The sequence below is a fragment of the Roseomonas sp. USHLN139 genome (assembly GCF_037145735.1).
Classification (GTDB): Bacteria; Pseudomonadota; Alphaproteobacteria; order Acetobacterales; family Acetobacteraceae; genus Pseudoroseomonas.
Map to the genome: position 1 here is coordinate 277,549 of NZ_JBBCWY010000003.1, position 110,562 is coordinate 388,110.

General features: G+C 72.3%; 105 protein-coding genes (2 of these 105 cut by a window edge). 46 read left to right on the plus strand and 59 right to left on the minus strand.

From position 1 onward, the window contains the following. The 3 genes in view from minC to minE are tightly spaced (at most 46 nt apart) and all read left to right on the plus strand, a layout consistent with a single transcriptional unit that may run on beyond the window. Positions 1-2, plus strand: partial view of a septum site-determining protein MinC gene (minC, locus tag WFI16_RS11770; RefSeq protein ID WP_419898027.1) — a 2-nt sliver only. The gene continues 748 nt to the left of window position 1, outside the view; a 2-nt sliver of its 750-nt coding sequence is all that appears in the window; the start codon falls outside the window, past its left edge; only part of the stop codon is in view: it crosses the left edge, with 2 bases visible at positions 1-2. Between the two features lie 46 nt (positions 3-48). After that, the gene (gene minD / locus WFI16_RS11775) at positions 49-867 is read left to right on the plus strand and encodes a septum site-determining protein MinD (protein WP_076960681.1); all 819 of its coding nucleotides are present in this window, start codon (positions 49-51) and stop codon (positions 865-867) included. Continuing rightward, positions 864-1,184: a cell division topological specificity factor MinE gene (gene minE / locus WFI16_RS11780; RefSeq protein WP_419898028.1), complete on the plus strand. Its 321-nt coding sequence runs from the start codon at positions 864-866 to the stop codon at positions 1,182-1,184. The genes minD and minE overlap by 4 nt, the downstream gene beginning before the upstream one ends. 99 nt (positions 1,185-1,283) lie before the next feature. Here the strand turns inward: minE and WFI16_RS11785 are convergent, their stop codons facing one another. The 4 genes from WFI16_RS11785 to WFI16_RS11800 all read right to left on the minus strand — a co-directional run bounded on the left by WFI16_RS11785 (position 1,284) and on the right by WFI16_RS11800 (position 8,431). Beyond that, a complete protein-coding gene (locus WFI16_RS11785; protein ID WP_419898029.1) occupies positions 1,284-2,147 on the minus strand; it encodes a DMT family transporter in 864 nt (287 codons plus the stop codon). Positions 2,148-2,157: 10 nt separating this feature from the next. Continuing rightward, positions 2,158-2,346: a hypothetical protein gene (locus tag WFI16_RS11790; RefSeq protein ID WP_076960684.1), complete on the minus strand. Its 189-nt coding sequence runs from the start codon at positions 2,344-2,346 to the stop codon at positions 2,158-2,160. A 428-nt stretch (positions 2,347-2,774) separates the two neighbouring features. Then, on the minus strand, positions 2,775-6,509 hold the full coding sequence (locus WFI16_RS11795; RefSeq protein ID WP_419898030.1) for a translocation/assembly module TamB domain-containing protein: 3,735 nt from the start codon (positions 6,507-6,509) through the stop codon (positions 2,775-2,777). Beyond that, a complete protein-coding gene (locus WFI16_RS11800; RefSeq protein WP_419898031.1) occupies positions 6,509-8,431 on the minus strand; it encodes an autotransporter assembly complex protein TamA in 1,923 nt (640 codons plus the stop codon). Before WFI16_RS11800 ends, WFI16_RS11795 begins: the two co-directional genes overlap by 1 nt. Positions 8,432-8,456: 25 nt before the next feature. Between WFI16_RS11800 and WFI16_RS11805 the strand changes: the two genes are divergently transcribed. From WFI16_RS11805 to WFI16_RS11815, 3 genes are all read left to right on the plus strand, one after another. Beyond that, positions 8,457-9,620, plus strand: a complete 1,164-nt coding sequence (locus WFI16_RS11805; RefSeq protein WP_419898032.1) for an amidohydrolase — start codon at positions 8,457-8,459, stop codon at positions 9,618-9,620. A gap of 181 nt (positions 9,621-9,801) precedes the next feature. Further along, positions 9,802-10,635 (plus strand): aldo/keto reductase, encoded by an 834-nt coding sequence (locus tag WFI16_RS11810; RefSeq protein ID WP_419898033.1) that lies wholly within the window; start codon positions 9,802-9,804, stop codon positions 10,633-10,635. Positions 10,636-10,705: 70 nt separating this feature from the next. Beyond that, the gene (locus WFI16_RS11815; protein ID WP_419898034.1) at positions 10,706-11,833 is read left to right on the plus strand and encodes a hypothetical protein; all 1,128 of its coding nucleotides are present in this window, start codon (positions 10,706-10,708) and stop codon (positions 11,831-11,833) included. Here the strand turns inward: WFI16_RS11815 and WFI16_RS11820 are convergent. Next, a complete protein-coding gene (locus WFI16_RS11820) occupies positions 11,813-12,445 on the minus strand; it encodes a pyridoxamine 5'-phosphate oxidase family protein (protein WP_419898035.1) in 633 nt (210 codons plus the stop codon). The two genes, WFI16_RS11815 and WFI16_RS11820, sit on opposite strands and share 21 nt — an antisense overlap. A gap of 101 nt (positions 12,446-12,546) precedes the next feature. Between WFI16_RS11820 and WFI16_RS11825 the strand changes: the two genes are divergently transcribed. Then, positions 12,547-13,494, plus strand: a complete 948-nt coding sequence (locus WFI16_RS11825) for a LysR substrate-binding domain-containing protein (RefSeq protein ID WP_419898036.1) — start codon at positions 12,547-12,549, stop codon at positions 13,492-13,494. Here WFI16_RS11825 and dnaQ read toward each other — a convergent pair. The 4 genes from dnaQ to WFI16_RS11845 all read right to left on the minus strand — a co-directional run bounded on the left by dnaQ (position 13,445) and on the right by WFI16_RS11845 (position 16,633). Further along, positions 13,445-14,152, minus strand: coding sequence for a DNA polymerase III subunit epsilon (dnaQ, locus tag WFI16_RS11830; protein ID WP_419898037.1), 708 nt, complete (start codon positions 14,150-14,152; stop codon positions 13,445-13,447). The genes WFI16_RS11825 and dnaQ overlap by 50 nt on opposite strands. Next, a complete protein-coding gene (coaE, locus tag WFI16_RS11835; protein ID WP_419898038.1) occupies positions 14,149-14,733 on the minus strand; it encodes a dephospho-CoA kinase in 585 nt (194 codons plus the stop codon). The genes dnaQ and coaE overlap by 4 nt, the downstream gene beginning before the upstream one ends. 4 nt (positions 14,734-14,737) lie before the next feature. Continuing rightward, positions 14,738-15,577 (minus strand): shikimate dehydrogenase, encoded by an 840-nt coding sequence (locus WFI16_RS11840; RefSeq protein WP_442970675.1) that lies wholly within the window; start codon positions 15,575-15,577, stop codon positions 14,738-14,740. A 63-nt stretch (positions 15,578-15,640) separates the two neighbouring features. Next, positions 15,641-16,633, minus strand: coding sequence for a cyclase family protein (locus WFI16_RS11845; protein WP_419898039.1), 993 nt, complete (start codon positions 16,631-16,633; stop codon positions 15,641-15,643). Positions 16,634-16,793: 160 nt separating this feature from the next. Between WFI16_RS11845 and gshB the strand changes: the two genes are divergently transcribed. After that, positions 16,794-17,741: a glutathione synthase gene (gene gshB / locus WFI16_RS11850; protein ID WP_419898040.1), complete on the plus strand. Its 948-nt coding sequence runs from the start codon at positions 16,794-16,796 to the stop codon at positions 17,739-17,741. 272 nt (positions 17,742-18,013) lie between these two features. On the opposite strand, the gene WFI16_RS11855 is transcribed toward gshB, so the two are convergent. Then, a complete protein-coding gene (locus tag WFI16_RS11855; RefSeq protein ID WP_419898041.1) occupies positions 18,014-19,054 on the minus strand; it encodes a YeiH family protein in 1,041 nt (346 codons plus the stop codon). A 114-nt stretch (positions 19,055-19,168) separates the two neighbouring features. Here WFI16_RS11855 and WFI16_RS11860 point away from each other — a divergent pair, with 114 nt between their 5' ends. Then, positions 19,169-20,050: a LysR family transcriptional regulator gene (locus WFI16_RS11860; RefSeq protein WP_419898042.1), complete on the plus strand. Its 882-nt coding sequence runs from the start codon at positions 19,169-19,171 to the stop codon at positions 20,048-20,050. Here the strand turns inward: WFI16_RS11860 and WFI16_RS11865 are convergent. The 8 genes from WFI16_RS11865 to WFI16_RS11900 all read right to left on the minus strand — a co-directional run bounded on the left by WFI16_RS11865 (position 20,047) and on the right by WFI16_RS11900 (position 29,026). Then, positions 20,047-20,370: an FtsB family cell division protein gene (locus WFI16_RS11865; protein WP_419898043.1), complete on the minus strand. Its 324-nt coding sequence runs from the start codon at positions 20,368-20,370 to the stop codon at positions 20,047-20,049. The genes WFI16_RS11860 and WFI16_RS11865 overlap by 4 nt on opposite strands. Positions 20,371-20,648: 278 nt before the next feature. Next, positions 20,649-21,926, minus strand: coding sequence for a phosphopyruvate hydratase (gene eno, locus WFI16_RS11870; RefSeq protein ID WP_419898044.1), 1,278 nt, complete (start codon positions 21,924-21,926; stop codon positions 20,649-20,651). Between the two features lie 154 nt (positions 21,927-22,080). Beyond that, on the minus strand, positions 22,081-23,664 hold the full coding sequence (locus tag WFI16_RS11875) for a CHASE domain-containing protein (protein ID WP_419898045.1): 1,584 nt from the start codon (positions 23,662-23,664) through the stop codon (positions 22,081-22,083). Between the two features lie 204 nt (positions 23,665-23,868). Continuing rightward, a complete protein-coding gene (locus WFI16_RS11880; protein WP_419898046.1) occupies positions 23,869-25,497 on the minus strand; it encodes a CTP synthase in 1,629 nt (542 codons plus the stop codon). Between the two features lie 136 nt (positions 25,498-25,633). Continuing rightward, a complete protein-coding gene (gene secG, locus WFI16_RS11885; protein WP_419898047.1) occupies positions 25,634-25,990 on the minus strand; it encodes a preprotein translocase subunit SecG in 357 nt (118 codons plus the stop codon). 72 nt (positions 25,991-26,062) lie between these two features. Further along, positions 26,063-26,551, minus strand: a complete 489-nt coding sequence (locus WFI16_RS11890) for a CinA family protein (protein ID WP_419898048.1) — start codon at positions 26,549-26,551, stop codon at positions 26,063-26,065. Continuing rightward, positions 26,548-27,039, minus strand: coding sequence for a phosphatidylglycerophosphatase A family protein (locus tag WFI16_RS11895; protein ID WP_419898049.1), 492 nt, complete (start codon positions 27,037-27,039; stop codon positions 26,548-26,550). Before WFI16_RS11895 ends, WFI16_RS11890 begins: the two co-directional genes overlap by 4 nt. A gap of 13 nt (positions 27,040-27,052) precedes the next feature. Continuing rightward, positions 27,053-29,026: a lytic transglycosylase domain-containing protein gene (locus WFI16_RS11900; RefSeq protein ID WP_419898050.1), complete on the minus strand. Its 1,974-nt coding sequence runs from the start codon at positions 29,024-29,026 to the stop codon at positions 27,053-27,055. A gap of 255 nt (positions 29,027-29,281) precedes the next feature. Here WFI16_RS11900 and dapA point away from each other — a divergent pair, with 255 nt between their 5' ends. Both dapA and smpB read left to right on the plus strand, forming a co-directional pair. Further along, entirely contained in the window at positions 29,282-30,160 is an 879-nt protein-coding gene (gene dapA / locus WFI16_RS11905; RefSeq protein WP_419898051.1) for a 4-hydroxy-tetrahydrodipicolinate synthase, read from the plus strand. Between the two features lie 75 nt (positions 30,161-30,235). Beyond that, positions 30,236-30,721 carry an SsrA-binding protein SmpB gene (gene smpB, locus WFI16_RS11910; RefSeq protein ID WP_419898052.1) on the plus strand — a complete coding sequence of 162 codons (486 nt, stop codon included), beginning with the start codon at positions 30,236-30,238 and terminating at the stop codon, positions 30,719-30,721. Positions 30,722-30,922: 201 nt separating this feature from the next. On the opposite strand, the gene WFI16_RS11915 is transcribed toward smpB, so the two are convergent. Together WFI16_RS11915 and WFI16_RS11920 are read right to left on the minus strand one after the other, a co-directional pair. Then, positions 30,923-31,315: a hypothetical protein gene (locus tag WFI16_RS11915; protein ID WP_419898053.1), complete on the minus strand. Its 393-nt coding sequence runs from the start codon at positions 31,313-31,315 to the stop codon at positions 30,923-30,925. A gap of 8 nt (positions 31,316-31,323) precedes the next feature. Next, positions 31,324-32,604, minus strand: coding sequence for an AmpG family muropeptide MFS transporter (locus WFI16_RS11920; protein WP_419898054.1), 1,281 nt, complete (start codon positions 32,602-32,604; stop codon positions 31,324-31,326). A gap of 295 nt (positions 32,605-32,899) precedes the next feature. On the opposite strand from WFI16_RS11920, the gene WFI16_RS11925 reads away from it, so the two are divergent. The 4 genes from WFI16_RS11925 to WFI16_RS11940 all read left to right on the plus strand — a co-directional run bounded on the left by WFI16_RS11925 (position 32,900) and on the right by WFI16_RS11940 (position 37,051). Next, the gene (locus tag WFI16_RS11925) at positions 32,900-33,874 is read left to right on the plus strand and encodes a 2-keto-3-deoxygluconate permease (protein WP_419898055.1); all 975 of its coding nucleotides are present in this window, start codon (positions 32,900-32,902) and stop codon (positions 33,872-33,874) included. A 13-nt stretch (positions 33,875-33,887) separates the two neighbouring features. Beyond that, positions 33,888-35,183, plus strand: a complete 1,296-nt coding sequence (locus WFI16_RS11930; protein WP_419898056.1) for a four-carbon acid sugar kinase family protein — start codon at positions 33,888-33,890, stop codon at positions 35,181-35,183. Between the two features lie 4 nt (positions 35,184-35,187). Further along, positions 35,188-36,207: a 4-hydroxythreonine-4-phosphate dehydrogenase PdxA gene (gene pdxA / locus WFI16_RS11935; protein WP_419898057.1), complete on the plus strand. Its 1,020-nt coding sequence runs from the start codon at positions 35,188-35,190 to the stop codon at positions 36,205-36,207. A gap of 91 nt (positions 36,208-36,298) precedes the next feature. Next, positions 36,299-37,051: a DeoR/GlpR family DNA-binding transcription regulator gene (locus tag WFI16_RS11940; RefSeq protein WP_419898058.1), complete on the plus strand. Its 753-nt coding sequence runs from the start codon at positions 36,299-36,301 to the stop codon at positions 37,049-37,051. A 54-nt stretch (positions 37,052-37,105) separates the two neighbouring features. Here WFI16_RS11940 and WFI16_RS11945 read toward each other — a convergent pair whose 3' ends face one another. From WFI16_RS11945 to WFI16_RS11955, 3 genes are read right to left on the minus strand one after another with little or no spacing between them, the layout of a single operon-like run. Continuing rightward, entirely contained in the window at positions 37,106-38,128 is a 1,023-nt protein-coding gene (locus tag WFI16_RS11945) for an ABC transporter substrate-binding protein (RefSeq protein WP_419898059.1), read from the minus strand. Positions 38,129-38,156: 28 nt separating this feature from the next. Beyond that, positions 38,157-39,038 carry an ABC transporter permease gene (locus WFI16_RS11950; protein ID WP_419898060.1) on the minus strand — a complete coding sequence of 294 codons (882 nt, stop codon included), beginning with the start codon at positions 39,036-39,038 and terminating at the stop codon, positions 38,157-38,159. 13 nt (positions 39,039-39,051) lie between these two features. Continuing rightward, on the minus strand, positions 39,052-39,825 hold the full coding sequence (locus WFI16_RS11955; protein ID WP_419898061.1) for an ABC transporter ATP-binding protein: 774 nt from the start codon (positions 39,823-39,825) through the stop codon (positions 39,052-39,054). 127 nt (positions 39,826-39,952) lie between these two features. Between WFI16_RS11955 and WFI16_RS11960 the strand changes: the two genes are divergently transcribed. Together WFI16_RS11960 and WFI16_RS11965 are read left to right on the plus strand one after the other, a co-directional pair. Then, positions 39,953-40,624, plus strand: coding sequence for a response regulator transcription factor (locus WFI16_RS11960; protein WP_419898062.1), 672 nt, complete (start codon positions 39,953-39,955; stop codon positions 40,622-40,624). A gap of 8 nt (positions 40,625-40,632) precedes the next feature. After that, on the plus strand, positions 40,633-42,003 hold the full coding sequence (locus tag WFI16_RS11965) for a sensor histidine kinase (protein ID WP_419898063.1): 1,371 nt from the start codon (positions 40,633-40,635) through the stop codon (positions 42,001-42,003). Here the strand turns inward: WFI16_RS11965 and WFI16_RS11970 are convergent. After that, on the minus strand, positions 42,000-43,685 hold the full coding sequence (locus WFI16_RS11970) for a methyl-accepting chemotaxis protein (protein WP_419898064.1): 1,686 nt from the start codon (positions 43,683-43,685) through the stop codon (positions 42,000-42,002). The two genes, WFI16_RS11965 and WFI16_RS11970, sit on opposite strands and share 4 nt — an antisense overlap. Positions 43,686-43,867: 182 nt before the next feature. Between WFI16_RS11970 and WFI16_RS11975 the strand changes: the two genes are divergently transcribed. Together WFI16_RS11975 and WFI16_RS11980 are read left to right on the plus strand one after the other, a co-directional pair. After that, the gene (locus WFI16_RS11975) at positions 43,868-44,701 is read left to right on the plus strand and encodes a TIGR02587 family membrane protein (protein WP_419898065.1); all 834 of its coding nucleotides are present in this window, start codon (positions 43,868-43,870) and stop codon (positions 44,699-44,701) included. 5 nt (positions 44,702-44,706) lie between these two features. Further along, positions 44,707-45,087: a hypothetical protein gene (locus tag WFI16_RS11980; protein WP_419898066.1), complete on the plus strand. Its 381-nt coding sequence runs from the start codon at positions 44,707-44,709 to the stop codon at positions 45,085-45,087. A 25-nt stretch (positions 45,088-45,112) separates the two neighbouring features. Here the strand turns inward: WFI16_RS11980 and WFI16_RS11985 are convergent, their stop codons facing one another. The 10 genes from WFI16_RS11985 to WFI16_RS12030 all read right to left on the minus strand — a co-directional run bounded on the left by WFI16_RS11985 (position 45,113) and on the right by WFI16_RS12030 (position 57,259). After that, on the minus strand, positions 45,113-45,907 hold the full coding sequence (locus WFI16_RS11985) for a nucleotide-binding protein (RefSeq protein ID WP_419898067.1): 795 nt from the start codon (positions 45,905-45,907) through the stop codon (positions 45,113-45,115). Further along, entirely contained in the window at positions 45,907-46,923 is a 1,017-nt protein-coding gene (locus WFI16_RS11990) for a hypothetical protein (RefSeq protein WP_419898068.1), read from the minus strand. The genes WFI16_RS11985 and WFI16_RS11990 overlap by 1 nt, the downstream gene beginning before the upstream one ends. Positions 46,924-46,940: 17 nt before the next feature. Next, complete coding sequence (gene flhA / locus WFI16_RS11995) at positions 46,941-49,034, minus strand: flagellar biosynthesis protein FlhA (RefSeq protein ID WP_419898069.1); 2,094 nt, start codon at positions 49,032-49,034, stop codon at positions 46,941-46,943. Positions 49,035-49,040: 6 nt separating this feature from the next. Then, a complete protein-coding gene (locus tag WFI16_RS12000; protein WP_419898070.1) occupies positions 49,041-50,648 on the minus strand; it encodes a sigma-54-dependent transcriptional regulator in 1,608 nt (535 codons plus the stop codon). 4 nt (positions 50,649-50,652) lie between these two features. Further along, positions 50,653-50,988: a flagellar motor switch protein FliN gene (fliN, locus tag WFI16_RS12005; protein ID WP_419898071.1), complete on the minus strand. Its 336-nt coding sequence runs from the start codon at positions 50,986-50,988 to the stop codon at positions 50,653-50,655. A gap of 70 nt (positions 50,989-51,058) precedes the next feature. After that, complete coding sequence (locus tag WFI16_RS12010) at positions 51,059-51,892, minus strand: hypothetical protein (RefSeq protein WP_419898072.1); 834 nt, start codon at positions 51,890-51,892, stop codon at positions 51,059-51,061. After that, a complete protein-coding gene (fliG, locus tag WFI16_RS12015; RefSeq protein WP_442970677.1) occupies positions 51,889-52,911 on the minus strand; it encodes a flagellar motor switch protein FliG in 1,023 nt (340 codons plus the stop codon). Before fliG ends, WFI16_RS12010 begins: the two co-directional genes overlap by 4 nt. After that, positions 52,908-54,650 carry a flagellar basal-body MS-ring/collar protein FliF gene (gene fliF, locus WFI16_RS12020; RefSeq protein WP_419898073.1) on the minus strand — a complete coding sequence of 581 codons (1,743 nt, stop codon included), beginning with the start codon at positions 54,648-54,650 and terminating at the stop codon, positions 52,908-52,910. The genes fliG and fliF overlap by 4 nt, the downstream gene beginning before the upstream one ends. Positions 54,651-54,907: 257 nt before the next feature. Beyond that, on the minus strand, positions 54,908-55,594 hold the full coding sequence (locus tag WFI16_RS12025; protein WP_419898074.1) for a flagellar hook assembly protein FlgD: 687 nt from the start codon (positions 55,592-55,594) through the stop codon (positions 54,908-54,910). Positions 55,595-55,627: 33 nt separating this feature from the next. After that, positions 55,628-57,259 (minus strand): flagellar hook-length control protein FliK, encoded by a 1,632-nt coding sequence (locus WFI16_RS12030; RefSeq protein ID WP_419898075.1) that lies wholly within the window; start codon positions 57,257-57,259, stop codon positions 55,628-55,630. Positions 57,260-57,519: 260 nt separating this feature from the next. Here WFI16_RS12030 and flgE point away from each other — a divergent pair, with 260 nt between their 5' ends. Further along, positions 57,520-58,812 carry a flagellar hook protein FlgE gene (flgE, locus tag WFI16_RS12035; protein ID WP_419898076.1) on the plus strand — a complete coding sequence of 431 codons (1,293 nt, stop codon included), beginning with the start codon at positions 57,520-57,522 and terminating at the stop codon, positions 58,810-58,812. Positions 58,813-59,495: 683 nt separating this feature from the next. Here flgE and motA read toward each other — a convergent pair. From motA to WFI16_RS12055, 4 genes are all read right to left on the minus strand, one after another. Then, positions 59,496-60,359: a flagellar motor stator protein MotA gene (gene motA, locus WFI16_RS12040; protein WP_419898077.1), complete on the minus strand. Its 864-nt coding sequence runs from the start codon at positions 60,357-60,359 to the stop codon at positions 59,496-59,498. Then, positions 60,356-61,582 (minus strand): flagellar motor protein MotB, encoded by a 1,227-nt coding sequence (locus WFI16_RS12045; protein WP_419898078.1) that lies wholly within the window; start codon positions 61,580-61,582, stop codon positions 60,356-60,358. The genes motA and WFI16_RS12045 overlap by 4 nt, the downstream gene beginning before the upstream one ends. A gap of 41 nt (positions 61,583-61,623) precedes the next feature. Next, positions 61,624-62,403, minus strand: a complete 780-nt coding sequence (locus WFI16_RS12050) for a response regulator transcription factor (protein WP_419898079.1) — start codon at positions 62,401-62,403, stop codon at positions 61,624-61,626. A 179-nt stretch (positions 62,404-62,582) separates the two neighbouring features. Next, entirely contained in the window at positions 62,583-63,035 is a 453-nt protein-coding gene (locus WFI16_RS12055) for a hypothetical protein (protein ID WP_419898080.1), read from the minus strand. Between the two features lie 122 nt (positions 63,036-63,157). Between WFI16_RS12055 and WFI16_RS12060 the strand changes: the two genes are divergently transcribed. Continuing rightward, entirely contained in the window at positions 63,158-64,102 is a 945-nt protein-coding gene (locus WFI16_RS12060; protein ID WP_419898081.1) for a lytic transglycosylase domain-containing protein, read from the plus strand. 478 nt (positions 64,103-64,580) lie between these two features. On the opposite strand, the gene WFI16_RS12065 is transcribed toward WFI16_RS12060, so the two are convergent. From WFI16_RS12065 to flgF, 12 genes are all read right to left on the minus strand, one after another. Then, a complete protein-coding gene (locus tag WFI16_RS12065) occupies positions 64,581-65,648 on the minus strand; it encodes a flagellin (protein WP_419898082.1) in 1,068 nt (355 codons plus the stop codon). A 12-nt stretch (positions 65,649-65,660) separates the two neighbouring features. Then, a complete protein-coding gene (gene flgK / locus WFI16_RS12070; protein WP_419898083.1) occupies positions 65,661-67,166 on the minus strand; it encodes a flagellar hook-associated protein FlgK in 1,506 nt (501 codons plus the stop codon). Between the two features lie 24 nt (positions 67,167-67,190). Next, complete coding sequence (locus WFI16_RS12075; protein ID WP_419898084.1) at positions 67,191-68,972, minus strand: EAL domain-containing protein; 1,782 nt, start codon at positions 68,970-68,972, stop codon at positions 67,191-67,193. Positions 68,973-69,164: 192 nt separating this feature from the next. After that, positions 69,165-69,920: a flagellar type III secretion system pore protein FliP gene (gene fliP / locus WFI16_RS12080; RefSeq protein ID WP_419898085.1), complete on the minus strand. Its 756-nt coding sequence runs from the start codon at positions 69,918-69,920 to the stop codon at positions 69,165-69,167. After that, positions 69,920-70,225: a hypothetical protein gene (locus WFI16_RS12085; RefSeq protein WP_419898086.1), complete on the minus strand. Its 306-nt coding sequence runs from the start codon at positions 70,223-70,225 to the stop codon at positions 69,920-69,922. Before WFI16_RS12085 ends, fliP begins: the two co-directional genes overlap by 1 nt. A 354-nt stretch (positions 70,226-70,579) precedes the next feature. Then, positions 70,580-70,993 carry a hypothetical protein gene (locus tag WFI16_RS12090; RefSeq protein WP_419898087.1) on the minus strand — a complete coding sequence of 138 codons (414 nt, stop codon included), beginning with the start codon at positions 70,991-70,993 and terminating at the stop codon, positions 70,580-70,582. Then, the gene (locus WFI16_RS12095) at positions 70,990-71,367 is read right to left on the minus strand and encodes a rod-binding protein (RefSeq protein ID WP_419898088.1); all 378 of its coding nucleotides are present in this window, start codon (positions 71,365-71,367) and stop codon (positions 70,990-70,992) included. The genes WFI16_RS12090 and WFI16_RS12095 overlap by 4 nt, the downstream gene beginning before the upstream one ends. 2 nt (positions 71,368-71,369) lie before the next feature. Next, positions 71,370-72,479 (minus strand): flagellar basal body P-ring protein FlgI, encoded by a 1,110-nt coding sequence (locus WFI16_RS12100; protein WP_442970682.1) that lies wholly within the window; start codon positions 72,477-72,479, stop codon positions 71,370-71,372. A gap of 25 nt (positions 72,480-72,504) precedes the next feature. Then, positions 72,505-73,251, minus strand: coding sequence for a flagellar basal body L-ring protein FlgH (gene flgH / locus WFI16_RS12105; RefSeq protein ID WP_419898089.1), 747 nt, complete (start codon positions 73,249-73,251; stop codon positions 72,505-72,507). A gap of 17 nt (positions 73,252-73,268) precedes the next feature. Continuing rightward, positions 73,269-74,276: a flagellar basal body P-ring formation chaperone FlgA gene (gene flgA, locus WFI16_RS12110; RefSeq protein WP_419898090.1), complete on the minus strand. Its 1,008-nt coding sequence runs from the start codon at positions 74,274-74,276 to the stop codon at positions 73,269-73,271. After that, positions 74,276-75,064 carry a flagellar basal-body rod protein FlgG gene (flgG, locus tag WFI16_RS12115; RefSeq protein ID WP_419898091.1) on the minus strand — a complete coding sequence of 263 codons (789 nt, stop codon included), beginning with the start codon at positions 75,062-75,064 and terminating at the stop codon, positions 74,276-74,278. The genes flgA and flgG overlap by 1 nt, the downstream gene beginning before the upstream one ends. 44 nt (positions 75,065-75,108) lie before the next feature. Next, positions 75,109-75,852, minus strand: a complete 744-nt coding sequence (gene flgF / locus WFI16_RS12120) for a flagellar basal-body rod protein FlgF (protein WP_419898092.1) — start codon at positions 75,850-75,852, stop codon at positions 75,109-75,111. Positions 75,853-76,078: 226 nt separating this feature from the next. On the opposite strand from flgF, the gene WFI16_RS12125 reads away from it, so the two are divergent. From WFI16_RS12125 to WFI16_RS12185, 13 genes are all read left to right on the plus strand, one after another. Next, a complete protein-coding gene (locus WFI16_RS12125; RefSeq protein WP_419898093.1) occupies positions 76,079-76,600 on the plus strand; it encodes a flagellar basal body-associated FliL family protein in 522 nt (173 codons plus the stop codon). Then, positions 76,597-77,955 carry a flagellar motor switch protein FliM gene (gene fliM, locus WFI16_RS12130; protein ID WP_419898094.1) on the plus strand — a complete coding sequence of 453 codons (1,359 nt, stop codon included), beginning with the start codon at positions 76,597-76,599 and terminating at the stop codon, positions 77,953-77,955. Before WFI16_RS12125 ends, fliM begins: the two co-directional genes overlap by 4 nt. Beyond that, positions 77,952-78,404 carry a DUF6468 domain-containing protein gene (locus tag WFI16_RS12135; RefSeq protein WP_419898095.1) on the plus strand — a complete coding sequence of 151 codons (453 nt, stop codon included), beginning with the start codon at positions 77,952-77,954 and terminating at the stop codon, positions 78,402-78,404. Before fliM ends, WFI16_RS12135 begins: the two co-directional genes overlap by 4 nt. Continuing rightward, a complete protein-coding gene (locus tag WFI16_RS12140; RefSeq protein ID WP_419898096.1) occupies positions 78,401-79,129 on the plus strand; it encodes a MotE family protein in 729 nt (242 codons plus the stop codon). Before WFI16_RS12135 ends, WFI16_RS12140 begins: the two co-directional genes overlap by 4 nt. A 70-nt stretch (positions 79,130-79,199) precedes the next feature. Then, complete coding sequence (locus WFI16_RS12145) at positions 79,200-79,586, plus strand: chemotaxis response regulator CheY (protein WP_076957986.1); 387 nt, start codon at positions 79,200-79,202, stop codon at positions 79,584-79,586. Further along, the gene (locus tag WFI16_RS12150; RefSeq protein WP_419898097.1) at positions 79,579-80,121 is read left to right on the plus strand and encodes a hypothetical protein; all 543 of its coding nucleotides are present in this window, start codon (positions 79,579-79,581) and stop codon (positions 80,119-80,121) included. The genes WFI16_RS12145 and WFI16_RS12150 overlap by 8 nt, the downstream gene beginning before the upstream one ends. Continuing rightward, positions 80,105-83,779: a hypothetical protein gene (locus tag WFI16_RS12155; RefSeq protein WP_419898098.1), complete on the plus strand. Its 3,675-nt coding sequence runs from the start codon at positions 80,105-80,107 to the stop codon at positions 83,777-83,779. The genes WFI16_RS12150 and WFI16_RS12155 overlap by 17 nt, the downstream gene beginning before the upstream one ends. A 118-nt stretch (positions 83,780-83,897) precedes the next feature. Beyond that, positions 83,898-84,287, plus strand: a complete 390-nt coding sequence (locus WFI16_RS12160) for a flagellar basal body rod protein FlgB (RefSeq protein WP_419898099.1) — start codon at positions 83,898-83,900, stop codon at positions 84,285-84,287. A gap of 29 nt (positions 84,288-84,316) precedes the next feature. Then, on the plus strand, positions 84,317-84,727 hold the full coding sequence (flgC, locus tag WFI16_RS12165) for a flagellar basal body rod protein FlgC (protein ID WP_419898100.1): 411 nt from the start codon (positions 84,317-84,319) through the stop codon (positions 84,725-84,727). Then, complete coding sequence (gene fliE / locus WFI16_RS12170) at positions 84,724-85,074, plus strand: flagellar hook-basal body complex protein FliE (protein ID WP_419898101.1); 351 nt, start codon at positions 84,724-84,726, stop codon at positions 85,072-85,074. Before flgC ends, fliE begins: the two co-directional genes overlap by 4 nt. Before the next feature lie 61 nt (positions 85,075-85,135). Beyond that, positions 85,136-85,411, plus strand: a complete 276-nt coding sequence (locus WFI16_RS12175; RefSeq protein WP_419898102.1) for a flagellar biosynthetic protein FliQ — start codon at positions 85,136-85,138, stop codon at positions 85,409-85,411. Beyond that, positions 85,408-86,184 carry a flagellar biosynthetic protein FliR gene (locus tag WFI16_RS12180; RefSeq protein WP_419898103.1) on the plus strand — a complete coding sequence of 259 codons (777 nt, stop codon included), beginning with the start codon at positions 85,408-85,410 and terminating at the stop codon, positions 86,182-86,184. The genes WFI16_RS12175 and WFI16_RS12180 overlap by 4 nt, the downstream gene beginning before the upstream one ends. A gap of 3 nt (positions 86,185-86,187) precedes the next feature. Continuing rightward, positions 86,188-87,258 (plus strand): EscU/YscU/HrcU family type III secretion system export apparatus switch protein, encoded by a 1,071-nt coding sequence (locus WFI16_RS12185; protein ID WP_419898104.1) that lies wholly within the window; start codon positions 86,188-86,190, stop codon positions 87,256-87,258. A 103-nt stretch (positions 87,259-87,361) separates the two neighbouring features. Here the strand turns inward: WFI16_RS12185 and WFI16_RS12190 are convergent, their stop codons facing one another. From WFI16_RS12190 to WFI16_RS12215, 6 genes are read right to left on the minus strand one after another with little or no spacing between them, the layout of a single operon-like run. Continuing rightward, the gene (locus WFI16_RS12190; RefSeq protein WP_419898105.1) at positions 87,362-87,787 is read right to left on the minus strand and encodes a hypothetical protein; all 426 of its coding nucleotides are present in this window, start codon (positions 87,785-87,787) and stop codon (positions 87,362-87,364) included. Positions 87,788-87,797: 10 nt separating this feature from the next. Next, positions 87,798-89,156 (minus strand): FliI/YscN family ATPase, encoded by a 1,359-nt coding sequence (locus tag WFI16_RS12195; protein ID WP_419898106.1) that lies wholly within the window; start codon positions 89,154-89,156, stop codon positions 87,798-87,800. Further along, on the minus strand, positions 89,156-90,052 hold the full coding sequence (locus tag WFI16_RS12200; protein WP_419898107.1) for a CheR family methyltransferase: 897 nt from the start codon (positions 90,050-90,052) through the stop codon (positions 89,156-89,158). Before WFI16_RS12200 ends, WFI16_RS12195 begins: the two co-directional genes overlap by 1 nt. Continuing rightward, positions 90,049-91,209, minus strand: coding sequence for a chemotaxis-specific protein-glutamate methyltransferase CheB (gene cheB / locus WFI16_RS12205; protein ID WP_419898108.1), 1,161 nt, complete (start codon positions 91,207-91,209; stop codon positions 90,049-90,051). Before cheB ends, WFI16_RS12200 begins: the two co-directional genes overlap by 4 nt. Then, on the minus strand, positions 91,206-91,721 hold the full coding sequence (locus WFI16_RS12210) for a chemotaxis protein CheW (RefSeq protein ID WP_419898109.1): 516 nt from the start codon (positions 91,719-91,721) through the stop codon (positions 91,206-91,208). The genes cheB and WFI16_RS12210 overlap by 4 nt, the downstream gene beginning before the upstream one ends. Continuing rightward, positions 91,718-94,369: a hybrid sensor histidine kinase/response regulator gene (locus WFI16_RS12215; RefSeq protein WP_419898110.1), complete on the minus strand. Its 2,652-nt coding sequence runs from the start codon at positions 94,367-94,369 to the stop codon at positions 91,718-91,720. The genes WFI16_RS12210 and WFI16_RS12215 overlap by 4 nt, the downstream gene beginning before the upstream one ends. Before the next feature lie 500 nt (positions 94,370-94,869). Between WFI16_RS12215 and WFI16_RS12220 the strand changes: the two genes are divergently transcribed. The 5 genes from WFI16_RS12220 (at position 94,870) to WFI16_RS12240 (ending at position 98,973) form a co-directional block, all read left to right on the plus strand. Further along, a complete protein-coding gene (locus WFI16_RS12220) occupies positions 94,870-95,805 on the plus strand; it encodes a flagellin (protein WP_419898111.1) in 936 nt (311 codons plus the stop codon). A gap of 466 nt (positions 95,806-96,271) precedes the next feature. Beyond that, positions 96,272-97,207, plus strand: coding sequence for a flagellin (locus WFI16_RS12225; protein ID WP_419898112.1), 936 nt, complete (start codon positions 96,272-96,274; stop codon positions 97,205-97,207). A gap of 146 nt (positions 97,208-97,353) precedes the next feature. Beyond that, a complete protein-coding gene (locus WFI16_RS12230) occupies positions 97,354-97,737 on the plus strand; it encodes a flagellar biosynthesis regulator FlaF (RefSeq protein WP_419898113.1) in 384 nt (127 codons plus the stop codon). Next, complete coding sequence (locus tag WFI16_RS12235) at positions 97,734-98,189, plus strand: flagellar biosynthesis repressor FlbT (protein WP_419898114.1); 456 nt, start codon at positions 97,734-97,736, stop codon at positions 98,187-98,189. Before WFI16_RS12230 ends, WFI16_RS12235 begins: the two co-directional genes overlap by 4 nt. Positions 98,190-98,220: 31 nt before the next feature. Then, positions 98,221-98,973 (plus strand): DUF1217 domain-containing protein, encoded by a 753-nt coding sequence (locus WFI16_RS12240; RefSeq protein WP_419898115.1) that lies wholly within the window; start codon positions 98,221-98,223, stop codon positions 98,971-98,973. 337 nt (positions 98,974-99,310) lie between these two features. Here WFI16_RS12240 and WFI16_RS12245 read toward each other — a convergent pair whose 3' ends face one another. Together WFI16_RS12245 and cysK are read right to left on the minus strand one after the other, a co-directional pair. Further along, a complete protein-coding gene (locus WFI16_RS12245; RefSeq protein WP_419898116.1) occupies positions 99,311-101,629 on the minus strand; it encodes a methyl-accepting chemotaxis protein in 2,319 nt (772 codons plus the stop codon). 181 nt (positions 101,630-101,810) lie between these two features. After that, positions 101,811-102,782, minus strand: coding sequence for a cysteine synthase A (gene cysK / locus WFI16_RS12250; RefSeq protein WP_419898117.1), 972 nt, complete (start codon positions 102,780-102,782; stop codon positions 101,811-101,813). A 48-nt stretch (positions 102,783-102,830) separates the two neighbouring features. On the opposite strand from cysK, the gene WFI16_RS12255 reads away from it, so the two are divergent. The 6 genes from WFI16_RS12255 to WFI16_RS12280 all read left to right on the plus strand — a co-directional run bounded on the left by WFI16_RS12255 (position 102,831) and on the right by WFI16_RS12280 (position 108,252). Continuing rightward, on the plus strand, positions 102,831-103,289 hold the full coding sequence (locus tag WFI16_RS12255; protein ID WP_419898118.1) for an RrF2 family transcriptional regulator: 459 nt from the start codon (positions 102,831-102,833) through the stop codon (positions 103,287-103,289). Positions 103,290-103,480: 191 nt separating this feature from the next. Then, on the plus strand, positions 103,481-104,257 hold the full coding sequence (locus tag WFI16_RS12260) for an ABC transporter ATP-binding protein (protein WP_419898119.1): 777 nt from the start codon (positions 103,481-103,483) through the stop codon (positions 104,255-104,257). Beyond that, positions 104,250-104,954: an ABC transporter ATP-binding protein gene (locus tag WFI16_RS12265; RefSeq protein WP_419898120.1), complete on the plus strand. Its 705-nt coding sequence runs from the start codon at positions 104,250-104,252 to the stop codon at positions 104,952-104,954. Before WFI16_RS12260 ends, WFI16_RS12265 begins: the two co-directional genes overlap by 8 nt. A 91-nt stretch (positions 104,955-105,045) precedes the next feature. Further along, positions 105,046-106,290, plus strand: a complete 1,245-nt coding sequence (locus tag WFI16_RS12270) for an ABC transporter substrate-binding protein (protein WP_419898121.1) — start codon at positions 105,046-105,048, stop codon at positions 106,288-106,290. Positions 106,291-106,351: 61 nt separating this feature from the next. Beyond that, complete coding sequence (locus WFI16_RS12275; protein WP_442970679.1) at positions 106,352-107,245, plus strand: branched-chain amino acid ABC transporter permease; 894 nt, start codon at positions 106,352-106,354, stop codon at positions 107,243-107,245. 2 nt (positions 107,246-107,247) lie between these two features. After that, positions 107,248-108,252 carry a branched-chain amino acid ABC transporter permease gene (locus WFI16_RS12280; protein ID WP_419898123.1) on the plus strand — a complete coding sequence of 335 codons (1,005 nt, stop codon included), beginning with the start codon at positions 107,248-107,250 and terminating at the stop codon, positions 108,250-108,252. Positions 108,253-108,488: 236 nt separating this feature from the next. On the opposite strand, the gene WFI16_RS12285 is transcribed toward WFI16_RS12280, so the two are convergent. Next, the gene (locus WFI16_RS12285) at positions 108,489-109,571 is read right to left on the minus strand and encodes a lysine-2,3-aminomutase-like protein (RefSeq protein WP_419898124.1); all 1,083 of its coding nucleotides are present in this window, start codon (positions 109,569-109,571) and stop codon (positions 108,489-108,491) included. Between the two features lie 36 nt (positions 109,572-109,607). On the opposite strand from WFI16_RS12285, the gene epmA reads away from it, so the two are divergent. Beyond that, a protein-coding gene (epmA, locus tag WFI16_RS12290) for an EF-P lysine aminoacylase EpmA (RefSeq protein ID WP_419898125.1) crosses the window boundary here: on the plus strand, positions 109,608-110,562 show its 5' portion. 116 nt of this gene lie beyond the right edge of the window; 955 of the gene's 1,071 nt are visible here — the first part of the coding sequence; it begins with the start codon at positions 109,608-109,610; the stop codon falls past the right edge of the window.

The window sequence follows — 110,562 nt, forward strand, 5'->3', positions numbered from 1 at the left end:
GAGCCCCAACGAGCTGGCTCAGACTGATTGGAACAGAGGGAGATACTCATGGCGCAAGTGATCGTGGTGACGTCCGGCAAGGGAGGGGTCGGCAAGACCACAAGCTCCGCCGCCTTCGCCACCGGTCTCGCCCAGAGCGGCAAGAAGACGGCGGTCATCGACTTCGACGTCGGTCTGCGCAACCTCGACCTGATCATGGGCGTCGAGCGGCGCGTCGTCTTCGACATCGTCAATGTGATCAACGGCGAGGCCAAGCTCAACCAGGCGCTGATCCGCGACAAGCGGGTCGACACGCTGTCGATCCTGCCGGCCAGCCAGACGCGGGACAAGGATGCGCTGACCCGCGAGGGCGTCGCCCAGATCATCGAGGAGCTGAGCCAGGATTTCGACTACATCCTGTGCGACAGCCCGGCCGGCATCGAGAAGGGCGCCCTGCTGGCGCTGTATTTCGCCGACCAGGCGATCGTGGTGACCAACCCGGAGGTCTCCTCGGTGCGCGATTCCGACCGCATCCTCGGCGTGCTGCAGTCCAAGTCGCGCCGCGCCGAGGAGAAGAAGGACCCGGTCAAGGAGCATCTGCTGGTCACCCGCTACGACGCCAACCGCGTCGAGCGCGGCGAGATGCTGAAGCTCGAGGATATCCGCGAGATCCTGGCGATCCCGCTGCTGGGCGTCATCCCGGAGAGCGAGAGCGTGCTGAAGGCCTCGAACACCGGCAATCCGGTGATCATGGACGAGGCGTCGAGCGCCGGGACGGCGTATAAGGATGCGGTGGCCCGCTTCCTCGGCGAGGACCGGCCGCACCGCTTCATCGACCCGGAGAAGAAGGGCTTCCTGTCCCGGCTCTTCGGTGGGAGGGCAGCATGAGCTGGCTCGACGTCTTCCGCGGCAACCGCAAGCCCCCCGCCACGACGGCGGGGGCGGCGAAGGAGCGGCTGCAGATCGTGCTTGCGCATGAGCGCATCAACCGCAGCGGCGACGACTTCCTGCCGCGGCTGCAGCGCGAGCTGATCCAGGTGGTGGCGCGCTACGTGGCCATCGATCCGAAGGCGGTGAATGTCTCGCTCGACCGTGGCGGCGACATGAGCACGCTGGCGATCGAGGTGGAGCTGCCGCCGGCCGCGCCGACGCCGACCCCGGCGCCGGGCCGCGAGGCCGCCCCGGCGGGACGCCCGGCCGTCTGAAAGGACGGCCCGGCTGCTTCCAGACGGCGGTCCCCCCGCCGCGATCCTGCGACCGCCTCGGCACCCCCGCGCCGATGCGCGGCTTTCGGCCGCCCCTGCTCAGCGGGCGCGGCGGACCAGATAGAGGGTCGCCGCCAGCATGGCGAGCGTGCCCAGCAGCAGCCCCCAGCCCGGCTGCTCGGCATAGACCGCCCAGCCGATCGTGGCGCTGGCCGGGATCTGCGCATATTCCATGGGCGCCAGCAGCCCGACTTCCGCCCGCCGCGCCGCGGCCGAGGCACAGAGGTCGGAGACCAGCGCGAACATCGTCCCGCCGACCAGCATCGCCAGCGCGAAGAGGCTGGGAAGCTGCCAGACGAAGGCGGAGACCGGGCCCCAGAACAGCACCGAGAGCGCGGCATACCAGGCGATGACGCGGGCCGGCGGCTCGGTGGCGGACAGCTTGCGGAAGGTGATCAGCACCAGCCCGCTGCAGAGGCCGGCGGCCATGGCGGCCGGCGTTCCGAGCGAGAGCTCGCCGCCCGGCTGGGCGATGATCAGCACGCCGAGGAAGCCGATGCCGGCGGCCAGCGCCCGGTCGCGGCGCACCCGCTCGTGCAGCAGCAGGGCGGCGAGCGGCAGCACCCAGAGCGGCCGCGCGCTCATCATCGCCACCGCATCGGCCAGCGGCAGCCAGAGGATCGCCAGCAGCTGCAGCAGGAAGGTGGCGATGCCCGCCCCGCCGCGCGCCAGGTGCAGCAGCGGCCGGCGGGTGGCCAGCGCGGCGACCGGGCCGCTGCGCAGGATCCAGGGGGCGAGGACGGCCAGGGTGATGGCGCCGCGGGCGAAGGGCACCAGCGGCACCGGCAGGCCGTCGCGCAGCGCCGCGCGGTAGCAGGCATTGACGCCGGCGCCGCAGAGCGCCGCCAGCAGCATCAGCCCCATGCCCACCAGGGCGGCGGAGGGCGGGCGGCGGGGCCTCACGCGCGCAGGCTCAGCGGCGGCCGGCGAGCTCGGTCTCGAGGGCCTTGATCTTGGCGGTCAGCGATTCGCGCAGCGTCGCGGCGGCATGCGGCTTCAGCGCGGCCAGCGCTTCCTTGAGCTCGCGCAGCTGGCGCTTCTTCTCCTCGGGCGAGCGGGAGATGGGGCGGTTGCCGGAGATCTGGCCGTCGAAAGCGCGCATGAGCAGGGGTTCCTTGGGGTCAAAACCTGTTTCGCCGCCCGGGGCAGGGTCGCCCGGGCGGAAGCAGGCGGCGGCAGGGCGATGGAGCTAGGGTGCGGCGGCGGCGTGGCGGCAGGGCATGGCGCTGCCGCCGGCCAGGCCGAGGCCTGCCGGACGCCGCGTCACGAGGCTCGCCTGCGTTGCATCCATGGGCCGCAGGATAGCGCAGCCGGGCGGCGCGCGGAACGGCTGCCGGCATGCCGGTGGCCGGCCTGCCGCTGTGGATGGTTTCAGGAATCGGCCGTGCGGCCGCGGCTTTTCGCCCCCTTCGCGCCCGCAAAAAAATCTTGCGCCCCGCTGCGCGCCAGGGCGTCCCGCCCTGGGCGGCAGCATGGAAAGAAGGAGAAGGGGGTCCGGGGGAATTCATTCCCCCGGCCGCTGTCCCGGCTTCAGTACTCGAACTCGTAGGACAGCCCGACCCGCTCCCCGGATTCCCCCCCGGTCGAGCTTTCCAGCTTGAGCCGCGGCGTGATCTCGACCTGGACATTGGCGCGCGGCCCGCCATCGGCGCCCTGCTCGACGCCGACATAGACGCCCTGGCCGACATAGCCGCCGGCCTGGACGGAGGGGTTCTCCAGCCCGCCCTGGCTGTTGCCGACGCCGAGCCGGTCGAGCCCCAGCCGGTCGGCCAGCCGGCCGAGGAAGCCGCGCGAGCCGCCCGGCCCGACCCCGGCCAGGTTGGCGACGCCGCCGGCGAGCTGGGCGATCTCCAGCGGCGACAGCTTGTCGACCGAGCGGTTGAACAGCAGCCGCGCCAGCACCTCGTCCTGCGGCAGCTCGGGCTCGGAGCTGAAGGCGATGGTCGGCTTGGCCGGCTCGCCGGTGATGGTGACGGTGATGGTGACGCCCTGGGTGGTGGTGCTGGCGGCGAAGTCCAGGCTGGGCATCAGGCTGCCGTCGAAGTTCAGGTCGCCCTTGCTGAAGGTCAGCCGGCGGTCGAGCAGCTGGAAGGTGCCGCGGCGCAGGTTGAAGCCGCCGGCGGGCTGCGGATCGGCCGCGGTGCCGCCGACCCGCAGCGTGCCGCCGAGCTCGGCATCCAGGCCGCGGCCGCGCACCAGGATGGATTGCGGCGCCTCGACGGTGACGTTCAGCGCGATAGGGGGCGCGGGCGTCGCCGGCGGCGGGGGTGGCGGGGCATTGGCGCCGCGCTCGCGCACCTCGCCCAGCGTCGCCACGCCACCGCCGGGCAGCGCCTGCGGGATGTTCAGCGCGACGCGCTTCAGCCGCACGGTGCCGCCCAGCGCCGGGCTGACCTGCAGCGGGCCGGTGAAGCGCAGATCGGCATCCATCAGCGCGGTGACCAGCTCGCTCTGCACCGGCGTCGCGTCGCGCGCGGTGATGCTGATGTCGAGCGGGATGCCCTCGGCCAGCGGCTGGGCATAGCCGTTGATGGCGATGCGGCCGGTGCCGGCGCGCGCCACGATATTGTCGACCAGGACGCGGTCGCCCTCCATGCGCAGGCGGCCGCCGATATTGGTCAGCCGCAGGCCGAAGAGCGGGTTGCGCACCTCGCCGCCCGAGAGGGTCGCGGCGCCGGTCAGCACCGGCGCGCCAAGCGTGCCGGAGGCGCCGGCATCGATGGCGACGCGGCCGGTGACGCGCATGGCGCCGCCGCCCAGCGAGGGTGCGACCAGCGGCTGGATGTTCAGGTTGCCCTTCACCGAGGCGTTCAGCGGCGCCTCGGCGCCGGGGCCCTGGGGCAGGCCAGCGGTGGCGTCGAGGGTGATCAGATTGCCCATGCGTAGCGCGGCGGTGGCGCGGATGGCGCCGGCGCCGTTGCGCTCGACATCGACCTTCAGGCTGGCGGCGGGCCAGCCCTGCGACCAGGGCGCCTCGGCGCGCAGGCCGGTGCCGTTGAGGGTGGCGGTGATCTCCGGGGCGGCGACCGGGCCGGTGATGCGGGCCTCGCCGACCACGCTGCCCTGCAGTCGCGGCTCGGGCGCGAACATGTTCACCAGGGAGGCAGGCAGCGCCGCCAGGGCCACCCGGATATCGGCGCGCTCGGGCCCCCAGCGGCCGCTGACGGTGAAGTTGCCGGCCGGGCGGGCGGACAGGCGCAGGCCGGGAATCTCGATGGCGCCGGAGGGCGGGAGAAGAATGCTGCCGGGGGCGGCCAGGCGGATCCCCATCTCGCCCTGGCTGGCGTCGAAGGCGGCGATGTCGAGGCGCATGCCGGCCTCGCCGCGGGTGAAGCGGCCACGGCCGGCGACATTGGCCTGCGGCAGGCGGCCCTTCACGTCCCAGTCCAGCGCCGCGTCGGTGCCCTTCAGTGTCATCTCGGCGGCATAGGCCTGGCCGGCCAGCTGCACCTGCTGCGCCGCCAGCCGGGCATCGATCGACTGCCGGCCTTCCGGCGTCGGCGCCAGCCGGGCGGTCAGGCGGAAGCCGCCGGCGACGGGCTGGCCGATCAGGCCGGAGAGCGGGGCGATGTTCTCGGCGCCCGCGGTCATCTGGCCGTCGAAGCGGGCGGCCGCCATGTCGTAGCGGCCCTCGGCGGTGGCGCGCACCGGGCCGAAGGTCGCCTCGGCCTGCTCCAGCTTCACCGCCTCGCCGTCGCGGGCGGCGCGGAGGGCGATCTGCACCGGCTGGCCCTCGGCGCGGCCGGTCAGGCGCAGCGTGCCGGCATAGGCGCTGACCGCCGGAATCTCGGCGGTGAGATCGGGGTTCTCGATCTTCCGCCCGGCGGCAATCAGGCCGGGGCTGGTCAGGTGCAGGCGGATGGCCGGGTCGGCGACCGGGCCGGTCACCTTCGCCTCCAGGCGGGCAGGGCCCTCCAGCTCCGGCCGGACGGCCTTCAGGTCGGGCACCTGCAGCTGGGCGGAAAGATCAAGAATATCCCAGCCGCTGCCCTGGACGTTCAGCGTCGCGCCACGGCCGCGCAGCTCCAGGCTGTCGATGCGGAAGGGGGTGCCGGCGAAATCCACCTCGGGCTCGGGGCCGAGCACGGTGGAGAGCGGGTCGGGACCGCGGAGGCCCCGGGGGCGCAGCTGCGCGGTGATGGTCTGGCCATCGCGGATTTCCGCGTTCAGCAGGATCCCATCCCAGCCGACGATCTCCGGCACCAGCGGGCCGAGCACCGAGGAGGCGGCGACCCGTGCCTCGGCCTTCAGCAGGGCCAGGCTGCCGCTGGCGGTGACCTCTCCCGCCTCGGTGGTCAGGCGCAGCGAGCGCAGCGCGGGCTGGCCGCCGGCGGGGATCACCGCATCGAGGGCAAAATCCAGCGCCCGCACCGGCGGCGGCGCCAGGATGGCCGGCGAATCCAGATGGCCGGCCAGGGTCAGCCCGCCGGCGCCACCGGGCTGGAGGGCAACCTGGCCCTCGGCGCGGAAGCCGGCCTGGCCGCCGAAATCGGCGCGCGCGGTGAGTGCTGCGCCGGACGCCGGGCCGTCCAGCTTCAGGCTGAGATCGGCCGGCGCGTCAGGGATGCCGAGGCCGGTGGCCAGCACGCCGCCGGCCGGCTCCTGCACCCGCAGATCGGCCAGCAGCCGGCCCTTGGGGTCGAGGCCGAGGGCTAGGTCGAGCGAGCCCGCCGCCTCCAGCCGCTGCACGGCGAGCTTGGCCTGCAGCGCCGCGGCGACCAGCGAGGCATCGCCGTTCAGGGAGAGGGCGAAGCCGGGGGCGGGGCCGTGCTCCTCGACGGTGGCGGCGACCAGCTCGCGCGGGATCTCGATGCGGGCAATGGCCAGCTTCTCCAGCCGCACCGCGACCGGCAGCTCGGGCAGGGAGGGGATCAGCGGCGCGTCGGGATCGGCGGGCGCCGGCGGCGGCGCGTTGGGATCGGCCTCCGGCAGGCGCAGCAGGGCGATGCGGCCGGCGGTGATCTCCTCGATGCGCAACTCGCGGCCGAGCAGGGTGCGCAGGTCGAGGTCGATCCGCGCATTCTCCACCTCGAGCCAGGGCCCCTTGGCATCGGCCATGACCAGGCGGGAGAAGCCGGGGGCGCCGGGCAGCGGGCCGTGCAGCCCCTCCAGGGTCAGGCCGGGCACGAAGCGCTGCGCCAAATCGGTGATCAGGCGCTGGCCGGGCGCGGTATTGGCCCCCAGCAGCACGCCGCCCACCAGCAGCAGCGGCAGAATGATGACGAGGGCCAGGGTGAACCCGGCCCAGCGCAGCAGCCGGCGCATCAGAACGCCTGCCCGATGCCGACATAGAGGCCGAAGGCGCTGTCGCCCCGTTCCTTGTTGAGCGGCACGCCGATATCGGCGCGCAGCGGTCCGATGGCGGTCAGGTAGCGCACGCCGAGGCCGGCGCCGACCTTCAGGTTGCTGAAGGTGGGGGTGGGGTCGCGGGTGACGGCGCCGGCATCGACGAAGGCCGCCATGCCGAAATTGCCGGAGACGCGCTGGCGCAGCTCGATCGTGCCCTCGATCTGCGACAGCCCGCCGGCCGGCTCGTCCGAGGCGGTGCGCGGACCCACCGACTGGTAGCTGTAGCCGCGCACCGAGCCGCCGCCGCCTGAATAGAAGCGCTTGTCCGGCGGCACGCCGCCGAAGCTGGCGCCGACGATGCTGCCGACCACGCCGCGCAGCGCCAGGATGCTGCCCTTGTCGCCGGAGATGTCGAAATAGGTGCTGCCCTGGACGCGCAGCCGGGTGAAGGCATTGCTCTCGCCCAGGCTGTAGATCGGGTTGACCAGCACGGTGGCGCGGGTGCCGCGGCTCGGGTTCAGCGGGCTGTCGGTGTCGTTCCAGCGCAGCGTGCCGAGCACGCCGACCAGCTGGTAGTCGGTGGTCACCGCATCCTGCGTCACCCGGCTGAATTCCAGCTGCGGCCCGGCGCCCCAGGACAGGCGGGAGGAGACGGTCCGCTCCAGCAGCGCGCCCAGGGTGAAGGCATCGCGGTCATAGGCGTCGGGGCGCTCGCGCAGGGCGGCGATGTCGAAGGTCAGGGTCTGGTTGCGCCCGGCGAACCAGGGCGTCTTCAGGCTGGCGCCGACCTTGCCGCCGGTGTCGCTGGTATCGCCCGTGGTGCCCAGGCGGTTGACCTCCGCCTCCAGCCGCAGCCGCTCGGCGCCGCCGAACAGGTTGCGGTGCTCCCAATAGGCGCTGAAGGTCGGGCCGTAGCGGGTCTCGTAGGCGGCGCCGAAGCCGATCGCGTGCAGCGGCCGCTCGATCACCGTGTAGGCGACCGGCAGGCGGCCGGTCTCGTCCAGCCGCTCGGCGGCGCGGGCGCGCACCGTGTTGAAGACGCCGAGGCTGAGCAGGTCGCGCCGGGTCTGGTCGATCTTCTCCTGGCTGTATTGCTGCCCCTCCAGCGGCGCCACGATGCTGGCGAGCAGCGAGGCATGCGTCCGCTGCTCGCCGGTGACGGAGGGCTGCGCGAAATTGGCGCGCGGCCCGGGCGCGACCAGGAAGGTGACCTCCATACGCTGCGTGTCGTGGTCGACGGTGACGCGGCGGCGCAGGCTGGCGAAGGGATGCCCGGCATCGCGCAGGGCGGTGAGCATGCGCCCCTCGGCATCGAGGATCGGCTGGGCGCGGGCGGGCGTGCCTTCCTCCAGCCCGGCGGCGCCGGCATCCTCGAGCGAGGCGCCGGCCGGCTCGGCCTGCAGCCGCACCGTGGCCAGCCGGTAGCGGGCGCCCTTCTCGACGGTGATCACCACCGGGATCGGCGTGTCGCCGGTGCGGGCCGCCAGCCGGTCGGCCAGGCCCGGCGTGTCCGGCGTCGTGCCGTCCACCAGGATGCGGGCGGTGCCGGCGTAGTAGCCCTCGGAGCGCAGCGCGTCGCGCATGTTGCCCGACTCGGCGATGGCCCGGCTGACCAGGCCATAGCTATCGACAGGCGCGCGCTCGCGCAGTTGGTCCAGCGCCGAGGCGCGCGAAATCGCGCTGTCGAGGGCCTCGTCGCCGGTTTCCGGCAGCGTGACCTCGTAGGTCACCGTCCGCTCGGCGGCGACCTCGGGCGCGTCGTTCTCCCTTGATTCCGCGTCGCCTTCCGCCGCGGCCGGCGCTTCCTGCGCGCGGGCATGCAGCACCGCGACGAGCGGAATCGCGAGGCCAAGACTGGCGGAGAACAGGGCGAGGGGGAGGGAGGATTTGAGACGCATCGGCTTAAGCGGTATGCCCTAACACATGGACCCGACCCTTGCCGAAACACTGACGCGTTGGCGCAGGCATCTCCACGCCAATCCGAGCCTGACCCTGCATGAGGGGCCGACCGCGGCCTTCGTGGTGGAAAAGCTGAAGGAACTTGGTGTCACCGACATCGCGACCGATGTCGGCGGCCACGGCGTCGTGGCCAGCCTGCACCGGCCCGGCAGCAACCGCAGCGTCGGGCTGCGCGCCGATATGGACGCGCTGCCGATCGAGGAAGCGGCGCAGGACCTGGCCTGGCGCAGCACCAATCCGGGCGTGATGCATGCCTGCGGCCATGACGGGCACACCACCGCGCTGCTCGGCGCCGCGGCGCTGCTGCTGCAGGACGACAGCTGGACGGGCACCGTCCGCCTGGTCTTCCAGCCGGCCGAGGAAGGCGGCGGCGGCGCCGCCGCGATGGTGAAGGACGGGCTGTTCCAGCGCTTCCCGATGGACCGCATCTTCGGCTGGCACAACTGGCCCGGCCTGCCGGTCGGCACCATCGCGGTGCATGACAACGCCGTGATGGCGGCGGGCAACCGCTTCGAGATCGTCATCGATGGCCATGCCGGCCATGCCGCGCTGCCGCACCTGACGCGCGACCCGATCGTCGCCGCCGGCCATGCCATCGTCGCCTGCCAGTCGATCGTGGCGCGCAACCTCGACCCGATGGCGACCGGCGTGGTCAGCCTGACCGTCATCGAGGGCGGCGAGGCGCAGAACCAGATCGCCGCCCGCGTCGTCATCAAGGGCAGCATGCGCTACCTGACCGAGGAGGTCGGGCAGCAGATCCGCGACGGGCTGGCGCGCGTCGCCGCCGGCGTCTCCGCCACCTTCGGCGTGCGGGCCGAGGCGATCATCGGCGCCGGCGTGCCGGTCACCGCCAACCATCCCGAGCCGCGCGAGCTGGCCGCCGAGGCCGCCGCCGCCGTCACCACGCTGCGCCGCGACATCGGCCCGGCGATGACCGGCGAGGATTTTTCCCACTTCCTGCACCAGGTGCCGGGCGCCTTCGTCTGGATCGGCAATGGGCCGGCCGAGGGCGGGCGCGAGCTGCACAACCCGCATTACGACTTCGACGATGCGGTGCTGCCGGTGGCCAGCGGCTTCCTGGCCGAGACGGCGCGGCGCGCCCTCGCCCGGGATGCCGAGGCGGCGTGAGGCGGCGCGGTCCGGAGCAGGGCGAAGGGCCGGCATGACCAGGCCAACGCCTGGGCCCTGCCGGGGTTGCGCCCGAGGTAACAGCGGCCTGGGTCCGCGGTTCCGTTAAAGAGAAGAAAGAATCCGGGGGAGAGTCTCCCCCGGACCTCCGTGATTCACCGTCAGTCTGGAAGATCGAGACATGCCCGGCATCCCGAACGCCACCTCGGCGCGCATCGATATCCCGAAGCTCGGCCTCGGCACCTGGAAGCTGGCCGGTTCCGAGGGGCAGGCCGCGGTCGAGAGCGCGCTGGCGCTCGGCTACCGCCACCTCGACACCGCCGACCGCTATGCCAACGAGGCCGAGGTGGGCGCCGCCATGGCTGCCTCCGGCGTCGCCCGCGGCGACATCTTCCTGACCAGCAAGGTCTGGTGGGAGAACCTGGCGCCGGACGCCATCGAGCGCTCCCTGGCCGGCTCGCTGAAGAAGCTCGGCACCGACTACCTGGATCTCTTCCTGGTGCACTGGCCGCGCCCGGACATGGACCTGCCCGCCATCGTCAGGACGATGCAGAAGGCGCAGGACAGCGGCCTGGTCCGCCGCTGGGGCGTCTCCAATTTTCCGCTGGGCCTGATGCAGCAGGTCGAGGAACTTGGCGGGAAGCCTGCCGCCCTGCAGGTCGAGTACCACGCGCTGCTCTCTCAGAAGAAGCTGCTGGATTTCTGCCAGCCGCGCGGCATCGCGCTGACCGCCTATTCGCCGCTCGGCCAGGGCGCGCTGGCCGACCAGCCGGTGCTGGCCGAGATCGGCAAGAAGCACGGCTTCTCCGGCCTGCAGGTCGCGCTCGCCTGGCTGCTGCGGCAGGAGATGGTGGTGGCGATTCCCAAGGCCAGCCGCCGCGAGACCCAGCAGGGCAATCTCGATGCCCTGGCGCTGCTGGACCGGCTCGACGCCGCCGACATCGCCGCGATCGACGCCATGCCGAAGGACTGGCGCCGGGTGAACCCCGATTTCGCGCCCGACTGGAACGCCTGAGGGGCGACGCCGCCGCCCTCGGGCCTGACGGGGGCTTGCTGCGGCGCGTTGCGATGCGTTAACGGAAGCTATGCCGCATGGCTCCCTTCCGCCACCGGACCGTGAGGCGCTGCTCGGCACCCTCTATGATGCCGCGCTGCAGCCCGAGGCGCTGGCCCGCCTGCCCGAGCTGCTGCGGCAGGCGCTGGGCGCCAGCAGCGCGGCGGTGCTGTCGATCCATGCGGGGAGCGGCGCCCCGGTCGGCCGGATTCAGGGCAGCCAGATCGATCCCGCGGCGCTGGCCAGCTATCAGCAGCACTGGCATCGCCATGATCCGCGGGCGCGCTTCGCCCTGGCCAATCCGCAGCTGCGGGTGCTGCGCGGCCAGGATGCCATCACCGATGCCGATTACGCGACGACGCCCTACTACAACGACTTCGGCCGGCACATCGACTCGTTCCACGTGATCGCCGCCCGCACACCGCCGGACGCGCAGTCGCGCATCGGCGTGCTGGCGCTGCACCGGCCGCGGCAGCTCGAGGCCTTCGACGCCGCGGCGCAGGCGGAGCTGGTCGGGCTGCTGCCGCATCTGCAGCGGGCGATGCAGCTGGCGGAGCGGCTGCAGGCGGCCGAGCTGCAGGCCAGGCTCGGGCTGGCGGCGCTGGACGGGCTGCGGCTGCCGGCGCTGGTGCTGACCGCGACCGGCCAGGTTGTGCTGGCGAATGCCGAGGCGGAGGCGATGGAGCGGGGTGGCGGCCCGCTGCGGCTGGGCCGCCAGGCCGGCCGCCTGGCCGCCACCACCCCGCGCGAGACGCAGTGGCTGCTGGCCGCCATCGCCCGGGCGGCCGGCGGCGAGGCGGGCGGCGCCCTGACCCTGCTGCATCCCGCCACCGGCGAGCGGCTGGCCGCCCTGGTCACGCCGCTGCCGAAGGTGCTGCAGGGGGAGGCGGCGGGCGGCTTCGCGCTGCTGACGCTGCGCGCGCTGGACGCGGCCGAGGATGCGGCGCGCCTCGAGCAGCAGCTGCGCGCGCTGTTCGGCCTGACCGCGGCGGAGGCCACGACGGCGGCGGCGCTGGCCGGCGGCGCCAGCCCGGACGCCATCGCCTTCGCCCGCGGCGTGCAGATCAGCACCATCCGCACCCTGCTGCGCCGCGCGCTGGAGAAGACCGGGGCCGAGAGCCTGCGCGACCTGGCCCGGCTACTGGGACGCCTGGGCTGAGGCGGCGGCGGCCCGGAGCGCGGCATTCTCGGCCTCCAGCTCGGCCAGCCGGGCGCGCAGCGGGGCGAGGCCGGCATTCACCTGCTCGGCGGTGAAGCGTGGCGTGATGTGCTGCGGGCAGTTCCAGTCATAGGCCTGCAGCCGCAGCCGGAAGACTCTTTCAGCCTGGCCGCGATAGCCGGGGTCGCGCACCGCTTCCTCCAGCGCGGGGTCGCTGCCCAGCGGCACCATCGTGGCATGGGCCAGCAGCTTCAGCCGGGCGCGGCGCGGATAGTCGACAAGGATCAGCGCCACCCGGTCATCGGCCGCCAGGTTGCCGGTCGAGATGTATTGCCGGTTGCCGCGATAATCGGCAAAGGCCAGCGTCACCGGGTCGATCACCTTGAGGAAGCCGGCCGGCCCGCCGCGATGCTGGACATAGGGCCAGCCATTCTCGGCGGTGCTCGCCATGTAGAAGCTGTCGCGCTCGGCGATGAAGGCCGCGACATCCTCGTCGAGGCGGTCGAAGACGCGGTCGCGCCCGCCGCCGCGCCAGAGGTGATCGGCGCCCATCGCGGCCTGGGCCGCCTGCACCGAGGGCGTCGCATAGGTGTCGAGGAAGCTGTAGGCCATGGCGCACCATCTCCTGTCTGTCGGCGGGGAGAATGGCGCTTCCGCCGTCCGGCAATAATTCCGTATCCTTGAGAGCCATTCTCTCGGAATCTGAAAGAAAAATGGATCGGCTGGAGGCGATGGCGGTGCTGCTGCGGGTGGTGGAGCAGGGCAGCCTGACCGCGGCGGCGCGCAGCCTGCGCATGCCGCTGCCGACGGTGAGCAGGAAAATCGCCGAGCTGGAGGCGCATCTCGGCGCCCGGCTGCTGCGCCGCTCGACCCGCCGCCTGGCGCTGACCGAGGCCGGCGAGGCCTACCTGTCCAGCGCCCGCCGCATCCTGGAGGAGGTCGAGGCCGCCGAGCGCCAGGCCGCCGGCGAGTTCACCTCCCCGCGCGGCGCGCTGGTGCTGACCGCGCCGGTGCTGTTCGGCCGGCTGCACCTCCTGCCGGTGGTGGCGGATTTCCTGGAGGCCTATCCGGAGATCGCGGTGCGGCTGGCGCTGTCCGACCGCAACCTGCATCTGCTCGACGAGCATGTGGACCTGGCGTTGCGCATCGGCGCCCTGCCGGACAGCAGCCTGGTGGCGACGCGGCTGGGCGCCATCGCCCCGGTGGTCTGCGCCAGCCCGGATTTCTGGGCCACCCATGGCCTGCCGGACCGGCCCGAGGCGCTGGCCGGGCTGCCCTGCGTCGGCTTCGACTTCGTGGCCGAGGGCGGGCTGCCGCCGCCGCTCTGGCGCTTCGGGCCAGGGGTGGCGGTGGCGCTGCGCCCGCGGCTCTCGGTCTCCACCGCCGAGGCGGCGGTGGCGGCGGCCGAGCGCGGCCTCGGCGTCACCCGGCTGCTGCGCTACCAGTGTGCGGAGGCCCTGGCCCGCGGCAGCCTGGTCCGCGTGCTGGAGGGTTTCGAGCCGCCGCCGCTGCCGGTCAGCCTGCTGCACGCGCCGCGCGCCACCCTGCCGCTGAAGCTGCGCGTCTTCCTCGACCATGCGATCCCGCGGCTGCGGCAGCGGGTCGCGGCGGTCAGCCCGGCGGAGGCTCCGCGTCCAGCGCCGCCCAGAGCGGCTCCTTGAGCTTGCCCAGGAAGGCGCGGTGCGCGGCGAGCTCGTCCTCGCTCGGCAGGATCGGGCGCGGGACGCGGCCGGCGACATCGGATTCGACCGCGATCACCACTGGCGCCGCGACATTGGAGCGGGTGGCCAGCGCCAGGCCGGGCTGCTTGCCGCCCATCAGCTCCAGATAGACCTGGGCCAGCAGCTGCACGTCGAGCAGCGCGTTGTGGGCGGTGCGCATCGAGTTGTCGATGCCGTAGCGCCGGCAGAGCGCGTCCAGGCTGTTCGGCAGGCCGGGGAAGCGCTTCTTGGCGAGCTGCAGCGAATCGACCATCCGCGCCCGGTCGAGCGGGGCGCGGCCGGCCAGCTTCAGCTCGGCATCCAGGAAGCCGAAGTCGAAGGGCGCGTTGTGCGCGACGATCGGATCGTCGCCCAGGAAGTCCAGCATGTCCTGGGCGATGGCCGGGAATTTCGGCTTGCCGCGCAGCATCTCCCAGGTGAAGCCATGCACCTTCACCGCCTCCTCGGGCACCTCGCGCTCGGGGTCGATCAGCTGGTGGTAGAAGCGGCCGGTGGGCACCAGGTTGACCAGCTCGACGGCGGCGACCTCGAGCACGCGGTCGCCGGTCGCCGGGTCGAAGCCGGTGGTCTCGGTGTCGAGCACCAAAGTGCGGCTCATCGCAGGCTCTCCAGCAGGCGCCGGATGCCGCGGCGCGCATGGGCGCGGGACAGTCCGGTGCGGATCACGTAATCGGCGCGGCGCCGCTTCTCGGCATCCGGCGTCTGCCGCGCCAGGATGGCGGCGAGCCTTTCCTCGGTCATGCCGCCGCGCCGCAGCACCCGCGCCTTCTGCACCGCGGCCGGGGCGGAGACCACCACCACGGCGTCGCAGCGCGCTTCGCCCCCGGTCTCGAAGAGCAGCGGGATGTCGAGGACCACCAGCCGCCGCCCCTGCCGCCGGGCCCGGCCGAGGAAGCGTCTTTCTTCGGCCCTCACCAGCGGGTGGACGATCTTTTCCAGGATCTTCAGCGCCGGGGGATTGCCCAGCACGGCGCGGCGCAGCGCCTCGCGGTCCACGGCGCCGTCGCGGATGCTGCCCGGGAAGGCGGCCCCGATCGGCGCCACCGCGCGGCCGCCGCGGGCCTGCAGCGCATGCACGGCCGCGTCGGCGTCGAAGACCGGCAGGCCGTGGCGGCGGAAGGTGGCGGCCGCCGTCGACTTGCCCATCCCGATGCCACCGGTGAGGCCGAGGATCTTCATGCGGTCAGCGGCGCGGAATATCGGCGGCGACGGTGTCGCGCAGATCGGCATCGACCGAGGGCGCCACGCCGAACCAGGCCTCGAAGCCCGGCCGAGCCTGGTGCAGCAGCATCCCGAGGCCATCGACGCCGACCAGCCCGCGCGCCCGGGCGGCGGCCAGCAGCGGCGTCTCCAGCGGCACATAGACCGCATCGACCACGATGGCATGGCCAGGGAGAGGCGACAGATCGATCTCCAGCGGCGGCTGGCCGGCCATGCCGAGGCTGGTGGAATTGACCAGCAGCGCGGCGTCCGCCAGGGGCGGGGTGTCCGACACGACGACCGGCCCGCCGAGCTCGGCGGCCAGCGCCTCGGCCCGCTCGGCGCTGCGGTTGACGATGGTGAGCTTCGGGCAGCCGGCATCGAGCAGCGCCGCCGCGATGGCCCGCGCCGCCCCGCCGGCACCCAGCAGCACCGCGGGCCCGGCCGAGGCCTGCCAGCCCGGCGCCTGCTCCCGCACGCTTTCCAGGAAGCCGAAGCCGTCGGTGTTCGACCCCAGGATGCGCCCGTCGCGGAACACCAGCGTGTTCACCGCCCCCGCCCGGCGGGCCGAGGCATCGACCTCGTCACAGAGCGAAAAGGCCGCCTCCTTGTGCGGGATGGTGACATTGGCGCCGCGGAAGCCGAGCTTCACCAGCGCCCGCACGGCCTCGGCGAAATCGTCGGGCCGCACCTGCAGCGGGATATAGGTGCCGTCGATGCCGTGGCGGCGCAGCCAGTGGCCATGCAGCAGCGGCGAGCGCGAATGCGAGGCCGGCCAGCCGAGCACGCCCGCCAGCCTGGCCTTGCCGGAGATGATCGTCATGCGGCCATGAATCGACGGAGCGGCGCCCCGGGTCAATGGGGTTTGCCACCGCCGGCCTGGCCGTCAGGGCGTCGGCCGCATCACCCCCTGGGCATCGCGGCGCAGCGGGTGCGGCTGGGTCGGCAGCGGGGCGCCCGGCGCCTCGGTCAGGCCGACGCCATGCGGCCAGCCGGCCGGGGCGATGGCGACGTAGCGGGCATAGCCGCCGGTGCCGCCCAGCGGCTTGGCGAAGCCGATGGTGATCAGCGCCCCGGCCTCCGGCACCTGGTCGAGATTGGCGACGCCCTCGGCCTGGGCGAAGTTGTTGTGCATCAGCCAGTGCTCGCCCTCGAGGTTGGGCGTGGTGTCGGTGTCCAGCGGCTCATGCCCGTGGAACAGGATCTGCCGCTCCAGGTGCAGGAACTGCAGGGCGGCCAGCGAGATGCCGGGGAAGGGCTTCTGGTTGAAGCGGGCGCGGTCCGACCAGCGCTTGTGCCAGTCGGAGCGCACCATCACCACCGCGCCCTCGGGAATGCGGCCGTGCCGGGCCTCCCAGGCCTCGATATCGGCGCGCTGCAGGTGGTAGCCGGGATCGGCCGCGACCTTGTCCTGGATCGGGATCACCACCAGCGGCCGCAGGCTGATGGTCGGCGGCAGGTCGCTGATCGTCGCCCCGCGCGGGTTCCAATGCGCCGGCGGATCGAGCTGGGTGCCGTACTGGTCGGTGGGCAGGCGGTACTCGCTGGCGACGAAGCCGTGCTTCTCGTAGGTGTAGACCTCGCCGCGCGCGACATAGCCGGGGATGTCGGCGCCGGCCCGGCCGGGCAGGAACTCGGCCTGGCCGAATCCGGGCCAGACCGGCTGCTGCGGCTCGAAGGCATGGGTCAGGTCGATGTAGCGGGCGCCGCGCAGCGCCTGCTCCCAGAGCGGCCAGAGCCCGGGCGCCGGCGCGGCCGCGCCCTGTGCCGGCTGGTTGCCCTGTGTCGGGATACTGCCCTGCGCCTGCAGACGGCCCGGCACCGCCAGCCAGGCCGCCAGCCCCGCCGCCGCCAGCCATCCGATTGCCCCGAAGCGCATGCTGCCCCTCCGCCTGCTGCGTTGCGATGGCGCATCATGCGGCGGCGTGCCCGGCGCTGCATACCCTCCCTGCATGGCCGCCGCGCCGGGACCCCCTGGCAATCCGGCGCGGGCAATGCCACGACTGGCGGCAACAGAGCCTATGAGACAGGAGCCCGGCATGACGCGTGCTTTGAAGGTCGCGGTCCAGATGGACCCGATCCAGGGGATCAATATCGACGGCGACAGCACCTTCGTCCTGATGCTCGAGGCGCAGGCGCGGGGCCACCAGCTGTGGCACTACCACGTGAAGGACCTGACCCTGGCCGCCGGCAAGGTGATGGCCCGCATGCAGCCGGTGACGGTGAAGCGGGAGAAGGGCGCCCATTACGAGCTAGGCGAGATGGCCGAATACGACCTGTCGGAGATGGACGTGGTGCTGATGCGCCAGGACCCGCCCTTCGACATGGCCTATATCACCGCCACCCATATCCTCGAGCATATCCACCCCAAGACCCTGGTGGTGAACGACCCGGCCAGCGTGCGCAACGCGCCGGAAAAGCTGTTCGTGATGCAGTTCCCGGAGCTGATGCCGGACACCATCATCACCCATGACGCCGAGCAGGTGCGCCGCTTCCGCCAGAAGCACGGCGACATCATCGTCAAGCCGCTGTTCGGCAATGGCGGCGCCGGCGTCTTCCACCTGCGGCCCGAGGACAGCAACCTGAACTCGCTGCTCGAGATGTATGCCGAGAAGTCGCGCGAGCCGCTGATGATCCAGCAATACGTCCCGGCCGTCCGCCTGGGCGACAAGCGAATCATCCTGGTCGACGGCGTGCCGATGGGCGCCATCAACCGCGTGCCCGCCGAAGGCGAAAGCCGCAGCAACATGCATGTCGGCGGCCGCCCGGAAGCCGTGGCCCTGACGCCGCGTGACCGCGAGATCTGCGAGCGCATCGGGCCCGAGCTGAAGAAGCGTGGCCTGACCTTCGTCGGCATCGACGTGATCGGCGACTACCTGACCGAGATCAACGTCACCTCGCCGACCGGCCTGCAGGAACTGGCCCGCTTCGACGGGATTCACCTGGAGAAGGCGATCTGGGACGCGATCGAGGCGAAGCGGCAGTAAAGAGAAGAGCAGGGCAGGCCAGGGGAATGAATTCCCCTGGACCCCATCTTTTTTCTGTCAGACTGCCGTGTCCACGTGGCGACGGTACGTGGCCCGGCCCATCGACAGCGCGACCTGCGAGGGCGCGCTGTTTTTGTATTCAGCGTCCCGCCGTCATGCCCTGATGCCGGCACCAATAAAGCGCAGGTTACGGAACGGCCGGTCATCAAAAAAAAATGGGGGATCGGGGGAATTCATTCCCCCGACCTACCTGACGCTTCTCTGCCGAAAGCTTATTGCAGAGCGATCAGCCCCAGGCTGGCAGCGCCGAGCGCCAGCAGCGACAGCACCACCGTCGCGGTCACCCGCGGCCCCGCCTGGGCGACGCTGCGGACATCGACGCCGAGGCCCAGTGCGGCCATGGCCAGCAGGGTCAGGATGCCGGCGAGGGTGGACAGGGGCGCCAGCAGCACATCCGGGATGGCGCCGAGCGCGCGCAGCGCGGCCAGGCCGAGGAAGCCCAGGATGAACCAGGGCACCAGGCGGGAGAGGCCGGGCTTCCGGCCCGCCTCGCTGCCGGCGCGCAGCGACAGGGCCAGAACCAGCGGGCCCAGCATCAGCACGCGCACCAGCTTCACCAGCGTGCCGATCTGCACCGCCAGGCTGCCGACCGGGGCGGTGGCGGCCAGGACCTGCGGCACGGCATAGACGGTCAGGCCGGCGAGGATGCCGTACTGCACCTCGTTCAGGCCGAGCACCGGCATCAGGAAGGGCAGGGCCAGCACCACGCCGACGCCGAGCACGGCGGTGAAGGCAATGGCGGCGGCGACATCGCGCGCCTGGGCGCCGATAACCGGGGCGACGGCGGCGATGGCCGAATTGCCGCAGATCGAATTGCCGCAGGCGACCAGCATGGCCATCTTGCCCGGCAGGCCGAGCAGCCGGCCAAGCCCGTAGCTGAAGCCGATCGACAGCGCGACGACGACGGCGATGCCCAGGATCAGCCAGGGGCCGGCCGCCAGCATCGCCGTGACGCTGAGCGAGGCGCCCAGCAGCATCACCGCCACCTCCAGCAGCATCTTGGCGCTGAAGGCGACGCCGGCATTGCAGGCCTTGGGCGGGGTCCAGAGGCTGCGCAGCGTGGTGCCGATCAGGATGGACAGCACCAGCGCATCGACCCAGGCGCGGCCGAGCGCCTGGCGCTGCAGCTCGGCCAGCAGGCTGCCGGCGCCGGCCACCGCGGCGCAGAGCAGCAGGCCGGGCCAGAGCGTCTGCGCGCTTTGGATCAGGCGTTGCGGCAGGGCAGGGGCGGGGCTGCTGGTGGCGCTGGACATGACCGAACCGTGACAAGGGGATGACGACCTTGCGCCGGCACAATCCAGTGATCCAACGCGTTGTTCTTATGGTTCCAATCGGTACAATCGAATGATTGGGGCGGGAGGGACGCCGTGACGCTGGAGCAGCTCCGCATCTTCCTGGCGGTGGCCGAGCGGGAGCATGTGACACGGGCGGCGGAGGCGCTGCACCTGACGCAATCGGCCGTCTCGGCGGCGGTGCGGGCGCTGGAGGGGCGGCACGGCATCACCCTGTTCCACCGCATCGGTCGCCGCATCGAGCTGACCGAGGAGGGCCGCATCTTCCGCGCCGAGGCCGCCGCCGTGCTGGCCCGCGCCGAGGCGGCGGAGCTGGTGCTGTCGGAGCTCGGCGGCGCGCTGCGCGGCACCCTGCGCATCCAGGCCAGCCAGACGGTCGCCAGCTACTGGCTGCCGCCGCTGCTGGTGCGCTTCCAGGCGGAATGCCCGGGCGTCGCCGTCGAGGTCGGCGCCGGCAACACCACCAGCGTGGCGCAGGCGGTGCTGGAGGGCAGCGCCGAGCTTGGCTTCGTCGAGGGCGAGGTGGAGGAGCCGGCGCTGTCGCAGACCCTCCTGGCGCGCGACCAGCTGGTCGTCGTCGTCGGGCCGAACCACTCCTGGGCCGATGGCCGGTTGCTGGCGCCGCGGCAGCTGACCGGTAGTGCCTGGATCATGCGCGAGGCGGGGTCGGGGACGCGGGCGGCCTTCGAGCTGCTGCTGGCCGGCTGGGGCCTGGCGCCCGACGCCCTGCGGGTGACGCTGGAACTGCCCTCGAACGAGGCGGTGCTGGCGGCGGTGGAGGCCGATGGCGGCGCCACCGTGGTGTCGGAACGGGCGGCCGGGCCGCATCTGGCGGCCGGGCTGCTGGTGCGGGCCGGGGTGAGCCTGCCGCCGCGCAGCTTCAAGGCGCTGCGCCACAAGGAGCGCTATGCCAGCCGCGCCAGCCGGGCGCTGCTGGCGCTGGCGGCGAAGGGCTAGAAGAGGCGGCGGTTCTGGCCGTAGGGGACGACGAGCTCGTCCTTGCCGACCATGTTCAGCAGGGCGCGGGCGCGCTCGTCGAGCTGGTCGCGGTCGATCCGGTCGCCGCGCAGGCCGATCACCTTGCGCTCGATCGAATCGCGCTCGGCCTCGGCCTGGGCCAGGGTGATTCGGGCGGCGGCGATCTCGCCCGCCTTGGCCTCGCGCGCCAGCGAGCCGACACGCGGGCCGTGCACGGCATACCAGGCGAAGTGCCAGATCAGCCCGGCAAAGACCAGGGGCAGCCACAGCACCTGAATCGTCCGCTTGATGGCGCGCATGCTCACCCCTTCCGTGATCCGCGCAGGTTAAGGCTTTGATAACGCGGACCGGCAAGGGGTGAAGCGAAACCTGTCACGTTCTTGCATCCGGTGTTGCCGGCAGGACACGCCATTTCGCCGGGCGCGGGCTTAACCATTTGGCACGCCAGGATTTCCCTTCGGTCGCCATCTGCGCGCCACGAAAAAAGGGGAGAGCCGAAGCTCTCCCCTCTCAGGTCGCGTTGCCCCTGGACTGCCGGAACCAGCGCCCCCACGCGAAGGCGGCAGCCCGAAAGAAATCAGCGCTTGAGGATGGTGCGGCCGGCGTAGCGGGCCGCGCTGCCCAGCTGCTGCTCGATGCGGATCAGCTGGTTGTACTTGGCCAGGCGGTCGGAGCGGCTGAGCGAGCCGGTCTTGATCTGCCCGCAATTGGTGGCGACGGCGAGATCGGCGATGGTGTTGTCCTCGGTCTCGCCCGAGCGGTGCGACATCACGGCGGTGTAGCCGGCGCGATGCGCCATCTCGACGGCTTCCAGCGTCTCGGTCAGCGAGCCGATCTGGTTGACCTTGACCAGGATCGAATTGGCGGTGGCCTTCTCGATGCCCTGGCGCAGGCGCTCCGGGTTGGTGACGAAGAGGTCGTCGCCGACCAGCTGCACCTTGGCCCCCAGCTTCTCGGTCAGCAGCTTCCAGCCGGCCCAGTCATCCTCGGACATGCCGTCCTCGATCGAGATGATCGGGAACTTGCCGCAGAGCCCGGCCAGGTAATCGACCATGCCGGCGGAGTCGAGCTTCTTGCCCTCGCCTTCCATGTCATAGACGCCGTCCTTGAAGAACTCGGTGGCGGCGCAGTCGAGCGCCACCATGACGTCCTCGCCGAAGCGGTGGCCGGCCTTCTCGCAAGCCTTCTCGATGAAGGACAGCGCCTCCTCGGCCGACTTCAGGTTCGGCGCGAAGCCGCCCTCGTCGCCGACATTGGTGCTGTGGCCGGCATCGTGCAGGCCCTTCTTCAGCGCCTGGAAAATCTCCGAGCCGATCCGGGTGGCTTCCGCCAGCGAGCCGGCGGCGACCGGCATCACCATGAATTCCTGGATGTCGATCGGGTTGTCGGCATGCTGGCCGCCATTGATGATGTTCATCATCGGCACCGGCAGGGTGCGGGCGAAGACGCCGCCGACATAGCGGTAGAGCGGCAGGTCGAAATGCGCCGCTGCGGCGCGGGCATTGGCCAGGCTGACCGCCAGGATGGCATTGGCGCCGAGGCGGCTCTTGTTGGGGGTGCCGTCGAGGGCGATCATGATCTCGTCGATCTTGACCTGCTCGGTGGCATCCAGCCCGGAGAGGGCGTCGTAGATCTCGCCCTCGACATTGGCGATGGCCTTCTGCACGCCCTTGCCGCCGAAGCGGGCCTTGTCGCCGTCGCGCAGCTCGACCGCCTCATGCGCGCCGGTCGAGGCGCCCGAGGGGACGGCGGCGCGGCCGACGGCCCCGCTCTCCAGCACGACATCGACCTCGACGGTGGGGTTGCCGCGCGAATCGAGGATCTCGCGGGCGATGATGTCGGCGATCGCGGTCATTCTGGGCTCCCGTGCCTGTGGAGGCGTGCCTGTGGCGGTGCCCCGGCGATAGGCTGCAACGCCGCGCAGGGCAAGGGGGCGGTCGCCGCTCCTCGCCGGGGGCCGGGCCGGCGCGCGGCTTTGTCAGGAGAAGCGCCGCGGCGGGCCGATTCCCTCAGGCGGCGGGGATGATCTCGCGGCGGGCGGGCGCGTGCTTGGCGCCGTACATCTGGCCATCGGCATGCCGCATCAGGGTGGTGGCGTCGCGGCCGTCCTCCGGGAAATGCGCCGTGCCCAGGCTGGCCCCGACCGAGAGCAGGCGGCCGCGATATTCCACCGGCTGGCTGATCAGCTGCCGCAGCCGCTCGCCGATGGCGCGGCCCGGCGGGTCGGCCGGCGTGGTGGCGGGCAGGTCCGGCAGCAGCACGACGAATTCGTCGCCGCCGAGCCGGGCCACCGTATCCCCCGGCCGCAGCGCGTGGCACAGCCGGGCGGCGACCGCCTGCAGCATGGCATCGCCGGCGGCATGGCCCAGCGTGTCGTTGATCGCCTTGAAGCGGTCCAGGTCGATGAAGATCAGCGCCAGCCTGCCGCCCTGGCGCTCGGCCCGGGCCAGGGCCTCGACCAGGCGCTGGTCCAGCAGCAGCCGGTTGGGCAGGCCGGTCAGGGCGTCGTGCTGCGCCTGGTGCTCCAGGCGCCGGGCGAGGGCGGCGGTGTTGCGATGGTGCCGGGCCAGCGCCCGCAGCAGCCAGGCCAGGCCGCCGGTCAGCGCGGTGCCGCCCAGCAGCACCACCAGCGGCAGCGGGGCCAGATGCGGCCAGGTGGCGCGCCGGGCCAGCGTGATCCGCCAGGCGCGCCCGGCGACCGCCACCGCGGCCTGCTGCCGGTCGCCGGGCGCCGGCCGCGGCTCGGCCTCGCCGGGCGGCACGGGGCGGCTGTCGAACAGCAGCTGCGGGCCGGCCTCGGCGCCCAGCACGCCGAGATCCTCGATGCGGATGCGGTAGTCGCGCAGCTGGTCGTGCAGCAGCGGGGCGACCATCTCGTCGGCGCGGAACACGCCGGTGATCTGGCCGATGAAGGCCTCGCGCCGCTGCTCGGCGCTGCGCAGCGGCGCGCCGCGGCGGTAGATCGCCTGGCGGATGGTGAAGCCGGTGCCGCCCTGCAGCAGGCTGAGCGGCTGCGAGGCGACCGGCTCGCCGCTGTCGCGGCTGCGCTCCATGATGCGGCGGCGGCTGGGCTCGGCGGTGGTGTCGTGGCCGAAGGCGGCCTCGTTGCCGGCCATCGGCTCGTTGTAGAGGTTGGGCATGTAGAAGCTGCGCGGCCCGTCCGGATGGATGGCGTAGTCCGGGTAGCCATGCGGGTCGAGGCTGGCATCGCGCCGCACCGCCGCCTCGAAGGCCTCGCGGGCGGCGGCGGTGACCAGCGGCGCGAACTGCACGCCGACCGCGCCGGGGAAGCGCTCGTCCAGCTTCAGCGACAGGGCGTGGCGGTGGAAATCGGCGCGGCTGACCTCGTCGCTGACCTCGAAAAGCGCGCGGAAGCCGGCGATGATGTCGAGGGCGCGCAGCGTCCGCTCCTCCACCAGGCGCTGCACCTGGCGCCCGGCTTCCTGGAAGCGGGCATCCGCCTCGGCCGCGTCCCGGCGCGCCGCCAGGTGCCACAGCGCCAGGGTGGCGGCGGCACCGAGCAGCACCAGCAGGCGGGAAGCCCGCCGCAGCAGGGCGAGGCGGGCCGACGGTGACCTGGGGTCGACGGGCATGGCCGGGAGAGGCTCTCCGTGAGCGGCGGCGGATGCCTCACTTTCCGATGAAAAGGTAAAGAAAGGATTTAAATGCGGGCGGGGAGGGTCCCCGAAGCCTGCATTTCCCGCTTCCCGCATGACTGGCCTGCCGAGGCTAGGACAAAAAAATGGCGCAAGCCTTAACGCTTGCGCCATGGCCGCTCCGGCGGGGCCGGCCGCGCCTCAGACCAGGCGGGCCTGCTTCACCGCCGCGCCGATGAAGCCGCCGAACAGCGGATGCGGCTGGAACGGCTTCGACTTCAGCTCCGGATGGTACTGCACGCCGATGAACCAGGGGTGGTCGGGATATTCGACGATCTCCGGCAGCAGGCCGTCGGGCGACATGCCGGAGAAGCGCAGGCCCTTCTCCTCCAGCCGCTCGCGATAGGCGACATTGACCTCGTAGCGGTGGCGGTGGCGCTCGGTGATCTCGGCCTGGCCATAGACCTGGCGCACCAGCGAGCCCTCGGCCAGTGCAGCCGGATAGGCGCCGAGCCGCATGGTGCCGCCGAGATCGCCCTCGGAGTGCCGGCGCTCGCGCTCATTGCCGCGCAGCCACTCGGTCAGCAGCCCGACCACCGGCTCGTCGCAGGGGCCGAATTCGGTGGAGGAGGCGTGCTCCAGCCCGACCAGGTTGCGGGTCGCCTCGATCACCGCCATCTGCATGCCGAAGCAGATGCCGAGGAAGGGGATCCGGCGCTCGCGGGCGAAGCGGACCGCCTCGATCTTGCCCTCGGCGCCGCGCTCGCCGAAGCCGCCGGGCACCAGGATGCCGTGCACGCCGTCGAGCCGCTCGACCGCGTTCGGGGTCTCGAAGATCTGGCTGTCCACCCATTCCAGCTTGACCTTCACGCCGTGCTGGATGCCGCCATGCACCAGCGCCTCGGCCAGCGACTTATAGGCGTCGAGCAGGGTGATGTACTTGCCGACGATGGCGATCTTGACCTCGCCCTCGGGGTTCTCCAGGCGGCGGACGATGCGCTGCCAGTTGGACAGGTCGGGCTCGCCATAGATCGACAGGCCGAAATGCCGCAGCACTTCGCGGTCCAGGCCTTCGGCATGGTACTGCAGCGGCACGGCATAGATCGAGCTGGCGTCGAGCGCCGGGATCACGCTCTCCGGCCGCACGTTGCAGAACAGCGCGATCTTCCGGCGCTCGTTCTCCGGGATCGGGCGATCACAACGGCAGAGGAGAATCTGCGGCTGGATGCCAAGCCCCAGCAGCTCCTTGACGGAATGCTGGGTCGGCTTGGTCTTCAGCTCGCCGGCGGAGGGGATGTAGGGCACCAGGGTCAGGTGCATGAAGAGGCTGTTCTGCGGGCCGAGCTCGTTGTTGAGCTGCCGCAGCGCCTCCAGGAAGGGCAGGCTCTCGATGTCGCCCACCGTGCCGCCGACCTCGACCAGCACGAAGTCCAGCCCGTCCGTGTTGGCGGTGGCGGCTTCCTTGATGGCGTCGGTGATGTGCGGGATCACCTGGACGGTGCCGCCCAGATAGTCGCCGCGGCGCTCCTTGGCGATCACATCGGCATAGATGCGGCCGGAGGTGAAGCTGTCCCCCTTGCTCGCATGCACGCCGGTGAAGCGCTCGTAGTGGCCGAGATCGAGATCGGCTTCCGCCCCGTCATCGGTGACGAAGACCTCGCCGTGCTGATACGGGGACATCGTGCCCGGATCGACGTTGAGGTAGGGGTCGAGCTTGCGAATGCGGACCTTGTAGCCCCGTGCCTGCAAGAGCGCGCCGAGGCTTGCCGCCGCGATGCCCTTGCCGAGAGAGGAAACCACGCCGCCGGTGATGAAAACGAACCGCGTCATGGGAGTCCTTTCTAGCAATCGACCGGGCATGCGGGAAGCATGCGGCACGGCAAGGCTGGTGTTCGGGGGAAGCGGGGCAGCGCCCTCATAAAACGTTTCGGGCGCCGGAGGGTGGTCCGGCGCCCGATTCGGGAAGTCAGTTCGTCGGCACCGAGGCCGGCGGCGGCGTGGCGGGCGCCGTTGGCGCCGGCGCGGGCGTGTTGGTCGCCGGGGCCGGCGCGCTGGCGGCCGGCGGCGGCTGGTCCAGGATCGAGCGCGGCGCGCCGGTGCCGCGGCCCAACATGGCCATGGCCAGCGCCAGGCCCATGAACAGGAAGGCCAGCACCCCGGTGGTGCGGGTCAGCAGGTTGGCGGTGCCCCGCCCGCTCATGAAGGAGCCCATGCCCTGGGAGGAGCCGATGCCCAGGCCGCCGCCCTCGCTGCGCTGCAGCAGGACAACGCCGATGAGGGCGAGGGTCACGAAAAGATGCAGGACGAGCAGGACGGTCATCATGGCGCTGGCCTCTTAACCGTGTTCGCGCGGCAGCGCCAGCAGCAGAAGCGCGGCACCGTCATGAATCTGGACTCACAGGCCGTCCAGCATGGCCAGCGCCGCCACCACCGTCGCCGCCCGCACCGCCGCGCGGTCGCCGGGGAAGACATGGCGCTGCACCTGGGTGGGCCGGCCGCGCCGGGCGGCGGCGAGATAGACCAGCCCGACCGGCTTGCCTGGCACCGCGCCGCCGGGACCGGCGATGCCGGTGGTGGAGACGGCGAGCGCCGCGCCGGATTCGCGCAGCGCCCCCTCCGCCATGGCCCGCGCCACCTCGGCGCTGACCGCGCCATGCGCCTCGAGCAGCGCCCGCGGCACGCCGACCATTCTTTCCTTCGCCTCGTTCGAATAGGTGACGAAGCCGGCCAGGACGCTGGCCGAGGAGCCAGGGATGGCGGTCAGCGCCGCGGCGACCAGCCCGCCGGTGCAGCTTTCGGCGGTGGCGACGGTCAGGCCCTCGGCGGCCAGCCGCTGCAGCAGCCGGGCGGCGGCCTCCTCCGTGCCGGGCGTGAAGACGGTCATGGCAGCAGCCCTCCGAGACGCAACGCCAGGATCACCGCGGCGGCCATGGCGCCGGCGAAGAGGTCGTCCAGCATGACGCCGGTCGGCCCCTTGCGGCGGTCGGCCCAGCCGACCGGCCCGGGCTTGGTGATGTCGAACAGCCGGAACAGCAGGAAGGCCAGGATGATGCCGGGCGCGCCGGCGCCGAGCGGCAGGGCGGCCAGCGCCAGGCTCTGCCCGGCGCCCTCGTCGATCACCACCCAGCCGGGATCGCTCTGCGCCGCCGGCAGCCGCGCCAGCGCCCACCAGCCGAGCAGGCTGAGCAGCAGCGCCAGCCCCAGGCAGGCCCAGGGCCCGCCGAGCACCGCCGGCAGCACCAGCGCGCTGCCCCAGGTGCCGGGGGCGGGCCGCAGGAAGCCGATGCCGCCCAGGCTGGCCAGCAGCCGCGGCAGGGCAGGGGAGGCGGCGGCAAGCGGCGCCGGCGCCACCGCGAGGGCGGGATCCTGCATCAGCGACCCCCGCTCACCGGACGGTGCCCACCGGCAGCCAGGGCTTCAGCGGATGGTCGAGGGCGCCGTCGCCGGCCAGCGCCCGGTAGATGACGGCATTCTCGATGACGCGCTGGACGTAGTTGCGGGTCTCGCTGAAGGGGATCTGCTCCATCCAGTCCAGCATGTCGGTGCCGCCGGCGCCCGGCGGCAGCCGCGGGTCGCCATAGGTGACGATCCAGTCGTCCACCCGCCGCGGCCCGGCATTGTAGGCCGCCGCCGCCATGGCCAGGTTGCCGAAGCGGGCGATCTGGTCGGCCAGGTAGCGCGCGCCGAGCCGCATGTTGTGCTCCGGCTGGGTGGTCAGCCAGCCGGGCTGGTGCGGCACGCCCATCTGGCGGGCGACCAGGGCGGCGGTCGAGGGCAGCAGCTGCATCAGCCCGCGCGCATTGGCCGGCGAGACGGCGGCGGGGTCGAAATTGCTCTCCTGCCGGGTGATGGCATAGGCGAAGGCCGGCTCGATCCCGGCGCCGTCGGGCAGGGTATAGGGGGTCGGATAGCCCTCGGGGATCATCATCACCCCGTCGATGCCGCCGCGGCGCGAGACCCAGACGGCATGGTCCTGGCGGCCGATGGCATTCGCCAGCCGGGCGGCCAGCACCTGCTCGGCCGGCGTCGCGGCGACCTCCTCCAGCCGCAGCAGGAAGGAGCGCGCCCGGCCGGTATCGCCGAGATCGGCCAGCGTCAGCACCGCGCGGGCCAGTTCCTTGTCGAGATAGGCATTGGCCGCCTCGGGCGTGGGCTGGGGTGGGCGGTAGCCGGCGATGCGGGCGGCCAGCTGCGGCGCGCTCTCACCCAGCGCCATGGCGCCGAGCTGGCCGTAGAAGGCGGTCGGGAAGGCCGCGGCGGCGGTGAAATGCGCCCGCGCCTCCTCGGCCCGGCCAAGGCCAGCGGCGGCGCGGCCGCGCCAGTAATGCGCCCTGGCATTGGTGATGACGCTGCTGCTGCCCTGGCCGAGGGCGGCGAAATGCTGCGCCGCGCGGCTGCCATCGGACAGCCGGCGCAGCGCGATGAAGCCGGCCCAGAACTCGGCCTCGTGCAGCCCCTCGCCCTCGGTCTGGCCGTGCCGGGCGGCGGTGCGGTAGGCGCCGCTGACATCGCCGAGGCGCAGCAGCTTGCGCGACAGCACCTGCCGCTCGGTCCACACCGCGCGCGCCGCCTCGGGCGAGAGGTCCTTCTGCAGCGGCTCGGCGCGTTCCCAGACCCCGGCCGCCTCGCGGTCGCGCTCCTGCTGGCGGTAGTAGCGGGCGAGCTCCAGCGACAGGCCGAGATCGTCCTTGGCGCGGGCCGCCGCCTGCGCCTCGGCGCCGGCCTGGCCGCCGGCCAGCGCCAACCGGAGCTCGGCGGTCAGCCGCGCCTCGGGCGGCAGCAGCGGCAGCAGCCGGGCCGCGGCCGCCCCCTGGCGCAGCCAGGCCAGGCGGTTGAATCGCGCCAAGTGGTCGGCCGGCGTCAGCACGGACTGGAAGGCGGCGACATAGGTCGGCTCGGAGACGGCATCGGCGCCGCCCTCGCGCCAGCCGGCGCGGATCACCCGGCGGGCGCCCTCGGCATCACCGCGTCTCTGCAGCGCCTCGGCCAGCTGGCGAGTGGCGGCGAGCGTCCGCGGCGGCGTGCGGGCGAAGAGCGCCAGCACCAGCGCGTCATCCGCCAGCACCGGCAGCACCTCCTCGCCGCGCAGCGTCAGGGTGGATTGCAGCGGCCAGTCGGGATTGGCGGCGGTGAAGGCGGCGACCTCCTCGGCGCTGGCCTGGCCGCGCACCTGCAGCCGGATCCAGGTGACCAGCTTGGCGGCGATCGGATCGGCGCCCTGGCGGGCCAGGCTCTCGGCCTCCGACCAGCGGCCGGCCTGGATGGCGACCATGGCGGCGCGGCCGGCGGCCCGCTGCGGCTCGGTCGCCCAGGGCTGCGCCGCGGCGGGTGCGGCGAGCGGCACGGAAAGCAGGGCCAAAGCCGGCAGCAGGGCCAGGGTCCAGCGGGAAGACCGGCGGGGGCGCGAAGGCGGGACGGCGTGCATGGGGGCGGACCCTATCCGATCGCCGCGGCTTCTCCCAGCGTCGTGAGCGGCCCCGGCGCCGCGAGAGGCCAGGGTCGCGCGCGGCGGAATGCCCGTCATCCGCCGGTCGGCCTTGTGCCGCGGAGACGCCGGCCGTAGCTTCGCCCCTTCATCCCTCTGCCATTCCCCCGGGAAGGAAAGTCTGGTCCCATGTTCAAGGGTTCCCTCGTCGCGCTGATCACGCCCATGACCGAGGACGGCGCGCTGGACCCCAAAGCCTTCCAGGAGCTGGTCGCCTGGCAGGTGGCCGAGGGCACCAGCGGCTTGATCCCGGTCGGCACCACCGGCGAAAGCCCGACCCTGTCGCATGCCGAGCACCACCGGGTGGTCGAGCTCTGCGTCGAGGCGGCCGGCGGGCGGGTGCCGGTCATCGCCGGCACCGGCTCGAACAGCACGGCGGAGGCCATCGAGCTGACCCGCCACGCCAAGGAAGCCGGCGCGGACGCCGCCCTGGTGGTCACGCCCTACTACAACAAGCCGACCCAGGAAGGCCTGTACCTGCATTTCACGGCGATCGCCGACGCCGTCGACCTGCCGCTCATCATCTACAACATCCCGCCGCGCAGCGTGGTCGACATGTCGGTCGAGACCATGGCGCGGCTGGCGAAGCACCCGAACATCGTCGGCGTGAAGGACGCGACCGCCAACCTGACGCGGCCGCTGCATACCCGCCTGACCGCCGGCACCGATTTCTGCCAGCTCTCCGGCGAGGACCACACGGCGCTGGCCTTCCGCGCCGCCGGCGGCGTGGGCTGCATCAGCGTCTCGGCCAATGTGGCGCCGCGGCTCTGCGCCGAGATGCACGCCGCCTGGGAGGCCGGCAACATCGCCGAGGCCATGGCCATCCAGGACCGCCTGACCCCGCTGCACGACGCCATGTTCTGCGAGACCTCGCCGGGGCCGGTGAAATACGCCGCCAGCCTGCTGGGCAAGTCGAGCGCCTTCTGCCGCCTGCCGATGGCCCCGGTCGCCGACAGCACCAAGGAGCGCGTCAAGGCGGCGATGCTCTCCGCCGGCCTGCTGAACTGAGGCCCCTGCCTCCCCATATCGCCTCGACCCGACACGAAAGGGCCGGCGCCACGGCGCCGCCCCACCGAGAGACCCATGGCTGAGCCCCGCAAGAAATCGCTGATCGCCCACGGCACCGCCGCGCAGAACCGCAAGGCGCGCTTCGACTACAAGATCGGCGACACCTACGAGGCCGGGCTGGTGCTGCTGGGCCCCGAGGTGAAGTCGCTGCGCGCCGGCCGCGCCGCCATCGCCGAGGCCTGGGCCGGCGAGCGCGATGGCGAGCTCTGGCTGTTCAACTGCTACATCCCGGAATGGCAGGCGGGCAGCTTCGTCTCGCAGTTCGAGCCTCGGCGCCCGCGCAAGCTGCTGCTGAAGAAGAAGCAGGTCGAGACCCTGACCGGCTCGGTGGCGCGCGAAGGCGTCACCCTGGTGCCGCTGGAAATCCTGTTCAACGAACGCGGCATCGCCAAGGTCGTGCTCGGCCTCGGCGAGGGCAAGAACAAGGCCGACAAGCGCCACGCCATCGCCGCCCGCGACTGGCAGCGGGACAAGGCGCGGTTGATGCGGGACAAGGGCTGACAGAGAAGAAATGGGTAGGTCGGGGGAATGAATTCCCCCGAACCCCCTTCTTTTTTCTGTTCTTGTAGAATTGGCGCTCGCTCGCAGGTCGCGCTTTGGCTGGGCCGTTTCACGTCCCGTCGCCACGTGGACATGGCAATCTGAAAGAAAAAAGATGGGGTCCAGGGGAATTCATTCCCCTGGCCTTCGGCTTGTCTTCTCTTACTGGGAAAGGCTCCGCCGCAGATCCGCCAGCACTTCCCGCAGTGCCCCATGCGCCTGGGCCACGTCGCGGCGCAGCAGGAAGGCGCGCGTCTTCGACTGGGTCTCGTTGTCGCCTTCGGTGAGCTCTGTCGCCCCGGCCAGGAAGTCCTGCATGGCTTCGGGGGAGGGGGTGGCGCCCTTGGCCCCGGCCTCGTCGATGCGCAGGATCAGGTCGGAATAGGCGCGCAGCCAGGCGAAGGCGGGGTCGTGCATCACCGCCTGCAGCAGGGCGTAGGGGTTGTTGGCCGCCGGGTGGCCGATCGCCTGGGCATTGAGCAGCGTGCGGTGCAGCTCGGCCAGGCGAGCGGTCAGCATCTTGTGCGCGGGCTGGGCGCGCGGGACTTGGATCATGGGCCGTCTCACTCGATGGGGGCGGGCGCTGCGGCCGGCACGGCGGGCGCCGGCGGCAGGCGGATCAGCAGGTAGACCATGATGGCCATGGCCGGCAGCGCCGCCGCGGTGGTCAGCAGGAAGAAGTCGGGCCAGCCCAGCCATTCGGCCAGCCCGCCCGAGGTGCCGCCGATGGTGCGCAGCGGCACCGCGGCGAGCGAGGAGAGCAGGGCGTACTGGGTGGCGGTGAAGGCCCGGCTGGTCAGGCTGGACAGGTAGGTGACGAAGGCCGCGTCGGCCAGGCCGTCGGTGAAGTTCTCGATGCCGACCTGGGCCCAGAGCATCGGCATGTCGTGCCCGGCATGGGCCAGCGCCACATACATCAGGTTGGACAGCATCTGGCCCATGCCGGTCAGCACCAGGGCGCGGGCGGTGCCGATGCGCACCACCAGCCAGCCGCCGGCCAGCGCGCCGAGCAGCGTGGCGAACAGGCCGAAGACGCTGCCGACGGCGGCGACCTCGGTGCGGCTGAAGCCGAGCTCGCGGTAGAAGGGGGCGACCATGGTGCCGGCCATGGCCTCGCCCAGCTTGAACAGCGCGATGAACAGCAGGATCGCCAGCCAGTGCCGGCGGCGGACGAAATCGGCGAAGGGGTCGATGGTGGCGGCGCGCAGCCGGGCGGACCAGGCCATCACGGCGCGGGGCGCCGCCTCGGGCTCGGGGCCGAGCCAGACGGCCAGGAAGCCCACGCCGATCAGTGCCGCGCAATAGGTGAAGGCCAGCGGCCAGCCGGCGAATTCGGCGACGGTCAGCGCGCCCGCATTGGCCGCCAGCATGGCGCCGCGATAGCCCCAGACATAATAGGCGAGGCCGAGGCCCTGCTGCCGCTCCTCCAGGAACTCGATGCGGTAGGCGTCGATGACGATGTCCTGGCTGGCCGAGAGGAAGGCGACCAGCACGGCGACCATGACGGTCAGTGCCGGGTCGGCCGCCGGGCTGGTCAGGCCGAGGCCGAGGATCGCCAGGGCGAGGACCGGCTGGATGCTGGCCAGCCAGCCGCGGCGCCGGCCCCAGCTGCGGAAGAAGGGCGGCGGCGCGTGGTCAATTAGCGGCGACCAGAGGAATTTCAGCGAATAGGACAGGCCGATCAGCGCGGTCAGCCCGATCGCGGTCAGCGATATGCCGGATTCCGACATCCATTGCCGCAGCACGAAGGCGGTCAGCGGCAGCGGCACCCCGGCGGAGAAGCCGAGGGCCAGCATGATCAGGAAGCGGCGGTCGTTCGCGATCGCGGGGAGGAGGCGGGCCATGGCCGGGCAAACTGCCACGCCGGGGGCGGCTTTTGAACCGCGCCTGACCGGGCCGGGCAAAAATCCCCCGCCGCGCCCTGCGGCGGGCCCGCGGACCCGCGCGACGCTCGGCCCTGCCTCGATGCGGAAAACGCGCAAAATTCGGCGCAATTCTGCGCGTAATTCGGCTTTTTGTTGCGCGATTCGCGCAGATCATGGTTGACTTGCCTCGCCGTCGGGCGGAAGGAGCCCGCCAATCCTGCGCATTTCGCGCATAAAGAAGGCCCGCCGATGGCGCCGGCCAGCGAGGACGTTGATGCAGATTCCGATCAAGCGTGGCATCGAGGCGGTGCCCGGCGGCATGATGGTGGTGCCGCTGGCGCTCGGCGCGCTGCTGGCCACCTTCTTCCCCGGCACGCCGAAATTCTTCGGCTCCTTCACCGGCGCGCTGTTCACCGGCTCGCTGACCATCCTCGCGGTCTTCTATGTCTGCATGGGCGCCAGCATCGACTTCAAGGCGACCCCCTACATCCTGAAGAAGGGCGGCACGCTGTTCGGCGTGAAGATCGGCGTCGCCATCATCCTCGGCGTGGTCTTCGGCCAGCTGCTGGGCGAGGCGCCGGTCGGCGCCGGCCTCTTCGCCGGGCTGTCGACGCTGGCCATCGTCGCCGCCATGAACGACACCAATGGCGGCCTCTACATGGCGCTGATGGGCCAGTATGGCGAGCCGCGCGACGTCGGCGCCTACACCGTGATGACGCTGGAGTCGGGGCCCTTCCTGACCATGGTCACGCTGGGCGTCGCCGGCCTCTCGGCCTTCCCCTGGCAGACGCTGGTGGGCTCGATCCTGCCGCTGCTGGTCGGCATGCTGCTGGGCAACCTGGACCGCGAGATGCGCGCCTTCCTCAGCCGCGCCATCCCGGTGATGATCCCCTTCTTCGCCTTCGCGCTGGGCAGCGGGCTCGACCTCGCCAAGGTGTGGCAGGCGGGGGTGCTGGGCCTCGGCCTCGGCGTCGCGGTGGTCGTGGTCACCGGCATCCCGCTGTTCCTGGCCGACCGCGCCATCGGCGGCACCGGCGTGGCGGGCGTCGCCGCGGCCTCGACCGCCGGCAATGCGGCGGCGGTGCCCGCCATCGTGGCGGCCGCCAACCCGATCTATGCGGAAGCCGCCGCGCACGCCACCATCCTGGTCGCGGCCGCCGTCATCGTCACCACCGTGCTGGTGCCGCCGCTGACCGCCTGGACCGCCCGCCGCTTCGGCGGCAGCCGCGACGCCGCGCCCCAGGCCTGAGGAAGGGAACGACATGACCGCCCTGCCGTCGCGCTGGCTGATCCTGGCCGATGACCTGACCGGCGCGGCGGACTGCGCCATCGCCTTCGCCCGCCGCGGCCTCGCCGCCTCGGTGGGCTGGCACGGGTCGACCCATGGGACGACCCCAGGGGCGGTTCCAAGGCAGGGGGCGGCCGCCGCCCCCGCCGTGCTGGCGGTCGATGCCGACAGCCGCCGCCTCGATCCGGCGGCGGCGGCGGCGCGCCATGCCGCCCTGCTCGACGCGCACCACGCGGCCGGGGTGGGGCTCATCAAGAAGATCGACTCCACGCTGCGTGGCCAACCGGCGGCCGAGCTCGCCGCCACCTGCACGCTGCTGCGCCAGGCCGGCCAGCCGCGCCTGGCCATCCTGGCGCCGGCCTTCCCGGCCACCGGCCGCACCACCGAGGCCGGCAGCATCCGCCTGCAAGGGGCGGCGCTGGAATCGACGCCGCTCTGGGCGCGCGACCACAGCTACGACACCGCGCATCTGCCGGCGGTGCTGCAGGGCGTCGGGCTGAGCACCCGCCACCTGCCGCTCTCCGTCATCCGCAGCGGCCCCGCCCGCCTGGCCACCGCCCTGCAACAGGCGATCGCCGAGGGGCTGGACGCCGTGGTCTGCGACGCGGTCGAGGCCTGCGACCTCGACCGCCTGGCCGCCGCCAGCCTGCCGATGGCGGACGAAGTCTTCTGGGTCGGCTCCGGCGGCATCGCCGCGGCGCTGGCCGGGACCCTGCCGCCCGCCGCCACGCCGGCCGCCATGCCGTTACTGCCGCCGGCCCGTGGTGGCGTGCTGGTGGTGGTGGGCAGCGTCGCCGAGGCCTCCCGCGCCGCCGCCGCCCGGCTGGTCGAGGCCGGCCGCGCCACCCGCTTCGGCGTGCCGCCCGCCCTGCTGCGCGCCGGCGACCGCCATCCCGGCTGGGGCGCGCTGGCCGCCGGCATCGCCGACAGCCTGGCGCAGCGGCGCGACACCCTGGTCGAGATCGATGCCGACCCGGCAGCCGACCTCAGCCAGGGTGCCATCCTGGCCGAGCGCCTGGCCGCCCTGCTGGCGCCGGCCGCCCCGGTCATCGCCGGCCTCTTCGCCACCGGCGGCGAGACCGCCTGCGCGCTGCTGACGCATCTCGGCGTGCACGGCATCCGCCTGCTGGAGGAGGTCGAGCCCGGCGTGCCGCTCGGCATCACCGAGGGCGCCCTGGCCATCCCGGTGATGACCAAGGCCGGCGCCTTCGGCCATGAGGGCACCATCCTGAACAGCCTGTCCCGCCTGCACGCCCTGCCCGGAGCCTGACCGCATGACCAACGCCCCTGCCGCCGACACCCGCCCGATCGTTGCCATCACCATGGGCGACGCCTCGGGCATCGGCCCCGAGATCATCATGAAGGCCCTGGCCCGGCCGGATGTCTATGCGATCTGCCGCCCGCTGGTGGTGGGCGACGCCACCCGCCTGCGCGAGGCCGACGCGCTGACCCGGACCAACCTCAAGGTGGCCGCGCTGCAGGAGCCCGCCGGCGCGAAGTATGAGATCGGCACCGTCGACTGCATCGACCTGGGCCTGATCCCGGCCGGCCATCCCTTCGGCCAGCTTTCCACGCTCTCGGGCGAGGGCGCCTATCGCTACATCGAGCGCGCCACCCGCCTGGTCGAGGCCGGCGCGGCCGACGCCATCTGCACCGCCCCCCTGTCGAAGGAGGCGCTGCACGCCGCCGGCCACAAATATCCCGGCCATACCGAGCTGCTGGCCCATCTGACCGGCACGCCCGAGGTCTCGATGATGCTGGTGGCGCCGAAGCTGCGCGTCATCCACGTGACCACGCATATCGGCCTGATGGACGCCATCCGGAAGATCGAGCCCGGCCTGGTCGAGCGCGTCATCGCCCGCGGCCATGCCACCCTGGTCAAGGCCGGCATCGCCGAGCCGCGCATCGGCGTCTGCGGCATCAACCCGCATGCCGGCGAGAACGGCCTCTTCGGCCAGGGCGAGGAGGCAGAGAAGATCATCCCCGCCGTGCAGGCCTGCCAGGCCAAGGGCTGGTCGGTCACCGGCCCGCTGCCGGCCGATACGCTGTTCTTCCGCGCCGCCCGCGGCGATTTCGACCTGGTCGTCGCCATGTACCACGACCAGGGCCACGGGCCGGTGAAGGTCATGGGGCTGGAGGCGGGGGTGAACATCACCATTGGCCTGCCCGTCATCCGCACCTCGGTCGACCACGGCACCGCCTTCGACATCGCCGGCAAGGGCATCGCCGATGAGGGCTCGCTGATCGAGGCGCTGCGGCAGGCCGTCGATCTGGCGCCGAAGCGGACGAAGTAAGAAAGGGCGGGGGGAGGTATCCCCCCGCACCCCCTTCTATTTCTGTACAACGGCCCTTGCGGGACCAGCGCGGGCCGGTCCAGATCGACGCATGCGACACCGGAAAAGCCGTCGGGACGACATCCTCTCAGCCATGGCCCAGGGCGTGGTGGACGTCGACAGCCTGGCGGAACGCTTCGGGGTCTCGGCCTCGACCATCCGGCGCGACCTGCAGGACCTCTCGGCGCGGCGCGCCATCGCACGCACCTATGGCGGGGCGATGCTGGCCCATGCGGTGCCCGAGGAAAGCCTCGGCACCCGCAGCGAGCAGCACCGCGACGCCAAGGCCGCCATCGCCGAGGCCGCCCTGGCCCTGGTCGCGGATGGTGACACGCTGATCCTTGATGGCGGCTCGACCGTCGAGGCGCTGGGACGGCGGCTGGCCGGGCGGCGGCTGCGCATCATCACCAACAACCTGCCCCTGATCCCGGTGCTGGCCGATACGCCGGGGATCGAGCTGGTGGTGCTGGGCGGCACCGTGCGCCCGATCAGCATGGGCACCACCGGCAGCCTGGCCGAGCAGGCGCTGCGCTGCATGACCGCCGACAAGCTGTTCACCAGCGCCGATGGCGTCATGCCCGGCTATGGCCTCTGCGAGGCGACGCTGGAGCAGGTTTCCCTGAAGTCGCTGATGATGCGCCAAGCCGCCGAGGTCTTTGTCCTGGCCGACGCCTCGAAGCTGGGTCGGGCGGAACAGCCCTTCTGGGCGCCCTTGCGTCCCGGGGCGTGCCTGGTGACGGATGCCGGCTTGGAAGCTTGCGACGGGTTCGTGGCTGAAGGCGTCCGCGTCGTGCTTGCGGACTGAGTCGCAAAAATAGAAGGGGGCGCGGGGGGATACCTCCCCCCGCTGCTTGCTTTTTTACGACCCCTGCCGGTCGTGCAGCGCCGGGATGAACAGGTCCTTCCAGCTGTCCGGCTTCACCCGGACCGAGCCCACCGCATGCATGAAGCGGGCGTATTCCATGACGCCGTGCGGGGTCGCCGAGAAGCGGCTGTCCGGGTCCTTGATCATCTTCACCACGTCCTCGTCGGTGGCCGTGGTGCGGGTGATGCGGTTGAAGGCCTGGGCGGCGGCGGCCGGGTCCTTGGCGATGAAGTCGTTGGCCTCGTCCAGCGCCGCCAGGAAGACCTGCATGACGCGCGGATTGGCCTCGACGAAGCGCTTCTGCGCGAAGATCACGTCCAGCGTCGAATCGCCGAGCACGTCGCTGGCGGCGATCACCTTGTGGATCGAGGGGTTGTTCAGCTCGATGATCGAGAAGGGCGGCGAGGCGAAATGCGCCGCGATCTCGGTCCTGCCGCTGAGCAGCGCCTGGGCGGCCTCGGGATGCGGCAGGCCGACGGTCATCGGGTCCAGCTTGGCGTAGTTCTCCTGGCCGAACTGCTTGGCCACCAGCATCTGCAGCACCACCGCCGCCAGCGAGGTCTTGATGCCGGGCAGGGCGATCTTGTCGTTGGCGGTGAAGTCGGCCAGCGTCTTCAGGTGCGGCCGGTTGGCGTTGAGCACGAGCGCGCAGCTCGACATGCCGGCGACGCCGATGACCTCGGCCCGCGGAATGCCGCGCGCCTTGGCCCAGAGGGTGATGAAGCCCGGCGAGCCGGTGCCCGCGATGTCGAGCGAGCCGGCCAGCATCGCGTCGTTGATGACGTTGCCGCCATCCAGCGTCTGCCAGCCGATCTCCAGGGTGCCGAGCCCGGCCTTCTGGGCCTGGCGCTCGATCAGCTTCTGGTCGCGCATGACGATCAGCGGCAAATAGAGGATGCCGTAGCCGTGCGAGATGCGCAGGCGGCTGGTCTCGGCATGCGCGGCGCGGATGTTGAAGCCGAGGCTGGCGGCGGCGCCGAGGGCGCCGGCGGTGCCGAGCAGGGTGCGGCGGTTCATCGTGTTGTTTCCTCCGAAGATCATGGGATCAGCTCTGCATGCCCCAGCGGCGGATGGTGCGCTTCTCGATGGTCGCGAAGATCACGTTCTCCACGAACAGGCCGATCAGGATGACGAAGAACAGGCCGGCGAAGACATTGGCGGTCTCCAGCTGGTTGCGGTTCTCGAAGATGAACCAGCCGAGGCCGCCCGAGCCGGAGGAGACGCCGAAGACCAGTTCGGCGGCGATCAGGGTGCGCCAGGCGAAGGCCCAGCCGACCTTCAGCCCGGTCAGGATCGAGGGGAAGGCGGCCGGGATCAGGATGTCGCGCACCAGCCCGATGTTGCGCAGGCCGTAGTTCAGCCCGACCATCTTCAGCGTCTTCGACACCGCGCGGAAGCCGGCATGGGTGTTCAGCGCGATCGCCCAGAGCACGGAGTGGACCAGCACGAAGATGACGCTGCCGGTGCCCAGCCCGAACCAGATCAGCGCCAGCGGCAGCAGGGCGATGGCCGGCAGCGGGTTAAACATCGCCGTCAGCGTCTCGAGCAGGTCGGTGCCGATGCGCGAGCCGATGGCCAGCACGGTCAGCAGGGCGGCGAGGCCGACGCCGATGGCATAGCCGATCGCCAGCGTCTGCAGCGAGATCAGCGCGCGGGCCGGGATGATGCCGTTCAGCAGGTTGCTGATCAGCGCCTCCACCGTCTCGGAGAAAGCCGGGAAGAGCAGGGGGTTATCCAGCCACCGCCCATAGATCTCCCAGATGACGGCAAGGACGAGGAGAATGAAACCCTTGCGCAGGAAGCCGATGCGATAGACCGATTCCCAGGCGGAAATCGGCTTCTGCACCTCGGCGGGCTGGCCGCGGACCGGCTCGCGCACGATCTCGGGGCGGGTCAGCAGCGGGGCGTGGTTCACGGTCGTGCTCATGCTGCGCGCTCCCTCAATGGACGAAGAGCATGTCGTTGATGCGGGTCTCGAGCTCGGCCTGGGCGGCGGTGCCCAGCAGCTCCGGCGGCACGCTGTTCAGCTCGGCCTTGACCTGGCCGGGATGCGGCGACAGCAGCAGGATGCGGGTGCCGATGCGGATCGCCTCCTCGATCGAATGGGTGACGAAGAGCACGGTGAAGCGCGTGTCCTCCCACAGCCGCAGCAGCTCCTCCTGCATGCGCCGGCGGGTGAGGGCGTCGAGCGCGGCATAGGGCTCGTCCATCAGCAGGACATCGGGCTCCATGGCCATGCCGCGGGCGATGGCGACGCGCTGCTTCATGCCGCCGGACAGCATGTGCGGATAGCTGTCGGCGAAATCCTTCAGCCCGACCTTCTCGATGTAGTAGCCCGCGCGGTCGCGCGCCTCGGCGGCCGAGAGGCGCTTCGAGGCGGTCAGCGCGAAGGTGACGTTCTGCTGCACCGTCTTCCACGGCAGCAGCTGGTCGAATTCCTGGAAGACCATCATGCGGTCGGGGCCGGGCTCGCGCACCTCGCGCCCCTTCAGGCGGATGCTGCCCTCGGAGGGGGTCAGGTAGCCGCCAATCGCCTTCAGCAGCGTCGACTTGCCGCAGCCCGAGGGGCCGAGCAGCACGTAGCGCTCGGAAGGATAGACGTCGAAATCCACCCGCTGGGTGGCGGTGACGACATATTCGTCGGTCTTGTATTGCAGGGTCACGCCCTGCACCTGCAACAGCGGCGCTGTCGCGCCCGCATCCTGCGCGGCCATCGCTTCCTCCTTGTCTCGTTGCCGCCCTTGCGGGGCCGGATTGGCTTCCTCTCTAATCCGCCAAGCTGTTGCCAAACTGACGAGGCTCAGGAAATTTTTGTTCGCAACTGCAGCATGAAAGATGCCGATGCGGATCCTGCTGGTGGAGGACAATGCCGATGTGGGGGAGGCGGTGCAGGCCCGCCTGGCCCGGCTCGGCCATGCGCTGGACTGGGAGCGCAGCGGCGAGGCGGCCATGGCGCGGCTCGACGTGCAGCAGGGCTATGACCTGGTGATCCTGGACGTGATGCTGGGCGGCGCCATCGACGGCATGGCCATCCTGCGCCGGCTGCGGGCGCGGGGTGGCGCCACCCCGGTGCTGATGCTGACGGCGCGCAGCCAGGTGGATGACCGGGTCAGCGCGCTGGACCTTGGCGCCGATGACTACCTGACCAAGCCCTTCGACTTCCGCGAGCTGGAGGCGCGGGTGCGCGCCCTGCTGCGCCGCGGCAGCGGCGCCGCCGTCAACGAATTGCGCTTCGGCGATATCAGCATCGACCTGGAGGGCCATGTCGCCGCGCTGAACGGCCAGCCGCTGGAGCTGACGAAACGCGAGCTGACGCTGCTCGAATTGCTGCTGGCGCGGCCGGGCCGCATCGTGCCGAAGGAGCAGCTGATGGACCGGCTCTTCGGATTGGACGAGGCCGCCAGCCTGAACGCGGTGGAGCAGCACGTCGCCCGGCTCCGAAAAAAACTGTCGCTGTCGACGACGGAGATCCGCACGCTGCGTGGCCTCGGCTACCAGATCATGGCGCGATAGAGAGAAGAATGCAGAGCCGCTCGCTGCATGCGCGGATCATGGTGCTGCTGGCGCTGGTCTTCGGCGCGGTCTCCGGCGGCTTCGCCATCGCCGCCTGGGTCACGGCGCGCGTCGTGGCCGATGGCGCGCATGACGCGCTGCTGGCCGCCGGTGCCGCGCAGATCGCCGAGAACATGTATGTCGCCGGCGGCGTGCTGGTGGTCGAGCCGCCGATCGCCGTCGTCGCCAGCCTCTCGGCGCAGGACCGCGTGGTCTACAAGGTGGTCGATGCGCGCGGCATCGTCGTCGCCGGCAGCTCCGGCCTCGACAGCCCGCCGGCGGATGGGACGCATACCCAGCTCGGCCGGACCCGGCTGATGGGACAGGACTACCACACGGCGACCACGGCGCGGCGCATCCAGGGCGGCTGGGCCAGCGTGACGCTGGCCCAGACCAACCATGCGCGGGAGGAGATGGCGCGCGGTCTGGCGGCGAAATCCATGGTGCTGATCCTGGCGCTGTCCGGCCTCGGGCTGGTCGCCACGCTGCTGGCGGTGCGGCTGGCCCTGGCCCCGCTGCGCCGGGTCGAGGCCGCCATCGCCGCGCGTGACCCGCAGGACCTGGCGCCGCTGGTGCTGGACGCGCCGCCGGAGATCCACACGCTGCTGGCCGCGATCAATGCCTTCATGGCGCGGCTGGAGGCGCATCTCGGCCAGATGCGGCGGCTGATCGGCGATGCGGCGCATCAGATCCGCACGCCGCTGACCGCGCTGACCGCGCAGCTGGAGATGCTGGAGGGCGCGCAGGACGAGGCCGCGCGGCAGGCGCATCTGGCCCGGCTGCAGGACCGCGCGGCGCAGCTCGGCCGGCTGGCGGCGCAGCTCTTCGATCATGCCATGGTGCTGCACCGCGCCGGCCAGGTGCGGCTGGAGGAGGTCGATCTGGTGCCGCTGGCGCGCCAGGTGCTGGTGGCGCTGCTGCCGCTGGCCGGCCGCATCCGGCTGGAGCTGGAGGCGCCCGAGGTCCCGGTGCTGGTCGCCGGCGACCGCGTCAGCCTGCGCGAGGCCTTGAGCAATCTGGTGCACAACGCGCTGAAGCATGGTGCGCGGACGCATGTCCTGGTGACGCTGCGCCAGGACACGGCGATGACGCTGGTGGAAATTTCCGACGATGGGCCGGGGATTCCGCCCTCGCGCTGGCAGCATGTGCGCGAGCCCTTCCACAGCCGGGGCGAGGCGGAGCGCGGGGCGGGCCTCGGCGTCGCCATCGCTGAGCAGGTGATGCGCGCCCATGGCGGCGCGCTGTCCTTCCGGCTGGACTCGTCCGAGGGCTTTTCCGTCATCCTGCTCTTCGCGGGACGCGCGCCGGTGGCGGCGCGCGTCCCCGTCGCCGACGCCTAGGCCGCGCGCACCTTCGATACGAAGTCATCCACCGCGCCGGTCAGCTGCTCGGACTGGCGCGACAGGTCGGTGGCGGCGGCCAGCACCTGGCTGGCGGCGGCGCCGGTGCTGCTGGCGCCCTGACCGACCGAGGCGATGTTCATCGTCACCACGCCGGTCGCCTGCGCCGTCTCCTGCACGGTGCGGGCGATCTCGGCGGTGGCGGCGCTCTGCTCCTCGACCGCGGCGGCGATCGCCACGGTGATGCGGCTGACCTCGTCGATCGTGCTGGCGATGGCGCCGATCGCCACCACCGCCTGCTGCGTCGCCTGCTGGATCGAGCCGATCTGCGCGCCGATCTCCTCGGTCGCCTTGCTGGTCTGGTTGGCCAGGTTCTTCACCTCGGAAGCCACGACGGCGAAGCCCTTGCCGGCCTCGCCGGCGCGGGCCGCCTCAATGGTGGCGTTGAGGGCGAGGAGATTGGTCTGGCCGGCGATCGAGGTGATCAGGTTCACCACCTCGCCGATCTTGCTGGCGCCCTCGGCCAGCACGCGCACCGTCGCATCGGTCTCGCGCGCGCGCTCCACCGCCTGGCCGGAGACGCTGGTCGCCTGGGTCACCTGGCGGCTGATCTCGGAGATCGAGGCGGAGAGCTGCTCGGCGGCCGAGGCGACGGTCTGCACGCCGCCGCTGGCGGCCTGCGCCGCGCCCGCCACGGAATTCGCCTGGGCATTGGTCTCCTCCGCGGTGCCCGACATGCTGCGCGCGGTCGCCTCCAGCTCGGTGGCCGCCGAGGAGACGACGCCGACCATGTCGCCAACCCGCGCCTCGAAGGCGGCGACCAGCTGCGCCAGGACCTCGGCGCGCTTCTGGCGGGCTTCCTGCGCGGCGGCCTGCTCGGCGGCCAGCGTATCGGCGTGCTGCAGGCCGGTGCGGCATTCGTCGACGGCGCGCGACATGTCGCCCACCTCGTCGCCGCGCGCCAGGTCAGGCAGGCTGACCGCATAGTCGCGCTGAGCGACGCGGCGCAGCGCCGCGGCCAGGCCGACGATGCTGCGGGCGATGTGGCGGTCGAGGAAGAGCGCGGCGCCGAGCCCGGCGACCAGCGCCAGGGCGAGCACCATGCCGGTCAGCCAGAGCGCCCGCTGGTAGATGGTGGAGGCTTCCTCGGCGGCGGCGGTGGCGCCGGCCTCGTTCAATGCGGCCAGCTCGTCCAGCGTGGCGAAGACCTTGCGGATCGCCTGGGCGCCTTCCGTGTTGAACAGGGTGACCGCCACCACATCGCCACCCGGCCGCGCCAGGGCGGCCTCGATCGTCGTCAGATAGGCGTTGTATTCGCTGCGCGTGCGGCTCAGCAGCGCCTGCTCGGGCGGGGTCGAGCTGAGGCTGCCGGCGGCGGCGAAGTCGACCTCGACGTCCCGCCGGCGGGCTGCCAGATCGCTCTGCGCCGTGGTGCGCTGCGCGGCATCGGCGGTGGCGACGACCCGCGCGGCGCTGGTGCGCTCGCGCGACAGGCTGAATTGCAGATGCGTGATCGAGCGCACCGAGGGCAGCCAGTTCGTCTGGATCTCCACCAGGCCGGACTGAACTTGGCTGAGCTGCTGCAGCCCCAGCAGGCCGAGCAGGGTGGTGAGCAGGAGCAACAGGCCGAAGGCGCCCAGCAGCTTGCTGCGCAGGCGGAGGCGGCCAAGGACCGTAAGCATTTTTTTTTCCGGGACTGGGAACAAGATCGCGTTATTGGTCCGAATCTTTTCTTGATTATTAATGCTTCGCTGCCAGGCGCGCGCGCCGCCAGGGCGCATGACAGCGTCGCCATCTCGCGTCACACGGCGGTTGCAACTTCCAACCCCGCCGGCCTTTCGACAGGGGGCGGGAAGGGCAGGCGATGACGGAACAGGCAACAGGCAACCGGGGTGGCAACCGCGCCTATGCGATCAGCCTGGCGCGCGGCATGGCCGGCGCGCTGATCTTCGCCTTCCCGCTGGTGATGACCATGGAGATGTGGTCGATCGGCTTCTCGGTCACGCCGGCGCGGCTTTTCCTGTTCCTGCTGCTCGGCCTCGGGGTGCTGGCCGGCCTCGCCTATTACAGCGGCTTCGAGCCGGCGGCGGACTGGCTGGATGCGCTGCTCGACGCGCTGGGCGCCTTCGCCATCGGGTTGATCGGCAGCGGGCTGCTGCTCTGGCTGTTCGGCATCGTCACGCCCGGGCTCGGCTGGCGGGCGGCGCTCGGCATGGTGGCGCTGCAGGCGGTGCCGGCGGGGATGGGCGCGGTCGCCGCGCGCCGCCAGTTCGGCGCCCGCGAGGGCGAGGCGCGCGAGGACCGCGCCGGCTATCCGGCGCAGCTCTTCCTGATGGGGGCGGGGGCGCTGTTCCTGGCCTTCAACGTGGCGCCGACCGAGGAGGTGCTGCTGATCGCGCTGCGCATGCCGCCCTGGTCGCTGATCGGGCTGATGGGGCTGTCGCTGCTGCTGCTGCACCTGCTGGTCTATACCATCGGCTTCGCCGGGCAGGAGCAGCGGCCGGAAGGGGCGGGGGCCTGGCGCACCTTCGGCGCCTACAGCCTGGCGGGCTATGGCCTGGCGCTGGCGGTCAGCTTCTACGTGCTGTGGACCTTCGGCCGCGCCGACCTGGCCAGCCTGCCGATGATGGCCATGGTGACGGTGGTGCTGGGCTTCCCGGCGGCGCTCGGCGCCGCCATCGCCCGGCTGGTGGTGTGAGCGGCATGAGCGGGAAACCGGTTCTCGAATGGCTGATGGCGGGCTTCGGCGCGGTGCTGACGCTCGGCACCCTGGCGATCGTCGCCAGCGACATCCCGGCCAGCCGGGGCGACCCGGTGCCGCTTCTCACCATCGCCGAGGAGCCGCCGCGGCCCGATGGCCAGGGTGCCTTCCTGGTCCGCTTCACGGTGACCAACGCCGCGCCGGCCACGGCGGCGCAGGTGACGGTCGAAGGCGTCCTGGCCGAGGGCGGCCGCGTGCTGGAGACCAGCCGCACCGTGCTCGACTATGTCCCGCGCGGCTCGAGCGCGCGCGGCGGGCTGTGGTTCCGCCAGGACCCTAGCGGACGGCTGACGCTGCGGGCGACCGGCTATGCCGAGCCCTGAAGATTAAATTGCCGCAGGGAGGCGATCAGGGATCGACGGCGCGGGCCAGCACCGCGACATCGGCCGCGGCGGCCGAGGTCGGATGCCGGCTGAGCAGCGGCATCTGCCGGCGGATGGCGTCGCGCACCCGCTCGTCGCGGCGGACCAGCCCGGCCAGCGGCACGTCGCGCTGCAGGAAGGTGCTGCAGGCGCGCTGCAGGGTGGCGGCGGTGCGGCGGCCGGAGGGCACGTCGATCGCCTGGTTCACCACGATCCGCGCATCGCCGCCCGGCCGGTCGGTGCCGTGCAGCTTCAGCGTGGCATAGGCGTCGGTCAGGCTGGTCGGCTCGTCGGTGGCGACCACCAGCAGCGTGTCGGCCGCCGCCGCCAGCCGGCGCGTGGCCGGCGCCAGCCCGGCGCCGAGGTCGAGGATCACCACGTCCCAGCGCCCGGTCGCGGCGCGCAGCAGCGTCGCCACATGCTCGACCACCTCGGGCCGGAGGCTCGCCAGCATGCCGCTGCCGGAACGCCCGGCGAGCACGTCGAAGCCGCCCTCCGGGTGGTGGATCACCGCCTGGGTCAGCGCGATGCGCCCGGCCAGCACCGCCTGCAGGTCGCGCTCCGGCTGCAGGCCGAGCTGCACGTCGACATTGGCGAGGCCGAGATCGCCATCGGCCAGCAGCACGCGGCGGCCGCGCTGCGCCAGGGTCTGCGCCAGGGTGATCGCCAGCCAGGTCTTGCCCACGCCCCCCTTGCCCGAGGCGATGGCGATCAGCCGGCCGGCGGTGGCCTGGGCCTGGAAGTTCAGCGGCGGGTCCGGACGGAAGGAGAGGTCGGGCATCAGGGGAGGACTCCAGCCGTCAACGGGGGGACAGGCAAGGGGGTATCGGCGGCGGGGGCCGCATGGCTGCGCCGGCGCAGCCGCGCCGCCAGCCAGTCGGGGTTCAGCGGCAGCAGCTGGCCGGACGCCTCGGGCCCGGTGCCGCCGGCGGAGAGCACCAGCTGCCCGGCGGCGGCGGCGGCCAGCACGCTGCCCAGGCGCCGCGTCGCATCCAGCCGCGTCGCGACCAGATGGGTGGCGCCGAGCGCGCGGAAGGCGCGGGCCAGCTCGGCCGCCTCGGCGCAGTCGAGGCCGGCCGGCAGGACCAGCGCCACATGTGGCCGGGTCTGCGCGATCAGCGCCGCCAGCAGCCGCGCCTGCTGCGGCTCGAAGGGGTCGGTGCCGGGGGTGTCGATCAGCACCGCGCCGCCCGGCGGGCGCAGCGCGATGGCCTGCAGCGCCGCGGCCGGGCTGGTCGCCTGGGCCAGGCTGGCGCCCAGCACCTCGGCCACCCCGGTCAGCTGGTCGGCCGCCCCCGGGCGCTGGTGGTCGGTGTTGATCAGCAGCGGCGGCGCCTCGCCATCCATCACGTGCCGCGCGGCGATCTTCACCGAGGTCAGCGTCTTTCCCGCGCCGGGCGGCCCGGCCAGCAGCAGCGGCCGGGTCCCGAGCGGCGGCAGCCCGCCGAAGCGGAAGCTGGCGGCCAGCGTCGCCTCCAGCGGGCCGGTCAGCAGCCGGTCACGCAGCGGCGCCGGCAGGTTGTGGAAGGCCAGGGCCTGGTCGTCCGCCGCCTCCGGCACGGGCGCCGGCAGGGGCGCCATCGGCGGCGGCCAGGCGGCGCGCTCCAGCGCCGGCTCCGGGGTGGGGGCCACCACCGGCAGCGGCTCGTCCGGCGGATCGACCTCCAGCGCCGCGGTCGCCTCCACCCCGCCATTGACCCGGCGGGAGGAGAGCAGCACCGCGTCCGGCCCCAGCTCCGCGGTCAGCAGGCGCATGGCCTCCGCCATGGTGGGGGCGCGGATGACGCGGATGCGCATGGCCGGCTACCCGCGCCTCAGACGCTGCCGAGGACGCGGATGCGCGCCCGCGGATGGATCTCGGCCTGGGCCAGCACCGGCGTGGTCGGGCGGAAGCGCTCGACCACGGCACGGACATGGGCGCGGATGGCGCCCGAGCAGACCAGCGCCGGCGCGTCGCCGGCCGCCCCGGCGCGGTCCAGCGCCAGCCGCAGCTTCTGCGCGAAGTCGTTGACGCGCGACGGCGCCATGGCCAGCTGGCGCTCCTCGGCCGGGCCGATCAGCGCCTCGGCGAAGGCGGCCTCCCATTCGGCGCCGAGCGTCAGCAGCGGCACGTCGCCCTGGTGGCCGCGCGCCGATTCGGTCAGCTGGCGGGCCAGGCGCGCGCGGACGATCTGCACGATGCTCGACAGGCCGCGGGCGCCGCCGCCGGCCGTCGCCTCCTGGATGCCCTCCAGGATGGTCGGCAGGTCGCGGATCGAGACGCGCTCGGCGAGCAAGGCCTGCAGCACGCGCTGCACCGTGCCGATGCTGGCCTGGCCGGGCACCAGGTCGGCGACCAGGCGCTTGTTCTCCTCCGGCAGGCCGTCGAGCAGGCGGCGCGTCTCGGTATGGCTCAGCAGGTCGGCCATGTTCTCGCGCACCACCTCGGTCAGGTGGGTGACCAGGACGCTGGCGGCATCGACCACGGTGCAGCCGCGGGCCAGCGCCTGGTCGCGCAGGTTCTCCTCGATCCACAGCGCCGGCAGGCCGAAGGCCGGCTCCTGGCAGCGCTCGCCCGGCAGCGGCGGCAGCTTGCCGCTGGGATCGATCGCCAGCAGCATCGGCGGCTTCACCTCGCCGCGCGCCGCCTCGACCTCCTTGACGCGCACGACATAGGTCGAGGGCGGCAGCTGCATGTTGTCCTGCACCCGGACGCTGGGCAGCACGAAGCCCATCTCCTGGGCGATGCTCTTGCGCAGCTGGCGGATCTGCTCGGTCAGCCGCGGCGCCTCGCCGGAGGCGAGCGAGAGCAGGCCATAGCCGATCTCGAGGCGCAGCTGGTCCATCCGCAGCGCCTCGGCGACCGGCGCCTCCTCGGCCGCGGCCTTGGCGGCGGGGTCGAGTGGGGCGGCGGGCCGCGCCGGCGCGCGGGCCTTGACCTGTTCCGCCTTGCGCCGGTTCCAGGCCAGCCCGCCGCAGACCGCGGCGATCGCCAGGAAGGGCAGCACCGGCATGGCCGGCATGGTGGCCATCACCAGCGCGCTGCCGGCGGCGATCGCCAGCGGCTTCGAGGCGGTGCCGAGCTGGCCGGCCAGGATCTGGTCGGCGCGACCGTCGCCGCCGCCCTTGGTCACCACGATACCGGCGGCGACCGAGATCAGCAGCGCCGGGATCTGCGTCACCAGCCCGTCGCCCACGGTCAGGACGGCAAAGGTCTCGGCGGCGTCGCCGAAGCCCATGCTGTGCCGGCCCATGCCGATCGCCAGGCCGCCCAGCAGGTTGATGCCGGTGATGATCAGCCCGGCGATGGCGTCGCCGCGGACGAACTTGGCGGCGCCGTCCATGGCGCCGTAGAAGCCGCTCTCCTCCTCCAGCTCGCGCCGGCGGCGGCGCGCCTCGGCCTCCTCGATCATGCCGGCCGAGAGATCGGCGTCGATCGCCATCTGCTTGCCGGGCATGGCGTCCAGGCTGAAGCGCGCGGCCACCTCGGCGATGCGGCCGGAGCCCTTGGTCACCACCATGAAGTTGACGATCAGCAGGATGGCGAAGACCACCAGGCCGATCACCACGTCGCCGCCCATCAGGAAGTTGCCGAAGGCGGCGATGACGCCGCCGGCCGAGCCCGGCCCCTCATGCCCATGCGTCAGCACCGCGCGGGTGGTGGCGACGTTCAGCGCCAGCCGCATCAGCGTGGTCAGCAGCAGGATGGTGGGGAAGGAGGTGAAGTCGAGCGGCCGCTGCAGCAGCAGCGCCACCATCAGCACCAGCACCGAGGCGGTGATCGAGATCGCCAGGCCGAGATCGAGGAGCAGCGTCGGCAGCGGCACCAGCATCACCGCCAGCAGGCAGATGACGCTGAGCGCCAGGCCGACATCGGTGCCGATGCGGACCCGCTTCAGGGCGTCGGGCAACGGCAGGGCGATGGCCATGCGTGCTTACTCCGCCGCCGCCGCGCCGCCGGGAAGCAGGGCGCCGCCGCCTGTCATCGGGGCTGCGCCGCCGCCGGGGGCGGTCACCGCCAGGCCGGAGGCGCGGTAATCCTGCAGCTTGTTGCGCAGCGCGCGGATCGAGATGCCCAGCACCTCCGCCGCCCGCGTGCGGTTGCCCAGGCAATGCGCCAGCGTGCCCAGGATCAGGTCGCGCTCGACATCCTCCATGCGGCGGCCGACCAGGGCGGCGATGCCGGCCTCGGGCGACAGGTTCGGCGTGGCAGGGGGCGATGCAGGAGCGGGGGCCGGCGCCGGGGGGGCGACGGCGCCATAGCTGGCATAGGCGGGCGCGGCGGCGGTGGCTGTGGTGGCGGCGGCCGCGAGCTCGGCCGGGGTCGGCAGCGGCGGCTGCGGCATCGCTGGCGGGCGCGGCGGATCGGCGAAGAAGGCGGCGGCCGCGGCGGCGGGCGTCAGGCCGGTGACCGGGACGCCGGCGGCGGAATCAGGCCGGGCCAGCTCGATCGCCTCGGCGCCGATCGCCTCGCCTTCGGCCATCAGCACGGCGCGGTGTAGGGCGTTCTCCAGCTCGCGCACATTGCCCGGCCAGGAATAGGCCAGCAGCGCGCGGCGGGCGGCGGCGTCCAGCTTGCGCGGCGGCAATCCGTTCACTTCCGCGAAGCGGGCAGCAAAGAGATCGGCGAGGGGAAGAATGTCGCCCGGGCGCTCGCGCAGCGGCGGCAGGCGCAGCCGCACCACGTCGAGGCGGAAATAGAGGTCCTCGCGGAAGCGGCCGGCGCGCACCTCGGCCATCAGGTCGCGGTTGGTGGCGGCCAGGATGCGGACATCGACCCGGATCGGCCGCGTGCTGCCCAGCCGGTCGATCTCGCGCTCCTGCAGGGCGCGCAGCAGCTTGGCCTGCAGCCGGGGGTCCATCTCGCCGATCTCGTCGAGCAGCAGCGTGCCGCCCTCGGCCTGCTCGAACTTTCCCTTCCGCGCGGCGACGGCACCGGAGAAGGCGCCCTTCTCATGGCCGAACAGCTCGCTCTCCAGCAGGCTCTCGGGCAGCGCCGCGCAGTTCAGCGCGACGAAGGGGCCCTTGGCGCGGCGCGAGCCGGCATGGATGCGCCGCGCCATCACCTCCTTGCCGGTGCCGCTCTCGCCGGTGATCAGCACCGAGGCCTCGGCGCGCGCCACCTGGTCGGCGCGGGCCAGCACGGCAGCCATCACCGGGTCGCGCGCGGCCGGCGGCGCGGTCTCCTCCGCCTGCTCGCCAGCGGCGGCCTGCAGCATGGCGGCGATCAGGTCGGCATCGGGCGGCAGCGGCAGGAAGTCGCGGGCGCCGGCGCGGATGGCGCGCACCGCGGTCTCGGCCGCGGCATCGACGCCGCAGGCGATGACCGGGCAGAGGATGCGCTCCGCCAGCATGGCGCGCACCAGCCAGTCGATGTCGTGATGCACCTCGCACATCACCACGTCGGCGCCCTCGACGCGCAGCTTCGCCAGGGCGCCGGTGACGCCCTCGACCTGCGCGACGCGCGCGCCGCGGGCCTGGGCCATGCGCGCGGCCAGACCCAGCTCCCCCGCCAGGGGGCCGACGATCAGCACGCGGGGCATGGGTTCAGCCCACCCGGTCGGTCTTGACGATCTCGGTCATGGTGACGCCCAGCCGGTTCTCGCCGACCATCACCACCTCGCCGCGCGCGACCAGCCGGTTGTTGACGTAGATGTCGACGGCCTCGCCGAGCTTGCGGTCGAGCTCGACCACGGCGCCGCGGCCGAGCTTCAGCAGCTGGCTGACCTGCATGGTGGCGCGGCCGAGCACGGCGCTGACCTGTACGGGAATATCGTAGACGGCGTTCAGATCGGCGGCGGCGCGACGCGGCGCGTCGCCTTCCGGCACGTCGGGCAGCTCGCCACCAAGGGCCACATTGCCGCGCATCATCGGGTCCTGCATTTTGCCTTCCCTCGGTCTCTATCGCAGCCGGCCTGTTCTCGGCCAGCACTCGAACGTCATCCAGCCTGGATCAGGCGATCGGCGCCAGGCGGGCTTCCGCCGCCATGGCCTCCGGCGTGACCAGCCCGCAGGCGGTCAGCGCCGCCAGCACCGCCTGCCGCGCCGCCGCGCTGCGCCGCGCGGCCTCGCCCGAATGCCACCTTAGCACGGCATCGCCCGGCAGGAGTCCCGCTTCCGCCACAACCTCGACCCGCTTCATGCCGGCCAAGCGCGCCGAGAGCGGCGCCACCAGCGATTCCTCGACCTGCACCGAGACCGCAGGCTCTTCCTGCAGCACCGGCAGCATGGCGCCGACGAAGGCCTCGGCCTCGGCGGCGCCGAAGCGCGCGCCGAGCGCGGGCATGGCGGCGCAGAGGGCGGCCAGCGCCGCCTCGGCAACCGCGCGGGCCGCCTCCTCGGCGATGGCGGCATTGGTCCGCGCCGCCTCGGTGAAGCCGCTGGCGGCCATGCGCAGGGCGGCGACGGCGGCGGTGTCGCGCTCCGCCTCAATCTCGGCGCGGCCCTGCGCCAGGCCGGCGGCCAGACCTTCGGCGCGGCCGGCGGCGAAGGCCTCGGCGCGCGCCGCCTCGAGCAGCGCCGGCAGCGGGTCGTGCACCGGCTCCGGCGCCGGCGCCGCCGCCGCCTTGATCAGCGGCGCGTCGAAATCGTTGGCGGTGAACATGTGCACCGGCGCCATGCCGCCCAGCCCGCCGGCGATGCGGCGCGAGGGCGCCGTCTGCGGCGCCGCCGCCTGCTGCACGGTGGCCTGCGGCTTGCGGAACAGGATGGCGTGATGCGTGCCCAGCAGGGCGGGATTGGCCAGCGGCGCGCTTTCCTCGAAGGCCATGGCGGCGTCGGCGCTCAATAGACCAGCTCCTCGGGCTGGCCGCCTTCGGCCAGGCGGATCTCGCCCTGCTGCGCCAGCTCCTTGGCCAGCGCCACCATGGCCATCTGCGCCTCCTCGACGTCGCGCAGCCGGGTCGGGCCGAGCGCGGCGATGTCGTCCTTCAGCATGCGGCCGGCGCGTTCGGACATGCTCTTCAGGAACTGGTCGCGCAGGTTCTCGGAGGCGCCCTTCAGCGCGATGGCCAGCTTCTCCTTCTCGACGGTGCGCAGCAGCACCTGCATGCCGGCGGCGTCCAGCCGGCGCAGATCCTCGAAGGTGAACATCAGCGAGCGGATGCGCGCGGCGCTTTCCGCCGACTGCTCCTCCAGCGCCGCCATGATCCGCCCCTCGGCGCCGCGGTCGAGGTTGTTCATGATGTCGGCCATCAGCTCATGCGCGTCGCGCCGCGTCGAGCGCGCCAGGTTCGACATGAACTCGGCCTTCAGCGTGCGCTCGACGCCTTCCAGCGCCTCGGCCTGCGGGCTTTCCATGCGCAGCATGCGCATCACCACCTCCATCGCGAAGCTGTCCGGCAGCAGGGCGAGGACGCGCGCCGCATGGTCGGGCTTCACCTTGGTCAGCACCACGGCGACGGTCTGCGGGTATTCGTTCTTCAGGTAGTTGGCGAGCACCGCCTCGTTCACGTTGCCCAGCTTGTCCCACATGGTGCGGCCGGCGGGACCGCGCAGCTCCTCCATGATCTGGGTGACGCGCTCGCGCGGCAGCGAGCGCAGCAGCATCCGCTCGGTGGTCTCCCAGCTGCCGATCAGCGAGCCGGCCTGGCCGATCTGCTCGGCGAATTCATGGCACAGCGCCTCGACCGATTCGGCCGGCACCGAGCCGAGCTGCGCCATCGCGGCGGAGACGTCGCGCACCTCGTCGTCATGCATGCGGCCGAGGATCTTGGAGGCGCGCTCCTCGCCCAGCGCCAGCATCAGGGTCGCCGCCTTCTGCGGCCCGGACAGGCCGCTGGCGCGGCGGACGGTGGTCATGCTCATGACTTTGCGGCCTCATCGGGGGAGAGCCAGCGGCGGACCACCGCCAGCGTCTCCTCGGGGTGCTTGTCGACCAGGTCGGCGAGGGTGTTCAGGCTCGAGATGCGGATCTGGCCGCTGACCATGGCGAGGTCGATCATGGTCTGGTCGGCATCCGACAGCGGCTCGGACGGGTCGCCGGCGGCGAGCGCCGCCATGCCGGGGCCGAGGCCGCTGCCCTGCAGCACGTCGTCCGGCGCCGGCAGGCTGCCGCCGCCCGGCAGCGCGCCGGCCATGCGCGGGTTCATCCCCTGCACCAGCCGCTTGGCGACCGGGCGGCCGACCAGCAGCAGGGCGAGCAGGGCGACGATGGCATAGACGCCGCTCTCCAGCAGCCGCGCGGTCAGCGTCGGCGTCAGCGCCGGCAGGCCGAGGAAGCCGGCCGCCTGCTCCTCCTGGCCGCCGAAGCCCGGATCGGCGAAGCGGAGCGAGACCACCTCGAGACGGTCACCGCGCTGCTCGTTGTAGCCGATGGCGCCGCGCACCAGGGCGCTGATGCGGTCGATCTCCTGCGGCGTGCGCTCGCGGAAGCGGGCCGGGCCGCCATTCTCGCCGGGCTCCCAGATGCCATCCACCAGCACGGCGACCGAGACGCGGCGCACCACCGGCTGCTCGCGCATGGTGTTCCGCGTGGTGCGGCCGATCTCGTAGTTGGTCGTCTCCTCCTGCCGCGCCTCCTGGCTCTGCGGGCCGCTGGCCTGCGGGGCGGGGGGCGCGCCGGGCAGCTGGTTGGCCACCGAGACGTTCTGCGGCTCGCCGTTGCGGCTGCTCTCGTTGGTCGAGCTCTGGCTGCGCGGCACCTGGTTCTCGGGGTCGAAGCGCTCCTCCACCGTCTGGATCCGGTCGTGATCCATCTCGATGGTGGCCTCGGCGCGCACCCGGCCGGGGCCGAGGATGCGCTCCAGCATCTCCTCCACGGAACGCGACATGCGCATTTCCTGGGCGCGGCGGATCTCCTCCTGGGTCTGCACCAGCCCGCTGGCGCCGACCTGGCCGCCGCGCGACAGCAGCTCGCCGCGGCCGTCGACGATGGAGATGTTCTGCGGCTTCAGCCCGGGGACGGCGGCGGCCACCATGTGCAGCACCGCCTGCACGCCCTCGCGGTCGAGCCGCTGCACGCCGCGCATCTGCAGCACCACGCTGCCCTGGGCCTCGCCGCGCTCGCGCGAGAAGGGCTCGCGCCGCGGCAGCACCAGGTGGACGCGCGCCTGCGCCACGCCGTCCAGGCTGCGGATGCTGCGGACCAGCTCGCCCTCGAGGGCGCGCAGCCGGTTCATGTCCTGCTGGAAGGGGGTGGTGGTCAGGCCGCCCTGGCGGTCGAAGATCTCGTAGCCGACGCTGCCGCCGCTGGGCAGTCCCTCGCGCGCCAGGTTCAGGCGCAGGCGCGGGATCATGTCCTCGGGCACCATGATCTCGCTGCCGTTGCGGCCGAGCCGGTAGGGCACGCGCGCCTTCTCCAGCGAGGCGACCACCTGGCCGGCATCGCGCTGGTCGAGATCGCCATAGAGCAGGCCCATCGGCGCCGAGGCGGTGCGCAGGGTCAGGAAGGCGATCAGCCCGAGCGTCAGCAGCCCGGTGATCCCCAGCGCCGCCAGCCGCATCGGCCCGAAGGCGCGCAGCGACGCCATCATCTGGCCCAGCCCGCCGGCAACGCTGGCCTGCGCGGCATTGGCGCCGCTTTCCAAAGCTTCCGGTCCCGTCATGGGCCGCTGAGTCGCCGCATCCACCGCCGCCTCCGCGCGCGGTATCCTGCCGCGCGTTCACTCTTTCGCGCGCGGGCGTTGATCAGATGTTAACCGGACCTTGCAGGAAGTCGCGGGCGCCATGCGTTGCGGACGTAACACGGGGCCGCCCGCCCGGCATGGTCGCATCGCCGGGCGGTCCTGCAACCGCCCCGGTCCTCTTGTTCTCTGGCCCTCTGGCCCTCTGGCCCTCTGGCCCCTGGCCGGGGCGGCTGCCGCTATTGCAGCCCGACCAGCTTGTCCATGCTGACGGTGAGGCCGCCAAGGGTCAGCGTCGGATTGCCGTCGGTGCGGGTGACGCTGGTCACCGTGCCGGTCATGGTCGGCGTCAGGCTGCCGGTGGAATTGCCCTTCGAATCCGCGCCCGCCACGGTGACGGTGTACTTGCCGTCGGCCAGCGACCGGCCGTTCGAATCCGTCCCGTCCCAGCTCCAGCGCGTCGCATCCGAGCCCAGCGCCACCAGCGCCGTGCGCACCGTGGTGCCGCTGGCATTGGCGACGGTGATCAGCGCGCTGCTGGCGCCGCCCGCGCCCGACAGGGCCGGCAGCTTGAGGCTCTGCGTGTCGCCATCCTGCAGCACCAGCGTGTCGCCGCTGATCTCGACCTCGCGCCCGACCAGCGAGGTGGCGTTGAGCATCGAGGAGCTCTGCTGCAGCGACAGCAGCGTCTCCAGATGGGCATTGGTCGCGATCTGCTGCTCGACCGCCGAGAACTGCGCGAGCTGGGTGGTGAACTGGCTCGAATCGGTCGGGTTGGTCGGGTCCTGGTTCTGCAGCTGGGTGGTCAGCAGCACCAGGAAGCTCTGCATGTCGCCGGCGAGCTTGGTGCCGGCCGCCGCGCTCGCCTTGGTGCCGGTCGTGCTGCTGGTGGTGGAGGCGGTGGTGACGGCGGTGGAGGTGGCCATGTCGGAGGGCGATCCTTGCGGCGCGGGTCAGGGTCAGACGGCGAGGTCGAGCAGGCCGATGGCACGCAACTGGCGTGCCACGGCGGGGGCGTGGGCCTCCTCGGCAGGATCTGCCGGGGCCTGGCCGCGGCCCTGGCCCTGGCCGTCGCGGCCGCCCTGGCGCTGCTGCGCGCCCTGGCCGCCCGGGTCGCCGCGCTGATCGGCGAGGCCGAGGCTGAGGTTGCGCCCGGTCTCCGGGCCGAGCCCGGCCTGGGCCAGCGCCTGCTCGATGGCGCCGGCATCGCGCATCAGCAGCAGCAGCGTCTCCGGCCGCTCGGCCTTGACGCTGACCTGCGTTGGGCCGTCGCCGTCCTTCTCGATGCTGATCTCGACGCGGCCGAGCGCCTCGGGCGCCACGGCGACGCTGATCCGGCTCGGCCCGCCCTCGCTGCCGCGCAGCGCGACGCTGAGCACGGCGCGGCCGACCTGCTGCGCCGGCGGCGGCGGGGCGGCATGGCCATAGGCCTGCAGCGGCGCGCTCGGGGCGGCGGTCGGCGCCTGGCTGGCGGCCGGGGCGGCGGGGGCGGGGAAAGCTGTTGCGGTGCCGGCGGGATCGCTGCCGGCGTCCTGGCTTGCGGCCTCCGGGGAGGGGAAGGCGGGGAGGGAGGCTGCCGGCTCCGGCGTGGCGGCGGGCAGGGGGGCAGCCTCCGCTGCCGCGCCGGCGCTGGCCTCGGCCGGGCGGCTCGCGGCGGCGGCGGCGGGCTGGGGCGCACCCTCCTGCGGCGGCGGGTTCGCCGATGCCGTGGCGGCCTGCTGCGCCACCGGCTGTGCCACCGCCGGGGCCGAAGCCGCCGGCGCGGCCGCGGCCATCAGCGTCGCCAGGGCCCCGGCAGGGATTTCCGCTGCGGGCGCGGTGCCGTCCTCCTCGACCGCCGGGCCCTTGCCGGGCGCGGCGGCGCGGGTGGCCTGCGGCTTGGCCTCCGCGCGCGGCGGCAGGGCCGCCTGGACAGCGGCAGGGGCGGGCGCTTCCGACGCCAGCGTCGCGGCAGGCGGTACGGGCGGCGCGGTGGCCGGCTGGCCGCTCTGCTGGAGCGGCGCCTGGCTCGGCGGAGCGGTCGGCAGCGCGGGCGCGGCCGGTGTCATGACCGGCAGCGGCGCCGCCTCCGGGGAGGCAGGCGGCGCCTCGCTGTCGTCCGAGGCCTCGGCTTCGATCCCCGCTTCCTCCGCAACGGCCAGCGGCGCAGCGGCCTCGTCCGCGACCGGCAGGATCGGCAGGGTGGGTGGCGCGTCCTTGCCGTTGGCGGCCTCGGCCAGGGGGAGCGCCGCGCTTGGCGGGCCGGGCTGCTGCTGCGGCGGCGGCAGGCTGGCCGCCGTCGGCGGGACAACGCCCTGCGAGGCCTGGCCTGGGGCGGCCCCCACGACGGGCGCAGCCTTCGCGCCTGGCACCGCCGCGCCCTGCATCCCCGCTGCCGCCGGGGCGGCGGCAAGGACTGCTGCCGCCGGGGCCGCTGCGGGATGGCCCTGGGCCGGGGCCGGGGCCGGGGCCGGGGCCGGCGTCGGCGGCGCGGTGGCGGTGGCCAGCGCCGCCGCGAAGCCCGGCGCGGCCGTGTCCGCCCCGGCACGCGGCGGCGCGGCGAGCTCGGCAGCGGGGGAACGGGTCGTCGGAGCCTGCAGGGTAACGGTCATGGTCCGCGCATCGGTTGGGCGGCGGGGAGGACTGCAACAAGCGGGCCAGGGCCTGGCCCCCCGGCGACCCGGCAGGAACGCCGCGCCCCGGCAGTTTATGCCGGGCGGGGCAGGGCAGAATCGCCGCCACCCGGCGGAACCTGCCGCCTGCAGGCCGGAAAACCTCTGGCACGCCGGTTGCGAGAGGTCTGCCGATCCCGGGTGCGGCGCCTGTTGCGCCACCAGCCGCGGGAATGGACCTGCATTCGAGGACCCCGCGCATGTCGCTCTTCGGCTCGATGACCACCGCCATCTCCGGCATGAACGCCCAGTCGCGGGCGCTCGGCCATATTTCCGACAACGTCGCCAACAGCTCGACCACCGGCTACAAGCGCGTCGACAGCACCTTCGAGGATCTGCTGACCCAGTCGACGGCGAAGATCCACACGCCGGGCGCGGTCAGCGTCACGCCGGACGCCACGGTGTCGCTGCAGGGCACCATCACCCAGTCGGAGAATCCGCTGGCGCTGGCGATCAGCGGCAACGGGCTGTTCAGCGTGGCGCGGCCGAGCGGCACCGACAATGCCGGCAACATCCAGTACGACTCGGCGACGCCTCTGTTCACCCGCGCCGGCGACTTCACCAAGAACGCCCAGGGCTATCTGGTGAACGGCAGCGGCTATGCGCTGGAGGGCTGGCCGGTGACCGACGGCGTCGCCAATACCGGCACGCTGACGCCGGTGAAGATCGACACCGCCGCCTATCCGCCGACGCCCACCAGCACCGCGAGGCTGGCGGCCAATCTGCCGGCGACGCCGACGACCAACAGCTTCTCGACGCAGGTGCCCGGCTATGACGAGCTCGGCAATGCGCGCACGGTCACGCTGAACTGGACCAAGTCGGAGACCGTCGCCAACCAGTGGAGCGTCGAGGCCACCAGCGGCGGCGCCTCGCTCGGCACGGCTGTGGCGACCTTCTCGGACGGCACCGACGCCACCATGCCGGCCGGCACGCTGCTCAGCCTGGCGCCGGCGGATGGCGTGACGACGCTGACCACCACGGCGAATGCCGGCAAGGGCAGCGATGCCTCGATCACCTTCAACGGCGCCACGCCGCTGACGCTGGATCTCGGCAGCTACGGCACCGCCGAGGGCGTGACGCAATACGCCGGCACCGCCTATGAGCAGCGCAGCCTGGTGGTCGATGGCGCGCCGGCCGGCGCCTATAGCGGCGTCAGCATCCGCGACAATGGCGACGTCGTGCTCAGCTACGACAACGGCAAGAGCAAGACCATCTCGCGGGTGCCCGTCGTCACCTTCCCCAATGCCGATGCCCTGCAGCGCGAGGACGGCCAGGCCTTCAGCCTGACCACCGAGGCCGGCGCCATGCAGGTCAGCGAGGTGGGCACCGAGGGCGCCGGCACGCTGGCCACCAGCGCGCTGGAGAGCTCCAACGTCGATATCACGGCCGAATTCTCGAAGATGATCGTCGCCCAGCGCGCCTATACCGCCAATACGCGCGTGCTGACGACGACCGACGAGATGCTGGCCGACACCATCAACATCCGCCGCTGATTTCTTCGGTTGTCGCCGCCGGTGGCGGCGACGGCGGTCCGATGGTGGATCGGGTTCCGGCGGCGAGGCGCGCAAGAGGCGCGGCCCCCGCCCCGCGCGGCGGAAGATCCGCCCGCGGTGCCACGCGGCGCCAGGACAGCGCCAGACCAGGGCCTTCGCCGAAGAGCGGCGGGGCCGACGTGCCGCGCCTGCCCGCCGCGGAAGAGCCGCGGCCCTGCCGTCCAGAAGGGACGAGCCCTGCCTTCTCGTGGCGATCGCGACCGCGCTGGCTTCCGCCAGGACGGGTCGCGGTCTGGCCGCCGCCGGCGCAAGAGGCGCCATTCCGTGCTTTCCCGGGCGTCAGTTCCGGCCCGCCGCGCCCCGTGCGGCGCCGCCGCGGGCGCCTGCCTGCCACCCGGAGGAGCGGCCAGGATGGCGTTCCTCCGGCCCCGCCGCGCCGCGCTCTCCTGCGAGCTGCCCGCAGACGCTCGTCGACCTTCGCCGGATAGGGCGGGCGGCGGGCGGCACCTGCCGGCCACGCCCTGTCTCCAGGATCGCTGTTCCTGCAAGCAACATCGCCGAGACGGCAGCACGCAACGCCGCCATGAAAAAGGGCGCGACCCCGTAAGGTCGCACCCTTCTGCCCGTGTCGCGTCCGCCATCTCCAGCGGACGGCGGCAGCCTGAAAGAAAACCCGGAAAAGACTAGGCGCGCTGTTCCTGCAGGGTGGCGTCCATGGCCTGGAAGGTCGGCATCAGGTCGGTCGGCACCGTCTTGCGGCCGATCTCCACCGCGACCGGCGGCGCATTGCCGTGCAGATGCGCGATCAGCACCGCGCGGATCACCTCGAGGAACTTCGATTCCTCGTCGACCACCGCCTTCAGCCGGGTCGCCAGCGGGCCGACCAGGCCATAGGCCAGCAGCACGCCCAGGAAGGTGCCGACCAGCGCGCCGCCGATCATCGCGCCGAGCACCGCCGGCGGCTGGTCGATCGCGCCCATGGTCTTGATGACGCCGAGCACGGCGGCGACGATGCCCAGCGCCGGCAGCGCATCGGCCATCGACTGCAGCGCATGCGCCGGGTGCATCTCCTCGTTGTGGATCTTCTTCAGCTCGCGCAGCATGACGTCCTCGACCTGGTGCGGGTCGTCGGCGTTCATGCCCACCATGCGCAGATAGTCGCAGATCAGCGTCTGCGCGTGGTGGTCGGCCAGGATCTTCGGGAAGAGCGTGAAGATGTCGCTCTCCTGCGGCCGCTCGATATGCGGCTCGAGCCCGACGGCGCCCTTGGCCTGGGCCACGCGCAGCAGGCGGAACAGCAGGGCGCAGAGGTCCATGTAGTCCTGCCGGTTGTAGCGCCCGCCCTTCATCACCTTCTTCAGCGCACCCATGGTGTGCTTCACGTCGTGCATCGAGTTCGACATCAGGAAGCTGCCGACCGCGGCGCCGCCGATGATGATCATCTCGAAGGGCAGCGAATGCAGGATCGGGCCCATATGCCCGCCGGCCGCCAGGTAGCCGCCGAAGACGCAGGCCAGCAGGACGCCGAAACCGGCCATCACGATCATGGAGTGAAACCCCGCGGCGTCGTCGCCGGCATGAGGACAAGGATGGAGACACGTCGGTTGGTCGGATCGGTGGGCCGATCCTTCAGCAGCAGGTCGCGGTCGGCGCGGCCGGCGACGGCGCGCAGGCGGTCCTCGGCGACGCCGGCCTCGATCAGCAGGCGGCGCGCGGCGCTGGCGCGTTCCGAGGACAGCTCCCAGTTCGACCGGTCGCCGCCGCCGCGGAACGGCGTGGCATCGGTATGGCCGGTGATGTCGACGCCGTTCGGCAGCCGCGCCACGACGCGCGCCACCTGCAGCAGCAGGGCGCGGCCGCGGCCGTTCGGCGCCGCCTGGCCGGCCGAGAAGACCGGCTGGCCATCGGCATCGACCAGCTGGATGCGCAGGCCCTCGCGGGTCTGCTCGACCAGCAGCTGGCGCGCCAGGTCGGCGAGCTGCGGATCCGACTGGATGGCGGCGCGGATCTCCTGCGCCGCGCGGTCCAGCGCTTCCCGCGCCTGCTGCGCCGTCATCGCGCCCTGGCCACTTCCCTGGCCATTCCCCTGGCCTTCCGCCTGGCCCTGGGCGCCCTGCTGGGCCGCCGCCTGCGCCGCCTGGGCGGCCGCCGCGGCCGGACCCTGCTGGGCCACCAGCAGCGCCTGCAGCGCCGCGCCGGAGGCGGCATTGGCGGCCGCATTGGCGGCACCCGCGGCATCGGCCTGGCCGCTGGCATCGGTCGGCATCTCGCTCGGCTGGCCGGCGGCGAACTCGCCCCGGTTGGCGCCGCGATCGGCCACCGGATTGCGCGCCGCCTCATAGGCGGAGAGCGCCTCCAGACTCTCGCGGATGCGACGCGGGGGCTGGCGCTGCGCCGCCGCGTCGTCGTCCATCTCGTCTTCCTCCCGCTGCCGGTCGAGCGTCGAGGCCGCGGTCGGCGGGCGGTTGCTGGTCACCGGCGGCGGTTCGCCGGCCAGCTTCTGGTCGCTGTTCAGCGTGCGGCCGCCAAACGGCTCGCCGGAGCCCGAGGAGCCGCGGCTGAGGATGTTGGTGGGCGCGAAGTAGTCAGCAAGGCCGACGCGCTGCGCGTCGGTGGTGGCGTTGATCAGCCACATCAGCAGGAAGAAGGCCATCATGGCCGTGACGAAGTCGGCGTAAGCGATCTTCCAGGCACCGCCATGGTGCCCGTGCTCGCCCCCTTCCTCACGGCGCACGATGACGATCGGGCGCTGATTCCGGTTCTTCGCCATCTGGCGTCTCCTGTCCGCGCGCGGGGCGCGGTGGGATGATGCTAGACGGCGACGGCCATGGACGCGTTCAGGTCGACGCTCAGATGGGCGCGGCGCATGCGCGGCTGGCCGGTCTGGAAGCGGGCCCGGGCGGCGGCGACTTCCGCCGCGGTCGGGTCTTCCAGCACATAGCCGCGGCCCCAGATGGTGCGCACGATCTCGGCCGAGCCCGCCGCCGCCAGCTTGCGCCGCAGCTTGCAGACGAAGACGTCGAGGATGCGCTGGTCCGGCCCATCCTCCACGCCATAGGCGCGGCTCATGAACTGTTCCTTGGTCAGCAGCACGCCGCGGCGGAGCATCAGCATCTCGAGGACGTCGAACTCGCGACAGGTGATGCGGACATGGCGGCCGTCGACGGTGACGGTGCGGCGCGCCTGGTCGAGCACGACATTGCCGCAGGTCAGCTGCGACGAGGCGTGGCCGAGGCCGCGGCGCAGGATCGCCTGCATGCGGGCGATCAGCACCGGCGCGCGCACCGGGCGGATCAGCACGTCATCGGCACCGAGGTTGAGCGCGGTCTGCTCATCCTCGACCGAGATCGCGCTGGTGATGACCACCACCGGCATGCGCAGGCCGCGGCGACGGATCTCCCGCAGCGCCGCGAAGGCCTGCAGCCGCGCATCGGCGACATCGAGAACGACCACGTCGTAGGGGCCACTGTGCTGGGCGATGGAGGCCACTTCAGCAAAGGGCTCAGCCAGGTCACAGCCGTGACCTTCCTGGCTGAGGCAGAGCTGCAGTTCGGGGCTTTTGCCCACAGTCGTGGCGAGGAGAACGTGCATGCCAAGTCCTTGCGATTTTCGCCGGGATCGGAGCAACCAGGGCTCGTAACAAGGCCGAGGTACCTCTCGGCTTCGTGACGTGCAAGGTAAAGTTGTATTGAAAGGTTGCGGCGCCCGAAAAACTGCAAGCCCGTGACGAAGTGCGGCATGCACGACACAGTGGTTAAACCATAGGTAGATTAACCGGGGCGAGAAACCCCTGCGGCCGGATCGGCCTGGGCCGCCTGCAAGCGGAGCCTGAGCGCTATTGACCGGCACAGCCGGGCCGCTTCACCGGACTCCGAATCGGCTGCCGATTCCATCGATTCCGCCAGGCTTAACAGTTCCTCAGCTGAAACGGAGCCATTCCGCAGCAGGGCAAGCTGGCATTTTTTGAGCTTTTTCAGGGCCTTATCGGAAATCGTTTGAGCGCTCTCTTGACTTCCTGAATTTTGCCCGCCCGAAAAGCCGCTGCCCAGCAGAAGCGGCGCCTGCACCCCGCCGAGGCGTGCTGCCTCGCTCCCGCTCTGCCGGACCGCGCTGTCGAGCCGGGCGGTGAAAGCACCCTCTCCGGTTGCGGCGGCGCTGCCGATGCCCTTGCGCGGGACCGGTCCTGAGGGGCCGAGGGGGGTCGAGGGGGCGCCTGTGCGCATTCACGAATACCTTATTGCCAGCGTGCGATTTACTAGAGGTTAGCCATTGCCGGATTGTAAACGACCAAGCTGCAACTTGCGATTGCAGAAAGCCCTGGCATGCCGGTTGCAGAACCACCGGCATGCGCCACTTCCTTGCCGCTCCCTGCCTGCAGATTCTGCCGCTTTTGGCCCTGCTGCTGCTCTGTGTCAGCCCCGCGGCGGCGCGCCCGATCGGCTCCTCGACCGCCTCGGAGACGGCGGCGGCGGCGCCGGCCGATGCGGCGCCCGGCGGGCTCTGCCGCACGGCCATCAGCGTGGTGGAGCGTGAATTCAGTATCCCGCAGCATCTGCTGGCAGCGATCGGCCGGGTCGAATCCGGCACCCGAGGCAGCAATGGCCGGCCCGATCCCTATCCCTGGACGATCAATGCCGAGGGCAAGGGCGCGATGTTCCCGTCCAAGGCGGCAGTTATTGCCCATGTGCAGAATCTGCAGGCCGGCGGCATGCGCTCGATCGATGTCGGCTGCATGCAGATCAATCTGCGCCATCATCCGAATGCCTTCGCCTCGCTGGACGACGCCTTCGACCCGCTGACGAATGTCCGCTACGCTGCCAGGTTCCTGACCGAGCTGTACAATGCGCGCGGCGACTGGTCGCGCGCTGCGGCGGCCTATCACTCGCAGAACCCGGAATTCGCCGAACCCTATCTGGCGCGCATCCAGGCCGCCTGGCGGGCCGAGCAGCAGAACCCGGCGCCGCCGCCGAGTGCCACGCAGCTGGCCGCCCTGAGCGCGCCGGCGCGTCCCGGTCGGCCCCCGGGCCCTGCCGTGGCGCCGCCGGTGGTGGGCGGCGGGATCCCGATGACGGCCGGCGCGCTGGCGGCCAGCCCGGGCGGCGGCTTCCTCGACAATGGCGCGGCGCGCGCCCAGGTGGCCATGGCGGCGCCGGGCAGTGGCGGCGGCCGCGGGCTCGACGCCTATCGCAGCGCGCCGATCCCGATGGTCGGCAGCAGCAGCCGCGCCGCGCCCTTGCTGACGGTGACGGCGGCGCGCAGCCCGATGGCCGCCGTGCGCCCGCTCTTCTAAATAGTGAGACTGCTGCGGCGTTTCCGGAACAGCGCCGCCCCGCCGCCCGGCTCACCGGGAATGCTTTGCCTCACAGCGATCTTCCATCAGGCAGCAAGGCAGAGAGGACGGGCGCAGGCTCAGGGCGGCCGGCAGGGCAGGGCGGAAGGCGCTGCCGATGGGCAAGCCTCCGTTTAGGCCGCCGGGAACGTCGCACCGTTTTCCATTGGCCGGCAGGAAAGTGGCCCGATGGCCAATCCAAGGGCCAAGCCGCCGCGTCGTCCTGGCCGGATGGCTGACGCGATTCGCGGAGAATGGCGACGGCGCCTCGATCCTTGCGGACCGGTTCCTTGTCGGCGCTGCCGGAAAGACCCGGAACCGGAACGGTCTGTTCGATTCGCTGCCGTGCTGCGCAGGAAGATCGCCCGGCAGGCAGGTGCCGCGCCGGCGCCCGCCCCGCCCTCGAAGAAGGCCGGCGCCGGCGCGCTGCCGTCAGTGCCTAGAGGTAGTTGGTCAGCGACACGCTGCCGATCATCGACAGCGCCTTGTAGCTGGCCTGCAGCTGGGTCTGCGTCTCGGTCAGCCGCAGATAGGCCTCGGCCGGATCGACGGTGGTGACATTGCCCAGCTGGGTCTCGACCTGCGAGGCGACATCCTTGTGCCAGGTCGCCGTCGCCTGCAGCCGCGACTGCGCCATGCCGAGCGCGCCGGCCTCGTCGGTGACGCCGCTGGCGCCGTCGCGCAGCGCGCTGGTGGCGGCCGCGGTGACCGTCGAGAAGGCGCCGGTCGAGGCCTGGGCGCTGGTCATGTTGGCCAGCATCGACAGGCCCATGATAATGTCGCGCGCCCAGGAGCCGGTGGTGCCGCCGCTGCTCGCCGTGCTGGCATTGCGGTTGGCGTAGAGCCCGACCTCGATGCTGGCGCCGTTCTCGGTCGGCACGGCGCGGCGCGCATCCTCGACCTCGCCCGCGGCCGCCTGGTTGGCGAAGCTGGAGAAGGGGCTGACCCCTTCGGCATTGCTGGTGGCCAGGCCCAGGATGCTGCCCAGCACGTCGGCGGCATTGGCGTCGGTCAGCCCGTCCAGCGCGGTGCCGATGCCGGTGAACATCCCCGTCGCGGTGATCTGGTCGGGGCCGGCGATCGGGTCGTTCTCCAGGTCGCTGCCGCCGAAGATGGCTTCGCCCTGGTAGCGCTCGTTCAGCAGCCCGACCACCTCCTGCAGCGCGTTGCGCGCATTGGTGGCCACCATCTCGACGGTGGTGCCGTCGGCCGAGCCGATCTTGCTGGCCTGGCCCGCCATCTCGGTGGCGATGTCGGACAGCCGGGTCAGCGCCACCTGGGTGTAGCTCGCCCGCGCCTCGCCATTGCTGGCGATGGTCGCCAGCTGGGTGCGCTTGCTGAGCTGCGCGCTGAGATCGACCGCCTTGCCGGCGTCGGCGCCGAGCCCGGCATAGCTGGTGGCGCGCTCGCCGGAGGTGGCGATGCGCGAGGCCTCGTCGAAGCGGGCGCGCACCTGCGCCGCCGCCGTCGCCGCCGCGCTCAAGCCGGAGAAGCCGCTGATCGCCATCGACCGAATCCCTTACCGGACCGCGCCGAGCAGCGCGTCCCACATGCTCTGCACCGCCGTCAGCACCCGGGCATTGGCGGCATAGGCGTTCTGCAGCTGCACCATGTTGGCCATCTCGCTGTCGACGTTGACGCCCTCGGCCTTCTGCAGCAGCGTGTCGAACTGGTTGCGCAGCGCGGTCGACTGGGTGGCGGCGCCGCTGGCGGCGGCCGCGATGCTGGCCTGGCTGCCGACCACGGCCGAGGCATAGTCGGCGATGCGCGACGGTGCGCTGAAGCTGGCCGAGAGCTTGCCATTCGCGCCCAGCCCGCTGCCGGCGATCGCCGCATGTTTGGTGCCGGCGGCGGATTCGCTGCCGAAGCTGTAGGTGGTGACCCGTGTCAGCAGGGTGTTGAAGCCGGCAGGTCCGCCCGCGGGATTGGGGGTGAAGCCGTCCACCGCATGGGTGCCGTCGCGCAGCAGGCGCGGGCTGTCGCTGACCGCGCTGTTGACGCTGATGCGGCTGGCGAAGCCGGTGCTGGCGGCCAGCCCCTCGGCCGTGGTCGGGTCGGGCGGCGCGCTGTCGCCGCTGTCGGTGAACAGCCGCAGCCCCTGCTCGTCCAGCCGGTGCGCCAGCGTCGCCGCGGTCATGTCGAGCTCCGCCTGCATGGTCGGCAGCGTGGTGTCGCGAAGCGAGAAGCCCTCGCCGATGGCGCCGCCGATGGTCGCGGTCGAGAGCGCCTGGCCGTTCAGCGTCAGCCCCGGCAGGGTGCCGTCGGGATCGCCGTAATAGCTGCCGGGAGAGACGGTGGCCTCGGCCAGGCCGAAGGGCGTGCTGCCCTCCTGCAGCGGCAGGATCGAGCCGTCGTTCAGCATCAGCGTGACGCCGCCATTCTCGGCGGCGACCGGCTTGACGTTGACCAGGGAGGCCAGCTGGGTGATGGCGGCGTCGCGCTGGTCGGCGAGGTCGGCGCCGCTGCGCCCGGCCATGGTCTCGCTGCGCACTAGCCTGTCCAGCTTGGCGATGTCGGAGAGCAGGCCGTTGGCGGTGTCGACATCGCCCTTCAGCCCGTCCTGCACCTGCTGGCGCGCCGCGCCGATGGCGTCCGAGACGCTGTTGATCTGGCCGGCCAGGTTCTGCGCGGCGCCGAGGGCCGTGCTCATGGCGCCGCTGTCGGTCGGATTGGCGGCGAGGTTGGTGAAGGCGTCGTTCAGCGCCGAGACCAGGCCGGCGGTGCTGGTGGCGTCCGAGGGATTGCCCTGCAGCTGCGCCAGCGGCGCCAGGGTGGTGTCGCGCAGCGAGGCGGCGCCCTGCTGCCCGGCGGCGGCGAGCAGCTGCGCGCGCAGCGCGGTGTCGATCTGGCGCGTCGCCTCCAGCGCGCGGACGCCGCTGCCGCCGGTCACCGACTGGGCGTCGACCTGCTTGCGCGTGTAGCCCGCCACCCCGGCATTGGCGATGTTCTGCGATGCCTGGGTGAGCTGCTTCTGGGTCAGCCGCAGGCCGCTGGTGGCGGTGGTGAGCGCGCTGTCGAGGGACATGGGGTCAGAATCGCCGCAAAGATGTTAACTGCTTGCGACCAGGCCTTCCGGCCGCAGCGTGGCGGCGCGGCGGGCGGTCGCGCCGAAGGCGCGCGGGCCGAGATTGCCCGGCAGCGTCCCCGGCCGCCCGAACAGCCAGCCCTGGCCATAGCGCGCGCCGAAGGAGCGGGCGGTGTCGGCATCGGATTCGGTCTCGATCCGCTCGGCGACGACCGCGGCGCCGGTGGCGCGGGCGAGCTCCACCAGGGCGGCGGCGAAATTGTAGCTCTCGCCGCGCTGGCCGCCGCTGGTCGCCTCCATGAAGCGGCCATCGAGCTTCACCAGGTTGGGCTTCAGCAGGCGGAGATAGCTGAGCCCGGCGGCGCCGGCGCCGAAATCGTCGATGCAGACGGTGACGCCGTGCTGGCGCAGCGCCTCGCGGGAGGCGACGGCCTCGGCCTCGTTGTCGATCTCGACCGTCTCGGTGACCTCGATCAGCAGCCGGGCGCGCAGCTCGGGGGCATGGCTTTCCAGCAGGGCCAGCAGGCGGCGGCGGAAGGCCGGGTCCTGCAGCGACAGGCCGGAGACGTTGCAGGCGACGCGGGTCTCCCCGCCGGCGCGGGTCAGCGCCACCAGCGAGGCATCGGCGACGGCCAGGTCGAGCTCGGCGGACAGCCCGACCATCTCGGCCAGGTTGACGAAGGCCTGCGGCCCGAGCGTCGGCAGGCCGTCGGTCGCCAGTGGGCGGATCAGCGCCTCGTAATGCGCCGGCGCCGCCTCCGGCTCGGCCAGCTCGACGATCGGCTGGAAGGCCAGGGAGAAGCGGCGGTCGGCGATGGCGCGGGCCAGCGCCGCGGCGCGCGGGCCGACCGCGCCGACGAAGCCGTGCAGCCCGTCATCGAAGCCGGCCTTGGCCAGCGCCGCGGTGCCGCCCTGGGCGAAGGTGCCCAGCGCCAGGCGCAGCGCGCGCACCGCCTGCGGCCCGCTCATGCCGCGGGCCGGGGTTTCCAGCGTCAGCGCATGGGTGGCGACCGTCGCCCCCTGCAGCCCGGCACCGGCCAGCACCGTCTGCAGCTGCTCGACCACCAGCCCGAGATTGGGCGGCTCGTTGCCGGAATGCACCATGCCGAAGAAGCCGGGGGCGATCTGCGCCGCCTTGCCCTGCGGCCCGGCATGCTCGGCCAGCAGCGCGGCGACGTCGCGCACCACCGAGGCGCGCGGCGTGAGGCGGCCGTCGCGGCCGTTCAGCTCGAGCAGCGAGAGCACCGGGGCCACGCCGGTTTCGCCGGGGGCGTCGCTCAGGCCGAGCAGCAGGGATTCCGCCTCGCGCGCCAGGCTGGTGGCATCGGTCGGCAGCATCGGCGCGGCGGGGCGGCGGGGCAGGGCCCGCTCGGCCGGCAGCCCGCCGAAGCTCAGCGCCAGACGCAGCCCGGCCTCGCCTCGCGCGGCGCGCGGCACGGGGACGCCGTCGCGGTGCAGCAGCCCGGTCAGCACGCAGGGCAGCGGCTCGGTGCTGGCCAGCGACAGGGCGGTGGGCGGCAGCCGCCCCTCGGCCAGCAGCCGGGCCAGCGCCGCATCGAATTGCGGGCGGTCCTCGAAGGCGACCAGATCGCGGGCCGGCGCGCCCAGGGCGCTCTCGGCGCCGCGGCCCAGGCGGCGGAGGAAATTGCCGGCCAGGAAGACGGCGCGGCCCTCGGGGTCGGCCTCGACCAGCAGCTCGGCGGCGGCGAAGGCGAAGGCCTTGTAGCGATCCCGCGGGGCGGCATTGCCCGGGGCCGGGGGCGTGGGGGCGGGTGTCGCCGAGGCGGGGGGAGGCGGCTGCGGCATCAGCCCGCCGGCCCTTTCGCGCCGGGCAGGGCAGGGACGAGGAGGCGCGGCGGCAGCGGCCATGGAGTCGCGGGCGACATCTCTCGGATCCTGGGGGCAAGCACGGCCATTGCGCAGCCTGCGCAGCCGTTCATCGCCAGTTCATTAACCATGGCCGGGGCCGCAGCGCCCGGCTGGGCGAGGGAGACCGGGTCAGCCACCACCGGCAAATCCCTGCACCAGGCTGCCGGCGACCAGCCGCCAGCCATCGACCAGCACGAAGAAGATCAGCTTGAACGGCAGCGAGATGGCGTTGGGCGGCAGCATCATCATGCCGAGGCCCATCAGCACGCTGGCCACCACGATGTCGATGATCAGGAAGGGCAGGAAGATCAGGAAGCCGATCTCGAAGGCGCGGCGCAGCTCGCCGACCATGAAGGCGGGGACCAGGGCGCGCCAGGGGGTCTGCGCCGCATCGGTCACCGGCGGCAGGTTGCCGAGGTCGAGGAACAGTGCGATGTCGGATTCGCGGGTATTGGCCGCCATGAAGGTGCGGAACGGCTCGGCCGCCGCCTGCAGCCCGGCGATCTCCTCGATCTGGCCATTGGCCATTGGCTGCAGCCCGCGCTGCCAGGACTGTTCCAGCACCGGCTGCATGACGAAGAAGGTGAGGAACAGCGCCAGCCCGATCAACACCGGATTGGGCGGCACCCCGCCGGCGCCGATGGCGCTGCGCAGAAGCGACAGGACAATGCTGATGCGGGCGAAGGCGGTGGCCATGACCAGCAGGGAGGGCGCCAGCGACAGCAGGCCGATCAGCGCCGTCAGCTGCACCAGCCGCGTGGTGGCGCCGGCTTCCGAGGTGCCCATGTCGATGCTGACGCTCTGCGCGAGCGCCAGCCCCGGCAGCAGCAGCACGATGCCGAGGGTCAGGGCGCGGGGCAGGGTGCGAGCCAGGGCGCGGCGCATCAGCCGGCGGCCTGGGGGGTGACGCGCAGCGCGGCGGTCGCGGGCGGCAGCTCCTGGAGGAAAAGATCCTGCGGGCCGCCGGTGACCAGCAGCAGCTCGCGCCCGTCGCAGCGCAGCAGCAGCAGGCGGCGGCGGGTGTCCAGCGCCAGGCTCTCGACCAGCATCAGCCGCCGGTCGGCGCCGCGCGGCGGGCCGGGCATGCCGGGCGCCAGGCCGAAGCGCCGCGCCGCCCGGGCCGCCAGCAGCACCAGGGCCAGCACCAGGATCAGGGCGGCCAGAGCCGTCATCGCCCCTTGGTAGTTCATCCGCGACCCAGGCCTCCTGCCCGTCCGAATCTCGATCCCGCGCCCCAGCGGCCTTCTGCCGCCTACCGGGCCCGACGGCCGCAACTAACCAGCAGCGCGTTTCCCCGTTGTTAACCACTTCATTTCGAGGGTGACGGGCAGGCATGCGGCGACTGCCGCGCCGGCGCGGATCGCGTCGCCGATATTTCAGTGGCTTTCAAATATTTACCGGTTCGGGCTGCAGTAATGGAGCAGGCATGGAGCGGCAGCGCCCCGGCAGCAGGGCGCGGCGCGCTGTTCATGATTTGCAAAAAAATCCGCTGGCGCCCCAGCCCGGCCGGGCGGAGCGTGTCTCAAAATGCGGGATGCGGCGACTCAGGCGCTCAGCGACAGGGCCATCGGCGCGGCGCCCAGCGCATAGGCGGCGGCCGGCATCGGCGTCACCTGCCGGCCGTAGCCGGGCGTCGCGATCGCCGGCTGCGCGGCCGCGCCGGCGATGGTCTCCAGCACGCGGCCCTGCAGGGCGATGCCCATCTGCAGCGCGGCGCGGTTGGCCTCGACCTGGTCGCGCAGCCGGTCGACCAGTTGGGCCAGCGCGGCGCCGCCGGCGGCGGCCTCCTGCGGCGTCATGCGGGCGCGGGCGGCGACGAAGGCCTCCAGCGCCGCGACCTTCTTCCCCGACAGCGCCGCGGCGCCGCGCAGGTCGCGCCGCTCCAGCGCGGCGGTCTCCGCCAGGATCACCTCGGTCAGCGCCAGGGTCACGCGCTGCAGCTCGATCACCGCCGTCATGGCTTCTCTCCGCTCGATGGCGCCTGGAGGCGCATCATGTCGCGGTACACAGCATTTCCTATGCCAACGCCGCCGGCCTTGGCCATCTGCTTGCCGAACTGCTCGACCAGCATCGGCCGCCACTGCGCCTCGGCGGCACCGCCGCCCATCGGGCCGTTGGTGGGGAGGGTCTCGAACATCGGCTGCAGCATGGCGCCCAGCATCTGCGCCTCGAATTCCTGCGCCGTCTTGCGCATCGCCTCGGGGCTGCGGGACTGCTGCGGGCGGGAGACCTGGCCTGCCGCTGCGCCGGCAGGATTGGCCCCGGCAGGATTTGCCGGGGTGGCGGTGGCGGGGCGCGGGGCGGCAAAACCTGCCGGGCGGGTCTCGGCCATGCTCAGCGCACCTCCAGCTGGGCCTGCAGGGCGCCGGCCGCCTTGATGGTCTGCAGGATCGAGATCATGTCGCGCGGCCCGATGCCGAGGTTGTTCAGCCCGGTCACCAGCTCCTGCAGCGAGACGCCGGCGGGCATGATGCCGAGCCGCCGGTCGGACTGGTCGTCGACATCGATGCCGGTGCGCGGCACCACCGCCGTCTGGCCGCCGGCCAGCGCATTGGGTTGCACCACCTGCGGCGTCTCGGTGACGCGGATGGTCAGGTTGCCCTGGGCGATCGCCACCGTGCTGATACGCACATTGGCGCCCATGACGATGGTGCCCGAGGCCTCCTCGATGACGACGCGGGCGGCCTGGTCGGGCTGCACCCGAAGCTGCTCGATCTCGGTGGCGAAGCCCACCGGGTCGCGGCCCATCATCGAGACGACGACGGTGCGCGGGTCGCTGGCCTGGGCGGCGCCGGCGCCGGCCATGCGGTTGATGGCCGCGGCGATGCGCCGCGCCGTGGTCAGGTCGGGATTGCGCAGCGCCAGCCGCAGGTTCGGCTTGTTGGCGAAGGTGAAGGGCACCTCGCGCTCGACGATGGCGCCATTGGCGATGCGGCCCGAGGTCGGCACGCCGCGGGTGACCGAGGAAGCGGCCCCCCGCGCCGCGATGGCGCCGGTGGCGATCGCCCCCTGCGCCACCGCATAGACCTCGCCATCGGCGCCGTGCAGCGGGGTGACCACCAGGGTGCCGCCGGTCAGGTTGGTGGCATCGCCCAGCGCCGAGACGGTGACGTCCAGCCGGTTGCCGTTGCGGGCGAAGGCCGGCAGGTTCGTCGTCACCATGACGGCGGCGATGTTGCGGGTGTCGAGCTGGGTCTCCTGGTCGCGGGTATTGACGCCGAGCCGCTCCAGCACGCCGATCAGCGACTGCCGGGTGAAGGCGGCGCTGCGCAGCCGGTCGCCGGTGCCGTTCAGCCCGACCACCAGGCCGTAGCCGACCAGCTGGTTGTCGCGCACGCCCTCGATATCGGCGATGTCCTTGATGCGGACGCTGCCCTGCTGGGCCGCGGCCATGGGGGCGGCCAGGCCGAGGCAGGCCAGGGTCAGCAGCAGGATCCGGAGCATCGGGCGCACGGGCGATCTTCCGGGTTCAGAACGGCAGGATGACGTCGAGGAACTGCTGGCCGTAGCGCGGCGTCTGCACGTCGCTCACCGTGCCGCGGCCGCCATAGGCGATGCGCGCCTCGGCCAGGCGATCGTGGCGGACGGTGTTGTCGCTGGCGATGTCCTGGCTGCGGATGACGCCGCTGACCTGCAACTCGCGCAGCTCATGGTTGACCCGCACCTGCTGCCGGCCGGCGACCACCAGATTGCCGTTGGGCAGCTGCTGCACCACGGTCGCGGCGACCCGCAGCGTCACCGATTCGGTGCGCTTGATCGAGCCCGAGCCGGTGCTGCCCGAGCCGCTGGTGGCGTCGATCAGGTCGCTGTTGCCGCCGGGCAGCCGGGTCTGGATGCCGAGCAGCCGGCCGATGCCCAGGCTCTCATTGTTGTTGCGGCTGCGCTCGGTGGTGTTCTCCAGCGCCGCGCGGTCGGTGATCTGCACCAGCACGGTGACCAGGTCGCCGACCTGCGCCGCGCGCTGGTCGCGCAGGAAGGTGCGGCTGCCCGGCTGCCACAGGCTGTTGCTCTCCGGGATCGGCGCCTGCCGCGCCGGCATCGGCATCGAGATGTTGCGCAGCCCCTCGGCCATGCCCGGATTCTCGATCGGCGCCATGCTGGGGGCCGAGCCGATCTCGCTCAGGCGGGAGAGGTTGCCGCAGGCCGCCAGCGGCAGCAGGCCGAGCAGCAGCAGGGCGCGGAGCGGGGGGGCGAGGCGGGGCAGGATCGGGGACATGCAGATGTTCCGCATCATCAGCGTTGCGCGAGGGCGCCGGGGCGACCCGGCTGCGCCGCGGCCGGCGCCGGGCCGAGCGCGCGGACCCGGCCGGGGCCGAGCACCTCGCCGCTCAGCACGGTGCCGTTCAACAGGTTGAGGACGGTGATCACCGTGCCGGGCGCGCCATCGGCGAGCGCCTTGCCACGGGTGGCGAGCGACAGGCCGGCGCTCTCGTGCACCAGCTCGACCGCGCTGTCGCGGGTGACGGCGAGCGGCGCCGCCAGCTCGGCCAGCGGCAGCTGGGCGCCGGCGGCGATGTTGCGGGTCAGCCGGGCGCCGATCGCGCGGTCCAGCGTCTCGGCCATGCCGGGGCGGACGCGCTCGGCGGCCAAGCGCTCGGCGCGGACGTCGCGCGGGCCCAGCGTCTCGCCGGCGCGCAGGCTGCGGGTGGCGACCACCACCTCGCGCAGGGCGACGCTGCGGCCGGCCAGGCGCTGGCGCAGCGTCGCCATGCCCTCGGCCAATACTACCAGCGTGGCCGAGAAGCGGCGGCTGGCGGCGTCATACTCGGTGCCTTCGACGGCCAGCCGCGGGTCGGGGCCGGTCGGCACCATCGGCGCCTGGAAGTTCACCAGCTCGATATCCAGGGCGGGGTCGGCGCCCAGCGCGGAGAGCTCGGCGCGCAGGACGGCCTCGACCTCCTCGCGCGCCAGCGGGCGGCCGGGGCGCTCGACGACGACGCGCTCGTCGCCGGCCAGCGGCTGCCAGCTGAGGCCGTTGTCGCGGGCGATGATCGCCAGCTGCGGGCTTTCGACGACGAAGCGGCGGCCGGGGGCGGGGGCCGGGCCCAGCACGACGGTCGCCTTGGGGCCCAGCCCCTCGAACAGGTCGCCCAGCGTCACCACGCCGCCCTCGACCATCGCCTGGCCGCGCGGGGCGACCAGGGAGGACCCCAGGCCCTGCGCGGCGGCAAGATTCGCCGCCAGGCAGAAAATGCCGGACAGGAGGGCGAGGCGGCGGAAACGGCCGGGCGCGGAAAGCATCAGCCGCGCATCCGCGACAGGGTGGAGAGCATCTCGTCGCTCGCCGTGATGACCTTGGAGTTCATCTCATAGGCGCGCTGCGCGGTGATCAGGTTGGTGATCTCCTGCACCACGTTGACGTTGGAGGTCTCGATGAAGCCCTGCAGCACCTGGCCGTAGCCGACGCCGCCCGGATTGCCGAGCTGGGCGTCGCCCGAGGCCGGGGTCGCCATCAGCATGTTGTCGCCGACCGCCTCCAGGCCGCCCTCATTGGCGAAGACGGCGAGCTGCAGCTGGCCGACATTCTGCAGCGCGGTCTGGCCGTCCATCTTGGCCAGCACCTCGCCGGCGGCGTTGATGGTGACGTCGCGGGCGCCGGCCGGGATGGTGATGCCGCCGCCGACCTGGAAGCCGTCCACCGTGACGATGGTGCCGGCCGCCGAGAGGCCGAAGGTGCCGGCGCGGGTATAGGCGGTCTCGCCGGAGGGCAGCTGGACTGGGAAATAGCCGTTGCCGCGGATGGCGACGTCGAAGGTGTTCTCGGTCTGCGACAGGTTGCCCTGCTCGGAAATGCGGTAGATCGCCGCCGTCCGCACGCCGAGGCCGAGCTGCGCGCCGGCCGGCAGCACCGTGCCCTGGTCGGAGCTCTGCGAGCCGCCGCGGCGCAGGTTCTGGTAGATCAGGTCCTGGAACTCGGCGCGGCGGCGCTTGTAGCCGGTCGTGCTCATGTTCGCGATGTTGTTGGAGATGACCTCGACATTGGTCTGCTGGGCCATCATGCCGGTGCCGGCGATATGGAGGCTGCGCATCTTCTTCAGTCTTTCCTGGGGATCGAGCGGCGGGGGCTAGGCGGTTATTTGCGCTTCAGGATGCGCTGCACGCTGTCCTGCAGCCGCTCCCCCTCGCGCTCGACGAACTGGCTGACGAACTGGAATTCCCGCAGCTCGGCGGTCATGCGGGTCATCTCGACCACGGCGCGGACATTGCTGCCCTCGACCGAGCCCTGCACCACGGCGGGGCGGGCGACCGGCTCGGCCGGCATGTCCTGCGGCGTGGTGAACAGGCGGTCGCCCTGGGCCTGCAGCTTCTGCGGGTCGGCGAAGCGCACCACGCGCAGCTGGCCGACCGGGCCCTGCTCGGTGGCGACGGTGCCGTCGCCGCTGATCTCGATGCGCGTGGCCCCTTCCGGGATCTGCAGCGGCGTGCCGTCCTGCAGCAGCACCGGATTGCCCTGGGCATCCACCACCCCGGAGGTGGGGGAGAGGGCGAAGCGGCCGGCCCGGGTGTAGCGCTCGCCATTGGCGGTCTGCAGGGCGAAGAAGCCGTCGCCCGACAGGGCGATGTCCAGCGGGTTGCCGGTGGCCTGCAGCGGGCCCGGCGAGAAGTCGCGCCAGGTGGCGCGGTCCTGGGTGAAGGCGACCTCGGCGCCGCCGCGCGGCGTCTGGGCGTTCTGCTGCCGCGCCAGATGCTCGGCGAAGACCATCTGGCTGGCCTTGAAGCCCGGCGTGTCCGCATTGGCGAGGTTGGACGCCACGACATCCTGCGCGCGCCGCTGGGCGGCGAGGCGGGAGAGGACGACATAACCGGGGGTGTCCATCGTGGCGCAGCTCCTGGTCGGGGACCGACGGAGCAGGCTAGGCAAGAGGCGTGCCAGCGCGTCCGGATCGGCCGCGGCGGGGTGATTTCCTCTTGAAATCCCTGACGCCGCAGGGCTGGAGGTACCGGGCAATTATTACCGGATCATTGAGGCAAAAATTGCCGGTTCAAATGCCGTTAACAGACCCCGCTTAATTCCCGGCGCATTCCAGGATGGAGTGGCCGGCATGAGCGACGGCGCAGGGGCTGAAAAAGACGCCCCGAAACAGGCGAAGAAGGGCAAGGGCAAGCTGCTGCTGGTGGCGGCCCTGGGGCTCGTGCTGCTGCTCGGCGGCGGCGCGGGCGGCGCCTGGTACATGGGCCTGCTGTCGATTCCGGGCCTTGGCGGCTCGGGCGAGGAGGGCGAGACGCAGGCTGCCTCGGCCACCCCGGCGCCGCAGCGGCCGCCGGTCTTCGTCGAGGTGCCGGAGATCATCACCAACCTGAACACCGCCGCCCGCCGCCAGACCTTCGTCAAGCTGCGCAGCCGGCTGGAGGTGGCGCTGCCCGAGGACGCCAAGGCGGCCGAGGCGGCGATGCCGCGCCTGATCGACATGTTCACCACCTATCTGCGCGAGACCCGGCCCGAGGAGCTGCGCGGCAGCGCCGGCACCCACCGGCTGCGCGAGGAGATGGTGGCGCGCGCCAATATCGCCGTCCGCCCCGGCGCCATCACCGACGTGCTCTTCGTCGAGGTCGTGGTGCAATGAGCGGCACGGCGCCCGATCAGGACGGCGTCCCCGCTGGCGTCTCCCCTGGCGCCGGCGACGGCGACGGCGAGGCGCTCGACATGGCCGCGGCGATGGCCTCGATGGAGGAGGCCACGCCGGCCGCCGAGGCGGAGTCCGGCAAGCCGGGCGACCCGTTCGACGACGACATGGCCGCCTGGGGCGCGGCGCTTGCCGAATCGGGCGACGCCCAGGGCGGGCTGGTCGACGACATGGCCACGGTCGGCGGCGATGACGGCTGGGGCGACGCGCTCTCCGCCGCCGTCGGCGAGGCCGCCGCCACCCCGCCCATGCCGATGGCCGCCCCCGAGATCGCGCCCGAGCCGGCCCGCGTGCTCAGCCAGGCCGAGATCGACAGCCTGCTGGGCTTCGGCGACGGCGGCGATGCGGGCGACGAATCGGCCACCGGCATCGAGAAGGTGATCGCCCGCGGCCTGGTCTCCTACGAGCGTCTGCCGATGCTCGAGATCGTCTTCGACCGCCTCGTCCGCATCATGTCGACCAGCCTGCGCAACTTCACCTCGGACAATGTCGAGGTGTCGATCGAGGGCATCACCAGCCTGCGCTTCGGCGACTACCTGAACACCATCCCGCTGCCGGCCATGCTGGTCGTCTTCAAGGCCGAGCAGTGGGACAATTACGGCCTGGTGGTGGTCGATTCGGCGCTCATCTACTCGGTGGTCGACGTGCTGCTGGGCGGCCGCCGCGGCACCACGGCGATGCGCATCGAGGGCCGGCCCTACACCACCATCGAGCGCGGCCTGATCGAGCGGCTGACCGAAGTGGTGCTGGCCGACCTGTCCGACGCCTTCGGCCCGCTGGCCGAGGTCGATTTCCGCTTCGAGCGGCTGGAGGTGAATCCGCGCTTCGCCGCCATCTCGCGCCCCTCCAACGCCGCCGTGCTGGCGCGGCTGCGCGTCGACATGGAGAGCCGCGGCGGCCAGCTGCAGCTGCTGCTGCCCTATGCCACGCTCGAGCCGGTGCGCGAGCTGCTGCTGCAGCAGTTCATGGGCGAGAAGTTCGGCCGCGACAGCATCTGGGAGACCCACCTGGCCGAGGAGCTGCGGCAGACCGAGGTGGCGCTCGACGTGGTGCTGGACGAGCAGACCATGCCGCTGACCGACGTGGTGCAGCTGCGGGTCGGCGACCTGATCACGCTGGGCGTCGGCCCCGGCGCGCCGGTGCGGCTGCGCTGCGGCGACACCTCGCTGTTCGAGGGCCAGGTCGGCGGCCGCAAGGGCCGGCTGGCGGTGCGGATCGACCGCGCCCTGCCGCGGCACGGCATCAGCGCCGGGCTGCAGCGCGACCTGAACGAGCGGGCGGAGGGCGCGGCATGAACTGGATCGAATGGATCCTGCAGGCCGGGCTGGTGCTGGGCCTCGCCTGCGCGCTGCCGGTGGCGCTGCGGCTGGAGCGGGCGCTGACCGCGCTGCGCAAGGACCGCGCCCAGCTGGCCGCCACGGTGCAGGGCTTCACCGACGCGACGCGCGAGGCGGAGGCCGCCATCGCCCGGCTGCGCGCCGCCGCCGAGGGCGCCGGCCGGCAGGTCGCCGAGCAGGTCAACACCGCGCAGTCGCTGCGCGAGGACCTGCGCTACCTCACCGACCGCGCCGAGGCGCTGGCCGACCGGCTCGATGCCGGGGTGCGCGCCGGCCGCCCCGGCGACGGCGCGCCCGCCCGCGCGCCGCTTTCCGCCGCGGCCGCCTCGCCGCGGCCGCGCGCCGAGCAGGATCTCCTGCGCGCGCTCGGACACAGCATCAACCAGGGCCTGGGGCGCGGATCATGAATGTCGTCTTCGCCCTGCGCGGGCTGCTGCTGATGCTGACCGTGCTGCTCGGCATCAAGGGCGCGGCCCTGGCCGGGCTGCTGCCCGACTGGCCGCCCGCCGCCCAGGCCGCCACCGAGGTCGCCGCCCCCGCCGCGGCGCCGCAGCCGATGCGGGTGGCCGCCCGCGCCGCCAATGCCCAGGAGGTGCCGGCTGCCGCCGACCGTCGCCTGGCCGCCGCCCCGGCCCGCCCGGCGGCGCCGCAGCCGGTGGCGCCCGCGGTGACGCCGGGGGCGCCCGGCGGCGGCTCCGCCGAGACCGCCCCGCCGCCCGCCGCCGGCTCCGAGGATGCGCTGGCGCAGGCGCTGCGCGCCCGGCGCGAGCAGCTCGACGAGCGCGACCGCATGCTGGCGATGCGCGAGGCGGTGCTGGCCGCCGCCGAGCGCCGCCTGCAGGGCCGCATCGACAGCCTCTCCGGCCTGCAGTCGCGGCTGGAGGAGAACGAGCGGCAGATGAAGAACCGCGACGAGGCCCATTGGGCCAGCCTCGCCAAGCTGTACGAGACCATGCGCCCGCGCGAGGCGGCGATGGTCTTCAACGAGCTCGATCTGCCGCTGCTGGCGCAGATCGTGAACCGCATGCGCGAGCAGAAGGCCGCCCCGGTCTTCGGCGCGATGGAGCCCGAGCGCGTCCGCGCGCTGACCGCCGAGCTGGCGCGCATGCGCGCCGCCCGGCCCGGGCTCTGACCGCGCGCGCACCGGCCCGCCTGCTGCATCGCTGAACGCCCTTCCGAGTTACGCTGGAGAAGACGACCCCATGACGCTCGACCGCAACATCAAGGTCCTCGTTGTCGACGACTACAAGACCATGACCCGCATCATCCGCAACCTGCTGAAGCAGATCGACTTCCACGACGCGGACGAGGCGGCCGACGGGCACGAGGCGCTGGCCAAGCTGCGCAGCGGCAATTTCGGCCTGGTGATCAGCGACTGGAACATGCAGCCGATGACCGGTCTCGACCTGTTGAAGGAGGTGCGCGCCGATGCCCGGCTGAAGCATCTGCCCTTCATCATGGTCACCGCCGAGAGCAAGACCGAGAACGTGGTCGCCGCCAAGCAGGCCGGCGTGTCAAACTACATCGTCAAGCCGTTCAACGCCGAGACGCTGCGCGACAAGATCGAGAAGGTGATGGCCCATGGCTGAGCACGATGCGATCGCGGACCTTCGCGGCAACCTGACCGCGACCGCCGCCACCCTGCTGCAGGAGCTGGAGGAGGTCGGCCGCGTCATCGCCAATGCGCGCGCCGAGGTCATCGCGCTGCGCGCCGAGGGGCTGGACGACAGCGCCATCCCGTCGGCGACCGACGAGCTGGCGGCGATCGTGCAGCACACCGCCCAGGCGACGCACGAGATCATCGACACCTGCGAGCAGCTGGAGACCCTGGCGGCCCAGGTGCCGCAGGCGGCCGACGCGCTGTTCGCGGCGACCACGCGGATCTACGAGGCCTGCGCCTTCCAGGACATCACCGGGCAGCGCATCGCCAAGGTGGTGACCGCGCTGCAGACCATCGAGAACCGCATCGGCAAGGCGCGGGCGCAGATGGCGGCGGAGAACGTGCCGCCGCCGCCGGCGCCGGCGCAGCCCGCGGCGGTGCCGCCGGGCGACGGCCTGCTGAACGGCCCGCAGCTGCCGGGAGCGGCGATCAGCCAGTCGGCCATCGATGCGCTGTTCGACTGACCATCGCCGCGCGCTGCGCGGCTGCCCGGCCTGGGTGCTGGCGCTGCTGCTGGGCACTGCCCCGCTGCCGGCGCTGGCCGCCCTGGCCGAGGCGGCCGCCGCGCCGGCGGGGTCGGTCTCCGCGCTCGAGCTTTTCGTGCCTGCAGCGGGGCAGGGTGCCCCGCTGCGCCTGGCCCAGGCCGCGCTGCCCGGGGCAGGCGACAGCGACGCCCCGGCGCCGCAGGTGCTGCCGCCCTCCGTGCCCGGCGAGGCGGCCACCGCGACCGCGACCCCTCCGGCCCGGCCGGCGCGCGGCGCGGCGCCCCGCCCGCCCGACCGCGTCACCGTGCGCATCGGCATCCATCCCGGCTTCGGCCGCGTCGTCTTCGAATGGCCCGAGCTGCCCGGCTATACGATGGTGCAGACCGGCGACGAGGTGGAGCTGATCTTCGGCCCCGCCGGCACCATCGCCTTCGAGGCCGCCGCCGTGCGCCTGCCGCGCAATGTCCGCGGCATCGAGCCGCTGCCCGGCGGCATGCGCTTCCACCTGGCTGAGGGCGCCCGGGCGCGGCATTTCGTGCTCGGCCGCCGCGTCGTGGTCGATATGCTGGACCCGCCGCCGCCGCCCAGCCAGGCGCCCCCGCCGCGCGCCGCCGCCTCGCCGCCGGTGTCGCAGCCGCTCTTCCCCCAGGCGCTGCCGCCCGCGGCCGGCGCCAATGCCCTGCCGCCGCCGGCGCCCGGCAGCCTGGCGGCGCCGCGCCCCGGGCTGATCCCGCCGGGCACCCCGGTCGGCCGCGCCGGCACCACGCCGCCCCCGGCGCCCACACCCCAGGCGGCGGCACCGCAGGTCGTTGCGCCGCGGATGCCCACGCCCCAGGCTCCGGTGGCCCCGAGCCCCGCCGCGCCGTCGCGCGAGCGCCCGGCGCCGCTGGCGGCGCCGCGGCCCGGCGAGCCGCAGCTGGCGCCGCAGGCCTCGATGGATGCCCTGGTGGCGATGGCCGAGCAGCTGCGCGGCGCGGGCCCGGCCGCCCCGGGGGCGCCGCCGGCGGCACCGCAGCCGGCTCCTCCGGCGGCGCCGCAGGCGGTCCCGCAGGCCACCATGGCCCCGTCGCCCCAGGCCGCCTTGCCACCTGCCGCCCTGCCGCCCGCCGCCCTCCCGCCGGCGCCGGCGCCGGCTCCCGCAGCCCCCGCCCCGCAGGCCGCGCTGCCCGCCGGGCCGGCGCCGCAGCCGGTGGTGCCGAGCCAGCCGGCGCCCGGCCCGCTGGCCCTGGCGCCGGCGGCCCCGCAGCCGCCTGCCGCCCCGCCCTCCATGCCCCAGCCGCCCCTGCTGCAGCCGCCCGCGGCCCAGCCTCCGGCGGCCCAGCTTCCCGCCACTCAGGCGCCGGCCGCGCCGCTGCCGCCGCGCGCCGCGACGCCCGGCGCCGCCATGCCGGTCACCGCGCCGATCCCGCTGCCCTTCGGCCGCTCGGTCGGCGCCGCGGCGCTGGCCCGCGGCGGTGCGCTGATCATCGCCTTCGACGACAACCGGCCGCTCGAGCTGGCGGCGCTGCGCCGGCTGTCCCCGGCCCTGGCCCGGCTGGAGATCATGGAGGTGCCCGGCGCCGCCGTGCTGCGCCTGCCCCTGGTCCCCGGCGGCGGCATCCCCGGCCTGCGCCGCGACGCCGATGGCATCTGGCAGATCGTCCCGCCGAACGGCCCGCGCCCCGAGCGCATCCTGGTCGATCAGGAGGAGGGCGCCAGCCCGCGCCTGCTGCTGCGCGTGGCCGAGCCCGGCCGCGTCGTCGCCGTGCCGGACCGCGAGACCGGCGGGCTGCTGCTGCTCGGCCTGCTCGGCGCCCCGGCCCGCGCCCTGCCGGTCGGCCAGAGCTTCTCGCCCTTCGACCTGCTGCCGACGGATCATGGCGTGGCGCTGGCGATCCGCGACCCCTCGGTCGCGCTGCGCACGGTGCGCGAGGGCTTCGCCGTGCCGCTGGCCTCCAAGGGCACGCTGGCGATCGGCCCGATCCCCGGGCATCTGGGCGAGGTCGGCTCGCAGATGGCCCGCGTCCTCGACCTGCAGGACCGCCCGGTCGCCGCGCTGCTGCAGCGCCGCCGCAACCTCTTCGCCCAGCTGATGAACGCGCCGCCGCAGGCGCGCGCGGCGCTGCGCCTCGACCTGGCCGAGACGCTGCTGGCCATGGGCCTCGGCGCCGAGGCGCAGGCGCTGGCCCAGCTCGCCACCGAGGACGATCCGCGCATCGCCGGCGACAAGCGGGCGCTGCTGCTGATCGGCGCCGGCGCGCTGATGGCCGGGCGCGGCGAGGAATCGCTGGCGCCGCTGGCCGATCCGCGGCTGCCGCGCGAGGGCGAGCCCGCCTTCTGGCAGGCGCTGGCCCGGCTGGACGCGCTGGGGGAGGGCACGCCCTCGACCGAGCTCGCCGCGGCGCTGGCGCGCAACGCGCCGCTGCTGGTGACCTATCCCAAGGCGCTGCGCGACCGGCTGGTGCCGCGCGTGGCGCGCGCGCTGCTCGAGGCCGGTGCCCAGCGCGATGCCGCCGCGCTGCTCGACGAGGCCCCCGGCGAGACGCCGGGCCATGTCTTCGCCCGCGCCCGCCTGGCCGAGGCGCGCGGCGAGACCGATGCCGCCATGGCCACCTATGAGAAGCTGACCGAGGGGCGTGACCGCGACATCCGCGACCGTGCCCGCGGCCGCATCGCCGAGCTCGGCCTGGTCAGCGGCAAGCTCGACCCGGGCGCTGCCGCCGCCATGCTGGAGGCCGCCATCCCCGGCTGGCGCGGCGACCAGCGCGAGCTGAACCGGCGGCTGCGCGCCGCCGAGCTCTACCACCAGGCCGGCCAGCACGAGAGCGCGCTGGCGCTGCTGGAGGAGACGGCGACGCTCTTCCCGGACGCCGCCGAATCGGTGCAGGGGCAGACCGCCGAGGCGCTGCTCGGCGTGCTGCTCGACCCCAAGACGCCGGTGATCGAGGCGGCGCAGTTCTACGAGCAGCGCCAGGCGCAGCTGCCGCAGGGCCCGCGCCTCGACGCCGCGGCGCTGCGCATCGCCGACGGGCTGGCGGCGCTGGACCTGTGGGATCCGGCGGCGCGGCTGCTGGCCAAGGCGGCGCTGAAGAGCGACCGGCCGGCGCCGATCAACCTGCGCCTGGCCGAGCTGCTGGTCGCCGCCGGCGAAGGCGAGAAGGCGCTCTCCGTCATCCAGGCGCTGCCCGAGGCGGCGCTGGAGCCCGGCGACCGGCCGCGCCGCAGCATGGCCGAGGCGCGCGCCCTGGCGCTGTCCGGCCAGCTGACCCAGGCGACCGCGGCGCTGCGCACCATGGGCCCGGCCGGCGCCGCCCGGCTGGCCGATCTGCTGGCGGCGCAGCAGGACTGGGCGGGCGCGGCGGACGCGCTCTCCGCCCATGCCGCGGCACTGGTGCCGGCGGCACCGGCGCCGCTCAACCCGGCGCAGCGCCAGCTGCTGCTGCGGCTGGCCGCCTTCCGGACGCTGGCCGGCGACGAGGCGCGCATCGCCCAGCTGCGCGACAGCTATGGCAGCCGCATGGCCGGCGGGCCGCTCGGCGACGCCTTCGCCACGCTGACCACGCCGCCCGCCAGCGCCGGCACGCCGGAACTGCAGCGGCTGCGCCAGGAGGTGGCGCTCAGCCGGGCGCTGTCGAAGGAACTGCAGTCGCTGCGCTGAGGAAAGACAAGTCCCCGCTGTGGTTTGGCGGCATCACTCCCGGGCGTTTGGCGGCGCCGTCCCGCACCCCGAACAAGCGGTTAACATCTCGGCCGCAATCGGGCGCCACAAGGCGGGCATGAGCCAGCGTTCGACCGATCCTCTCGCCCTTGCCGGCCAGAAGCTCCACTGGCTGGACCAGCGCCAGCGCGTGCTGGCGCAGAACATCGCCAATGCCAATTCGCCCGGCTACCAGCCGCAGGACCTGGCGCCCTTCGCCCAGGCGCTGCAGCGCGCCGGCGCCGGCGTGGCGATGGCCCGCACCGACGACCAGCACCTGACCACCGGCACCGATGCGCGCGCCCGCAAGGACCGCAAGGCGGCGGAGCGCAAGCCGGACGGCAATGGCGTCTCGCTCGACCAGCAGGCGCTGAAGGTCGCCGAGACCGACCAGGCGCATCAGCTGGCCCTCGGCCTGCACCGCAGCTGGGTCGGGCTGTTCCGCAGCGCGCTCGGCCGCAACGGCTGACCTCACCCAAGGCTCACCAGGGGAATCCGATGGATCTCGATCGCGCCCTCAGCGTCTCCGCCGCCGGCATGGCCGCGCAGTCGACGCGGCTTCGCGTGGTGGCCGAGAACATGGCCAACCAGGACACCACCGGCCAGACGCCGGGCGCCGATCCCTACCGGCGCAAGACGGTGACCTTCGGCAACCATCTCGACCGCGCGCTCGGCGTCTCGACCGTGCAGGCGACCCGCATCGGCACCCAGCAGGGCGAGTTCCCCGAGCATTACGAGCCGGCGCATCCGGCCGCCGATGCCCGCGGCTATGTCCGCACGCCCAATGTCGACAGCATGGTCGAGATGATGGACATGCGCGAGGCGCAGCGCAGCTACAGCGCCAACCTCTCGGTGCTCGAGACCACCCGCTCGATGCTGCTGCGGACCATCGAGGCGCTGCGCGGATGAGCACCACCCCGCTGACCGGCTCCGCCGCCTTCAACGCCTATCGCGCCGCCGCCCAGATCGGCAGCGGCAGCGAGAGCAGCAGCAGCACCGGCGCGACCGGAGGCCTCGGTGGCGCCCTGGGAGGCGCCGGCGGCAGCTTCGGCGCCATGCTGGAGCGCGCCGTCAACAATGTCGTCGACACGACGCGCGCCGCCGACACCGCCTCGACCGGGGCGATCAACGGCACGGTCGGCGTCACCGACGTGGTGCTCGCCGTCTCCCGCGCCGAGCTGGCGCTGCAGACCACCGTCGCGCTGCGCGACCGCGTCGTCGCCGCCTACCAGGAAGTGATGCGCATGCCGCTCTGAGCGGCAGGCCGGGCTGAGGGGCCGGAAGATCCGGCCGGCATTGCCGCAGGAGGCGGTCGAGATGGAAACCGATGCCATCGCGCTGGCGGGGCAGCAGGCGCTGTGGACCTGCCTGCTGATCGGCGGGCCGCTGCTCGGCGTGCTGCTGGTGGTCGGCCTCTCGGTCGCCATCCTGCAGGCGCTGACCCAGGTGCAGGAGGCGGCGCTCGCCTTCGTCCCCAAGATGCTGGCCCTCGGCCTGGCGCTGCTGTTCGGCAGCTCCGCCGCCATCGCCGTGCTGCGCGGCTTCACCGAGGGGCTGTTCGACCAGATCGTGGCGCTCGGCGGGGTGCGGTGAACGCCGCCCAGTTCCTCGAGGCGCTGCCGCATCTCGCCTTCCAGGCGGTGCTGGTGATGTGCCGGGTCGGCGCCTGCGGCATGGTGCTGCCCGGCCTGGGCGAGACCGAGGTGTCCTCGACGATCCGCCTCGGCCTGGCGCTGGCCGTCGTCGCCCTGCTGCTGCCCGGCCTGGAATCCAGCCTGCCGCGCGAGCCGGAGACCATCGCCGCCACCCTGCAGCTGGTCGGCACCGAGCTGGCCATCGGCTTCTGGCTGGGCTGGCTGGCGCGGCTGATGGTCTTCGCGCTGACCATCGCCGGGCAGACGATCGGCTTCTTCATCGGCCTGGCCAGCGTGCTGACGCCGGACCCGACCGTGGGCTCGGGCGGCACCGCGGTCGGCCGCTTCCTCGGCATGGCCGGCACCGTGCTGGTGCTCTCCACCGGCCTCTACGCCATCCCGCTGCGGGCGCTGGCGGAAAGCTACGAGGTGCTGCCGGCCGGCGGGCCGCTGGCGCTGGGCGGCGCCGCCGAGACCGTCGCCGCCGCCACCGCCGCCAGCTTCAGCCTGGCGCTGCGGCTCGCCGCGCCGCTGCTGCTGCTCTCGCTGCTGCTGCAGATGGGCAGCGGGCTGCTGGCCCGCGTCGCCCCCCAGGCGCAGGTCTATATCCTGGCCGCGCCGGCGCAGACCCTGGCCGGCGTCGCCCTGCTGGCGGTCATCCTGCCGGCGCTGCTGGCGCATTGGGCCGAGGCGGCCCGCGCCGCCTTCGCCCTGCTGCCCGGGCTCGGCTGAGCCATGGCCGAGCAGGGCGGCAGCAGCGAGGCGGATGCCGAGGACCGCACACATGATCCTTCCGAACAACGGCTCAGGAAGGCGCGCGAGGCGGGGCAGGTCCCGCTCGGCCGCGAGGCGGTGCAGCTGGCCAGCCTCTGCGGCGGCGCGGCCGCGCTGGCCTGGCTCGGTCCCTCGCTCGGCCACCAGCTGGTCGAGACCTGCCGCGGCCTGTTCAGCCAGACCCATGCGCTGAGCCTGGAATCCGTCGCGCCCGACCTGATGGGCCGCGCCGCGCCGCTGGTCTTCGGCTGCGCCGGCCTCGCCGCGCTGGCCGGATTCGCCGCGACGCTGGTGCAGACCCGCGGCCTGATCAACGCCAAGGCGCTGATCCCGAAGCCCAGCAAGATCAGCCCGCATACCGGCATCAAGCGGCTGTTCGGCCCGCAGGGGCTGATGGAGCTGGCCCGCGCGCTGATCAAGCTGGCCGCCTGCGGCCTGGCCATGTGGTGGGTCTCCGGCGACGTCATCGCCCTGCTGCCCGGCACGCTGGCCAGCCCGCCCGAGGAGCTGGCCGCCACCGCGCTCGCCCTGATCACCCGGCTGCTGAGCTATGCCGTGGCCGCCTTCGCCGTCGTCGCCTTCGCCGATTTCGGCATCGTCCACTTCAAGCACATGAAGTCGATGCGGATGACGCTGCAGGAGGTGAAGGACGAGATGAAGGAAAGCGAGGGCGACCCGCATTTCCGCGCCCGCCGCAAGCAGATCGCCGTCAGCCGCAGCCGCAAGCGCATGATGGCCGAGATCCCGAAGGCGACGGTGATCGTCACCAACCCGACCCACTACGCGGTCGCCCTGGCCTATGTCCGCGGCGTCGACGCGGCGCCGCGCATCGTGGCGCGCGGCGTCGATGCGCTGGCCGCCCGCATTCGCGCCGAGGCCGACAAGCACGCCATCCCGATCATCCCCAACCCGCCTCTGGCGCGCGCCCTCTACAAGCTGGACGACGGCGCGCAGATCCCGGCGGAGCACTTCCAGGCGGTGGCGGAGATCATCGCGCTGGTGTGGCGGATGCAGGGGAACCGGGCAGCCTGACGGCCTGCCGTGATGCCCTGGTGCCGGCTTTGTTGAAGGGCTGGTCACCAAACGGCCGGTGATCAGAAAAAAGATGGGGTCCAGGGGAATTCATTCCCCTGGCCTACGCCTTGTTCTTCTTCCTGGAAGCCATCTCATCCAGCGCCGCCTGCGCCTTCCGGGCGAGCCGCTTCGCTTCCTCGGCCGCGCGGGCCTCGCGGGCCAGTTCCACCACCCGTTCGTTGGTGCGGGCTTCTGTCACCGCGCGGCGGGCTTCCTCGGCGGCGGCTTCGGCCAGGCGGGCTTCCGTCGCCATGCGCTCGCGCATCGCCTGGCCGCGCGGCAGCCAGGCGGCCAAGCCGGGCCCGGCCAGCATCTGCAGGCCGGTGTCCGGCTGGCTGGCCTGGGCCTGGCGGGCGGCGCTGGTCTCGGCGGGGATGGCGGCGGCGGCGGCCTCGGCGCGGGACTGGGCAGCGGCGGCGGCAGCAGCCCGCTCGGCGGCGTCGCGCTGCGCCAGCGCCGTCTCCAGCGCGCGCAGGCGTTGCAGCACGGCCAGCGGGTCAGGCGCGGGCAGGGCCGGCCTCCAGGCTCTGCGCCAGCACGGCGAAGGCCTCGCCGGCGGTCATCACCGGCTCGTCCTTGCGCTGCGACAGGAAGGCCTCGATGCGCGGGGCGATCTGCAGCGCCTCGTCCACCGCCGGGTCGGTGCCGGCGCGATAGGCGCCGAGGCGCACGAGCTCGGCCATGTCGGCCTGCAGCGACAGCAGGCGGCGGGCGCGCTGCATGGTCTCGCGCTCCGGCGGGGTCAGGCAGCCGGGCACGGTGCGCGACAGGCTGCGCAGGATGTCGATGGCGGGCCAGCGGCCGCGCTCGCCGATCTTGCGGTCGAGCACCACATGGCCGTCGAGGATGCCGCGCACCGCATCGGCGATCGGCTCGTCATGGTCGTCGCCCTCGACGAGGACGGTGAACAGGCCGGTGATGGCGCCGCCCTGGCCCTCGAGGCCGGGGCCGGCGCGCTCCAGCAGGCGCGGCAGTTCGGCGAAGACGCCGGGGGTATAGCCGCGGGTGGCCGGCGGCTCGCCGGCGGCCAGGCCGATCTCGCGGCAGGCGAGGGCGAAGCGCGTCACGCTGTCCATCATCAGCAGCACGTGGCGGCCATTGGCGGCCAGGCTCTCGGCCACCGTCATCGCGGCATAGGCGGCCTCGCGCCGCATCAGCGGGGGCGAATCGGAGGTGGCGCAGACCACGACGCTGCGCGCCAGGCCCTCGGGGCCGAGATCGTCCTCGATGAATTCGCGGAGCTCGCGGCCGCGCTCGCCGACCAGGCAGAGCACCGCGACATCGCAATCGGCGCCGCGCGCCAGCATCGACAGCAGCGTCGACTTGCCGACGCCGGACGCCGCGAAGAGCCCCAGCCGCTGGCCGGTGCGCATGGTGCAGAAGGCGTCCATGGCGCGCACGCCAAGGTCGAGGCGCGGGCCGAGGCGGGCGCGCAGCCCGGCCTCGGGCGGGCCGCCGCGCAGCGCGCGGCCGACGGGGGCGCGGCCGACGGGTCCGCGGCCATCCATCGGCCGGCCGAGCGGGTCGACGACGCGGCCGAGCCAGCTGTCGTCGGGATGCAGCTGCGGCGGGCCGTGGAAGACCACCGGGGCGCCGAGGCGCACACCCTCCAGCGTGCCATAGGCCATGGCGCGGGCCTGGCCGCCGGTCAGGGCGACGATCTCGGCCGGGACCGGGCCATTGGCCGATTCGACCGCCACCCGGGCGCCGACGGACAGAAACGGCTGCAGCCCGGTGATCTCGACCGAGAGGGCGCCGGCGGAGGCGACGCGGCCGGCGATGCGGCCCGGCGGCAGGGCGCGCAGCAGGCCGGCGGCCTGGCGCGCACGCGCGGCGGTGGTAAGCTCGGCGCCCATCAGGCGATGCCCCAGAAGCGTGCCGCCGCGGGCGTGTCGAGGCGATAGGCGCCGTGGCAGCCGGCCAGCGGCACGAAGCGGCTGCGCAGGCTCAGCAGCACTTCCGCAGCCCCGAGATAGAGGATGCCATCGGCGGCCATCCGCTGCGCACAATTCTCCACCACCCGCTCCTTGGTCGGCTGGTCGAGATAGATAAGCAGGTTGCGCAGCATCACCACGTCGAACGGCCCTGCGGCGGGCGGATTCTCGACCAGGTTGGCGGTCACGAATCGGCAATCGTCGCGCAGCGCGGCGATGGCGCGCAGCCCGCCGGGCACCTTCTCGAACCAGCGGGCGCGCCGTGCCGGCCCCAGCCCGCGCGCCGCCTCGAAATCGGAGAAGAAGCCTTCGCGGCAGCGGGCGACCACGGCGGGGGACAGATCGGTGCCGAGGATCTCGACGCCGCGGCCGCCCAGCGCCGGCCGTCCCTCATGCGCCAGGATGGCCAGCGAGAAGGCCTCCTGGCCGGTGGAGCAGGCGGCGGACCAGAGCCGCAGCCGGGCGTCGCGCGGGCGGGCGGCGGCCAGCCGCGGCAGGGCGGTCTCCGCCAGGTGGCGGAAGGGGAGGTCGTCGCGGAAGAAGCTGGTCTCGTGGGTGGCGGTGGCGGTCGCCATCTCGGCCGCCAGCGTGCCGGCATCGGGGCCGCGCAGCCGGCGCAGCAGCTGCCCCAGATCGGCCAGCCCGTGCCGGCGCAGCAGCGGCGCCAGCCGGGTGACCAGCAGATAGTCCTGCTCCGGCCCGAGCACTAGGCCGGAGACGCGGCGGATGGCCCGGGCCAGCTCCTGGAACTCGGCCGGCGACAGGTTGCTCCGCAGCGGCGGCAGCGCCGCCGCGGGCCGGGTCGCCGGCGCCGTCATGCGGCGCCGATCAGCTCCGCCAGGCGCTGCGCCAGCTGCGGCAGCGGCAGCACCTCGCGCGCCGCGCCGCGCTCGACCACCGCGCCGGGCATGCCCCAGACGACGCTGGTCGCCTGGTCCTGCGCCAGCACCAGCCCGCCGGCGGCATCCACGGCGGCCGAGCCGGGGCCGCCGTCATGGCCCATGCCGGTCAGCACGGCGATGGCGCAGCGCCCGCCATAGACCTGCGCCAGGCTGCGCAGCATCGGGTCCACGGCGGGGCGGCAGAAATGCTCCTCCGGCCCGTCGGAGAGGGTGATGGTCGGCGGAGTGCCGGCCGCCACCAGCATGTGCCGGCCGCCCGGCGCCAGATAGGCGCGGCCGGGCAGCACCGGCTCGCCCTCCCTGGCGACCTGCACGGGCACCGGGCCGAGGCGGCTGAGATGCTCGGCCAGCATCGGGATGAAGGCGGGCGGCATGTGCTGGGTCAGCAGCACCGGCAGGCGGGGCGTGCGGCGGAAGGCGCGGAAGACATGCGCCAGCGCCTCCGGCCCGCCGGTCGAGGAACCGATGGCCAGCACCGCCGGCGGCATCGAGGCGCGCGGCGAGCGGCTGAGCACGATCGGCGCCGCGGCCGCGGCCGGGCGCGGCGGCGGCGGCGGGGCAGGGGTCGCGGCGGCGGCGGCCGGCGCCGCCGGGGCCATGGCGACGGCGGCCAGGGCCGGCGTCGGCGAGGCGCGCCGGCGCAGCGCGCCATGGCCCTTCACCAGCGCCACCAGCTCGTTGGCGAAGCTCGCCTCCTCGGCGACCGAGGGCTTGGGCAGGCAGTCGGCCGCACCGCGGCGCATCGCCTCCATGGCGGCGGCGGCGCCCTTGGTGGTCAGCGTCGAGCAGACGATGACGCGCAGGCCCGGATCGGCCTGCAGCAGCAGCGGCAGGGCGGTCAGCCCGTCCATCACCGGCATCTCGATGTCGATGACGGCGATGTCGATGCCGCCGCGGCGGATGGCGGTGACCGCCTCCTCGCCGTTGCGGGCACGGGCCACGACATGCAGGCCGGGATCGGCCTGCAGGATCCGGGCCATGGCCGTGCGGATCACCGCGCTGTCGTCGCAGAGCAGGATCCGCAGCGGCGGCGCCGCCGTGGCGGAGGCGGGCGGCGCCAGGTCCAGCGTCACCGGCGGGTGTCCGCCGTGGCGCGGGCGCCGAAGGCCAGCAGGCGGTCGGTGTCGAGCTCGATCAGCAGGCCCTCGGGCAGGCGGTGCACGGCGCTGGCATGCTCGCGCCAGGCATCCGACAGGGTCGCCGGCGCGTCCTCGCGCTCCTCGCCGGTCAGCGACAGCACCTCGCGCACGCCATCCGCCAGCAGCGAGTAGAGCTCGTTCTCATGCTCGACCACGACGCTCATGCGGCTGTCGTTGTTCTCCGCCTCCGGCAGGCCGAGCCGGTTGCGCAGGTCGACGGCGGTGACGATGCGGCCGCGCAGGTTGAGCACGCCGGCGACACCCGGGGGGGCGAGCGGGACGCGGGCGATCTGCTCGTTGCGCAGCACGTCGCGCACCCGCGGCACCGGGATGCCGCAGAGCCGGCCGGCGATCAGCAGGGTCAGCAGCAGGCGGGGCTCTTCCGAGGCCTGGGCCTTGGACAGGGTCTTGCCCGCGGGATTCGGGGCGGTCATCGCGGCGCTCATGCGGCCTCCTTCACGCTGCCAACCGCGCGGGCCAGGGCCGCGAGGACGCGTTCGCTGTCGAACTTGCCGACGTAGTCGTTGAAGCCGAGCGCCAGGCCGCGCGCCTTGTCGGCCGGGCTGATGCGGCTGGTCAGGGCGACCACCGGCGTCTTCTGCCAGGTGCCCTCGCGGCGCATCTCGGCGACGAAGCCGAAGCCGTCCATGCCGGGCATCTCGATGTCGCTCAGGATGGCGTCGAACATGGCGCCGCCGGCGCGCAGCTTCAGCGCTTCGGAAGGCTCGCCGCAGGCGGTGACGTCATAGCCGGCCGAGGTGAGGGCGGGCACCACCAGCTGGCGGAAGAAGCCGCTGTCCTCGACCACCAGCACGCGCGGCGGCAGCTGCTCGGTCTTGCCGAACCAGTTCGGGTCGCCGAGCCGCAGCCAGTAGGAGCAGTCGAGCACGTCGGCGGCGCGGCCGGCGATCACCGCCGAGCCGAGGAAGCCGGCGCGGTCGGTCGACGGGCGCAGCACCAGCCGCTCCTCGATGACGTCGAGGATCTCGTCGACCATCAGGCCGAGGCTGCGGCTGCCGTCCTGGAACACCAGCAGGTGCTGGGTGGCGCCCGAGGGCGGCTGCGTCCAGGGGCCGAGCGGCAGCAGCGGCATCAGCTGGCCGCGATACTGCACGGCCGGGCGGTTGCCGGCGGTCTCGATGCTGTCCGAGGGCAGCGCCTCGAGGCGGGCGATCAGGCCGAGCGGCACGGCGATCGGCGTCGCCTGGCCGCCGGCGCGGAACAGCAGCAGCTGGGCGCCGGTCTCCTCGCTGGCGGTGGCGACCGCCTGGGCGGCCTCCTTGCGGGCGCTGCCGAGGCCGGCCATGCGGGCGAGGCCCGCCGGGTCGAGGATCATGATGACGCCGCCATCGCCGAGGATGGTGTTGCCGGAGAAGGCCTGCAGGTCGCGCAGGATCGGCGCCACCGGCTTGACCACGATCTCCTCGGTGTCGAAGACGCCGTCGACGAACAGGCCGTAGCGCGCCGAGTCACCCTGCAGCACGGCGACGAAGCCCTGCGCGGCCGAGCCCGAGGGGTGCGGCGCGGCGAGGCCGAGCAGCGCGCCGAGCTGCACCAGCGGCAGCAGCTGGCCGCGCAGCCGGATGACCGGGGCGTCGTCGAGCCATTCGACGGCCGCACCGCCGGAGCCCACGCGCACCAGCTCGACCACGGCGGCCTGCGGCACGGCGAAGCGCTCGCTGGCCGCCTGCACCACCAGGCCGGAGATGATCGCCAGCGTCAGCGGGATGCGGATGATCAGGGTGGTGCCCTGACCCTCCACCGTCTGCAGGTCGACAGTGCCGCCGATCCGCTCGATGTTGCTGCGCACCACGTCCATGCCGACGCCGCGGCCGGAGACGGCGGTCACCGCCGCCGCCGTCGAGAAGCCCGGGCGGAAGATGAAGCGCGCGGCCTCGGCATCGTCCATGGCGGCGACCGCGGCTTCCGTCGCCAGGCCGCGCTCGACGGCGCGCGAGCGGATGCGGGCGATGTTCAGCCCGCGCCCGTCATCGGCCAGCTCGATGACGATGCGGCCGCCTTCCTGCCGCGCCGAGAGCGAAATGGTGCCATGCGCCGGCTTGCCGGCGGCGCGGCGGATCTCCGGCGTCTCCAGCCCATGGTCGGCGCTGTTGCGCACCATGTGGGTCAGCGGGTCCTTGATCAGCTCCAGCACCTGGCGGTCGAGCTCGGTGTCGCCACCGCTCTGCACCAGCTCGATGCGCTTGCCGAGCTCGGCGCCGAGGTCGCGCACCAGGCGGGGCAGCTTGGCCCAGGCCGCCGAGACCGGCTGCATGCGGGTCTTCATCACCCCTTCCTGCAGGTCGGAGGTGATGCGCGACAGGCGCTGCAGGGGGGCGGCGAAGGGGGTGTCGGCCTGGCCGCGGGCGACCTGCAGCAGCTGGTTGCGCACCAGCACCAGCTCGGAGGCCAGCGTCATCAGCTCGTCGAGCACCGGCAGCGAGACGCGGATCGCCTGCACCGGCATCGAGGAGTCATTGTGCTGCACCACCGCCTTCTCTTCCGCCGGCTTCTCCGGCGGCCTGGCGGCGGGGGCAGGGGGCGCGGCGGCCACCGGGGCGGCCCCGGGGGCGGCCATGGGGGACGCGACGGCGGCGGCCGCCGCGACCGCGGCCACCGGCGCGGCCTCGGGGGCCGGCTCGGGCTCGACGGCCGGCTCGGCGGCGGCCTCCACGGTCGCGGCCGGTGCCACGGCCGGCTCGGCCTCGGCGGCGGGCTGCTCCTGCGAGGCGGCGTTGAGCTGGGCCACCAGGGCCGAATCATCGCCGGCCGGCTCGACGCCGGTCTCCGCCAGGCCCGCCATGATCATGCGGATGGTGTCGATGGCGGCCAGCACCGCGGTGACGCCGGACGGCGAGACCGCGATGTCGCCGTCGCGATAGAGGCCGAGCAGGGATTCGGCGGCATGCGCCACCGCCTCCAGCCGCGACAGGCCGAGGAAGCCACAAGTGCCCTTGACGCTGTGCACCATGCGGAAGATGCGCGCCAGAATCTCGGCATCCTCGGAGGCACGTTCGAGGTCCACCAGGGCGGTGTCCAGTTCGGCGAGAGCCTCGTTGGTCTCCGCCAGGAATTCCGAGATGAGGTCGTCCATGCCGCGAATCCGTTGCTTTCGTGGCGGCACCATGACGGCGAGTTCGGACCAGTCTGTTAACCCGGCGAATAGGAATGCCGGGGAAAAGGGCTTTTACTGGTTTTTGCTGAAGCACTGGCGGCGGGACGAGTCGCCCGCGCGGCCGGAACGGGTCCGTGAAGCCAGAGTTTGTTAACAAATACGGCTTCGTTCCGGCTTGAATCGCTCCGCTGACGCTTCGGAAGGCGGCCGGCCGGCCTCAGCGTCGGAAAAAATTCTTTCGCGATTTCAGATGCTTGGGCATCAGGCGGCGGGACGCTGTCAAAAAATCGTCTCGGTAAACAACCCGTTCACAATTAGCCGGCAAAGAGCACAGTGCTGCCCCATGAACGGGCAGAGATGGTTGGTACGGCGGATGAACCGCTCCCGTGACCTTCCTTCCCGATCAGCGCCCCGGAAAAGACAGGGGTCTGGTCGCGTCGCCCTTGATCAGGCGGCGATGGTTCCCAGGAACTACCCCCATGGCCAACTCGGTCATCACGAACTCCGGCGCCAAGGTCGCGCTGCAGTCGCTGAACAAGATCAACAACCAGCTCGACACCACGCAGAAGAAGGTCTCGACCGGCTTCAAGGTGGCCGACGCCAAGGATGACGGCGCCGCCTATGCCGTCGCCCAGAAGGTGCGCGCCGACGTCACCGGCCTGAACGCCGCCAACGACCAGCTCGGTGGTGTGAACGGCTTGCTGACCAGCACGCTGAAGGCGATCGACACCGTCTCCAGCAAGCTGTCGACCGACGTCTCGACCGTGCTGACCAAGCTCTCCGACTCGAACCTCGATGACGAGACTCGCACCCAGTACACCGAGCAGTTCAAGTCGCTCGTCACGCAGATGAACACCACGCTGCAGGACGCGAACTACAACGGCACCCGCCTGCTCTCCTCGACCGCGACCAACGACCTGACCGGCGCCGCCTATACCGGTGGCTCGATGGAAGTGACCCGCAACGAGAAGGGCCAGAGCTACACCGTCAACGCGAGCGCCACCACCGCCGACCAGATGAGCTTCACCGACGATATCGCCACCGATATCTCGGGCATCACGACGATGACCGCCGACGACGCCAAGCAGCTGCTGCAGGGCGTCGACAACACCGGCGCGGCCGTGACCTCGGTCACCGTCGGCGGCGTGGCGCTGAAGACCTTCACCTCGCTGACCTCGGACGTGAACTCGGCGCAGAACCAGCTGGGTAACGACAGCAAGTTCGTCGGCAGCCAGATGACCTACAACAGCTCGCGTATCGACGCGATGGAAGAGGGCCTGGGCTCGCTGGTGGACGCCGACCTGGCCAAGGAATCGGCCCGGCTGACCGCGCTGCAGACCCAGCAGCAGCTGGCGACGACGGCGCTGTCGACCGCCAACTCGGCGCCGCAGGTCCTGCTCTCGCTGTTCCGGTAATCGACGGGGCAGGGGCGCCGCGCCGCCGCCCGGCGGGCACGGCGTCCCGGCCACGGCAGCGGGCCGGGCAGCGTCAGCGCTGTCCGGCCTGTTGTCTTTCACAGGCTGGTCCGGGATCGCCTGCAGTATTTGTTAACGAATTGCCGCCCCCAAGGGCGGAAAGCGCCTGCCTCCGGGCCCCGCGCGCGGCGCTAAGGCCGCCTCCGACTCGCTGGAATTCCAGAGCCCTGGCCGCGGCCCTCACTTTTTTCTTGGGGCCGGTTCGATTCGGGAAGGGTGGTAAACACCCCGTTCATAAATTCGGTCGATTTTGCCCTGGCCGCCCAAGGACCGGGCGGAGACGGATGGTACGGCGGATAAGCCGCGCGGTGACCTTCCATGTCCGATCGGACGCACCCTGGAAAAGACGGGGGAAGCCGATCGCACCGCTTAAAAGCAGGCGGTGTCGTGAACAGGAATTAAAGCCATGGCCAATTCGGTCATCACCAATTCTGGTGCCAAGGTCGCCCTGCAGTCGCTGAACAAGATCAACGAGCAGCTCGACACGACGCAGAAGAAGGTTTCCACCGGCTACAAGGTGTCGGACGCCAAGGATGACGGCGCCGCCTATGCGGTGGCCCAGAAGGTCCGCGCCGATGTCTCCGGCCTGAATTCCGCCAACGACCAGCTCGGCGGCGTGAACGGCCTGCTCACCAGCACGCTGAAGGCGGTCGACACCGTCTCCACCACCCTGGTGAACGACGTCAGCACCGTCCTGACCAAGCTCTCCGACTCAAATCTCGATGAAGAGACGCGCAACCAGTACACCGAGCAGTTCAAGTCGCTCGTCACGCGGATGAACACCACCCTGCAGGATGCCAGCTACAACGGCACCCGCCTGCTGGGCAGCACCGCCAACGACCCGCTGACCGGGGCCGCCTTCGAGGGCGGCGCGATGGAAGTGACCCGCAACGAGAAGGGTCAGAGCTACACGGTCAATTCGAGCGCCACCTCGGCCGACAATCTGAGCTTCACCGACGACATCGCCACCGACATCACCGGCATCACCACGATCTCGGCCGACGATGCCAAGCAGCTGCTGCAGGGCGTCGACAACACCGGCGCGGCCGTGACCTCGGTCACCGTCGGCGGCGTGGCGCTGAAGACCTTCACCGGCCTGTCCTCCTCGGTGAACACCACCTCGAACGCGCTCGGCAACGACAGCAAGTTCATCTCCAGCCAGATGACCTACAACAGCGCCCGCATCGACGCGATGGAGGAGGGCCTGGGCTCGCTGGTCGACGCCGACCTGGCCAAGGAATCGGCCCGGCTGACCGCGCTGCAGACGCAGCAGCAGCTGGCGACGACCTCGCTGTCCACCGCCAATTCGGCGCCGCAGGTCCTGCTCTCGCTGTTCCGCTGAGCGGCGCGATCCCCGCCGAGGCCGCCGCGCCGCGGCAGGCCTGACAGATCCGGACGGCGGCGCGCCGTCCGGACCGACCGACCACCGAACCCGATCCGAACACGGGCCCTCGCGGCCCCCCGCCGTCAAAACGAGAGGCTGGTATCGTGTCCGCACCCAACTTCCACGCCCAGGCGCTGCGCGCCTATGGCGCCGTGAAGGCCGCCCGGTCGCTCCGCGAGCAGGAGGCCGAGGTCTATGCCCTGGTCTCCGGCCGCCTCCGCGTCGCCGTCGAGGGCTCCGACATCGAGAAGATCCGCGCGCGCAGCGATGCGACGCGCCTGTTCAGCACGGTGCGCGTGCTGACGCTGCACGAATCCTGCGAGCTGCCGCTGCCGCTGCGCGGCCAGATCGTCTCGGTCTGCCGCGCCGCGATGCGCGAGGCCGACAAGGACGATGCCGATCTCGGCTTCCTGGCCGATATCTGCGACAGCTTCGCCGCCGGGCTGATGGGCCGCGCGCCCACGATGGAGACGGGCGCCGCCGCATGAGCGAGACCCGGTCCCCGCGCGGCGCCGGCCGCCTGGTCCTCGACCTCCGCGCGGGCGACCGCATGCTGGTCAATGGCGCGGCGCTGCAGTTCAAGACGCGCACCAGCGTCATGCTGTCGAACCGCGCCCGCTTCCTCTTCGGCAAGCAGATCATGTCGCCCGAGGATGCGCGCACCCCGGCGCGCCGCGTCTATTTCGCCATCCAGGCGGCCTATATCGCCGAGGAGGACGAGCGCGACCAGTTCGTCGCCATGGCGCGCGGCCTGGCCGACGAATATGCTGCCGCCACGACCTCCGCCACCGCCCGCAGCGTGCTGGCGCTGGCCATCGCCGATCTCGAGATCGGCGATTGCTGGGAGGCGATGCGCCGCGTCCGGGTGCTCTTCCCGCATGACGACGCCATGCTGAACGCCGGCAGCGACGCCCCGGTCGCCGCCACCGCGCCGGGCTGACCCCCCGGCGGATCTTCGCGAGGAGGCCGCCATGACGATCAACCCCTATCTCGGCACGCTGTTCGGCTACGGCTCGGACAGCAGCGCGATGACGGGCAGCGATCGCATCGGCCTCTACAAGAAGACGCTGAAGAACGAGTCGCGCGACACCGAGCGGCTGTCCAAGGACGCCTCGGTCAAGCGCGACCTGGACCGGCTGCAGAAGGCGATCGACACCGCGGACTCGCCTGAGGCGCTGCTGAAGGACCCGACCGCGCGCAAGGTGCTGCTGCAGGCTTATGGCCTGGCCGGGCAGGAGGACAATGTCGCGCTGGCCACCCGCGCTCTGACCTCCAATCTGAAGGTCGAGGGCAACCTGGCCTCGCAGCTGACCAACCCCGCCTGGAAGACCGCGGCGCAGGACCTGGATTTCGCGAAATCCGGCCTGGCCAGGCTGAAGGACCCGAAGGTCCTCGCCGAGATCAAGGCCAACTACATCGAGTACAAGCGCGTCTCCGAGGTCGCCGAGCAGAGCACCGAGGTTTCCGACGCCCTGCATATTCGTGGCATGGAGGACAAGACGCCCGGCGTCTACAACGTCCTCGGCGACAGGATCCTGCGCCGCGTCGCCCTGACGCTGGCCGGGCTGCCGGAAGAGATCGCCTATCAGTCGATCGAATCCCAGGCGCGCCAGGTCGAGAAGCGCATCGACCTGACCGAGTTCTCCACCGCCGAGGGGCGCGAGAAGCTGATCAACCGCTACCTGATCATCTCGGGCAATACCGGCTTCTCCTACATGGCCTGAGCCGGGGCGTTCGACACCGCGGGGCATGACGGCCCCCGGTGCCCGTGATCCTGCCTCTGCCGGCGGCGCCGCGGCCCGCTGGCCTCAACAACCCCCCATCGCCTGAACCCCGGCACAGCCTGGCCACCGCCCACCCCGTGGCGGGGGCTCGGCCCGGCCTCGTCGCGCGCTGTCTGCCCCTCTGACCCAGGGCCTTGCCAGGCCTCCCGCATGAAAAAGCCCGGCGCTCCGCGAGGAGGCGCCGGGCGCACGGGCAGGCAGGCGGGCCGCGAAGGGCAGCGGCCCCGGGAGCAGGGGAGGCAAGAACGGCCCGGCTGCAAAGCCGGGCCGCTCCTATTTAGGCGCGGATGGCGACCAGGAACTCCGAGGCGCGGCTGCGCAGGTCGTTGGCCTGGCCGGCCAGCCCCTCGGTGGCATCCAGCATGCCGTTGGCGGCGCTGCCGGTCTCCTGCGCGGCCTCGCGGACGCGGCCGATGCGCTGGCTGACCGTGCCGGTGGCTTCCGCCACCTGGCTGGCGCTGCGCGCGATCTCCTGGGTCGCCGCGCCCTGCTGCTCGACGGCGGCGGCGATGGCGGTGGAGATCTCGTTGGTGCGCTCGACGGTGCTGCCGATGCCGCGGATGGCGTCCACGGCGCGGCTGGTCACCGCCTGCATCTCGGCGATCTGGCTGCTGATCTCCTCGGTGGCGCGCGCCGTCTGGCCGGCCAGGTTCTTCACCTCGGAGGCGACGACGGCGAAGCCCTTGCCGGCCTCGCCCGCCCGGGCGGCCTCGATGGTCGCGTTCAGCGCCAGCAGGTTGGTCTGGCCGGCGATGTCGCCGATCAGCTTCACCACGTCGCCGATGCGGTTGGCGCTCTCGGCCAGGCTGCGCATGGTGGTGTCGGTGGCGCGCGCCTCCTGCACCGCGCGGTCGGTCACCTGCGCCGCCTCGCTGACACGGCGGGTGATCTCGACGATCGAGGCCGCCATCTCCTCGGCCGCCGCGGCGACCGCCTGCACATCGGCATTGGCGCGGCCGGCGGCTTCCGCCACCAGGCTGGCTTCCTGGCCGGAGAGCTTGGCATTGCCGGTCAGCTGCTGCGCGGCCGCCTGCATCTCGGTGGCGCGGGCGACGACATTCTCGACCACGCCGCCGACCTGGCCCTCGAAGGTGTCGGCCAGGCGCGCCTGCTCGGTCACCAGGGTCCAGACCAGCATCGGCCCGACATAGGCGCCGCTGCTGTCGCGGATGGCGGAGACGTTGAGGTCGATCACCTCGCGGCCCAGATGCAGCCGCTCGCGATGCGGCAGGTTGGCGGCATCCGCCAGCAAGGCGCGCTGCTTCTCCGGGTCGCGGCTGAAGATGTCGATGCTCTGGCTGGTCACCTGGTCGGCCGGGCAGGGCAGCGTCTCGGGGATGTGGTCGGTCAGGATCTCGCGCATGCGGGCATTGACGTAGGTGATGCGGAAATCCTGCTTCGGATCGCTCATCACCACGCCGGTCGGCAGCTGCTCCAGCATCTGGCGCTGCGCGAAGGCCTCGGCCACGGTGCCGCGCAGCGCCTCGACGGCGCCGGCGATATTGCCGATCTCGTCGCGGCGGTTGCGGTCGGGGACCGTCACCGCGGCGTCGCCATCGGCGATCTTCTTCAGCACCACGGCCAGGCGGCGCAGCGGCGAGGAGATGGCGCCGTTGGTGGCCAGGCCTGCCAGGATCAGCACCAGCGCGATCAGGCCGCCGGCGATCAGCGTGTCCTGCTTCACCCGGTTGAGGTTCGCCTCGCTGGCCAGCTGGCGCTGCCCGGAATCCTGGTCCATCGCGGTGCTGACGGCGTTCAGCGCGGCTTCCAGCTTGTTGCGCGCCGGCACCACGCGGCCCTCGCGCAGCTCGCCGAGCGCGCCGAGCCCGGTCACCATCTCGTCCGAGGCGGTGGCGATGGCGGCCGAGGCCGCGCCCATGCGGTTGACCTCGTTGCGCAGGCTGTCGCTCAGCGGGCCGGAGGAGACGCCGCGGAAATGCACGCGCTGCTGCGCGATGGCGCGGCGCAGGCGGCGGGCCTGCTCCTGGTCCTCGGTGCCGATGAAGCGCTGCACCGAGGCCCGCAGGTCGTTGACCGCCCCGTGATAGGCCATCAGGCGCTGGCGCATCTCGTCGACGCGCGACGGCTCGGTCAGCTCGAACTCCATGCTGGCGGCCACCGCCTCGAAGCGCTGGTCGTATTCGTTCATCGCCGGGAACAGCATCTGGTCGCGGCGCTCGATCAGCTTGGTGCGCAGATCGGTCACCTCGCGCAGGGCGCGGCCGTATTCCTCGATCAGCGGCAGCACCTGCATCGCCGCCTCGCGCTCGCGCGGCTGCGCCTTGGCGGCGCCGGCCTCAACCCGGCCGCGCAGCGCGTTCAGGCGGTCCTGCACGCCGCGCTGGGCCTCGCCCACCGCCTCGAGCGTCTGCGCGCTGACCACCTGGCTGGAGTAGAGCGCGGCGCGCACGCCCTCGGTGACCGCGTCGCTCAGCGCGCCATCGGCCGCGGCCGCATCGCGCAACACATCGTTCTCGGCCATCACGTCGGTCAGGCTGGAATTGGTGCGGATCACCAGGACCGCCAGCAGCACCAGGGTCAGTGCGGCGGAGAGGGCCAGCTTCAGCCCTACCCTCATATTGAGGAAAACACGCATCGGATACAGTTCCTGCCAGTGTTACCGGCAAGGATGGTCAGAGGGTTTTAACAGGCTGTTGACCAGTTGCGAAGGCGTTCTGAGGTTAAGTAATTGATTTAACTCGTTTCATCTTTGATGAACGCTTGGTGACGGTAAGGAAATTTGCAACCCAGAGTGGTTCTCAAAAAGTGAACACGCCTTACAGCCCGGCGAAGAGATCGGTGGAGAGGTAGCGCTCCGCGAAGGAGGCGGCGATGCCCACCACCAGCTTGCCGGCCATCTCCGGCTGCGCGGCGAGATCCAGCATGGCGTGCAGCACCGCGCCGGAGGAAATGCCGATCGGCAGCCCCTCGGTGCGGGCGCAGAGCCGGGCGGCGGCGAAGCTTTCCCGCTCGGTGACGCGGCGCACGGCGTCGAGCAGGCCGAGCTCCAGCACCGCCGGGCGGAAGCCGGCGCCGATGCCCTGGATCTCGTGCGGCCCCGGATCGTCGCCGGAGAGCACGGCGGATTCGGCCGGCTCGACGCCGATCACCTGCATCCCGGCGCGGCGCGGCTTCAGCGCGCGGGCGATGCCGGTCAGCGTGCCGCCGGTGCCGACGCCGCCGACCACGACATCGACCAGCCCGGCGGTATCGGCCCAGATCTCCTCGGCCGTGGTCGCTTCATGGATCGCCGGATTGGCGGGGTTGTCGAACTGCCGCGGCATCCAGGCCTGCGGCATCGCCGCGATGATCGCCTCGGCGCGGGCGATGGCGCCCGACATGCCTTGGGCTGCCGGCGTCAGCTCCACCTCGGCGCCCAGCAGCCGCAGCATCTTGCGGCGCTCGACGCTGGCGCCGTCCGGCATGGTGACGATCAGCCGGTAGCCCTTGGCGGCCGCCACCAGCCCCAGCGCGATGCCGGTATTGCCGGAGGTCGGCTCGACCAGCACGGAGTCGCCCGGGCGGATCAGCCCCTCGCGCTCGGCCGCCTCGACCATCGCCAGGCCGATGCGGTCCTTCACCGAGCCGAGCGGGTTGAAGAATTCCAGCTTCAGCGCCAGCCGCGCCCCGAGGCCGCGCGCCGCCTCGAGCCGCGGCAGGCGGACCAGGGGCGTGTGGCCGATGGTGGCCAGCACGCTGTCGTGCATCCCGGCGGCGCGGGCGGGGCGGGGGGTGTTTCCTTCGGGCATGGAGGCATTATATCACGGCATCCGCGCGTGGTTCAGGGGGTCTTTGCGATGTTGTTGCGGCGTGATCGGGCGATGACGGCGGTTTCCATCGTGCTGGACGTGGCCTTTCACGCCGGCCGCGGTTCGACGGTGCCGGCCGGCGACATCGCCGACCGCCTGGGCGAGGCGCGCCGCGGCATCGAGCCGGTGCTGCAGGCGCTGTCGCGCGCCGGCATCCTGGGCAGCACCCGCGGCCCCAAGGGCGGCTACCGCCTGGGCCGCGCCGCGCGCGACATCACGCTGCGCGAGGTGGTCGCGGCGGTGTTGAACCCCGATGCCGGGGGCGACGAGGCGCAGCCCGAGCCGCCCAGCCCGCTGCAGAAGGCGGTCATCCTGCCGCTCTGGGAGGAGCAGGAGCGGACGGTGCTGGACAGCCTGGCCGGCCAGACGGTGGCCGAGCTGCTGCGCCGCGCCGCCGTCGCCGGGCTGCGCCGCCCAACGCCGGAAGCGTTGAACTTCGCCATCTGACGGGACTTCCGCCGGTTGAACCTGACCATATGGTCAGGTCTGGCTGACGGTATCCGGCTGCCGTCGACCGGCGCCGCGCGCCCGGCCTTCCCGCCTGCAAAGCTTTGCTTGCGTGCCGGCTTCCGCCTCGTCATGGTGCTCTGCAAAGGGTCGCAAACGATCCTGCGGGGACGTGCAAGAAGGGGGACAGGGTGGCGGAAAGCATCCTGGAGACGGAAGGCCTGACCAAGGAGTTCCTGGGCTTCGTCGCGGTCGGCGACGTCTCCCTCAAGGTCAGGCGCGGCAGCATCCACGGGCTGATCGGCCCGAACGGCGCCGGCAAGACGACCTGCTTCAACCTGCTGACCAAGTTCCTGCCGCCTTCGCGCGGCAGCATCCGCTTCGACGGCCGCGACATCACCAGGATGAAGCCGGCCGAGGTCGCCCGCCTCGGCCTGGTGCGCAGCTTCCAGATTTCTGCGGTGTTTCCGCATCTGACGGTGCTGGAGAACGTGCGGGTCGCCTTGCAGCGGGCGAGGGGCGGCAGCTTCGACTTCTGGCGCTCGGACGCCGTGCTGCGTGGCTACGACGCCCGTGCGCGCGAGCTGCTCGAGGATGTCGGCCTGTCGCAATACGCGCTGCTGCCGGCCGGGCAATTGCCCTATGGCCGCAAGCGGGCGCTGGAGATCGCCACCACGCTGGCGCTCGACCCGGTGATGATGCTGCTGGACGAGCCCACCGCCGGCATGACCGCCGAGGATGTCGACCGCATCGTCGCCCTGGTGAAGCGCGTGGCGCAGGGCCGCACCGTGCTGATGGTCGAGCACAACCTGAAGGTGGTCGAGGGCCTCTGCGACACCATCACCGTGCTGACCCGCGGCAAGGTCCTGGCCGAGGGGCCCTATGCCCAGGTCTCGCGCAACCCGCAGGTGATCGCCGCCTATCTGGGCACCGATCCTTCCATCTCCGGGGGTGCCGGCCATGGCTGAGCCTTTGCTCAAGGTCGACGGTCTCGAGGCCTGGTATGGCGAGAGCCACGTCCTGCACGGTGTCGGCATCGAGGTGCGCCAGGGCGAGGTGGTGACGCTGCTCGGCCGCAATGGCGCCGGCAAGACCACGACGCTGCGCGCCATCATGGGGCTGGTGGGCCGCCGCCAGGGCAGCGTGCGCTTCGAGGGGCAGGAGCTGATCGCCGCCCGCAGCGACCGCATCGCCCGCGCCGGCATCGCCCTCTGCCCCGAGGAGCGCGGCATTTTCGCCAGTCTCGACGTGACGGAAAATCTCCTCCTGCCGCCGGTGGTGCGGCCGGGGGGGATGGATCTCGAGGCGATCTACACGCTGTTCCCGAACCTGAAGGAACGCGCGCGCAGCCCGGGCACCAAGCTCTCGGGCGGCGAGCAGCAGATGCTGGCGATCGCCCGCATCCTGCGCACCGGCGCCCGGCTGCTGATGCTGGACGAGCCGACCGAGGGGCTGGCCCCGGTGATCGTCCAGCAGATCGGCCGCACCATCCGCGAGATCAAGGCGCGCGGCTTCACCGTGCTGCTGGTCGAGCAGAACTTCCGCTTCGCCCAGACCGTCGCCGACCGCCACTACGTCATGGAGCATGGCCAGGTGGTGGACGCGGTCAGCAACGAGGAGCTCGCCGGCTCGATGGACCGTCTGCACGCCTATCTCGGCGTCTGACGCTGCGATCTGCGGTGGCTGCCCGGCACAGCGCGGCCGGACCACCCGCCGGCCCCGGGCAGGATCAGGGGCAGTTGGGAGAAACACGAGAATGGCACAAGATCGCCGCAGCCTGCTGAAGGGCGCCGCCGCCGCCGCGCTGGTCCCCGCCCTCGGCACAATTCCCGCCCGCGCCCGGGCGCAGGGCGCCACCACGCTGAAGATCGGCGTGCTGAACGACCAGTCGGGCGTCTATCGCGACGTCTCCGGCCCCGGCTCGGTCGCCTGCGTCCGCCAGGCGATCCAGGATTCCGGCATCGCCGGCAAGGGCGTCAATGTCGAGGTGGTCTTCGCCGACCACCAGAACAAGGCCGATGTCGGCTCAACCATCGCGCGGCAGTGGATCGACCGCGACGGCGTCGATGTCATCGTCGACGTGCCGAACTCGGCGGTGGCACTCGCCGTCAGCGCCATCGTCCGCGAGAAGAACAAGGCCTATTTCAACTCGACCGGCGCGACGACGGACCTGACCGGCGCGCAGTGCAGCCCGAACACGGTGCACTGGACCTACGACACCTACATGCTGGCGAAGTCCACCGGCGGCGCCATGGTGAAGACCGGCGGCGACAGCTGGTTCTTCATCACCGCCGACTATGCCTTCGGCCATGCGCTCGAGCGCGACACCACCGGCTTCGTCACCGCGGCCGGCGGCAAGGTGCTGGGCAGCGTCCGCCATCCGCTGCAGTCGACCGATTTTTCCTCCTACCTGCTCCAGGCGCAGCAGAGCCGCGCCAAGGTGATCGGCCTGGCCAATGCCGGCACCGACACCATCAACAGCGTCAAGCAGGCCGCCGAGTTCGGCGTCACCCGCCGCGGCACCAAGATCGCCGTGCTGCTGATGTTCATCAACGACGTCCACAGCCTCGGCCTGAAGGCCGCCCAGGGCTTGGTCTGCACCGAGAGCTTCTACTGGGACCTGAACGAGCGCACCCGCGCCTTCACCAACCGGGTGAAGGGCAATATGGGCGGGCAGTATCCGGCGATGTCGCATGCCGGCTGCTACGCCTCCGTGCTGCACTACCTGAAGGCGGTGGCCGACATGGGCGCGCCGGCGGCCAAGGCCAGCGGCGCCGAGGCGGTGGCGCGGATGAAGGCGATGCCGACCGATGACGACTGCTTCGGCGCCGGCCAGATCCGCGCCGACGGCCGCAAGCTGCACCCGGCCTATCTCTTCGAGGTGAAGACGCCGGAGGAGAGCAAGGGTCCCTGGGACTACTACAAGCTGCTGCAGACCACCGCGGCGGACGAGGCCTGGCGCCCGCTCTCGGCCGGCGGCTGCAGCCTGATCCGCACCTGAGGACGGGGAGGGGGCGCGGGCGCCCCCTTCCGACCCCTGGAACCTCCTGCTGCAGGAAGACGTGGCCTTGCTTGAAGACCTGCTTTTCCAATTGGAGCTCGGCCTGCCGCAGGTGGTGCTGGGTCTGGTGAACGGCGCCTTCTACGCGCTGCTCTCGCTCGGCCTCGCCGTCATCTTCGGCATGCTGAACGTCATCAACTTCGCCCATGGCGCGCAGTTCATGATGGGCGCCTTCGTCGCCTGGATGATGCTGAACTGGCTGGGCATCGGCTATTGGGGGGCCCTCGTCCTGGCGCCCCTGGTGGTCGGCGCCTTCGGCGTGCTGCTCGAGAAGACGATGATCAGCCGGCTCTACAAGCTGGACCATCTCTACGGCCTGCTGCTGACCTTCGGCCTGGCGCTGATCATCGAGGGGCTGTTCCGCAACCAGTTCGGCTCCTCCGGCATGCCCTATGCGCCGCCCGAGATCCTCTCCGGCCCGCCGGTCGATCTCGGCTTCATGTTCCTGCCGAAATACCGGCTCTGGGTCGTCGTCGCCGCGCTGGTGATGAGCCTGGCGACCTGGCTGGTGATCGAGAAGACGCGCCTCGGCGCCTATCTGCGCGCGGCCACCGAGAATGCCGCGCTGGTCCAGGCCTTCGGCGTCAACGTCCCCCGCATGGTGACGCTGACCTATGCCGCGGGCGTCGCGCTGGCCGCCTTCGCCGGCGTGCTGGCGGCGCCGATCTACTCGGTCAATCCGCAGATGGGGTCGAGCCTGATCATCGTGGTCTTCGCTGTGGTCGTGATCGGCGGCATGGGCTCCATCCTCGGCTCGGTGCTGACCGGCTTCGGCCTCGGCCTGGTCGAGGGGCTGACCAAGGTCTTCTACCCTGAGGCCTCCTCCACCGTGATCTTCGTCATCATGGCCATCGTGCTGCTGGCACGCCCGGCCGGCCTGTTCGGGAGGGCCTGACCATGGCCGCTGGCCACGCCTCCGTCGCCACCCTGCCGGCGCTGCACGAAAGCCCGGGCCTGCTGGGCCTCTCGGTGCTGGGCTTCAACCGGGCGCAGAGCATCGCCTTCCTGCTGCTGCTCGCCGCGCTGATCGCCGGGCCGTTCTTCCTCTATCCCGTCTTCCTGATGAAGCTGCTCTGCTTCGCCCTCTTCGCCTGCGCCTTCAACCTGCTGATCGGCTATGTCGGGCTGCTCTCCTTCGGCCACGCCATGTTCTTCGGCATGGGCGGCTATGTCACCGCCCACGCCGCCAAGGTCTGGGGCTTCACGCCGGAGCTGGCGATCCTGGCGGGCGGCGCGATCGGCGCGGTGCTCGGCGTGGTCGCCGGCTGGATCGCCATCCGCCGCCAGGGCATCTACTTCGCCATGATCACCCTGGCGCTGGCGCAGATGATCTTCTTCGTCTGCCTGCAGGCGCCCTTCACCGGCGGCGAGGACGGCATCCAGCGCGTGCCCCGCGGCAGCCTGTTCGGCGTCATCGACCTCAGCCGCGACATGAGCTTCTACTGGCTGGTCGCCGCCGTCTTCCTGGCGGGCTTCCTGCTGATCAACCGCATCGTCCACTCGCCCTTCGGCCAGGTGCTGAAGGCGATCCGCGAGAACGAGCCGCGCGCCATCTCGCTCGGCTACCGCACCGACGACTACAAGCTGGTGGCCTTCACCCTGTCGGCGACGCTGGCCGGCATCGCCGGCGGCACCAAGGCGCTGGTCTTCGGCATCGCGACGCTGACCGATGTCTACTGGGCGATGTCCGGCGAGGTGGTGCTGATGACCCTGGTCGGCGGCCTCGGCACGGTCTTCGGCCCGGCCATGGGGGCGGCGGTAATCGTGACCATGCAGAACTACCTGGCCGAATTCGGCGCCTGGGTGACGGTGATCCAGGGCGTCATCTTCGTCGCCTGCGTCCTCGCCTTCCGGGCGGGGGTGATCGGCGAGCTGGGGCGGGTTCTTAAAGTAAGGCTTTAAAAGGCCAGGGGAATGAATTCCCCTGGACCCCATCTTTTTTCTGTCAGACTGCCGTGTCCACGTGACGACAGGACGTGGCCCGGCCCATCGGCAGCGCGACCTTCAAGGTCGTGCTGTTCTTGTATTCTGCGTCCCGCCTGGATGCCCTGATGGGGTCTCGTTCGGGCGCTGACCACTGAATGGCCAATAGATAGAAAAAAGATGGGGGTTTGGGGGAATTCATTCCCCCAACCTTCTCAATTCTTCTCTTGCCTATAGGCCTTCTTGTCCAAAGGCCCTTCAACCAGCCAATCATCACCGTCGGCTTTCGCGAAATCCGGCCCAAGCGGTGCTTTCCCCGCCCCATCCGGCAGGTCCAGCACATAGGCCGGCCAGGCCAGCCCGGTCAGCCTGCCGCGCAGGGCGCGCAGGATGGCGCGGCCTTCCTCGATGGGCACCTCGAAGCGCGCCGTGCCGGGGGCGCGGTCGAGCTGGTGCAGGTAGTAGGGCTTCACCTGCTGCGCCAGCATGGCGCGGAACAGCGCGGCCAGGGCCTCGGGGCTGTCGTTGACGCCGCGCAGCAGCACCGACTGGCCGAGCAGGGCGACGCCGGCGCGGCGCAGCCGCTTCAGCGCGGCGCGGGCCTCGCCCGAGAATTCCCGCGCGTGGTTGGCGTGGACGCAGAGGAACAGCGCCTTGTCGCTCCCGGCCAATACCTCGGCCAGTTCGGGGGTGATGCGCTCGGGGGCCGAGACGGGCACGCGCGAATGCAGGCGGATGATGTCCAGATGCGGGATGGCGGAAAGCCGGCGCAGGATGTGCTGCAGCCGGCGCGGGGAGAGCATCAGCGGGTCGCCGCCGGTCAGGATGGCCTCGCGCACCTGCGGGGTGGCTTCGAACCAGTCGAGGGCGGCGTCGAGCTCGGCTTCCGACAGCAGCCCGCCGCCGGGACCGACCACCTCGCGGCGGAAGCAGAAGCGGCAATAGACCGGGCAGGTCAGCAGCGGCTTCAGCAGCGCGCGGTCGGGGTAGCGGTGGACCACGCCTTTCACCGGGGTGAAGGGGGCATCGCTGGTGGGGTCGCTGCGCTCGCTGGGCAGGGTGGTCAGCTCGGCGATGTCGGGGATGTATTGCCGGGCGATCGGGTCGGCCGGGTCGGCGCCGTCGATCAGCGCCTGCACCGCCGGGGTGACGGCGATGGCATAGGTCTTCGCCAGCTCGTCCAGCCCGGCCTGCGCCGCGGGTGGCACCAGGCCGGCGGCAACCAGGCCGGCCGCGTCGCGCAGCGTGCGGGGACCAGGCCGGGGACCGGGCTTCAAATGGGCGGAACCGTCGGGCATGGTCGCGCGCTTACGCCCGGAGGCCCCAAGCCCGCAATGCCCGATCGCCCGCCGCAACCCAGCCTCCCAGACTCTCGTCCCCTTTGGCACCCGGAAAGTCTGGCCCGACGCCTGCCCGCGCTGCGCCGGCGGACGCGGCTGATGGCGGAGACCCGCGCCTTCTTCGCGGCGCGCGGCTATGCCGAGGTGGAGACGCCGGCCCTGGTCCCGGCGCCGGGGATGGAGGTGCATCTGGCCGCCTTCCGCAGCGAGTTCCGGCCGATGCTGGGGGAGGGCGCCACGCCGCTCTGGCTGCGCACCTCGCCGGAGCTGGCGATCAAGCGGCTGCTGGTGGCCGGCTGCGGCCCGGTCTTCGAGCTGGCCCGCGTCTGGCGCAATGGCGAGGTCAGCCCGCGCCATTCCCCCGAATTCACCATGCTCGAATGGTATCGGCCTGGGGCGACGCTCGACGGGCTGATGGAAGAGACCGAGGATTTTCTTCGCGTTGTCCTGCCCCCGCGCGTCAGCCATGGCGGCGTGACCACCGACCTGGCCGCGCCCTTCGAGCGGCTGACCATGGCGGAGGCCTTTTTCCGGCATGCCGGCGGTCTTGATATCCTGGCCACCGAAGGGGACGGCGCGGCCCTGCGGGCGGCGGCCAGTGCGGCCGGCTTCACCCCGCGCGGCGAGGAGGGCTGGGAGGATCTTTTCTTCCGCATCCTGCTGGAGCGGATCGAGCCGCAGCTCGGCCGCGACCGCCCGACCTTCCTGACGCATTGGCCCGCCCCGCAGGCGGCGCTGGCCCGGCGCGACCCGGCCGACCCCAGGGCGGCGCTGCGCTTCGAGCTCTTCGTCGCCGGGATCGAGCTGGCCAATGCCTTCGACGAGCTGACGGATGCCGAGGAGCAGGCGACCCGCTTCGCGCATGACGTCGCCGAGCGGCACCGCCTCTATGGCGAGGGCTGGCCGGTGGACCAGGATTTCCTGGATGCGCTGGCGCATGGCATGCCGC

Excerpts from the sequence above, each read along its gene's own strand:
- WFI16_RS11895 (WP_419898049.1), bottom strand. The coding sequence starts at position 27,039 with ATGCAGGATCCCGCCCTCGCGGTGGCGCCGGCGCCGCTTGCCGCCGCC.
- WFI16_RS12215 (WP_419898110.1), bottom strand. The coding sequence starts at position 94,369 with ATGGACGACCTCATCTCGGAATTCCTGGCGGAGACCAACGAGGCTCTC.
- WFI16_RS11820 (WP_419898035.1), bottom strand. The coding sequence starts at position 12,445 with ATGGCCTACAGCTTCCTCGACACCTATGCGACGCCCTCGGTGCAGGCG.
- WFI16_RS11955 (WP_419898061.1), bottom strand. The coding sequence starts at position 39,825 with ATGGCCGCGCAGGATGCGGGCGCGACAGCGCCGCTGTTGCAGGTGCAG.
- WFI16_RS12000 (WP_419898070.1), bottom strand. The coding sequence starts at position 50,648 with ATGCCCCGCGTGCTGATCGTCGGCCCCCTGGCGGGGGAGCTGGGTCTG.
- flgK (WP_419898083.1), bottom strand. The coding sequence starts at position 67,166 with ATGTCCCTCGACAGCGCGCTCACCACCGCCACCAGCGGCCTGCGGCTG.
- WFI16_RS12125 (WP_419898093.1), top strand. The coding sequence starts at position 76,079 with ATGAGCGACGGCGCAGGGGCTGAAAAAGACGCCCCGAAACAGGCGAAG.
- WFI16_RS11800 (WP_419898031.1), bottom strand. The coding sequence starts at position 8,431 with ATGCGTCTCAAATCCTCCCTCCCCCTCGCCCTGTTCTCCGCCAGTCTT.
- WFI16_RS11845 (WP_419898039.1), bottom strand. The coding sequence starts at position 16,633 with ATGCGCTTCGGGGCAATCGGATGGCTGGCGGCGGCGGGGCTGGCGGCC.
- flgC (WP_419898100.1), top strand. The coding sequence starts at position 84,317 with ATGGATCTCGATCGCGCCCTCAGCGTCTCCGCCGCCGGCATGGCCGCG.
- WFI16_RS12090 (WP_419898087.1), bottom strand. The coding sequence starts at position 70,993 with ATGACGGCGGTGATCGAGCTGCAGCGCGTGACCCTGGCGCTGACCGAG.
- WFI16_RS12135 (WP_419898095.1), top strand. The coding sequence starts at position 77,952 with ATGAACTGGATCGAATGGATCCTGCAGGCCGGGCTGGTGCTGGGCCTC.
- motA (WP_419898077.1), bottom strand. The coding sequence starts at position 60,359 with ATGATCGTGATGGCCGGTTTCGGCGTCCTGCTGGCCTGCGTCTTCGGC.
- flgE (WP_419898076.1), top strand. The coding sequence starts at position 57,520 with ATGTCGCTCTTCGGCTCGATGACCACCGCCATCTCCGGCATGAACGCC.
- WFI16_RS12225 (WP_419898112.1), top strand. The coding sequence starts at position 96,272 with ATGGCCAATTCGGTCATCACCAATTCTGGTGCCAAGGTCGCCCTGCAG.
- WFI16_RS11960 (WP_419898062.1), top strand. The coding sequence starts at position 39,953 with ATGCGGATCCTGCTGGTGGAGGACAATGCCGATGTGGGGGAGGCGGTG.
- cysK (WP_419898117.1), bottom strand. The coding sequence starts at position 102,782 with ATGCCCGAAGGAAACACCCCCCGCCCCGCCCGCGCCGCCGGGATGCAC.
- eno (WP_419898044.1), bottom strand. The coding sequence starts at position 21,926 with ATGACCGCGATCGCCGACATCATCGCCCGCGAGATCCTCGATTCGCGC.
- WFI16_RS11945 (WP_419898059.1), bottom strand. The coding sequence starts at position 38,128 with ATGAACCGCCGCACCCTGCTCGGCACCGCCGGCGCCCTCGGCGCCGCC.
- WFI16_RS11930 (WP_419898056.1), top strand. The coding sequence starts at position 33,888 with ATGACCGCCCTGCCGTCGCGCTGGCTGATCCTGGCCGATGACCTGACC.
- WFI16_RS12045 (WP_419898078.1), bottom strand. The coding sequence starts at position 61,582 with ATGGCGAAGAACCGGAATCAGCGCCCGATCGTCATCGTGCGCCGTGAG.
- WFI16_RS12150 (WP_419898097.1), top strand. The coding sequence starts at position 79,579 with ATGGCTGAGCACGATGCGATCGCGGACCTTCGCGGCAACCTGACCGCG.
- WFI16_RS12050 (WP_419898079.1), bottom strand. The coding sequence starts at position 62,403 with ATGCACGTTCTCCTCGCCACGACTGTGGGCAAAAGCCCCGAACTGCAG.
- WFI16_RS11865 (WP_419898043.1), bottom strand. The coding sequence starts at position 20,370 with ATGCGCGCCATCAAGCGGACGATTCAGGTGCTGTGGCTGCCCCTGGTC.
- WFI16_RS12160 (WP_419898099.1), top strand. The coding sequence starts at position 83,898 with ATGAGCCAGCGTTCGACCGATCCTCTCGCCCTTGCCGGCCAGAAGCTC.
- WFI16_RS11810 (WP_419898033.1), top strand. The coding sequence starts at position 9,802 with ATGCCCGGCATCCCGAACGCCACCTCGGCGCGCATCGATATCCCGAAG.
- WFI16_RS12060 (WP_419898081.1), top strand. The coding sequence starts at position 63,158 with ATGCGCCACTTCCTTGCCGCTCCCTGCCTGCAGATTCTGCCGCTTTTG.
- WFI16_RS11965 (WP_419898063.1), top strand. The coding sequence starts at position 40,633 with ATGCAGAGCCGCTCGCTGCATGCGCGGATCATGGTGCTGCTGGCGCTG.
- WFI16_RS11915 (WP_419898053.1), bottom strand. The coding sequence starts at position 31,315 with ATGATCCAAGTCCCGCGCGCCCAGCCCGCGCACAAGATGCTGACCGCT.
- flgG (WP_419898091.1), bottom strand. The coding sequence starts at position 75,064 with ATGCGCAGCCTCCATATCGCCGGCACCGGCATGATGGCCCAGCAGACC.
- WFI16_RS12145 (WP_076957986.1), top strand. The coding sequence starts at position 79,200 with ATGACGCTCGACCGCAACATCAAGGTCCTCGTTGTCGACGACTACAAG.
- WFI16_RS12270 (WP_419898121.1), top strand. The coding sequence starts at position 105,046 with ATGGCACAAGATCGCCGCAGCCTGCTGAAGGGCGCCGCCGCCGCCGCG.
- WFI16_RS12155 (WP_419898098.1), top strand. The coding sequence starts at position 80,105 with ATGCGCTGTTCGACTGACCATCGCCGCGCGCTGCGCGGCTGCCCGGCC.
- WFI16_RS12210 (WP_419898109.1), bottom strand. The coding sequence starts at position 91,721 with ATGAGCGCCGCGATGACCGCCCCGAATCCCGCGGGCAAGACCCTGTCC.
- WFI16_RS12085 (WP_419898086.1), bottom strand. The coding sequence starts at position 70,225 with ATGAACTACCAAGGGGCGATGACGGCTCTGGCCGCCCTGATCCTGGTG.
- WFI16_RS12235 (WP_419898114.1), top strand. The coding sequence starts at position 97,734 with ATGAGCGAGACCCGGTCCCCGCGCGGCGCCGGCCGCCTGGTCCTCGAC.
- dnaQ (WP_419898037.1), bottom strand. The coding sequence starts at position 14,152 with ATGAGCCGCACTTTGGTGCTCGACACCGAGACCACCGGCTTCGACCCG.
- fliG (WP_442970677.1), bottom strand. The coding sequence starts at position 52,911 with ATGAGCATGACCACCGTCCGCCGCGCCAGCGGCCTGTCCGGGCCGCAG.
- minE (WP_419898028.1), top strand. The coding sequence starts at position 864 with ATGAGCTGGCTCGACGTCTTCCGCGGCAACCGCAAGCCCCCCGCCACG.
- WFI16_RS12065 (WP_419898082.1), bottom strand. The coding sequence starts at position 65,648 with ATGGCGATCAGCGGCTTCTCCGGCTTGAGCGCGGCGGCGACGGCGGCG.
- fliN (WP_419898071.1), bottom strand. The coding sequence starts at position 50,988 with ATGCAGGACCCGATGATGCGCGGCAATGTGGCCCTTGGTGGCGAGCTG.
- WFI16_RS12185 (WP_419898104.1), top strand. The coding sequence starts at position 86,188 with ATGGCCGAGCAGGGCGGCAGCAGCGAGGCGGATGCCGAGGACCGCACA.
- flhA (WP_419898069.1), bottom strand. The coding sequence starts at position 49,034 with ATGGCCATCGCCCTGCCGTTGCCCGACGCCCTGAAGCGGGTCCGCATC.
- WFI16_RS11980 (WP_419898066.1), top strand. The coding sequence starts at position 44,707 with ATGAGCGGGAAACCGGTTCTCGAATGGCTGATGGCGGGCTTCGGCGCG.
- WFI16_RS11970 (WP_419898064.1), bottom strand. The coding sequence starts at position 43,685 with ATGCTTACGGTCCTTGGCCGCCTCCGCCTGCGCAGCAAGCTGCTGGGC.
- WFI16_RS11840 (WP_442970675.1), bottom strand. The coding sequence starts at position 15,577 with ATGACGATCATCTCCGGCAAGGCCAGGCTGGCGGGCGTGCTCGGCTGG.
- WFI16_RS12195 (WP_419898106.1), bottom strand. The coding sequence starts at position 89,156 with ATGGGCGCCGAGCTTACCACCGCCGCGCGTGCGCGCCAGGCCGCCGGC.
- fliF (WP_419898073.1), bottom strand. The coding sequence starts at position 54,650 with ATGACGGGACCGGAAGCTTTGGAAAGCGGCGCCAATGCCGCGCAGGCC.
- WFI16_RS12025 (WP_419898074.1), bottom strand. The coding sequence starts at position 55,594 with ATGGCCACCTCCACCGCCGTCACCACCGCCTCCACCACCAGCAGCACG.
- WFI16_RS12245 (WP_419898116.1), bottom strand. The coding sequence starts at position 101,629 with ATGCGTGTTTTCCTCAATATGAGGGTAGGGCTGAAGCTGGCCCTCTCC.
- flgH (WP_419898089.1), bottom strand. The coding sequence starts at position 73,251 with ATGTCCCCGATCCTGCCCCGCCTCGCCCCCCCGCTCCGCGCCCTGCTG.
- WFI16_RS11925 (WP_419898055.1), top strand. The coding sequence starts at position 32,900 with ATGCAGATTCCGATCAAGCGTGGCATCGAGGCGGTGCCCGGCGGCATG.
- WFI16_RS11985 (WP_419898067.1), bottom strand. The coding sequence starts at position 45,907 with ATGCCCGACCTCTCCTTCCGTCCGGACCCGCCGCTGAACTTCCAGGCC.
- WFI16_RS12255 (WP_419898118.1), top strand. The coding sequence starts at position 102,831 with ATGTTGTTGCGGCGTGATCGGGCGATGACGGCGGTTTCCATCGTGCTG.
- pdxA (WP_419898057.1), top strand. The coding sequence starts at position 35,188 with ATGACCAACGCCCCTGCCGCCGACACCCGCCCGATCGTTGCCATCACC.
- coaE (WP_419898038.1), bottom strand. The coding sequence starts at position 14,733 with ATGAAGATCCTCGGCCTCACCGGTGGCATCGGGATGGGCAAGTCGACG.
- WFI16_RS11795 (WP_419898030.1), bottom strand. The coding sequence starts at position 6,509 with ATGCGCCGGCTGCTGCGCTGGGCCGGGTTCACCCTGGCCCTCGTCATC.
- WFI16_RS11825 (WP_419898036.1), top strand. The coding sequence starts at position 12,547 with ATGGATCGGCTGGAGGCGATGGCGGTGCTGCTGCGGGTGGTGGAGCAG.
- WFI16_RS12280 (WP_419898123.1), top strand. The coding sequence starts at position 107,248 with ATGGCCGCTGGCCACGCCTCCGTCGCCACCCTGCCGGCGCTGCACGAA.
- dapA (WP_419898051.1), top strand. The coding sequence starts at position 29,282 with ATGTTCAAGGGTTCCCTCGTCGCGCTGATCACGCCCATGACCGAGGAC.
- WFI16_RS12095 (WP_419898088.1), bottom strand. The coding sequence starts at position 71,367 with ATGGCCGAGACCCGCCCGGCAGGTTTTGCCGCCCCGCGCCCCGCCACC.
- WFI16_RS11890 (WP_419898048.1), bottom strand. The coding sequence starts at position 26,551 with ATGACCGTCTTCACGCCCGGCACGGAGGAGGCCGCCGCCCGGCTGCTG.
- WFI16_RS12220 (WP_419898111.1), top strand. The coding sequence starts at position 94,870 with ATGGCCAACTCGGTCATCACGAACTCCGGCGCCAAGGTCGCGCTGCAG.
- smpB (WP_419898052.1), top strand. The coding sequence starts at position 30,236 with ATGGCTGAGCCCCGCAAGAAATCGCTGATCGCCCACGGCACCGCCGCG.
- gshB (WP_419898040.1), top strand. The coding sequence starts at position 16,794 with ATGACGCGTGCTTTGAAGGTCGCGGTCCAGATGGACCCGATCCAGGGG.
- WFI16_RS12175 (WP_419898102.1), top strand. The coding sequence starts at position 85,136 with ATGGAAACCGATGCCATCGCGCTGGCGGGGCAGCAGGCGCTGTGGACC.
- WFI16_RS11950 (WP_419898060.1), bottom strand. The coding sequence starts at position 39,038 with ATGAGCACGACCGTGAACCACGCCCCGCTGCTGACCCGCCCCGAGATC.
- WFI16_RS12285 (WP_419898124.1), bottom strand. The coding sequence starts at position 109,571 with ATGCCCGACGGTTCCGCCCATTTGAAGCCCGGTCCCCGGCCTGGTCCC.
- WFI16_RS12200 (WP_419898107.1), bottom strand. The coding sequence starts at position 90,052 with ATGACGGCGCCGGCGACCCGGCCCGCGGCGGCGCTGCCGCCGCTGCGG.
- WFI16_RS11975 (WP_419898065.1), top strand. The coding sequence starts at position 43,868 with ATGACGGAACAGGCAACAGGCAACCGGGGTGGCAACCGCGCCTATGCG.
- WFI16_RS12030 (WP_419898075.1), bottom strand. The coding sequence starts at position 57,259 with ATGACCGTTACCCTGCAGGCTCCGACGACCCGTTCCCCCGCTGCCGAG.
- fliM (WP_419898094.1), top strand. The coding sequence starts at position 76,597 with ATGAGCGGCACGGCGCCCGATCAGGACGGCGTCCCCGCTGGCGTCTCC.
- WFI16_RS11940 (WP_419898058.1), top strand. The coding sequence starts at position 36,299 with ATGCGACACCGGAAAAGCCGTCGGGACGACATCCTCTCAGCCATGGCC.
- fliE (WP_419898101.1), top strand. The coding sequence starts at position 84,724 with ATGAGCACCACCCCGCTGACCGGCTCCGCCGCCTTCAACGCCTATCGC.
- WFI16_RS11815 (WP_419898034.1), top strand. The coding sequence starts at position 10,706 with ATGCCGCATGGCTCCCTTCCGCCACCGGACCGTGAGGCGCTGCTCGGC.
- WFI16_RS11790 (WP_076960684.1), bottom strand. The coding sequence starts at position 2,346 with ATGCGCGCTTTCGACGGCCAGATCTCCGGCAACCGCCCCATCTCCCGC.
- flgA (WP_419898090.1), bottom strand. The coding sequence starts at position 74,276 with ATGCTTTCCGCGCCCGGCCGTTTCCGCCGCCTCGCCCTCCTGTCCGGC.
- WFI16_RS12100 (WP_442970682.1), bottom strand. The coding sequence starts at position 72,479 with ATGCTCCGGATCCTGCTGCTGACCCTGGCCTGCCTCGGCCTGGCCGCC.
- secG (WP_419898047.1), bottom strand. The coding sequence starts at position 25,990 with ATGATGACCGTCCTGCTCGTCCTGCATCTTTTCGTGACCCTCGCCCTC.
- WFI16_RS11855 (WP_419898041.1), bottom strand. The coding sequence starts at position 19,054 with ATGTCCAGCGCCACCAGCAGCCCCGCCCCTGCCCTGCCGCAACGCCTG.
- fliP (WP_419898085.1), bottom strand. The coding sequence starts at position 69,920 with ATGCGCCGCGCCCTGGCTCGCACCCTGCCCCGCGCCCTGACCCTCGGC.
- WFI16_RS11805 (WP_419898032.1), top strand. The coding sequence starts at position 8,457 with ATGGACCCGACCCTTGCCGAAACACTGACGCGTTGGCGCAGGCATCTC.
- WFI16_RS11880 (WP_419898046.1), bottom strand. The coding sequence starts at position 25,497 with ATGACGCGGTTCGTTTTCATCACCGGCGGCGTGGTTTCCTCTCTCGGC.
- WFI16_RS12055 (WP_419898080.1), bottom strand. The coding sequence starts at position 63,035 with ATGCGCACAGGCGCCCCCTCGACCCCCCTCGGCCCCTCAGGACCGGTC.
- flgF (WP_419898092.1), bottom strand. The coding sequence starts at position 75,852 with ATGGACACCCCCGGTTATGTCGTCCTCTCCCGCCTCGCCGCCCAGCGG.
- WFI16_RS12140 (WP_419898096.1), top strand. The coding sequence starts at position 78,401 with ATGAATGTCGTCTTCGCCCTGCGCGGGCTGCTGCTGATGCTGACCGTG.
- WFI16_RS11875 (WP_419898045.1), bottom strand. The coding sequence starts at position 23,664 with ATGCCCGTCGACCCCAGGTCACCGTCGGCCCGCCTCGCCCTGCTGCGG.
- WFI16_RS12075 (WP_419898084.1), bottom strand. The coding sequence starts at position 68,972 with ATGCCGCAGCCGCCTCCCCCCGCCTCGGCGACACCCGCCCCCACGCCC.
- WFI16_RS11990 (WP_419898068.1), bottom strand. The coding sequence starts at position 46,923 with ATGCGCATCCGCGTCATCCGCGCCCCCACCATGGCGGAGGCCATGCGC.
- WFI16_RS12240 (WP_419898115.1), top strand. The coding sequence starts at position 98,221 with ATGACGATCAACCCCTATCTCGGCACGCTGTTCGGCTACGGCTCGGAC.
- WFI16_RS11920 (WP_419898054.1), bottom strand. The coding sequence starts at position 32,604 with ATGGCCCGCCTCCTCCCCGCGATCGCGAACGACCGCCGCTTCCTGATC.
- WFI16_RS12265 (WP_419898120.1), top strand. The coding sequence starts at position 104,250 with ATGGCTGAGCCTTTGCTCAAGGTCGACGGTCTCGAGGCCTGGTATGGC.
- minD (WP_076960681.1), top strand. The coding sequence starts at position 49 with ATGGCGCAAGTGATCGTGGTGACGTCCGGCAAGGGAGGGGTCGGCAAG.